The sequence below is a fragment of the Curtobacterium sp. MCPF17_046 genome (assembly GCF_003224295.1).
Lineage (GTDB): Bacteria > Actinomycetota > Actinomycetes > Actinomycetales > Microbacteriaceae > Curtobacterium.
Map to the genome: position 1 here is coordinate 112,654 of NZ_QKLB01000004.1, position 115,343 is coordinate 227,996.

Annotated in this window: 100 protein-coding genes, 1 tRNA gene and 1 pseudogene (2 of these 102 only partly in view); 62 read left to right on the plus strand and 40 right to left on the minus strand. The window is 71.7% G+C overall.

Going from position 1 to position 115,343, the window contains the following annotated elements; translation table 11 throughout:
- From DEJ32_RS05225 to DEJ32_RS05270, 9 genes are all read left to right on the plus strand, one after another.
- Positions 1 to 117 carry the 3' portion of a DUF4244 domain-containing protein gene (locus DEJ32_RS05225; protein ID WP_110889990.1) on the plus strand. It extends 102 nt beyond the left edge of the window, so only the last 117 of its 219 coding nucleotides appear in the window; its start codon lies beyond the left edge, outside the window; its stop codon occupies positions 115 to 117.
- Positions 114 to 539, plus strand: a complete 426-nt coding sequence (locus DEJ32_RS05230) for a TadE/TadG family type IV pilus assembly protein (protein ID WP_110900528.1) — start codon at positions 114 to 116, stop codon at positions 537 to 539. Before DEJ32_RS05225 ends, DEJ32_RS05230 begins: the two co-directional genes overlap by 4 nt.
- A 610-nt stretch (positions 540 to 1,149) precedes the next feature.
- Positions 1,150 to 3,966 (plus strand): type I DNA topoisomerase, encoded by a 2,817-nt coding sequence (topA, locus tag DEJ32_RS05240; protein WP_110900530.1) that lies wholly within the window; start codon positions 1,150 to 1,152, stop codon positions 3,964 to 3,966.
- Complete coding sequence (gene tmk, locus DEJ32_RS05245; protein WP_258368294.1) at positions 3,963 to 4,634, plus strand: dTMP kinase; 672 nt, start codon at positions 3,963 to 3,965, stop codon at positions 4,632 to 4,634. The genes topA and tmk overlap by 4 nt, the downstream gene beginning before the upstream one ends.
- 46 nt (positions 4,635 to 4,680) lie before the next feature.
- Positions 4,681 to 5,823, plus strand: a complete 1,143-nt coding sequence (locus DEJ32_RS05250) for a DNA polymerase III subunit delta' (protein WP_110900531.1) — start codon at positions 4,681 to 4,683, stop codon at positions 5,821 to 5,823.
- A gap of 87 nt (positions 5,824 to 5,910) precedes the next feature.
- Positions 5,911 to 6,567, plus strand: a complete 657-nt coding sequence (locus DEJ32_RS05255) for a TetR/AcrR family transcriptional regulator (protein WP_110900532.1) — start codon at positions 5,911 to 5,913, stop codon at positions 6,565 to 6,567.
- Between the two features lie 47 nt (positions 6,568 to 6,614).
- Positions 6,615 to 6,687: transfer RNA gene (locus DEJ32_RS05260), tRNA-Thr, on the plus strand.
- A gap of 542 nt (positions 6,688 to 7,229) precedes the next feature.
- Positions 7,230 to 7,814 carry a D-alanyl-D-alanine carboxypeptidase family protein gene (locus DEJ32_RS16165; protein WP_181420585.1) on the plus strand — a complete coding sequence of 195 codons (585 nt, stop codon included), beginning with the start codon at positions 7,230 to 7,232 and terminating at the stop codon, positions 7,812 to 7,814.
- A 41-nt stretch (positions 7,815 to 7,855) separates the two neighbouring features.
- On the plus strand, positions 7,856 to 8,038 hold the full coding sequence (locus DEJ32_RS05270) for a hypothetical protein (protein ID WP_110900534.1): 183 nt from the start codon (positions 7,856 to 7,858) through the stop codon (positions 8,036 to 8,038).
- 37 nt (positions 8,039 to 8,075) lie between these two features.
- On the opposite strand, the gene DEJ32_RS05275 is transcribed toward DEJ32_RS05270, so the two are convergent.
- Positions 8,076 to 8,549, minus strand: coding sequence for an N-terminal phage integrase SAM-like domain-containing protein (locus DEJ32_RS05275; RefSeq protein WP_110900535.1), 474 nt, complete (start codon positions 8,547 to 8,549; stop codon positions 8,076 to 8,078).
- Positions 8,550 to 8,826: 277 nt separating this feature from the next.
- Positions 8,827 to 10,521 carry an alpha-glucosidase gene (locus DEJ32_RS05280; protein WP_110900536.1) on the minus strand — a complete coding sequence of 565 codons (1,695 nt, stop codon included), beginning with the start codon at positions 10,519 to 10,521 and terminating at the stop codon, positions 8,827 to 8,829.
- A 206-nt stretch (positions 10,522 to 10,727) separates the two neighbouring features.
- On the opposite strand from DEJ32_RS05280, the gene DEJ32_RS05285 reads away from it, so the two are divergent.
- The 4 genes from DEJ32_RS05285 (at position 10,728) to DEJ32_RS05300 (ending at position 15,545) form a co-directional block, all read left to right on the plus strand.
- On the plus strand, positions 10,728 to 11,738 hold the full coding sequence (locus DEJ32_RS05285) for a Gfo/Idh/MocA family protein (protein ID WP_110900537.1): 1,011 nt from the start codon (positions 10,728 to 10,730) through the stop codon (positions 11,736 to 11,738).
- 71 nt (positions 11,739 to 11,809) lie between these two features.
- The gene (dacB, locus tag DEJ32_RS05290; protein ID WP_110900538.1) at positions 11,810 to 13,318 is read left to right on the plus strand and encodes a D-alanyl-D-alanine carboxypeptidase/D-alanyl-D-alanine-endopeptidase; all 1,509 of its coding nucleotides are present in this window, start codon (positions 11,810 to 11,812) and stop codon (positions 13,316 to 13,318) included.
- An 89-nt stretch (positions 13,319 to 13,407) separates the two neighbouring features.
- Positions 13,408 to 14,028, plus strand: coding sequence for an isochorismatase family protein (locus DEJ32_RS05295; protein WP_110900539.1), 621 nt, complete (start codon positions 13,408 to 13,410; stop codon positions 14,026 to 14,028).
- Complete coding sequence (locus tag DEJ32_RS05300; RefSeq protein WP_110900540.1) at positions 14,025 to 15,545, plus strand: NAD-dependent succinate-semialdehyde dehydrogenase; 1,521 nt, start codon at positions 14,025 to 14,027, stop codon at positions 15,543 to 15,545. Before DEJ32_RS05295 ends, DEJ32_RS05300 begins: the two co-directional genes overlap by 4 nt.
- 33 nt (positions 15,546 to 15,578) lie before the next feature.
- Here the strand turns inward: DEJ32_RS05300 and DEJ32_RS05305 are convergent, their stop codons facing one another.
- From DEJ32_RS05305 to DEJ32_RS05345, 9 genes and pseudogenes are all read right to left on the minus strand, one after another.
- Positions 15,579 to 17,417: an ABC transporter ATP-binding protein gene (locus tag DEJ32_RS05305; protein ID WP_110900541.1), complete on the minus strand. Its 1,839-nt coding sequence runs from the start codon at positions 17,415 to 17,417 to the stop codon at positions 15,579 to 15,581.
- Between the two features lie 90 nt (positions 17,418 to 17,507).
- Complete coding sequence (locus DEJ32_RS05310; RefSeq protein WP_110900542.1) at positions 17,508 to 18,905, minus strand: MFS transporter; 1,398 nt, start codon at positions 18,903 to 18,905, stop codon at positions 17,508 to 17,510.
- A 195-nt stretch (positions 18,906 to 19,100) separates the two neighbouring features.
- A pseudogene (gene ribA, locus DEJ32_RS05315) lies at positions 19,101 to 19,724 on the minus strand (GTP cyclohydrolase II); the annotation flags it as partial.
- Positions 19,725 to 19,753: 29 nt separating this feature from the next.
- The gene (ribD, locus tag DEJ32_RS05320; protein ID WP_110900629.1) at positions 19,754 to 20,794 is read right to left on the minus strand and encodes a bifunctional diaminohydroxyphosphoribosylaminopyrimidine deaminase/5-amino-6-(5-phosphoribosylamino)uracil reductase RibD; all 1,041 of its coding nucleotides are present in this window, start codon (positions 20,792 to 20,794) and stop codon (positions 19,754 to 19,756) included.
- 65 nt (positions 20,795 to 20,859) lie between these two features.
- The gene (locus tag DEJ32_RS05325; protein WP_110900543.1) at positions 20,860 to 21,447 is read right to left on the minus strand and encodes a GNAT family N-acetyltransferase; all 588 of its coding nucleotides are present in this window, start codon (positions 21,445 to 21,447) and stop codon (positions 20,860 to 20,862) included.
- 6 nt (positions 21,448 to 21,453) lie between these two features.
- Positions 21,454 to 22,461: a tryptophan--tRNA ligase gene (trpS, locus tag DEJ32_RS05330; RefSeq protein WP_110900544.1), complete on the minus strand. Its 1,008-nt coding sequence runs from the start codon at positions 22,459 to 22,461 to the stop codon at positions 21,454 to 21,456.
- 35 nt (positions 22,462 to 22,496) lie between these two features.
- A complete protein-coding gene (locus DEJ32_RS05335; protein ID WP_110900545.1) occupies positions 22,497 to 23,339 on the minus strand; it encodes an exodeoxyribonuclease III in 843 nt (280 codons plus the stop codon).
- Between the two features lie 145 nt (positions 23,340 to 23,484).
- On the minus strand, positions 23,485 to 23,757 hold the full coding sequence (locus DEJ32_RS05340) for an HPr family phosphocarrier protein (protein ID WP_110900546.1): 273 nt from the start codon (positions 23,755 to 23,757) through the stop codon (positions 23,485 to 23,487).
- Between the two features lie 99 nt (positions 23,758 to 23,856).
- Complete coding sequence (locus DEJ32_RS05345) at positions 23,857 to 24,627, minus strand: DeoR/GlpR family DNA-binding transcription regulator (RefSeq protein ID WP_110824569.1); 771 nt, start codon at positions 24,625 to 24,627, stop codon at positions 23,857 to 23,859.
- Between the two features lie 241 nt (positions 24,628 to 24,868).
- Here DEJ32_RS05345 and ptsP point away from each other — a divergent pair, with 241 nt between their 5' ends.
- The 8 genes from ptsP (at position 24,869) to DEJ32_RS05385 (ending at position 32,934) form a co-directional block, all read left to right on the plus strand.
- Positions 24,869 to 26,527: a phosphoenolpyruvate--protein phosphotransferase gene (gene ptsP / locus DEJ32_RS05350; protein WP_110900547.1), complete on the plus strand. Its 1,659-nt coding sequence runs from the start codon at positions 24,869 to 24,871 to the stop codon at positions 26,525 to 26,527.
- A 64-nt stretch (positions 26,528 to 26,591) separates the two neighbouring features.
- Positions 26,592 to 28,151: a PTS mannitol transporter subunit IICB gene (locus DEJ32_RS05355; RefSeq protein WP_181419564.1), complete on the plus strand. Its 1,560-nt coding sequence runs from the start codon at positions 26,592 to 26,594 to the stop codon at positions 28,149 to 28,151.
- Between the two features lie 75 nt (positions 28,152 to 28,226).
- Positions 28,227 to 28,664 (plus strand): PTS sugar transporter subunit IIA, encoded by a 438-nt coding sequence (locus DEJ32_RS05360; protein ID WP_110824566.1) that lies wholly within the window; start codon positions 28,227 to 28,229, stop codon positions 28,662 to 28,664.
- Positions 28,661 to 29,812, plus strand: coding sequence for a mannitol-1-phosphate 5-dehydrogenase (locus DEJ32_RS05365; RefSeq protein WP_110889978.1), 1,152 nt, complete (start codon positions 28,661 to 28,663; stop codon positions 29,810 to 29,812). Before DEJ32_RS05360 ends, DEJ32_RS05365 begins: the two co-directional genes overlap by 4 nt.
- A 112-nt stretch (positions 29,813 to 29,924) precedes the next feature.
- A complete protein-coding gene (locus DEJ32_RS05370; protein ID WP_110900548.1) occupies positions 29,925 to 30,857 on the plus strand; it encodes an NADP-dependent oxidoreductase in 933 nt (310 codons plus the stop codon).
- A 161-nt stretch (positions 30,858 to 31,018) separates the two neighbouring features.
- Positions 31,019 to 31,735: a DUF805 domain-containing protein gene (locus DEJ32_RS16600; protein ID WP_309146421.1), complete on the plus strand. Its 717-nt coding sequence runs from the start codon at positions 31,019 to 31,021 to the stop codon at positions 31,733 to 31,735.
- 33 nt (positions 31,736 to 31,768) lie between these two features.
- Positions 31,769 to 32,419, plus strand: coding sequence for a DUF805 domain-containing protein (locus tag DEJ32_RS05380; RefSeq protein WP_309146422.1), 651 nt, complete (start codon positions 31,769 to 31,771; stop codon positions 32,417 to 32,419).
- A gap of 11 nt (positions 32,420 to 32,430) precedes the next feature.
- A complete protein-coding gene (locus tag DEJ32_RS05385; RefSeq protein ID WP_181420586.1) occupies positions 32,431 to 32,934 on the plus strand; it encodes a DUF805 domain-containing protein in 504 nt (167 codons plus the stop codon).
- Positions 32,935 to 33,000: 66 nt separating this feature from the next.
- Here the strand turns inward: DEJ32_RS05385 and DEJ32_RS05390 are convergent, their stop codons facing one another.
- The 6 genes from DEJ32_RS05390 to DEJ32_RS05415 form a co-directional block, all read right to left on the minus strand.
- Entirely contained in the window at positions 33,001 to 33,642 is a 642-nt protein-coding gene (locus tag DEJ32_RS05390; protein ID WP_110900551.1) for a TNT domain-containing protein, read from the minus strand.
- Between the two features lie 51 nt (positions 33,643 to 33,693).
- Positions 33,694 to 34,467 (minus strand): succinate dehydrogenase iron-sulfur subunit, encoded by a 774-nt coding sequence (locus tag DEJ32_RS05395; RefSeq protein ID WP_110824560.1) that lies wholly within the window; start codon positions 34,465 to 34,467, stop codon positions 33,694 to 33,696.
- A 1-nt stretch (position 34,468) separates the two neighbouring features.
- Positions 34,469 to 36,262: a succinate dehydrogenase flavoprotein subunit gene (sdhA, locus tag DEJ32_RS05400; RefSeq protein WP_110900552.1), complete on the minus strand. Its 1,794-nt coding sequence runs from the start codon at positions 36,260 to 36,262 to the stop codon at positions 34,469 to 34,471.
- A gap of 54 nt (positions 36,263 to 36,316) precedes the next feature.
- Positions 36,317 to 36,763: a succinate dehydrogenase, hydrophobic membrane anchor protein gene (gene sdhD, locus DEJ32_RS05405; RefSeq protein WP_110889974.1), complete on the minus strand. Its 447-nt coding sequence runs from the start codon at positions 36,761 to 36,763 to the stop codon at positions 36,317 to 36,319.
- A gap of 10 nt (positions 36,764 to 36,773) precedes the next feature.
- Positions 36,774 to 37,235: a succinate dehydrogenase, cytochrome b556 subunit gene (gene sdhC / locus DEJ32_RS05410; RefSeq protein WP_110900553.1), complete on the minus strand. Its 462-nt coding sequence runs from the start codon at positions 37,233 to 37,235 to the stop codon at positions 36,774 to 36,776.
- Between the two features lie 75 nt (positions 37,236 to 37,310).
- On the minus strand, positions 37,311 to 38,498 hold the full coding sequence (locus DEJ32_RS05415) for a glycosyltransferase family 1 protein (RefSeq protein ID WP_309146423.1): 1,188 nt from the start codon (positions 38,496 to 38,498) through the stop codon (positions 37,311 to 37,313).
- 215 nt (positions 38,499 to 38,713) lie between these two features.
- On the opposite strand from DEJ32_RS05415, the gene DEJ32_RS05420 reads away from it, so the two are divergent.
- The 16 genes from DEJ32_RS05420 to DEJ32_RS05495 all read left to right on the plus strand — a co-directional run bounded on the left by DEJ32_RS05420 (position 38,714) and on the right by DEJ32_RS05495 (position 55,647).
- Positions 38,714 to 39,829 carry a mannose-1-phosphate guanylyltransferase gene (locus DEJ32_RS05420; protein WP_110900555.1) on the plus strand — a complete coding sequence of 372 codons (1,116 nt, stop codon included), beginning with the start codon at positions 38,714 to 38,716 and terminating at the stop codon, positions 39,827 to 39,829.
- A 195-nt stretch (positions 39,830 to 40,024) separates the two neighbouring features.
- Complete coding sequence (locus tag DEJ32_RS05425; RefSeq protein WP_146234079.1) at positions 40,025 to 40,498, plus strand: hypothetical protein; 474 nt, start codon at positions 40,025 to 40,027, stop codon at positions 40,496 to 40,498.
- A gap of 13 nt (positions 40,499 to 40,511) precedes the next feature.
- Positions 40,512 to 40,988, plus strand: coding sequence for a hypothetical protein (locus tag DEJ32_RS05430; protein WP_146234080.1), 477 nt, complete (start codon positions 40,512 to 40,514; stop codon positions 40,986 to 40,988).
- A 153-nt stretch (positions 40,989 to 41,141) separates the two neighbouring features.
- A complete protein-coding gene (locus tag DEJ32_RS05435; protein ID WP_146234081.1) occupies positions 41,142 to 41,777 on the plus strand; it encodes a hypothetical protein in 636 nt (211 codons plus the stop codon).
- 915 nt (positions 41,778 to 42,692) lie between these two features.
- Positions 42,693 to 43,766 (plus strand): BMP family protein, encoded by a 1,074-nt coding sequence (locus DEJ32_RS05440; RefSeq protein ID WP_110900559.1) that lies wholly within the window; start codon positions 42,693 to 42,695, stop codon positions 43,764 to 43,766.
- Positions 43,767 to 43,859: 93 nt separating this feature from the next.
- On the plus strand, positions 43,860 to 45,380 hold the full coding sequence (locus DEJ32_RS05445; protein WP_110824553.1) for an ABC transporter ATP-binding protein: 1,521 nt from the start codon (positions 43,860 to 43,862) through the stop codon (positions 45,378 to 45,380).
- Positions 45,377 to 46,777, plus strand: coding sequence for an ABC transporter permease (locus tag DEJ32_RS05450; protein WP_375342311.1), 1,401 nt, complete (start codon positions 45,377 to 45,379; stop codon positions 46,775 to 46,777). Before DEJ32_RS05445 ends, DEJ32_RS05450 begins: the two co-directional genes overlap by 4 nt.
- A complete protein-coding gene (locus DEJ32_RS05455) occupies positions 46,774 to 48,063 on the plus strand; it encodes an ABC transporter permease (protein ID WP_110824552.1) in 1,290 nt (429 codons plus the stop codon). Before DEJ32_RS05450 ends, DEJ32_RS05455 begins: the two co-directional genes overlap by 4 nt.
- A gap of 127 nt (positions 48,064 to 48,190) precedes the next feature.
- Positions 48,191 to 48,625 (plus strand): cytidine deaminase, encoded by a 435-nt coding sequence (locus tag DEJ32_RS05460; protein WP_258365952.1) that lies wholly within the window; start codon positions 48,191 to 48,193, stop codon positions 48,623 to 48,625.
- A gap of 2 nt (positions 48,626 to 48,627) precedes the next feature.
- Positions 48,628 to 49,914, plus strand: a complete 1,287-nt coding sequence (locus tag DEJ32_RS05465; RefSeq protein WP_110889964.1) for a thymidine phosphorylase — start codon at positions 48,628 to 48,630, stop codon at positions 49,912 to 49,914.
- Between the two features lie 154 nt (positions 49,915 to 50,068).
- On the plus strand, positions 50,069 to 51,181 hold the full coding sequence (locus tag DEJ32_RS05470; RefSeq protein ID WP_110900561.1) for an adenosine deaminase: 1,113 nt from the start codon (positions 50,069 to 50,071) through the stop codon (positions 51,179 to 51,181).
- Positions 51,182 to 51,185: 4 nt separating this feature from the next.
- Positions 51,186 to 51,635 (plus strand): PTS sugar transporter subunit IIA, encoded by a 450-nt coding sequence (locus tag DEJ32_RS05475; protein ID WP_110900562.1) that lies wholly within the window; start codon positions 51,186 to 51,188, stop codon positions 51,633 to 51,635.
- A complete protein-coding gene (locus DEJ32_RS05480; RefSeq protein ID WP_110824547.1) occupies positions 51,632 to 51,904 on the plus strand; it encodes a PTS sugar transporter subunit IIB in 273 nt (90 codons plus the stop codon). The genes DEJ32_RS05475 and DEJ32_RS05480 overlap by 4 nt, the downstream gene beginning before the upstream one ends.
- Positions 51,905 to 51,928: 24 nt before the next feature.
- Positions 51,929 to 52,759, plus strand: coding sequence for a purine-nucleoside phosphorylase (locus DEJ32_RS05485; RefSeq protein ID WP_110900563.1), 831 nt, complete (start codon positions 51,929 to 51,931; stop codon positions 52,757 to 52,759).
- Positions 52,760 to 52,821: 62 nt separating this feature from the next.
- A complete protein-coding gene (locus tag DEJ32_RS05490; RefSeq protein ID WP_110900631.1) occupies positions 52,822 to 54,471 on the plus strand; it encodes a phospho-sugar mutase in 1,650 nt (549 codons plus the stop codon).
- A 225-nt stretch (positions 54,472 to 54,696) separates the two neighbouring features.
- Positions 54,697 to 55,647 carry a hypothetical protein gene (locus DEJ32_RS05495; protein ID WP_146234082.1) on the plus strand — a complete coding sequence of 317 codons (951 nt, stop codon included), beginning with the start codon at positions 54,697 to 54,699 and terminating at the stop codon, positions 55,645 to 55,647.
- Between the two features lie 170 nt (positions 55,648 to 55,817).
- Here the strand turns inward: DEJ32_RS05495 and DEJ32_RS05500 are convergent, their stop codons facing one another.
- Positions 55,818 to 57,590, minus strand: coding sequence for a biotin carboxylase N-terminal domain-containing protein (locus tag DEJ32_RS05500; protein ID WP_110824544.1), 1,773 nt, complete (start codon positions 57,588 to 57,590; stop codon positions 55,818 to 55,820).
- 79 nt (positions 57,591 to 57,669) lie between these two features.
- Entirely contained in the window at positions 57,670 to 58,485 is an 816-nt protein-coding gene (locus DEJ32_RS05505) for a nucleoside triphosphate pyrophosphatase (RefSeq protein WP_110900564.1), read from the minus strand.
- Positions 58,486 to 58,499: 14 nt separating this feature from the next.
- Here DEJ32_RS05505 and DEJ32_RS05510 point away from each other — a divergent pair, with 14 nt between their 5' ends.
- The 4 genes from DEJ32_RS05510 to DEJ32_RS05525 all read left to right on the plus strand — a co-directional run bounded on the left by DEJ32_RS05510 (position 58,500) and on the right by DEJ32_RS05525 (position 62,953).
- Positions 58,500 to 59,759: a class I SAM-dependent RNA methyltransferase gene (locus tag DEJ32_RS05510; protein ID WP_110900565.1), complete on the plus strand. Its 1,260-nt coding sequence runs from the start codon at positions 58,500 to 58,502 to the stop codon at positions 59,757 to 59,759.
- A gap of 126 nt (positions 59,760 to 59,885) precedes the next feature.
- Positions 59,886 to 60,611 (plus strand): response regulator transcription factor, encoded by a 726-nt coding sequence (locus DEJ32_RS05515; RefSeq protein ID WP_181419566.1) that lies wholly within the window; start codon positions 59,886 to 59,888, stop codon positions 60,609 to 60,611.
- A 24-nt stretch (positions 60,612 to 60,635) separates the two neighbouring features.
- A complete protein-coding gene (locus tag DEJ32_RS05520) occupies positions 60,636 to 61,886 on the plus strand; it encodes a sensor histidine kinase (RefSeq protein WP_110900566.1) in 1,251 nt (416 codons plus the stop codon).
- On the plus strand, positions 61,883 to 62,953 hold the full coding sequence (locus DEJ32_RS05525; protein WP_110900567.1) for a hypothetical protein: 1,071 nt from the start codon (positions 61,883 to 61,885) through the stop codon (positions 62,951 to 62,953). Before DEJ32_RS05520 ends, DEJ32_RS05525 begins: the two co-directional genes overlap by 4 nt.
- Positions 62,954 to 63,405: 452 nt before the next feature.
- On the opposite strand, the gene DEJ32_RS05530 is transcribed toward DEJ32_RS05525, so the two are convergent.
- Both DEJ32_RS05530 and DEJ32_RS05535 read right to left on the minus strand, forming a co-directional pair.
- Positions 63,406 to 63,657, minus strand: coding sequence for an acyl-CoA carboxylase subunit epsilon (locus DEJ32_RS05530; protein ID WP_110900568.1), 252 nt, complete (start codon positions 63,655 to 63,657; stop codon positions 63,406 to 63,408).
- The gene (locus DEJ32_RS05535; protein ID WP_110824537.1) at positions 63,654 to 65,249 is read right to left on the minus strand and encodes an acyl-CoA carboxylase subunit beta; all 1,596 of its coding nucleotides are present in this window, start codon (positions 65,247 to 65,249) and stop codon (positions 63,654 to 63,656) included. The genes DEJ32_RS05530 and DEJ32_RS05535 overlap by 4 nt, the downstream gene beginning before the upstream one ends.
- A gap of 74 nt (positions 65,250 to 65,323) precedes the next feature.
- Here DEJ32_RS05535 and DEJ32_RS05540 point away from each other — a divergent pair, with 74 nt between their 5' ends.
- From DEJ32_RS05540 to DEJ32_RS05550, 3 genes are all read left to right on the plus strand, one after another.
- On the plus strand, positions 65,324 to 66,169 hold the full coding sequence (locus tag DEJ32_RS05540) for a biotin--[acetyl-CoA-carboxylase] ligase (RefSeq protein WP_110900569.1): 846 nt from the start codon (positions 65,324 to 65,326) through the stop codon (positions 66,167 to 66,169).
- Positions 66,170 to 66,173: 4 nt separating this feature from the next.
- Positions 66,174 to 66,707: a PH domain-containing protein gene (locus DEJ32_RS05545; RefSeq protein ID WP_110889952.1), complete on the plus strand. Its 534-nt coding sequence runs from the start codon at positions 66,174 to 66,176 to the stop codon at positions 66,705 to 66,707.
- Positions 66,708 to 66,783: 76 nt separating this feature from the next.
- Complete coding sequence (locus DEJ32_RS05550) at positions 66,784 to 68,091, plus strand: UDP-glucose/GDP-mannose dehydrogenase family protein (protein ID WP_110900570.1); 1,308 nt, start codon at positions 66,784 to 66,786, stop codon at positions 68,089 to 68,091.
- A 64-nt stretch (positions 68,092 to 68,155) separates the two neighbouring features.
- Here DEJ32_RS05550 and DEJ32_RS05555 read toward each other — a convergent pair whose 3' ends face one another.
- Together DEJ32_RS05555 and DEJ32_RS05560 are read right to left on the minus strand one after the other, a co-directional pair.
- A complete protein-coding gene (locus tag DEJ32_RS05555; RefSeq protein ID WP_110900571.1) occupies positions 68,156 to 69,358 on the minus strand; it encodes a glycosyltransferase in 1,203 nt (400 codons plus the stop codon).
- Complete coding sequence (locus tag DEJ32_RS05560) at positions 69,355 to 70,413, minus strand: hypothetical protein (RefSeq protein WP_110889949.1); 1,059 nt, start codon at positions 70,411 to 70,413, stop codon at positions 69,355 to 69,357. Before DEJ32_RS05560 ends, DEJ32_RS05555 begins: the two co-directional genes overlap by 4 nt.
- 8 nt (positions 70,414 to 70,421) lie before the next feature.
- On the opposite strand from DEJ32_RS05560, the gene DEJ32_RS05565 reads away from it, so the two are divergent.
- Positions 70,422 to 71,516 (plus strand): lysylphosphatidylglycerol synthase domain-containing protein, encoded by a 1,095-nt coding sequence (locus tag DEJ32_RS05565; protein WP_110900572.1) that lies wholly within the window; start codon positions 70,422 to 70,424, stop codon positions 71,514 to 71,516.
- A 79-nt stretch (positions 71,517 to 71,595) separates the two neighbouring features.
- On the opposite strand, the gene DEJ32_RS05570 is transcribed toward DEJ32_RS05565, so the two are convergent.
- Both DEJ32_RS05570 and DEJ32_RS05575 read right to left on the minus strand, forming a co-directional pair.
- On the minus strand, positions 71,596 to 73,182 hold the full coding sequence (locus DEJ32_RS05570) for a DUF2142 domain-containing protein (protein ID WP_110900573.1): 1,587 nt from the start codon (positions 73,180 to 73,182) through the stop codon (positions 71,596 to 71,598).
- 23 nt (positions 73,183 to 73,205) lie between these two features.
- Entirely contained in the window at positions 73,206 to 73,724 is a 519-nt protein-coding gene (locus DEJ32_RS05575) for a GtrA family protein (protein WP_110889946.1), read from the minus strand.
- A gap of 133 nt (positions 73,725 to 73,857) precedes the next feature.
- On the opposite strand from DEJ32_RS05575, the gene DEJ32_RS05580 reads away from it, so the two are divergent.
- Entirely contained in the window at positions 73,858 to 74,991 is a 1,134-nt protein-coding gene (locus DEJ32_RS05580; protein ID WP_110900574.1) for a 5-(carboxyamino)imidazole ribonucleotide synthase, read from the plus strand.
- A gap of 183 nt (positions 74,992 to 75,174) precedes the next feature.
- Positions 75,175 to 75,684, plus strand: coding sequence for a 5-(carboxyamino)imidazole ribonucleotide mutase (gene purE / locus DEJ32_RS05585; RefSeq protein WP_258368906.1), 510 nt, complete (start codon positions 75,175 to 75,177; stop codon positions 75,682 to 75,684).
- Between the two features lie 190 nt (positions 75,685 to 75,874).
- Here the strand turns inward: purE and DEJ32_RS05590 are convergent, their stop codons facing one another.
- Together DEJ32_RS05590 and DEJ32_RS05595 are read right to left on the minus strand one after the other, a co-directional pair.
- On the minus strand, positions 75,875 to 76,573 hold the full coding sequence (locus DEJ32_RS05590) for a hypothetical protein (RefSeq protein ID WP_110900575.1): 699 nt from the start codon (positions 76,571 to 76,573) through the stop codon (positions 75,875 to 75,877).
- Positions 76,574 to 76,673: 100 nt separating this feature from the next.
- On the minus strand, positions 76,674 to 77,816 hold the full coding sequence (locus DEJ32_RS05595; protein ID WP_110889943.1) for a glycosyltransferase family 1 protein: 1,143 nt from the start codon (positions 77,814 to 77,816) through the stop codon (positions 76,674 to 76,676).
- A gap of 131 nt (positions 77,817 to 77,947) precedes the next feature.
- Here DEJ32_RS05595 and DEJ32_RS05600 point away from each other — a divergent pair, with 131 nt between their 5' ends.
- Positions 77,948 to 79,501: a hypothetical protein gene (locus DEJ32_RS05600; protein ID WP_110900576.1), complete on the plus strand. Its 1,554-nt coding sequence runs from the start codon at positions 77,948 to 77,950 to the stop codon at positions 79,499 to 79,501.
- Complete coding sequence (locus tag DEJ32_RS05605; RefSeq protein WP_258368287.1) at positions 79,501 to 80,403, plus strand: pentapeptide repeat-containing protein; 903 nt, start codon at positions 79,501 to 79,503, stop codon at positions 80,401 to 80,403. The genes DEJ32_RS05600 and DEJ32_RS05605 overlap by 1 nt, the downstream gene beginning before the upstream one ends.
- Positions 80,404 to 80,472: 69 nt before the next feature.
- On the opposite strand, the gene rfbD is transcribed toward DEJ32_RS05605, so the two are convergent.
- The 3 genes from rfbD to DEJ32_RS05620 all read right to left on the minus strand — a co-directional run bounded on the left by rfbD (position 80,473) and on the right by DEJ32_RS05620 (position 83,348).
- A complete protein-coding gene (gene rfbD, locus DEJ32_RS05610; RefSeq protein ID WP_110900578.1) occupies positions 80,473 to 81,324 on the minus strand; it encodes a dTDP-4-dehydrorhamnose reductase in 852 nt (283 codons plus the stop codon).
- Positions 81,321 to 82,307 (minus strand): dTDP-glucose 4,6-dehydratase, encoded by a 987-nt coding sequence (gene rfbB, locus DEJ32_RS05615; protein ID WP_110889939.1) that lies wholly within the window; start codon positions 82,305 to 82,307, stop codon positions 81,321 to 81,323. Before rfbB ends, rfbD begins: the two co-directional genes overlap by 4 nt.
- 99 nt (positions 82,308 to 82,406) lie before the next feature.
- Positions 82,407 to 83,348, minus strand: a complete 942-nt coding sequence (locus DEJ32_RS05620; RefSeq protein WP_110889938.1) for a glycosyltransferase family 2 protein — start codon at positions 83,346 to 83,348, stop codon at positions 82,407 to 82,409.
- Between the two features lie 130 nt (positions 83,349 to 83,478).
- Here DEJ32_RS05620 and DEJ32_RS05625 point away from each other — a divergent pair, with 130 nt between their 5' ends.
- The 4 genes from DEJ32_RS05625 (at position 83,479) to DEJ32_RS05640 (ending at position 88,113) form a co-directional block, all read left to right on the plus strand.
- Positions 83,479 to 84,585 (plus strand): hypothetical protein, encoded by a 1,107-nt coding sequence (locus DEJ32_RS05625; protein WP_110900579.1) that lies wholly within the window; start codon positions 83,479 to 83,481, stop codon positions 84,583 to 84,585.
- A 76-nt stretch (positions 84,586 to 84,661) separates the two neighbouring features.
- Positions 84,662 to 85,270 (plus strand): dTDP-4-dehydrorhamnose 3,5-epimerase family protein, encoded by a 609-nt coding sequence (locus tag DEJ32_RS05630; protein WP_110824517.1) that lies wholly within the window; start codon positions 84,662 to 84,664, stop codon positions 85,268 to 85,270.
- Between the two features lie 12 nt (positions 85,271 to 85,282).
- Entirely contained in the window at positions 85,283 to 86,146 is an 864-nt protein-coding gene (gene rfbA / locus DEJ32_RS05635) for a glucose-1-phosphate thymidylyltransferase RfbA (protein ID WP_110889936.1), read from the plus strand.
- A gap of 68 nt (positions 86,147 to 86,214) precedes the next feature.
- The gene (locus DEJ32_RS05640; protein WP_146234083.1) at positions 86,215 to 88,113 is read left to right on the plus strand and encodes a glycosyltransferase; all 1,899 of its coding nucleotides are present in this window, start codon (positions 86,215 to 86,217) and stop codon (positions 88,111 to 88,113) included.
- 49 nt (positions 88,114 to 88,162) lie between these two features.
- Here DEJ32_RS05640 and DEJ32_RS05645 read toward each other — a convergent pair whose 3' ends face one another.
- The 6 genes from DEJ32_RS05645 to DEJ32_RS05670 form a co-directional block, all read right to left on the minus strand.
- Positions 88,163 to 89,287: a glycosyltransferase family 2 protein gene (locus tag DEJ32_RS05645; protein ID WP_110900581.1), complete on the minus strand. Its 1,125-nt coding sequence runs from the start codon at positions 89,285 to 89,287 to the stop codon at positions 88,163 to 88,165.
- A 50-nt stretch (positions 89,288 to 89,337) separates the two neighbouring features.
- Positions 89,338 to 90,198: a glycosyltransferase family 2 protein gene (locus DEJ32_RS05650; protein ID WP_110900582.1), complete on the minus strand. Its 861-nt coding sequence runs from the start codon at positions 90,196 to 90,198 to the stop codon at positions 89,338 to 89,340.
- Positions 90,195 to 91,334 (minus strand): glycosyltransferase family 1 protein, encoded by a 1,140-nt coding sequence (locus DEJ32_RS05655; RefSeq protein WP_220032993.1) that lies wholly within the window; start codon positions 91,332 to 91,334, stop codon positions 90,195 to 90,197. The genes DEJ32_RS05650 and DEJ32_RS05655 overlap by 4 nt, the downstream gene beginning before the upstream one ends.
- Position 91,335: 1 nt before the next feature.
- Positions 91,336 to 92,574 (minus strand): ABC transporter ATP-binding protein, encoded by a 1,239-nt coding sequence (locus tag DEJ32_RS05660; protein WP_110824512.1) that lies wholly within the window; start codon positions 92,572 to 92,574, stop codon positions 91,336 to 91,338.
- Positions 92,575 to 92,578: 4 nt separating this feature from the next.
- The gene (locus DEJ32_RS05665) at positions 92,579 to 93,475 is read right to left on the minus strand and encodes an ABC transporter permease (RefSeq protein WP_110824511.1); all 897 of its coding nucleotides are present in this window, start codon (positions 93,473 to 93,475) and stop codon (positions 92,579 to 92,581) included.
- 72 nt (positions 93,476 to 93,547) lie between these two features.
- Positions 93,548 to 96,115: a glycosyltransferase gene (locus DEJ32_RS05670; RefSeq protein WP_110900583.1), complete on the minus strand. Its 2,568-nt coding sequence runs from the start codon at positions 96,113 to 96,115 to the stop codon at positions 93,548 to 93,550.
- Between the two features lie 155 nt (positions 96,116 to 96,270).
- Here DEJ32_RS05670 and DEJ32_RS05675 point away from each other — a divergent pair, with 155 nt between their 5' ends.
- The 4 genes from DEJ32_RS05675 (at position 96,271) to DEJ32_RS05690 (ending at position 101,999) form a co-directional block, all read left to right on the plus strand.
- Positions 96,271 to 97,326, plus strand: coding sequence for a glycosyltransferase family 2 protein (locus DEJ32_RS05675; protein WP_181420587.1), 1,056 nt, complete (start codon positions 96,271 to 96,273; stop codon positions 97,324 to 97,326).
- A gap of 267 nt (positions 97,327 to 97,593) precedes the next feature.
- A complete protein-coding gene (locus DEJ32_RS05680) occupies positions 97,594 to 99,678 on the plus strand; it encodes a hypothetical protein (protein WP_110900585.1) in 2,085 nt (694 codons plus the stop codon).
- A gap of 117 nt (positions 99,679 to 99,795) precedes the next feature.
- A complete protein-coding gene (locus tag DEJ32_RS05685) occupies positions 99,796 to 101,202 on the plus strand; it encodes a hypothetical protein (RefSeq protein ID WP_146234084.1) in 1,407 nt (468 codons plus the stop codon).
- A gap of 32 nt (positions 101,203 to 101,234) precedes the next feature.
- Positions 101,235 to 101,999 carry a polyprenol monophosphomannose synthase gene (locus DEJ32_RS05690; RefSeq protein ID WP_110889927.1) on the plus strand — a complete coding sequence of 255 codons (765 nt, stop codon included), beginning with the start codon at positions 101,235 to 101,237 and terminating at the stop codon, positions 101,997 to 101,999.
- 77 nt (positions 102,000 to 102,076) lie between these two features.
- Here DEJ32_RS05690 and DEJ32_RS05695 read toward each other — a convergent pair whose 3' ends face one another.
- On the minus strand, positions 102,077 to 103,378 hold the full coding sequence (locus DEJ32_RS05695) for an O-antigen ligase family protein (RefSeq protein WP_110889926.1): 1,302 nt from the start codon (positions 103,376 to 103,378) through the stop codon (positions 102,077 to 102,079).
- Between the two features lie 94 nt (positions 103,379 to 103,472).
- Between DEJ32_RS05695 and DEJ32_RS05700 the strand changes: the two genes are divergently transcribed.
- Positions 103,473 to 104,867, plus strand: a complete 1,395-nt coding sequence (locus DEJ32_RS05700) for a hypothetical protein (protein WP_146234085.1) — start codon at positions 103,473 to 103,475, stop codon at positions 104,865 to 104,867.
- A gap of 4 nt (positions 104,868 to 104,871) precedes the next feature.
- Here DEJ32_RS05700 and DEJ32_RS05705 read toward each other — a convergent pair whose 3' ends face one another.
- Genes DEJ32_RS05705 through DEJ32_RS05715 form a run of 3 tightly spaced genes read right to left on the minus strand, consistent with a single transcriptional unit; the run spans position 104,872 to position 110,521 of the window.
- Entirely contained in the window at positions 104,872 to 106,251 is a 1,380-nt protein-coding gene (locus tag DEJ32_RS05705) for an O-antigen ligase (protein ID WP_110900587.1), read from the minus strand.
- A 24-nt stretch (positions 106,252 to 106,275) separates the two neighbouring features.
- A complete protein-coding gene (locus DEJ32_RS05710; RefSeq protein WP_181420588.1) occupies positions 106,276 to 108,366 on the minus strand; it encodes an acyltransferase family protein in 2,091 nt (696 codons plus the stop codon).
- A 37-nt stretch (positions 108,367 to 108,403) separates the two neighbouring features.
- Complete coding sequence (locus DEJ32_RS05715; protein ID WP_110900589.1) at positions 108,404 to 110,521, minus strand: acyltransferase family protein; 2,118 nt, start codon at positions 110,519 to 110,521, stop codon at positions 108,404 to 108,406.
- 71 nt (positions 110,522 to 110,592) lie between these two features.
- Between DEJ32_RS05715 and manA the strand changes: the two genes are divergently transcribed.
- The 4 genes from manA to DEJ32_RS05735 all read left to right on the plus strand — a co-directional run.
- Entirely contained in the window at positions 110,593 to 111,810 is a 1,218-nt protein-coding gene (gene manA / locus DEJ32_RS05720) for a mannose-6-phosphate isomerase, class I (protein ID WP_110900590.1), read from the plus strand.
- Positions 111,811 to 111,867: 57 nt separating this feature from the next.
- Entirely contained in the window at positions 111,868 to 112,830 is a 963-nt protein-coding gene (gene galE, locus DEJ32_RS05725; protein WP_110900591.1) for a UDP-glucose 4-epimerase GalE, read from the plus strand.
- Positions 112,831 to 113,050: 220 nt separating this feature from the next.
- A complete protein-coding gene (locus tag DEJ32_RS05730; protein ID WP_375232109.1) occupies positions 113,051 to 113,383 on the plus strand; it encodes a WhiB family transcriptional regulator in 333 nt (110 codons plus the stop codon).
- A gap of 93 nt (positions 113,384 to 113,476) precedes the next feature.
- Positions 113,477 to 115,343, plus strand: partial view of a glycosyltransferase family 2 protein gene (locus DEJ32_RS05735; RefSeq protein WP_110900592.1) — the 5' portion only. It continues 986 nt past the right edge of the window; only the first 1,867 of its 2,853 coding nucleotides appear in the window; its start codon is at positions 113,477 to 113,479; its stop codon lies beyond the right edge, outside the window.

Below are 115,343 nucleotides of genomic sequence, written 5' to 3' on the forward strand. Positions count from 1 at the left end.
TACGCAGTGGTCATCCTGGCGGCCGTGGCCTTCGCCGGCGTCCTGGTCGCGGTGATGCGGTCCGGCGAGGTACAGGCCCTGCTCACCGAACTCGTCCGCACCGCGCTCACGCCGTGAGGCCGCGGCGGGCCCGCCCGCCCGCCGGCGAACGCGGATCGGTCACCGTCGAGTTCGCCGTCGCGCTACCGGTCGTCGCCGCCGTCCTGGCCGCGGGGATCGGCGGCGTGCGGGTCGTCGACACGCAGGGCCGTCTGCAGGCCGCCGCGGTCACGGCCGCCCGGGCGTTCGGACGCGGCGACGACGACGCGGGCCGCCGGGCGCTCCGGACGGCGGGAGCCGGGTCGTTCCGCATCGACCACACCCAGGGCTTGGTCTGTGTGCACGCCGGGCGGGCTGCGGGGAGGGGTCCGTTCGCGGCGCTCGTGCTGCGGGGGAGCGCCTGCTCGGTCGACGAGCGTGACCCGGCCGAGCACGACCTGGGTGACCACGTCGCGGACGGGCTGCCCGATGACGGGCCCGAGGGCGGCGGCCCGTCGTGACCCGGCCGATCCGGATCGCTCCCGGTGCCCGGTCGGGCGGAGCGGCGTGCCTGTCCGTTCGGTCTCGACCGTCGGTCGCCGGGCGGGCAGACGGAGGATCGGTGGCGGTCGTGCTCGTCGCGGTCCTCGCTGCCGTCTCGCTCGTCGTCGTGTCGGCGCTCGCCGCCGCCGGCCTCCGCGTCGCATCGGCACGGGCGCAGGGGGCGGCGGACACCGCGGCACTCAGCGCAGCGGCCGCGACGGTCGGACTGGCGCCGGGCCCGCCGTGCGCTGCTGCTCGCCGCTCCGCCCGGGCCGTCCGGGCCGAGGTCCGCACCTGCTCCGTCACCGGGGCCGTCGCGCGTGTCGCCGTCGTGGTCGGGTCCGGGCCGCTGTCCGTCGGGGCCGTGGCGGTCGCCGGGCCGCACGGCGGCGCAGACGCCTCGGCCGGGGCGACGGACATCGGCCGTGTCGTCCAGCCGGAGGTCGCGGACCACCTCCGGCTCCGCCGGGCATCCCCACCGGAGTGTGTATGGTGTGCCTGTCGGCCCGCCGGTCACCGAGTTCCCGGTCGACCCGGACGCATCCACGACGTCCGTCGGCTGACCAGCACCATCGATCAAGGAGACACGTGCCAGGCACGAAGAAGCTCGTGATCGTCGAGAGCCCCGCGAAGGCCAAGACGATCGCGCAATACCTCGGCGACGGATACGAAGTCCAGGCGTCCGTCGGACACATCCGCGACCTCGTCGAGCCCAAGAACCTGCCCGCCGAGCTCAAGAAGGGCTCCCTCGGCAAGTTCTCGGTCGACGTCGACAACGGGTTCGAGCCGTACTACGTCGTCTCCGATGCCAAGAAGAAGACCGTCGCCGACCTCAAGCGCGCCCTGAAGGACGCCGACGAGCTCTACCTCGCAACAGATGAAGACCGCGAGGGCGAGGCCATCGCGTGGCACCTGCTGCAGGTCCTGAAGCCCAAGGTGCCCGTCAAGCGCATGGTCTTCCACGAGATCACCAAGGAAGCGATCCAGCGCGCGCAGGAAGCCACGCGGGAACTCGACACCGCGCTCGTCGACGCGCAGGAGACCCGTCGCATCCTCGACCGTCTCTACGGGTACGAGGTCTCGCCGGTCCTGTGGCGCAAGGTCGGCCCGGGCCTGTCCGCCGGCCGCGTGCAGTCGGCCGCGACCCGACTCGTGGTCGACCGGGAGCGCGAGCGCCTGGCCTTCGTCTCGGCGAACTACTGGGACCTGACCGCCCGGTTCGAGAAGGCCGACGACGGGACGTTCACCGCACGCCTCGCCCGGATCCACGGGAAGCGCGTCGCCTCCGGACGCGACTTCGACGACCGCGGGGCGACCACGTCCGACGTCGTCCGGCTCGACGAGACGTCGGCGAGTGCGCTCTCCGCGGTCCTCGAGCGCGCCGGCGACGCGGTCGTCCGCAGCGTCGAGTCGAAGCCGTACACCCGCCGCCCGGCCGCGCCGTTCACGACGTCGACCCTGCAGCAGGAGGCGGCACGCAAGCTCCGCTTCTCCGCGCGGCAGACGATGAGCGTCGCGCAGGGCCTGTACGAGAACGGTCACATCACCTACATGCGTACCGACTCCGCCTCGCTCTCGCAGCAGGCGGTCTCGGCGGCGCGGAAGCAGGCGACCGCGCTCTACGGTGCCGACTCCGTCCCGGCGAAGCCGCGCTCGTACGCCGGCAAGAGCAAGAACGCGCAGGAGGCGCACGAGGCCATCCGGCCCGCGGGTGACACCTTCAAGACGCCGTCCCAGATGGAGGGCGTCCTGCGCGGCAACGACCTCCGGCTGTACGACCTCATCTGGAAGCGCACCGTCGCCTCGCAGATGGCGGACGCCAAGGGCTCGACCGCGTCCGTCGTGCTCGGCATCACCTCGACCGAACCGGTGGATGGCCTGGCGTCCACGGCGTCCGGCACCGACGTGGAGTTCACCGCGTCCGGCACGGTCATCACCTTCCGCGGGTTCCTCAACGCCTACGAGGAAGGTCGCGACGAGGAGCGCGCCGCGGGGGACTCCGCCGACGACGCCAAGCTGCCGCAGATGACCGAGGGCGACCACCTCGGCGTGCACGACGTCGCCGCCAAGGGGCACGACACCTCGGCACCGCCCCGCTACACCGAGGCGAGCCTGGTGAAGACGCTCGAGGAGCTCGGCATCGGCCGTCCCTCGACGTACGCCGCGATCATCTCCACGATCATGGACCGCGGGTACGTCACGCAGCGTGGAACGGCCCTCGTGCCGAACTGGATCGCGTTCAGCGTCGTCCGACTCCTCGAGGAGTACTTCGGCGACCTCGTGCAGTACGACTTCACCGCCGAGATGGAGAGCGACCTCGACCGCATCGCGAGCGGTGACGAGGACCGGGTCGACTGGCTCAAGGGCTTCTACTTCGGCGGCGACGACCAGCGCGGCCTCCGGACGGTCATCGACAACCTCGGTGAGATCGACGCCCGCGAGATCAACTCGGTCGAACTCGCACCGGGACTGACCCTCCGCATCGGACGGTACGGCCCGTACATCGAGACGCCGAGCGACGACCCCGAGAAGCCGCGGCGGGTGAACGTCCCCGAGGAAATTGCCCCCGACGAACTCACGCTCGAGAAGGCGCGGGAGCTCGTCGAGGCACCCGTGATCGGTGACCGGGTCGTCGGCATCAACCCGGAAACCGGCAAGGAGGTCCTCGCCAAGGACGGCCGCTTCGGTCCGTACGTGACCGAGCGCACCCCGGAGCCCGAGCCGACGGTCGACCCGGCGACGGGCGAGGTCCTGCCGGCGACGGCCGAGTCGGACCCGTCGGCGGCAGCGGAAGCCACCACGACGACGACCACCACCACGAAGATCACCACGAAGACGGCGGCCAAGGGGAAGACCCCGGCGGCGAAGAAGACGACGAAGAAGGCGGCAGCAGCCCCGAAGGAGCGCACGGCGTCCCTGTTCAAGTCGATGGACCCGCAGACCGTCGACCTCGAGACCGCGCTCAAGCTCCTCGACCTGCCCCGCACGGTCGGCACGGACCCGGAGTCCGGCGAGGAGATCACGGCGCAGAACGGCCGCTACGGTCCGTACCTCAAGAAGGGCACGGACACCCGGACGCTCCCGAGCGAGGACGCGATCTTCGACGTCGACCTGCCCGGCGCCCTCGAGTTGTTCGCGCAGCCGAAGTACGGCGCCAAGCGTGCCGCCAGCGCGGCGCTGAAGGAGTTCGACGCCGACCCGGTGTCCGGCAAGCCGATCAAGGTGAAGGACGGCCGTTTCGGTCCGTACGTCACCGACGGTGAGACGAACGCGACGATCCCGCGCGGCGAGGAGGTCGAGGCGGTCGACTTCGAGCGCGCGGTCCAGCTCCTCGCCGACAAGCGCGCGAAGGGTCCGGTCAAGAAGAAGGCCCCCGCCCGACGCGCCCCCGCCAAGAAGAAGTGACGCCGGACGCCGCCGTGTCCGGACCGTCGCCCGTCGCCGCCCGCGGGTGGTTCATCACCCTCGAGGGTGGCGACGGCGCCGGCAAGACCACCCAGGCCGAGCGCCTCGAGCAGTGGCTCGTGGACCACGGTCTGGAGGTCGTCCGGACGCGGGAGCCGGGCGGGACGCCCCTCGGGCAGCGCATCCGCGAGATCGTGCTGCACGAGCGTGGTCACGTCGCCCCGCGCGCCGAGGCACTGCTGTACGCGGCCGACCGAGCGCACCACGTCGAGACCGTCGTCCGTCCGGCACTCGCCCGTGGTGCGGTCGTGCTCCAGGACCGGTACATCGACTCCTCGGTGGCCTACCAGGGCGTCGCACGCGGCCTCGGTGCGGAGCAGATCCGGACCGTCTCGGCCTGGGCTGCCGACGGCCTGACGCCGGACCTCACCGTGCTGCTCGACGTCGACGTGTCCGTCGGACGGGCCCGGGTCGCCGCGGCCCGCGGCGACGTCTTCGACCGCCTCGAGTCCGAAGCGGAGACGTTCCACGAGACGGTGCGCGCGGCCTTCCTCGCGATGGCGGGGGCGGAGCCCGACCGGTTCCTCGTCGTCGACGCCGCCGAACCCGCCGACACGGTGCAGGGACACATCCGCGCAGCGGTCTCCGGCCTCGTCGGGGTCTCCTGATGCCCGCGAGCGGTCGGCCGTCGGTGGCGGCTGGGAGGATCGACCCGTGAGCGTGTGGGAGGGCCTGACCGGGCAGGAGGAGTCCGTGGCAGCACTGCGCAGTGCCGCGGAGTCGACCGACGGCACCGGGGGCATGACCCACTCGTGGCTCATCACCGGTCCGCCCGGGTCGGGACGGTCGAACGTCGCCGCCGCCTTCGCCGCAGCACTCGTGGGGAACGGTCCGGACGACGACCACACGCTGCGGCTCATCGCCGCGGGCACGCACCCGGACGTGTCGCGGCTCACCACCCAGCGGGTCATCATCACCATCGACGAGATCCGTGCGCTCGTCACCTCGTCGCACTTCTCGCCCTCGGTCGGCCGGTACCGCGTGATGATCGTCGAGGACGCCGACCGGATGACCGAACGCACCTCGAACCTGCTGCTCAAGGCGCTCGAGGAACCGCCCGAGCGCACGGTGTGGATCCTGTGCGCGCCGAGCGAGGCCGACCTGCTCCCGACCATCCGGTCCCGCGTCCGTTCGGTCCGCCTGCGCGTGCCGGGCATCGAGTCCGTCGCCGACCTCATCGTCGCCCGCACCGGCGTGGACCGGGTCCTCGCGACCGATGCCGCCCGGCAGGCGCAGAGCCACATCGGGATGGCCCAACGGCTCGCCACCAGCGAGGACGCCCGTGACCGCCGCCGTCGCACCCTGACGACCGTGCTCGGGATCCGGAGCGTCGGCGACGCCGTGAACGCGGCGGCCGCGCTGCTCGCCGTGGCGGACGAGGACGCCAAGGCGATCACGCTCGAGCGTGACGCCGAGGAACGCGACGCAGCGCTCCGGTCGCTCGGCGTGCAGCCGGGCGGGACGGTGCCGCCGGCGCTCCGGTCGCAGCTGCGTGTGTTGGAGGAGGACCAGAAGCGGCGCGCGACCCGGAGCCTCCGTGACGGGTTGGACCGTATCCTCGTGGACGTCTCCTCGCTCTACCGGGACCTGTTGCTCCTCGGTCTCGGCGCACCGGCGGAACCGGTGAACCTGACGATCCGGCACGAGCTCGAGCGGGCGCTGCCGTCCGTGCCGCCGGGCGCCGCGCTGGAGGTGCTCGACGCGATCGCCACCGCACGTCAGCGGATCGGCGCGAACGTCGCGGCCCTCCTGGCGCTCGAGGCCCTGCTCGTCACGGTGGCCCGCGCCGTCCGCTGACCGACGGCGCCGCCATCGGTGCGCTCGGGCCGTTTCCGCGCGTCCTCTCATGCCGCCCGCTGCGGTGCGCGTGCGAGGATCGTGCCCATGACCGATGCCGAACCGGGCCTCCGCGAGCGGAAGCGCCGCGCCACCCGACTGGCGATCCAGCAGGCGGCGCTGCACGTCGCGCTCGAGCACGGTCTCGTCGCGGTCACCGTCGATGAGGTGTCCCGCCGTGCCGACATCTCGCCCCGCACGTTCTTCAACTACTTCCCGAGCAAGGAACAGGCGATCCTCGGCGACGACCCGACGCTGCCGCAGGGGGACGAGGTCGAGGTCTTCGTCGCCGGCGGTCCCTCGGGCGACCTGCTGTCCGACCTCGGCGCCCTGCTCGTGCACTCGGCGCGTGAACTCGTCGAGGAGCGCGGTCTGATCGGGGAACGGCAGCAGGTCCTCCGTGCGAACCCGGAACTGTTCAGCCGACGGATGGCCTCGATGCAGGAGTTCCAGGCCGAGCTCCAGACGGTGGTGGAGCGGCGGCTCCAGCGCGAGGCCACCCTGAGCGGTGACGAGGCCACCGCGGACGCCGATGTCCCTCCGGCCCTCCGCCGACGCGCCCGGCTCGCGACGCTCGTCGGACTGGCGGCACTCCGGCACGCCTGGTGGGAGTGGTCCGAACCGGGGTCGGCGGTGCACCTGACCGACGAGCTGGAGCGGTCGTTCGACGATCTCGGCGCGCTCGTTTCGCGCTCGCTCGTCTGATCCTGTACAGTTGTTTCTCGTGCCGCTCCGGGTCATCCGGAGCGTCCGCCGCCTTAGCTCAGTCGGTAGAGCGATTCACTCGTAATGAATAGGTCGTCGGTTCGATTCCGACAGGCGGCTCTGTAAAAGCCCCGGTCAGGCCCTCAGTGAGAGTCCTCGATTGGGGCTTTTTCACGTCCTGGTACACACGACAGTGCACACAACCAGGCGGTGTCCAGCGGCCGGCGGCGGCCGTAACATCGCGCTCTCACGCTACGGACGGTCAAGCGCTGGTGGGCCAGCGCGACGAATCAGCCGCCCCTACCCCTATTTGGGGGGCAGACGACGGAGTCCGCATGGTGAGAGTGTGCAGGGACGTGATCGTCAATAAAAGGGGGCTTGGATTGGATGATTCAAAAGAGAAAGGCGAGATGCGATCAGGGCTGAGTCGCCGACAGATGCTGGGGTACACAGCAGCGGCATCCATGGCTGCGCTTGCCTTGCAAGGAACTCGCGCGTTCGCTGCGACGGCTGGCGGTAGCGCGGTTCGTGACTCGAACCTCTACAACCTCGCAGGGTCCATGCCCGAAGGTGGGGGCACTCGCGAGATGTCCAGGGCAGCCGCAACCGCAGCGTGGGGTGGCTATTCGAACGGGCAGATCCCGACCTCAGTGCTGCGGAAGGTGCCCGTCGTCAACGGCCAGCCGTACCTTCGTCCTGACGCTGCTGCGGCGTACTACGACTTCAACTCAGCGTTCGTCGCGAGGTTCGGACGAACTCTGACCATCACTGAGGCGTACCGCGATCTCGCACGTCAGCAGGCCCTGTGGAACGCCTACCAGAACGGTACCGGGAACCTCGCCGCTCAGCCCGGGACGTCCGTGCACGGCTGGGCATTGGCATGCGACTTCGGGAGCAACGTCAATGTCTACGGGAGCGCCGAGAAGAACTGGGCGAACGCGAACGGACCGAAGTTCGGCTGGCAGCCGAAGGGTGACGCGTTCGTCGAGCGCGAAGCTTGGCACTTCGAATACGACGGAAGCTACCAGGGGTCGGGGAGCGGCGCGGACAGAGCGACGGACGAGGACATGCGTCTCATCCAGTCCGGGGGCCGTGGGATAGCGGCGATCGGGCCGGGCTACTTCTTCCAGCTTCCGGAAGGGGAGTTCGTCACTGCCGCGACGAAGCTCTGGGGCGACCCGTACATCGGGAACGATCGCGAGTTCGACTTGTGGCGGGCAATCGTCCTGCAGGGAACCTCCGCGTGATCCGCGGAACTTGAAAACACTTCAACGAAGGAATCTGAATTATGAAGATCATTTCGTCGCCCGGCCGGGGCGAGGCAGTTGTCGGCCCCGGGTACTTCCGTGCTCTGAACGACGAGCAGCTCACCGCTGCGAAGAAGATCTACGGTGCCGTACAGACCGGTAACGATCGCGAGTTCGACCTCTGGCGAGCCATCTCGCTGCAGGGGACGACGGCAGCTGGGTAGGGCGCGACCCTTCCTGTGAGGGAGGACCCATCTGCACTCAGCAGCTAGGACGAACCCCTCGGTCCGAAGGCGGATCGAGGGGTTTTGTCCACGCTGCGGGGCCTCCGGCAAGCTCACCTGTAATCCGCACGTCGGAGGGCTTGAGGAACGCGACCTTCTTCGCGCCGATGGTGGGGATGATCCAGTTGCGAGTCACGGACTCGTAGGACAGGAGCGTGTTCGGCTTGAGGTTTGGCTTGCCAACCGTTTCGAGCCAGTGCGTCGCCCACTGCTCGACGACGGTCTTCGTGTCGAGGGTGGTGCCGTGCTGCTTGATTTGGTCCTTGATCGCGTAGAGCTTGCGGCGAGCGCCTCCTTCGTTTTCGACGTCACGACGCGCTGCCGGCGTCTGCCGCCCGGGTGGAAGCCGTCCTCGATCACCGCCCGCCAGAGTTTGCCGCCACGGATTGCGTAGAGCGCTCCGTCCCCCGAATCCCGCTTCCTCGGCACTGCAACCTCCTGGTGCACACATCAGTACACACAACCGACCGCAACTACATGTTTGCGGTTGCTAAGTCTGATGGTAGGCCGATCGCCTTTATTCCAGGGGCGAGTGGGGCGGCGCAACGGCCCTCGCCGCAGTACCAGGTCTGCCGCGCCAACCCACTCGTGATGAATAGGTCGTCGGTTCGATTCCGACAGGCGGCTCCGACCACCCCCTCGTTCCTCCGGGAACGAGGGGGTTCGTGCTTCCCGGGGCGGCCCGCGTCAGGCTTGGTCGCGGGCAGGGTCGCCGGCCGTCAGCCCCGTCACCGGCACACGTGCACGCGCGCCTCCCACGGACGCAACATCCCGGTCGAGCCCGGCTCCCCGAGGTTCCCGAGCACGAGGCCGCCCGTCCGCCCCGCGATGCCCGCGGGCAGGACGAGGTCCGACGACGACAGGTTCGCGACGACGACGAGCGGTGGGTCGTCCTCGTTCCCGGTCGACCCGTCGGGGAGTGCCCGCGTGAACGCCCACAGCACCGGGTGCTCCGGCTCGAGGAGCGTGAAGGTGCCGAGCTGCACGGTCCGCGACCGGTGCCGCAGCGCGATGAGTCGCCGGTGGTGTTCGTACACGGACCGGTCCCCGGCGGCGCGGTCCGCCGCGACGGTGACGTGCGGCCAGCCTTGCCCCATGCCGATCCACGGCTCCGCGGTCGAGAACCCACCGGCGGGCTCGCTGTCGTCCCACGGGATCGGCGTCCGGGCGTTGTCACGACTGCGGAACGCCAGTGCCTCGAGCGCCGACGCGGCCGACATGCCCCGGCCGACGGCCCCGCGGAACCAGTTCACCGACTCGACGTCGCGGTACTGTTCGATCGCGGTGAACCCCGCGTTCACCATGCCGATCTCGTCGCCCTGGTAGACGTACGGCGTCCCGCGGTGCAGGTGCAGCACGGTGGCGAGCAGCGTCGCCGACTCGTAGCGGAAGGCGAACGGGTCGTCCGCCTCCGCCCGTGCCGCCGCCCCGAAGCGCGACACCGGCCGCGGCTGGTCGTGGTTCGACAGGTACAGCGAGTTCCAGCCGCGCTGCTCGAGTCCCGTCTGCCACCGCGCGAGCGAGGCCTTCAGTGCCGGTAGGTCGGTCTCCTGCCGGGTGAACTTCGACGCCGGCGCGTGGTCGAGCCCGACGTGCTCGAACTGGAACACCATGTCGAGTTCGTGCCGCTCCGGGGCGGTGAACAGCACGGCGTCCTCGACCGAGACGCCCGGCATCTCGCCGACGGTGAGCAGCGCGTCCCGGCCGGCGAACACCCGGTCGTGCATCTCCTGCAGGTGCTCGTGGACCCGCGGCTGCATGACGTAGGCGTCGCTGTCGCCGGACAGGGCGTCGTCGTCCTTCGCGATGTGGTTGATCACGTCCATCCGGAAGCCGTCGACGCCGCGGTCGAGCCAGCGGTTCATCATGTCGTACACGGCGGCACGCATGTCCGGGTTCTCCCAGTTCAGGTCCGGCTGCTGCGGCGTGAACATGTGCAGGTAGTACTGGCCGGTGGCGGGGTCCCACGACCATGCCGGGCCGCCGAACGCGGCGCGCCACCGGTTCGGCTCGTGCCCGTCGACCGGGTCCCGCCAGATGTACCAGTCGTGCTTCGGGCACGTCCGGGAGCGGAGTGCCGCGCGGAACCAGGGGTGCTGGTCGCTGGTGTGGTTGACGACGAGGTCCATGACGAGTCGCATGCCCCGCCGGTGCACCTCGACGAGCAGCGCGTCGAACTCGTCGATCGTGCCGAACAGCGGGTCGATGTCCTCGTGGTCCGAGATGTCGTACCCGTTGTCGACCTGCGGTGAGCGGTAGACGGGGGAGAGCCAGACGACGTCGACGCCGAGGTCGGCGATGTGGTCGAGGTGCCGGCGCAGCCCGGCGAGGTCACCGACGCCGTCGCCGTTCCCGTCGGCGAAGCTCCGTGGGTACACCTGGTAGACGACGGCTCTCGTCCACCACGGTTCCGGTCCGGTCACGGCGCCTCCTCGCGTCCGGTCCGTGCGCTCGGCGCGCGGACCAACCACCTGTCGGACTGGAGGCCCGTCACCCGCCCGGTGCGGGCCTCCCGTCCGTCTCCTGGTGGACAGCACGGTACGCCGCACGTCCTGACCGAGCACGGACCGACGGGTGCTCGGTGCAGGCGACACCGGTCCGGTCACGGTGCGCCTGGTAGACAGGCCGCATGACCGTTCGATGGGGAGTGCTCGGGACCGGTGGCATCGCCCGGTCCTTCGTGGTGGACTGCACCGCCGCGGGGGTGGAGTTCGTCGCGGTCGGGTCCCGTACCGAGGAGGGCGCCCGTGCCTTCGCGGAGGAGCACGGCATCCCGCGTGCTCACGGCGACTACGCGTCCCTCGTCGCCGACGACCAGGTGGACGCCGTCTACGTGGCGACGCCGCACTCCCGGCACGCCGAGGACGCCCTCCTCGCGATCGCGGCCGGCAAGCACGTCCTCGTGGAGAAGGCCTTCACGATCACCGCGGCCCAGGCGCGGCGGGTCCGCGACGCCGCACGCGAGCGCGGAGTCCTCGTCGTCGAGGCGATGTGGACCCGGTTCCTGCCGCAGACCGCGATGATCCGCCGGGTCCTCGCCGAGGGGCGGATCGGGACGCCGCGGTTGGTCGAGGCGACCCACCACCAGGCCCTCCCGACCGACCCGCGGCACCGGCTCAACGACCCGGCGCTCGGTGGCGGCGCCCTCCTCGACCTCGGGGTGTACCCCGTCTCGTTCGCGGTCGACGTCCTCGGCGTCCCGACCGGTCTCGTGGCGGCCGGCACGCTCAGCGACCAGGGCGTCGACACCCAGATGGGGATCGTGATGACGCACGAGGGCGGTGCGCAGTCGACCGTGCACTTCGCGCTCGACGTGCGGAGCCCGAACAGCGCGTCGATCATCGGGACGGCTGGGCGGATCGACATCGACCCGACCTGGTACACGCCGACCACCTGGCGCATCCGGGACGCGGACGGGGCAGTGATCGAGGAGTTCGACGGGCGCGAGGAGCTCGCCGGCTACGCGCACGAGGCCCGTGCGCTCGAGGCCGCGGTCACGGCGGCGCCCGCCGGGGGCGGACCGGTCGAGACCGCGGAGCACGGTCCGGCCGGCATCGACCACACCGTCGCGGTGATGGCGGTCATGGACGAGGCACGTCGCCAGGTGGGCGTCCGCTACGCGGCCGACGACGCCGACTGACCGGCCGTTCCCGCACCGGACGGCCGGTCCCGCCCTGGAGGCCCGACCGCGCGTCTCGTAGGATCGTCCCGATGTCCGAGCAGTCACCCGAGCCGTCCGCCGGCGGTCCCGTCTCCCGTTCCGTCGCCGCGCTCCGTGCCTCCGCGAACCGCCGACCGGTCCCGTGGGCGATCGGCGGGCTCGTCGCGGTCCTCGTCGTCGGGTCCGGCGGCGCGGTCGCCGTGGGTGCTGCGAGCGGGGAGCAGCCGCGAGCCGCGGTGTCCGCCAGCGCCTCCCGGACGCCGACCGCCAGCGCGACGCCGACCGTGAGCACCTCGGCGTCCCCGGAGCCGACCGCAACCGTCACGCCCACCGCGAAGCCGACCCCGACCCCGACGCCGAGCGCCCGTGCCGCCGCGCGGACCTGCTCGATCGCCGGTGCCGCCTCCGTGAGCGGCCTCGGTCGGTTCGAGGGGTACGTGATGAACGCGACCACCGGTGAGGAACTGTTCTCCCGCGACGGCGGCACCCCGGCCCAGACCGGCAGCGTGATGAAGACCCTCACGAGCGCGACCGCACTCGCCGTGCTCGGCGGCGACCACACCATCCCGACGACCGTCACCGACGAGGGCGACGGCACGATCGCCCTCGTCGGGCACGGTGACGCGACCCTGTCGGCGGGCAACGGCACCGTCTACCCCGGTGCACCCACGCTGCAGCAGCTCGCGCAGCAGGTGAAGGCCCGCCTCGGCGACGCGCCCGTCCGGTCGATCGTCGCGGACGGCACGTGGTGGAGCGAGGCCGACGCCTGGCACCCCACCTGGCCGGTGAGCGAGCGCACGATCGGCTACCAGCCCGAGGTGACCGCGCTCATGGTCGACGGTGACCGTGCGAACCCGGCCGCCGCCACCTCACCGCGCTCCGAGGACCCGATCGGCCGGGCCGGTGACGCGTTCCGGACGGCCCTGGTCAACGCAGGGGTCGTCGGGGCCGCGACGGCACCGGTCACGAAGCGCGCGACGACCTCGCAGGCCACGATCGCGCAGGTGCAGTCGCAGCCGGTCTCGACGCTCATCGGGCAGATGATCCCGAACTCGGACAACACCCTCGCCGAGATGCTCGCGCGGGTGTCCTCGAAGGAGGCCGGTGCGGGTGGGACCGCGGCGTCGCTCACCGGGGTGTACGCCTCGGCCCTGCGCGGCTACGGCGTCGACCCGGCGGGCATCACGATCATCGACGGGTCCGGTGAGAGCGCGGCCAACGCCGTGTCGCCGTCCTTCGTCGCCCACCTCATGGTCCCGGTGACCCGGGGTGAGCGAGGGCTCGGGACGCTCGCATCGGTCCTGCCGGTGTCCGGCGTCTCGGGCACGCTGTCGAGCCGCTTCACGGGGGCGAACGCCGACGCCCGGGGCAAGGTCCACGCCAAGACCGGGTGGATCGACAGTGCGAACACCCTGGGCGGCTTCATCGACGCCGCGGACGGCACGAAGCTGACGTTCGCGTTCTACGCCATCGGGTCATCGCGGGCCGCCGCGTTGCCGGCGCTCGACGCCGTGACGGCCGCCGCCTACCGCTGCGGCGGGTCCCTCGCCGCCTCCTGACCGGCGCTCGCTGCATCCTGACCTCGGCGTACCTGGCCGGACGGGTGCTCCGTCAACGGGTGCTCTGGCGCCAGGTGTTGGATGGGGTCATGGCTCGGGCACTGCTCATCATCGACGTCCAGAACGACTTCACCGAGGGCGGCGCGCTCGCGGTCGACGGGGGAGCGGCGGTGGCCGGACGGATCACCGCCTTCCTCCGACGGCACGCCGACGAGTACGACCTCGTCGTCGCCTCCCGCGACTGGCACGACGCCACCGGGGACAACGGCGGGCACTTCGCCGGCCCGGACGGCCCCGACTTCCGGACGACCTGGCCGGTGCACTGCGTGGCCGACACCCCGGGCGCCGAGTACCACCCGGCGCTCGACCTGTCCGCCGTGGACGTGCACGTGCGGAAGGGGCAGGGCGAGCCGGCCTACTCGGCGTTCGAGGGGACGACCGACACGGGCGCGGACCTGGTGGACGTCTTCTTCGACCGCGAGGTCCACGCCGTCGACGTCGTCGGCATCGCCACCGACCACTGCGTGCGGGCCTCGGCGCTCGACGGCGTGCACGCCGGCCTGGACGTGTTCGTGTACGAGGACCTCGTCGTCGGCGTCGACCGCGCGGCCAGCGAGGCGGCGCTCGAGGAGGTCCGGGACGAGGGCGGCCACACCGGACGCAGTGACATGGACGAAGGGCGGCAGCGCCCGGGAGGAGCGGTCCTGTGACCGACACGACCGACACGACCGACACGACCGACACGACCGTCACGACCGTCGCCGACGAGCACGTCAGCGTCCCCGGCGTCCCCACCGGCCTGTTCATCGGGGGCTCCTGGCGACCGGCCTCGGGCGGCGCGACGTTCGACGTCCGCGACCCGTCGACCGGCGCCGTCCTCGCGAGCGTGGCCGACGCCACACCGGAGGACGGCATCGCCGCGCTCGACGCCGCGGTCGCCGCACAGGAGGAGTGGGCCGCCACCGCCCCGCGCCGCCGCTCGGACCTGCTCCGCCGCGCCTTCGACCTCGTGCACGAGCACGCCGACGACATCGCCGCGGTGATGACGCTCGAGATGGGCAAGCCCCTCGCCGAGTCGCACGGCGAGGTCGTCTACGGCGCCGAGTTCCTCCGCTGGTTCTCCGAGGAGGCCGTCCGCATCGGCGGCGACTACCGGACGAACCCGGAGGGCACCGGTCGTGGCATCGTGCTGAAGCGCCCGGTCGGTCCGGTCTACGCGATCACCCCGTGGAACTTCCCGCTCGCGATGGCGACCCGGAAGATCGCACCGGCCCTCGCCGCCGGCTGCACGGTCGTGCTGAAGCCCGCCGACCTCACCCCGCTGACGACCCTGTACCTCGTCGAGCTGTTCCGCCGGGCCGGACTGCCGGACGGCGTGCTCAACGTCGTGCCGTCCTCGGACGCGAAGGCACTGTCCGCACCGGTCATCGCGGACCGTCGACTCCGGAAGCTCACCTTCACCGGCTCGACGCCGGTCGGGTCCGCGCTCCTCAAGCAGGCGGCCGACACCGTGCTGAAGACGAGCATGGAGCTCGGCGGCAACGCTCCGCTGCTCGTGTTCGACGACGCCGACGTGGACCGTGCGGTGGACGCCGCCATGCAGGCCAAGTTCCGGAACGTCGGGGAGGCCTGCACCGCCGCGAACCGGTTCTTCGTGCAGGAGGGCATCGCGGACGCGTTCACGGCGGCCCTGACCGGACGGATCGAGGCACTCCGCATCGGGCGCGGGACCGAGGACGGCACCGACATCGGACCGCTCATCGACGGCCGGGCCGTCGACAAGGCGGCCGGGCTCGTCGACGACGCCGTCGAGCGTGGCGCCACGTTGGTGACGGGTGGTCGGCGGGTCGATCGTGCGGGCACGTACTACGCGCCGACGCTCCTCGACGACGTCCAGCCGGGGTCGGACATCCTGACGACCGAGATCTTCGGGCCCGTCGTCTCGATCACGCGGTTCACCACCGAGGAGGAGGGCATCCGGCTCGCGAACGACACCGAGTACGGGCTCGTCGCCTACGCCTTCACCGAGGACATGCGGCGCGGGCAGCGCCTGGCCGAGCGGTTGGAGACGGGCATGCTCGGCTGGAACACCGGCGTGGTGTCGAACGCCGCGTTCCCGTTCGGCGGCGTCAAGGCGTCTGGCCTGGGCCGCGAGGGCTCGCACGAGGGCCTCGAGGAGTACCTGGAGACCGTGTACGTGCTCACCCCGGACCCCTTCGCCGCCTGACCCTGCGGGGCGGGGCGGGGCGGGGCGGGGCGCTCAGACCAGCAGCTGGTGCTTCGCCAGGTCGCGGTAGAGCGGGGTGCTCTGCACCAGCTCGGAGTGCGTGCCGATGCCGACGACGCGGCCGTGCTCGAGCACGACGATGACGTCGGAGTCCACGACGGTCGACAGCCGGTGCGCGATGACGAGCAGCGTCCGGTCCTCGGCCACCGCGTCGATCGCCAGCCGCATCTTCTGCTCGTTCACCCCGTCGAGCGAGGACGTCGACTCGTCGAGCAGCAGGATCGGGGGAGCGGCGAGGAGCGCTCGGGCGATCGCGAGCCGCTGGCGTTCACCGCCGGAGAGCATCACGCCGTCCTCGCCGACCTGCGCGTCGAGTCCGCGCGGGTCGCGGTGGAGCACGTCGCCGAGGTTGACCGCCTCGAGCACCCGGACGCACTCGGACTCCGGGGCGTCCGGCGAGCCGAGCAGCAGGTTCGCGCGGATGGTGCCGGCGAGCACCGGGGCGTCCTGTTCGACGTAGCCGATCTGGGCACGGAGCTCGGCCCGGTCGAGGCCGCGGACGTCGAGCCCGCCGAGGCGGATGACGCCCTCGGTGGGGTCGTAGAAGCGCTCGATGAGGGCCAGGGTCGTGGACTTCCCGGCGCCCGACGGTCCGACGAGGGCGACCCGGGTGCCACGGGGCACGCTGAACGACACGTCGTGCAGGACGGCCTGTTCGCCGGTGCCGGCGGTCGGAGCGGGGGCACTGACGTCCCCCGACCCGGCCGCGCCGTCCGACCCCACGGCGTCCGGTGTCGCGGCGTAGCGGAACGTGACGTGCTCGAAGGTGATGGCGTCGTCGGTCGCGACCGCGGCGGCGGGGTGGACGGCAGCGTCGTCCTGGTCCTCGGTCGGCAGGTGGAGGATCTCCTCGATGCGTCCGAGCGCGCCGAGGGCCTGCGCCACGGCGACGACCGCGCCGAGCGCCTGCCCGAGCGGCATGATCATCATGAAGAGCAGCAGGATGAACGTGATGAGGGTGGCGATCGTGATCGTCCCCGCCGCCACCTGCGCGCCGCCGATGCCGAGCACCGCGATGAACGCGACCTGCATGACGATGCTCGCGACCGGGACGACGAAGGCGGACATGCGCGCGATGACGAGCCCACGGCGGTAGGCCTCGGTGGCGTGTGCGTCGACCTCGCTGACCTCGCGGGCGGTGGCCCCGGCGGCGCGGATGGTCCGGACGGCGCCGATGCCCCGCTCGACCGCCGCCGTCAGGTCGCCGACCTTCTCCTGCGCGGCCTTCGAGGCGACCCGGATGCGCCGGCTGAGGCCGCCGACGACGACGACCGCGACGATGACGATCACGACGACCACGACGAGCAGCAGCGGGTCGATGACGGCCATCGCGACGACCGCGCCGACGAAGGTGAGGGCACCGCCGATCGACTCGATGAGGCCCTGGGTCAGGACGGCGCGGAGGAGCGTGGTGTCGCTGCCGACGCGGGACACCAGGTCGCCGGTGCGGCGGACGTCGAACTCCGAGATCGGCAGGCTGAGGATGCGGGCGATGAGCTTCCGCCGTGTCGACAGCACGACGCCCTCTCCGGCGCGCTGGAGCAGGAAGTGCTGCACACCGTTCAGGACGCCGGCGACGAGCACGAGGACGACGAGCGCCCACACGAGCGTCGACATGCCGGTGCCCTGCTGGACCGCCGTGACGACCTGGTTGACGAGCAGCGGCTGGGCGAGGGACGCCGCGGCACCGAGGATGCTCAGCACGATGATGACGACCATCGCCGGCTTGTTCTCGAACAGGTAGGACAGCAGGCGGCCGAAGGTGGCACGGGGCCCGTCGGTCGGCTTCGGGCGTGCGAACGGGTTGCTCATCGTGCGTCGATTCTCTCACCGCTGCACCGACAGACGGACGGGAGGCTGTCCCCGGTCCGGTGGGCAGCCTCCCGTCCGATCAGGCCGCGGTCAGCGCGCGTCGCGTCCGGCCGCGACGGCCTGCCGCGCCTCGGCCTCGTCGAGGTCGGTACCGCGCGTCTCGCGGACGAGCAGGAGCGCGACCAGGGTGACGACCGCCGCGATCGTCAGGTACAGGCCGACCAGGAAGATGTCCCCGTCCGGCTTCCACAGCGCGACGGCGATCGTCGGGGCCAGGGACGCCCCGAGGATCGACGCGAGGTTGTAGGCGAGCGCGGAGCCGGTGTAGCGGACGTTCGTCGGGAACAGCTCCGGCAGCAGGGCGCCCATCGGCCCGAAGGTCAGTCCCATCAGCGACAGCCCGACGATGAGGAACGTGACGACCGTGATCGGGCCCTGCGACGCGGCGAACCACAGCTGGAAGGTCAGCCCGAAGAGCGCGATGCCGATCGTGGTCGGGATGAGCGTGCGACGACGGCCGAACTTGTCCGCGAGGATCCCGGCGACCGGCGTGAAGATCCCGAAGAACACGACGCCGATCATGAGGAGGGTGAGGAACTCACCGCGCGTGTACCCGAGGCCGACCTTCGGGACCATCGAGGTCGCGGTGGTGCCGTACGCCAGCGTGAAGGTCGTCATGAAGTAGAAGAGCACGTACGTGGCGACCATGCCGAAGGTGCCGACGACGACGGCCTTCCACGAGGTGCGGAACACCCGGGCGAGCGGGACCTTCGCGACCGAGCCGGTCTCCTGCACGCCGCGGAAGGCGGGCGACTCGACGAGCCGGAACCGCACGTAGAGGCCGATGAGCACGAGCACGGCGGACAGCAGGAACGGGATGCGCCATCCCCAGGCCTGGAAGTCGGCGTTCGGGGTGCCGTCCGCACCGGCCGGCATGGCGGCGTTGATCGCGATGAACAGACCGTTCGCCAGGAGGAACCCGATCGGGGCGCCGAGCTGCGGCATCGAGCCGAACACCCCGCGCTTGCCCTGCGGCGCGTTCTCGGTCGCGAGGAGCGCGGCGCCGGACCATTCGCCGCCGAGGCCGACGCCCTGGGCGAAGCGCATCACGGCGAGGAGCACGGGCGCCCAGATGCCGATCGTGTCGAAGGTCGGCAGGCAGCCGATGAGGAACGTCGCCGTCCCCATCACGAGCAGCGAGGCGACGAGGGTGGTCTTCCGGCCGATGCGGTCCCCGAAGTGGCCGAAGAGGACGGAGCCGACCGGGCGGGCGAAGAACGCCAGCGCGAAGGTGACGAAGGAGGACAGCTGCGACGCGGTCGGGTCCTCGTTCGGGAAGAAGAGCGTCGGGAACACGAGGACCGCGGCCGTCGCGTAGACGTAGAAGTCGTAGAACTCGATGGAGGTGCCGACGAGGCTCGCGATGACGACGCGCGAGCGCGGGTTCGTCTTCGGGGCGGACGTCGGGGTGGCCGGTGCGGCGGTCATGGGCGTGAGGGCACTTTCGCGGTGCGCGCGCTCGCGGGGGAGCGCAGCGTGGGGCCGGACTGCGGACGCCGACCGGTTCGCGCGGGGTGGCGCGGACACCGGGTCGGGTGCGTTCGGGCTGGTGGTCCCGCTCGTGACGGGGTCCTCAGTGTACGACGGATGTCGCCCACCTGCGAATCCGCCCGGAAGGAGCCGTCAGTTGGCCGCGCCGGTCGCGAGGTGGTCGGGGAGCGTGTGGCCCATCCGGTCGCGCTTCGTGTCGAGGTACCCGGCGTTCTGCGCGGAGACACCGACCACGAGGGGGACCAGGGCGTCCACCGCGATGCCGTGCTCGACGAGTTGCCGACGCTTCTCGGGGTTGTTCGTCAGCAGCCGCACGCGTGTGATGCCGAGGTCGGCGAGGATGCCGGCCGCGCCGCCGTACTCGCGGGAGTCGGCGGGGAGCCCGAGCGCGAGGTTGGCGTCGAGGGTGTCGAGCCCGTCCTCCTGCAGGCGGTACGCCTTGAGCTTGTTGATGAGCCCGATGCCGCGCCCCTCGTGCCCGCGCAGGTACACGACGACCCCGCCCTCGGCCGCGATCGTGTCGAGGGCCGCGTCGAGCTGCGGACCGCACTCGCACTTCAGCGACCCGAACGCCTCACCGGTCAGGCACTCGGAGTGCACCCGCACGAGCGCCCCGTCGGTCGGTGCCGACCCGTCCGGAGCGGTCGCGATGACGGCGACGTGTTCCGCGCTCGTCACGAGGTCCCGGTAGGCACGCATCTCGAACGTGCCGTGCGTGGTCGGGACCTTCGTGGCGACCTCGAACTGGACCGGGCTCCCGGGGGTGGCGGAGGTCAGTGCGTCGGTCATGGGGTGCTCCGGTCGGTGGGGGCCCCGTCGACCGCGTGACCGGACCGCTGGGGGACCGGACGGGCGCGGACCAGCAGATCGGGGCCGAGGCTGGACGTCGACAGTACACGCAACATCCGCGCTCCCTGGATGCTTCCCACCCCGATGTCGTCGAGTGCCACCCGGGGGCCGCCGAGCAGCACGGGGGCGAGGTAGACGAGCAGCTCGTCGGCGAGCCCGGCCGCGATGAACGCCGACGCGACGGTCGGCCCGCCCTCGACGAGCACGCTGTGCACCCCCTGCTCGCGGAGGGACCGGAGTGCGCCGTCCAGGTCGTGGCCGGGGATCGTGACGAGACCACGGGGGTGCCGGTGCAGGGCCGCGTCGGCGGGCAGCGGCCGGTCGCCGAGGACGACGGGCAGGGGCTGGTCGGCGAGGAACTCCCCGGCGTCGCCACGGGCGGTCAGGCTCGGGTCGTCCGCCAGCGCGGTCCCGGTGCCGACGAGGACGGCGTCGTGCGCGGCACGCTGCTCGTGCACGTGCTGCCGGGCGGCGGCACCGGTGATCCACCGGCTCGACCCGTCCGCCGCCGCAGCGCGGCCGTCGAGGCTGGAGGCCCACTTCACCGTCACCCAGGGTCGCCCGAGCCGGACCGAGAGCAGCCACCGCTCGAGGAACGCCTCGGCGTCGTCGGCGAGGACCCCCGACACGACGTCGACGCCGGCGGCACGGAGCCGGTCCGCCCCGCCGTGTGCCGCCGCCCCCGGGTCGTCGACGGCGTACACGACCCGGCCGACGCCGGCGTCGATGAGCGCGACCGAGCAGGGCCCGGTCCGGCCGGTGTGGTCGCACGGCTCCATGGTCACGACGGCGGTCGCACCGCGGAGCAGGGCCGGATCGACCTTCCGCATCGCGTCGACCTCGGCGTGCGCGGTACCGGCGCCCTTGTGCCAGCCCTCTGCCAGCACGTCACCCGCGGGGGAGAGGAGGACGGCGCCGACCCGGGCGTGGTCGCCGACGGCGGGGCCGCGGGCGGCGAGCTCGAGCGCCCGGCGCATGGCGCGGACCTCGACGTCGCGGACCCCGACGTCGCGGACCGGGGTCGTGTCGGGTGCGGAGTCGCTCACGGAGCGAGACTACCGGCGGGGCCCGTCATCGAGTCGGGCGGCCAGGGCAGGTCCGACGCCGGGGTGCCGTCCGCCCGACGGAGCCCCTTCCACGCGGCGGCGGAGGACCCGTCCCGGTTCGGGACGAGGGCGTCGCCGGTGCCGGTGTACGCGAAACCGGCGCGCCGGGCGACCGCGGCCGAGGCGGTGTTGCCGACGTAGCACTCCCAGTACACGTCGGGCGCGCCCCGGTCGAACGCGAACCCGACGACGAGCTCGACGGCGTCGTGCACGAGCCCGAGGCCCCGGGCGGACGGGACGAGCCAGAACCCGAGGTCCCGCCGGGCGGTCCGGTAGCTGATCACCCCGTCGAGCCAGGTCGAACCGGGTCGACGGATCGCCCAGGTGTACTCACGGTCGGAGGCCCACCCCGGCCCGACCAGCGCGTCGACGAACGTCGTGGCGTCCTGCTGTCGGTAGGGCTGCGGGATCGTCGTCCAGCGCGCGATCTCCGGGTCCTGGCATGCCTGCGTGATCGCGGCCGCGTCGGTGCGGGTGGGGACGTCGAGCCGGACCCGCGCCGACTCGAGCGTGACGGGGAGCACGGGCGCTCAGCGGGCGCGCGGCACGAAGCCGATGGCGTCGTAGACGCGGGCGAGCGTGGCGTCCGCGATCGCCTCGGCGCGCTCGGCACCAACGGCCAGCAGGCGGTCCAGCTCGGCCGGGTCGTCGAGGAGTTCGAGGGTGCGGGCGCGCACCGGTTCGAGTTCGGCGACGACGGCGTCCGCCACCGCACCCTTGAGGTCGCCGTAGCCCTTGCCGGTGAACGACGTCTCGAGGTCGGTGACCGCGGTGCCGGTGAAGGCGGAAAGGATCGCGAGCAGGTTCGTCACGCCCGGCTTCGCCTGCCGGTCGGCACGGATCTCGCGCTCGGTGTCCGTCACGGCCGACCGGATCTTCTTGGCGGTCCGCTTCGGGTCGTCGAGCAGGCGGACGAGGCCGTTGTCGGACGCGGCCGACTTGCTCATCTTGCTGGTCGGGTCCTGCAGGTCGTAGATGCGGGCCGTCCCGGAACCGATCCGGGCCTCCGGGACGACGAACGTGTCGCCGAAGCGCGAGTTGAAGCGCTGGGCCAGGTCGCGCGTCAGTTCGACGTGCTGGCGCTGGTCGTCGCCGACCGGGACGACGGCCGTGTCGTAGAGCAGGATGTCCGACGCCATCAGGATCGGGTACGTGAACAGCCCGACCGAGGCGGCTTCCGCACCCTGGCGCGCCGACTTGTCCTTGAACTGGGTCATCCGGCTCGCCTCGCCGAAGCCCGTCAGGGTGTTCAGCACCCAGGCGAGCTCGGCGTGCGCGGGGACATGCGACTGCACGAACAGCGTCGACTTCGACGGGTCGATGCCCGAGGCGATGTACTGCGCCGCGGTCGCCCGGGTGCTCGCCCGCAGTTCCGCGGGGTCCTGCGGGGAAGTGATCGCGTGCATGTCGACCACGCAGTAGATGGCGTCGTGGTCGTCCTGCAGGTCGCGCCACTGCATGAGGGCGCCGATGTAGTTGCCGAGGTGGAGCGAACCGGCCGAGGGCTGGATGCCGGAGAAGATGCGCGTGCTGGTCATGCGGAGAGTCCTGGTGCTGGGGAGCGAGCGGGGGATCAGAGGTCGTAGTCGACGACCACGGGGGCGTGGTCGGACCATCGCTGGTCGTACGCGGCGGCGCGGTCCACGGTGTACGAGGTCACGGTCGCGGCGAGCTCGGGCGTCGCGACCTGGTAGTCGATGCGCCACCCGGAGTCGTTGTCGAACGCCTGACCGCGCCAGGACCACCACGTGTACGGGCCGTCGACGTCGCCGGCCTGGGCACGGCCGACGTCGACCCAGCCGAGACCCGGACCGGTGGAGCCGTCCGCCCCCTCGACCTGCTCGCCCTCGGCTCCGAAGAACCGGCTGAAGTAGGCGCGCTCGCGCGGCAGGAAGCCGGCGCGCTTGACGTTGCCCTTCCAGTTCTTGATGTCCCGCTGGTCGTGGCCGACGTTCAGGTCACCGACCACCACGGCGAGCGGGTTGTGCGCGCGGAGCGCGGGCAGGCGCTCGGTCATGGCGTCGAGGAACTTCCACTTCTCGTCCTGCTTCGGGGTGTCGACCTCGCCCGAGTGCACGTAGGTCGACACGACGGTGACGGTGCGGCCACCGATCTCGTAGTCGGCCTCGAGCCAGCGGCCGGCGGAGTCGAAGTCCTCCGCCCCGAGCTCGACCCGGTGCAGGTGGGCCCGGTGCCGCGAGGCGATGGCGACGCCGGCGCGGCCCTTGGCGGTGGCGGGGTCGTGCACGACGTCCCACTCGTCGCCGAGCAGGCCGGTCAGGTCCTCGGTCGAGGCGCGCACCTCCTGCAGGGCGAGCACGTCGACGTCGCGCTCGGCGAGCCAGTCGCCCATGCCCTTCCGGAACGCGGCACGGATGCCGTTGACGTTGACGGTCGCGAGGCGCAGGCGTGTCATGCACCAACCCTACCGGCGCGCCCCGACGCCCCGGACGTGCCCGCGGGAGGGGCGACCGGACGACGGACGGGAGGCCCGTCACCAGCTGGTGAGGGGCCTCCCGTCTGCACGGCGACCGTGTGGTCGCGCGGACGCCGGACGCGCGTCAGGCCGCGTCGTGGTCCGTCTGCAGGAAGTCGACGAGGCTGTCCGCGGTGGTCTCGGCGTCGTCGCCGGACACGGTCAGCACGACCTCGTCGCCGTTCTCCACACCGAGGCCGAGCAGGCCGAGGATGCTGCCGGCGTTGGCCGACTTCTGACCCTTGGCGATCGTGACCTGGTGGCCGGACGCGGTGACGTTCTGGACGAACAGCGAGGCGGGGCGGGCGTGCAGGCCGGACGCGCTCGCGACGGTGACGGTGCGGGTGGCTTCGGACATCGATGGACTCCTGTCGATGGGTGGTGCGCTCATGCTAGCGAGCGCCTGGCGGGTGGTTCCCGGGTCTCGTGGACGCGGGCGGCCGACGTGCGGGGACGGTCAGTCGCGCCCGGGCCAGAAGACCTCGGTTCCGGCGGCCTCGACCTCGCGGACGAGGTCCAGGTTGACGCCGGGGTCGGTGATGATCGTGTCGATCGCGGCGAGCGGGGCGACCCGACCGAACTCCTCACGGCCGAACTTCGTGTGGTCGGCGAGCAGGATGCTCCGGCGGGCGGACTTGATCATGGCGCTCTTCACGGCCGCCTCGGCCATGTTGTGCGTCGTCAGGCCGCGCTCGGGCGTGATGCCGTTGATGCTGACGAACGCGACGTCGACGCTCACCATGCCGATGAGCTGGTGCGTCCACGTGCCGACGCCTGCGAGCGAGTCGCTGCGGATGTTGCCACCGAGCAGGTGCAGGTCGATGCCGGGCCGGTTCGCGACGGCCATCGCGACGGGGAGCGAGTGCGTGACGACGGTGAGGCCGCGGTCGGTCGGCAGCAGCTCGGCGAGGCAGATCGTCGACGTGCCGGCGTCGATCATCACCGACCCGTTCTCGGGCAGCTCCTCGAGCGCGGCCTCGGCGATGACCATCTTCTCCGTCTGGTTGATGCCGCCGCGGTCACCGACGCCCGGGTGCAGGGTGACCCGCTCGACGGGGATCGCACCGCCGTGGGCACGCCGGACGAGCCCGCGGCGCTCCAGGCTCGTCAGGTCGCGTCGGATGGTCTCCGGCGTGACGGCGAGCAGTTCGGCGAGGTCCTTCACGTCGACCCGGCCGTGCGCGCGCGCCTGTTCGACGATGCGCTGGTGGCGTTCTGGTGCGTACATCGGTGCCTCGTCGGATCGGAACGGACAGGCTCGGGCACGATCGCCGCGAGTGACCCGCGGCCGGACGTCCCGGCAGACGCAAACGGGCATCTGTTTCTGCATTTTTATCCCCGGATGTGTTTGTTTGTCAACGCGGGGCGATGTATGGTGCTGCAAGGCCGTCCGGATGCAGCACGCCCCGGATGCAGCACCGCCCCCGAACCGCCCACCGCTGCTGCGCGTGAGATGAAGGAGTCTCCCCATGTCCGATCTGCTCGGAACCGGCGTCGGTCGCGGCGTTGCCCACGGCCCGGTGCTCCGGATGGCGGACCCGCTGGGAGAGCCGTCGACCACCCCGCTCGAGGGCTCGGCCGAGGACGCGAAGCAGGCGGTGCGCGCCGCGCTCGCCGCGGTCGCCGAGGACCTCACGAAGCGCGGCCAGCTCGCAGGCGGCGACGCCCAGGCCGTGCTCGAGGCGCAGGCGCTCATGGCGCAGGACCCGACCCTCCTCGACGACGTGCACGCGCGCATCGACGGCGGCACGAACGCCGAGCGTGCCGTGTACGAGGCGTTCGCGCAGTTCCGCGACCTGCTCGTCGGCATGGGCGGCTACATGGGGGAGCGCGCGGCCGACCTCGACGACGTCGCCCAGCGCATCGTCGCGAAGCTCCGCGGCGTCCCGGCCCCCGGCGTCCCCGAGTCGGACGCCCCGTTCGTGCTCGTCGCCCGCGACCTCGCACCGGCCGACACCGCGCTCCTCGACCTCGACAAGGTCCTCGCCCTCGTCACCCGTGACGGCGGCCCGACCTCGCACACCGCGATCCTCGCCCGCGCCAAGGGCATCACGGCCGTCGTCGGCGTGAGTGGTGCCGACGACCTGGTCGAGGGGCAGCAGGTCGTCGTCGACGCCGTCGCCGGCACCGTCGTGACCGACCCCTCCGCCGAACTCGTCGCCGACGTCGAGCAGCGCATCGCCGACCGGCGCGCCGCCGCCGCCGCACCGCTCACCGCGGGCGCGCTCGCCGACGGGCACGTCGTCCCGCTGCTGGCGAACCTCGGCAGCCCCGCCGACGCGCAGGCCGCGGTGGACCTCGGCGCCGAGGGCGTCGGACTGTTCCGCACCGAGTTCCTGTTCCTCGACGCCCCGACGGCGCCGACGGTGGAGTCGCAGCAGAAGTCGTACGAGCAGCTGCTCGCCGCGTTCCCCGGCAAGAAGGTCGTGGTCCGCGCGCTCGACGCCGGTGCCGACAAGCCGCTCCCGTTCCTCACCGACAAGGACGAGGAGAACCCGGCGCTCGGTCGTCGTGGCCTCCGCGCCCTGCGGAACCAGGAGCAGGTCCTCCGCGACCAGCTCAGCGCGCTCGCCCGGGCCGACGCCGCGACCGAGGCCGACCTCTGGGTGATGGCCCCGATGGTCGCCGACGCCGAGGAGACCGAGTACTTCGTCGGGCTCGCCCGCGAACTCGGCATCCGCACCGCCGGCGTGATGGCCGAGGTGCCGTCGCTCGCGCTGATGGCCGAGCAGGTGTTCCGCTCCGCCGACTTCGTGTCGATCGGCACGAACGACCTGACGCAGTACACGATGGCCGCCGACCGGATGCTCGGCACCGTCGCGAGCTACCAGGACCCGTGGCACCCCGCCGTCCTGCGCCTCGTCGCGCAGCTCGGTGCGGCCGGTGCCGACGCCGGCAAGGCGGTCGGCATCTGCGGTGAGGCGGCAGCCGACCCGCTGCTCGCCGTCGTCCTCGTCGGACTCGGCGCCACCACCCTCTCCATGACCCCCGCGGCCCTCGCCGACGTGCGTGCCGAACTCGGCCAGCACACCCTCGACGAGGCCCGCGAGATGGCGACGGCAGCACTCGCCGCGAGCACGGCAGCGACCGCCCGGTCCGCCGCCGCAGCCGCGGTGCACGCCGCCTGACCCGCCCCCTCCCGCACCACTCCCGATCCCTGCAGCAGCACACACACACAGAGAGTCAACGCACATGACAACGTCGTCCGTTGCAGCGCCAGACACCCGCGACAAGTCGCGGGGTGGCGCTCGCGTCGCCGTCCAGAAGTTCGGCACGTTCCTGTCCGGCATGGTGATGCCCAACATCGCGATCTTCATCGCGTGGGGCCTCATCACCGCGTTCTTCATCGAGACCGGCTGGACGCCCGTCGGCGTCCTCGGCGGCTTCGGCGAGACGGACGGCGTGGCCAACATCGGCCTCGTCGGCCCGATCCTGACCTACCTCATCCCGCTCGCGATCGCCTTCCAGGGCGGCCGGATGGTCTACGACACCCGCGGCGCGGTCGTCGGTTCGATCATGGCCATGGGCGTCATCATCGGCGCCAACGGCACGATCATGATCCTCGGCGCGATGATCTGCGGCCCGCTCGGCGCCTGGCTCATCAAGCAGATCGACAAGATCTGGGACGGCAAGATCAAGCCCGGCTTCGAGATGCTCGTGAACAACTACGCGGCCGGCATCCTCGGCTTCGTGCTCGCGCTGATCGGGTTCTTCTGGCTCGCCCCGCTGTTCAAGCTCATCGCCGAGGGCCTCGGCGCCGCGGTGAAGTTCCTCGTCGACAGCTCGCTGCTGCCGCTCGCCAGCGTCATCATCGAGCCGGCCAAGGTCTTCTTCCTCAACAACGCGATCAACCACGGCGTGCTCGACCAGCTCGGTGCGCAGCAGGTCCAGGACTCCGGCAAGTCGATCCTGTTCCTCCTCGAGGCGAACCCCGGCCCCGGTCTCGGCATCCTCCTCGCCTTCACCTTCTTCGGTGTCGGCATCGCCCGCTCGACCGCTCCCGGTGCGATCCTCATCCAGTTCTTCGGTGGCATCCACGAGATCTACTTCCCGTACGTGCTGCAGAAGCCGATCCTGTTCGTCGCCGTCATCCTCGGTGGCGCGACCGGTGTCGCCACGAACGTCGCCTTCCAGTCCGGCCTCGTCGCCCCGGCGTCCCCCGGTTCGATCATCGCGGTCCTCACCGCGACGGCGAAGGACAGCTACGTCGGCGTCATCCTCTCGGTGGTCCTGTCGGCGGCCGTGTCCTTCGCGGTGGCCTCGTTCTTCCTCCTCGCCAGCCGCAAGCGTGACCTCGCCGCGGGCAACGCCGGCGACATGAGCGCCGCCATGGCGAAGCTCCAGCAGAACAAGGGCCGCGACGTCAACGCCGCGACCTCGGGCCTGCTCGGCGACAACTCCCCGGCCAACGAGGAAGAGGCCCAGGCCTCGCTCGGCGGCGTCGGTTCCGCCAGCACCGCCACGGCGACGCGCGTCGAGAACGTCGTCTTCGCCTGCGACGCCGGCATGGGCTCGAGCGCCATGGGTGCGAGTGTCCTGCGGAACAAGATCAAGAAGGCTGGTATCGAGGGTGTGACGGTCGTCAACAAGGCGATCGCGAACCTCTCGGGTGACGAGGACCTCATCATCACCCAGGAGGAGCTCACGGACCGCGCGAAGCAGAAGAACCCGAACGCCCAGCACGTCTCGGTCGGCAACTTCATGAACGCTCCGCAGTACGACCAGGTCGTCGACCAGCTCAAGAACCAGTAAGACAAGAGCACGATGGGAGAGGGGACGGGCGACCGTCCCCTCTTCCGCCGTCACCCACGAACAAGGAGACCCCGAATGCCCGTCCTGCAGGAGAGCCAGATCCGCATCCACACCGAGGACGCCGCGCCGACCAAGTCGGAGGCGATGAAGGAGGCGGCTGCGATCCTCCAGGACGCCGGAGCGGTCACCGCGGACTACTACCCCGCCATGCTCGAGCGCGAGAAGAGCGTCTCGACCTACATGGGCAACTTCCTGGCGATCCCGCACGGGACGAACGACGCGAAGGACGCCATCAAGGCGTCGGCGCTCTCGTTCGTCCGGTACGCCACCCCGATCGACTGGGACGGCAACGACGTCCGGTTCGTCGTCGGCATCGCGGGGGTCAACAACGAGCACCTCGACATCCTCAGCAAGATCGCGATCGTGTTCTCCGACGAGGACCAGGTCCAGGCCCTGACCGAGGCGCCCGACGCCGCGGCCGTCCTCGCGATCCTCGGTGAGGTCAACGAGTGAGCACCGCCGTCCACTTCGGCGCCGGCAACATCGGCCGCGGCTTCGTCGGCCTCCTGCTGCACCAGGCCGGCTACGAGGTCGTCTTCGCCGACGTCGCCGCACCGCTCATCGACGCCCTCGCCGCCGCCGACTCGTACACCGTGCACGAGGTCGGCGCAGGTGCGCAGGACCACGAGGTCACCGGCTTCCGCGCCGTGAACAGCGCGCAGGACGAGGCCGGCGTCGTCGCCGAGATCGCGACCGCCGACATCGTCACCTGCGCGGTCGGCCCGACCGTCCTCAAGTTCATCGCACCCGTCATCGCGAAGGGCCTGCAGGAGCGTTCCGTCGACGCCGCCCCGCTCGTCGTGATGGCGTGCGAGAACGCGATCAACGCGACGGACCGCCTCCGCGAGTTCATCGTCGCCGCCCTGCCCGAGGACGCGCGCGAGGGCGCGCTGGCCAAGGCCGTGTTCGCCAACACCGCCGTCGACCGGATCGTGCCCGCTCAGCCCGCGGACGGCGGCCTCGACGTCACGGTCGAGACCTACTTCGAGTGGGCCATCGACCGCACGCCGTTCGCCGGTGCCGAGCCGACGATCCCCGGCGCGCACTACGTCGACGGCCTCGCCGCCTCGATCGAGCGCAAGCTCTTCACCGTGAACACCGGCCACGCCACGGTCGCGTACCACGGTTTCCTCGCCGGCGCGGACAAGATCTCGGACGCCGTCGCCCTCCCGGCCGTGCGCTCGGCGCTGGAGGCCGTGCTCGCCGAGACGAGCGACCTGCTCGTCCGTCGGCACGAGCTCGACCCCGAGGTGCACCGCGCCTACGTCGAGGCGATCATCGCCCGCTTCGAGAACCCGCACCTGCCGGACACGGTCACCCGTGTCGGTCGGCAGCCCCTCCGGAAGCTCTCGCGCGACGAGCGCTTCGTCTCCCCGGCGGCGGCCCTGGCGGAGAACGGCTCCGAGCCGACGGCACTGCTCGACGCGATGGCAGCGGCGCTCCGCTTCGACGTCGCGGACGACGAGCAGAGCGTCGAACTCCAGGCACTGCTGCGGTCCGACCGGTCGGACGCCGACATCGCGTCCGAGATCACCGGTCTCGGCGGTGAACACCCGCTGCACGCGTCCTTCACCGGACGGGTCGGAGCGGCGCGCGCCTGAGCGCTCGCGACAAGAGACGGACGGGAGGCCCGGTACCAGCTGGTACCGGGCCTCCCGTCCGTCTCGGCATCGCCTGTCGACCGAGCGATCGGCGCCGAGTACCGTCGCGGCCATGACGAAGCAGTGGGTGGCGACGCGTCCCGGTGGCAGTGAGACCTTCGAACTGGTGGACGTCGCGGTGCCGGCGCCCGGTCCCGGTGAGGTGACCGTCAGCGTCCGGGCCGCCGGTGTGAACCCGGCCGATGCCAAGCACACCCAGGACGGCGACCCCGCCGACTTCCCGCTCCCGATCGGGTACGAGGTCGCGGGCGTCGTCACGGCGGTCGGGCCGGACACGGACATCGCCTCGGGCCCGGTCGCACCGGGCGACGAGGTCCTGGCGTTCCGGGTGCGGGGCGGATGGGCCGAGGCGGTCACCCTGCCGGCCCGTGACGTCTTCGCGAAGCCGCCCGCGATGAGGTTCGCGGAGGCCGCGAACCTGCTGCTCGCCGGCACGACCGCTGCGGACCTCATCCGGGTGACCGACGTCGCCGCCGGTGAGACCGTGCTCGTGCACGGAGCCTCCGGGGCCGTCGGCGTCAGCCTGCTGCAACAGCTCCGGATGCTCGGGGCGCGAGCGATCGGCACCGCCTCCACCGCGAACACCGACACCGTCCGCCGCTCCGGCGGCGAGTGGGTCCCGTACGGCGACGGCCTGGAAGCGCGGGTCCGCGACCTCGCGCCGCATGGCGTCGACGTGGCCCTGGACTGCGTCGGCTCCGACGAGGCCGTCGACGTCTCACTCGCGTTGGTCGCCGATCGGGCACGCATCGCGACGATCGCGGCCTTCACCCGCGCGCCGGACGCGGGCATCACGGCCATCGGCGGGTCGCAGCCGGAGAGTGCGGCCTTCCGCGACGCCGTCCGGCAGCGGCTCGTCGACCTGGCCGGTCGAGGGGAACTCGTCGTCCCGGTCGCCCGGACGTTCCCGCTCACCGAGGCACGCGCGGCGCTCGACCTGCTCGAGTCCGGGCACCCGGGCGGAAAGATCGCCCTCCTGCCCTGAAGTCGGTCGTCGTCGGACATCGAGCACTGGCACACTGGGTGCAGCGCGCCGGGCCAGCGTGCGGGGGAGTGGGGCGGCCGTGACCGACGTCGCGGAGGTCCAGCCTCCGCAGACCGCTGGACGATCCCGGGCGTCTCGTCACCGTCTTCGGAAGGAACCCCGTGAGCGACCAGTACCCACCGCAGGACCCCTACGGCAAGCGACCCGGCGACGGGCAGTCCGACGGGCAGCCGCCGTACGGGCATGCCCCGGGTGGGCAGTCGCCGTACGGGCAGGCCTCGGGTGGGCAGTCGCCGTACGGACAGCAGCCGTACGGGCAGCCCTCGGGTGGGCAGTCGCCGTACGGACAGCAGCCGTACGGGCAGCCCTCGGGTGGGCAGTCACCGTACGGGCAGCAGCCGTACGGGCAGCAGCCGTACGGATCGGGCCAGTACGGGCAGCAGCCGGCGCAGCAGCAGCCCTACGGGCAGCAGCCGGTGACGCAGGGTGAGCCGCCGCTCTGGGCACCCTGGTACGGCATCCCGTTCCCCAAGGCCTTCACGCGGTTCTGGAAGAAGTACGTGCGCTTCGACGGCCGCGCCAGCCGGAGCGAGTTCTGGTTCTGGGCACTCTGGTGGGCGATCGGCAACATCGTCACGGGCACGATCGACACGGCCATCGGCGGGAGTGACTCCAACGTGGTCGGTGGCCTCTGGGCGCTCGCGACGCTCGTCGGCTTCATCGCGCTGACGGTGCGACGCCTGCACGACGTCAACATGTCGGGCCTGCTCGCCCTGCTGTTCATCATCCCGCCGGTGGGCGCCGTCTTCGCGCTCGTCATCGGGCTCCTGCCGTCCGTGCCCGCCGGCACACGGTTCGACGAGCCGCACCGCGGCTGACCACTTCCGATCATCGACACCCTGGGGGACCTCGTGACCGATCACCATCCCGTGCCGGACGCCGGCGGACAGCCCGGCAGCCAGCAGCCGTACGGGAAGCAGTCGTACGGCGAGCAGCCGTACGGCGAGCACCAGTTCGGACAGCCGCAGTACGGACAGCCGCAGTACGGCCAGCCGCAGTACGGCCAGCAGACGCCGGGTGCAGCGGCTCCCGTCGGGCCGGACGGGCAGCCGCCGCTCTGGGCGCCCTGGTACGGCATCTCACTGCCGAAGGCCGTCGGCCGCTTCTTCCGGAAGTACGCGACCTTCAGCGGCCGCGCGAGCCGCAGCGAGTTCTGGTGGTGGACGCTCGTCACCGCCGTCGTCTCCACGGTGCTCACCGGCGGTGGATTCCTGCTCGCCGCCGCCCTCGCGTCGACTCGGACGGTCCAGACGGACTACGGCACCTACGAGGTGCAGAACCCGGCACCGCCGATCGCCTTCGTGTTCCTCATCGCCGGCCTGCTGTGGGCACTCGCGACGCTCGTGCCGTCCCTCGCGCTCGGCTGGCGTCGGTTGCACGACGCGAACCTGTCGGGTGCACTATGGATCATCGCGCTCTTCGTCGGGATCGTCGGCATCGTCTTCGGCGTCCTGCCCTCGAACCCCGATGGCGCACGGTTCGACCGGCCCGGGGACCGCTGAGCGCCAGCCAGATGCGTCACGACGGCGCACTCCATCCACGAAGAGGGCGCCGTCGTCGTGTCGGCGGCTGGCCGGGCGCGGCCAGCCCGTCCTCCCGCCTTGCTGACGCGGTCAAGCGGGTCTTCCGGAAGTACGTCCGGTTCGACGGGCGTGCGAGTCGCAGCGAGTTCTGGTGGTGGTCCCTCGCCCAGACGATCGTCATCGGCGTGCTCTACATCCTCATCGGCATCGGGGGAGCGACGTCGGACCTCCGGACAGACCCGGTCACGTGGACGACCTCCGGGACGCCGAACGCGCTCTACTGGATCGCCGCGGTGCTCCTGGGGCTCTACTCGCTCGCGACGATCGTCCCGAACCTGGCGGTCACCTGGCGTCGGCTCCACGACGCGAACCTCGCGGGGCCCTTCTTCTTCCTGTCGGTCATCCCGTTCTTCGGCGGGATCATCCTGATCGTGCTGGCGATCCTGCCGTCGAAGCCGGAGGGGCAGCGGTTCGACCGCCCCGAGCGCGGCTGACGTCCACCACACGACGGAGCCCTCCTGCCCGATCGGGCAGGAGGGCTCCGTCGTGTGCCGAGCGGGTCAGACGACCCGGATCCGCGCGAGCGATCCGTCGACGACCAGGTCGCGGATCGTCGTCGCCGGGTCGGCGATCTCGAAGCGGAGCGCGCCGCCCGGCTGGTCGAACCACGGACGCACGAAGCGGACGGTCACGAGGAACGGGCGCTCGACCACGTAGCGGTGCACCTCGGGCGAGACCGTGGCGTGCGGCGGCAGGGACCGGGCGTGCAGCGGGGTCTCGATCGGGTGCAGGAGGTAGCCGTCCGGACCGCCGATGCGGTCCACGGGCACACCGGTTGGGATCTGGATCGTGAGACCGGCGTCGCCGGTCGCCGCGACCTGCTGGGCCAACTGCGGGTAGGTCGACGCCGACCGGTCGCGCATCTGGTCGAGGTCGGACCGGCGGATGTCCCGTGCGTCCGGGAACGGGCGGTTCAGGAACCGACGGAGCATCTCGACGGCGTCGTCCTCGCCCCGTGCGGTCGCGAGTCGTCGGGCGGTGCCGTAGTCGACGACCTCGATGGCGAACGAGTCGGCGTCCGCGGGGACGATCCGCAGCGCACCCTCCACCGGCGGCTCGTGCAGGGTCTCCCCGGGGAGCTGCACGTACCGGACCGTGTAGCCGAGCTGATCGAGGATGGGCCGAGTGTCCGCGAACGTCATGAGCGGGAGCCTAGCGCGCCCGCCCATGACGTTCCTGGCGGAGTCGATCCGCTAGCCACGGCCGCGCATCACGGCCTGCTTGACCTCGGAGATCGCCTTCGTCACCTGGATCCCGCGGGGGCAGGCGTCGGTGCAGTTGAAGGTCGTCCGGCAGCGCCAGACGCCCTCCTTGTCGTTGAGGATGTCGAGGCGCACGTCGGCCGCGTCGTCCCGCGAGTCGAAGATGAAGCGGTGTGCGTTCACGATCGCGGCGGGCCCGAAGTACTGCCCGTCGGTCCAGAACACCGGGCACGAGGACGTGCAGGCGGCGCAGAGGATGCACTTCGTCGTGTCGTCGAACCGTGCGCGGTCGGCGACGGACTGGATGCGCTCCTTGCCCTTCTCCGGTGCGGACTTCGGCTGCAGGAACGGCTGGACCTCGCGGAAGGACGTGAAGAAGGGCTCCATGTCCACGATGAGGTCCTTCTCGAGCGGCAGACCCTTGATCGCCTCGACGTAGATCGGCTTCGAGATGTCGAGGTCCTTGATCAGGGTCTTGCACGCCAGACGGTTGCGCCCGTTGATCCGCATCGCGTCCGAGCCGCAGACGCCGTGCGCGCAGGAGCGTCGGAACGTCAGCGATCCGTCCTGCTCCCACTTGATCTTGTGCAGCGCGTCGAGGATGCGGTCGGTCGGCAGCATCATGACGTCGAAGTCCTGCCAGCGCGGCTCGTCGTCCACGTCCGGGTCGAAGCGGCGGACGATCACCGTCACGGAGAACGATCCAGGAGGCGCGTCCTGCACGGTGTCGGTGCGGGGTGCGTCGGAGACCAGGGTGTCGGTCATCTCAGTACTTCCTCTCCATCGGCTCGTAGCGCGTCATGACGACGGGCTTCCAGTCGAGCGTGATGTGGTCGTCGGCGAGTGACGAGTGCGGATCGCCCGTCAGGTACGCCATGGTGTGCTGCATGTAGTTCTCGTCGTCGCGCTTCGGGTAGTCGTCGCGCATGTGCCCGCCGCGGGACTCCTTGCGGTTCCGGGCGGAGTACACGACGACCTCGGCCAGGTCGAGCAGGAAGCCGAGCTCGACGGCCTCGAGCAGGTCGGTGTTGAAGCGCTTGCCCTTGTCCTGCACGGACACCTGCATGAACCGGTTGCGGAGCGTGTGGATCGTCTCGGTGACCCGTGCGAGCGACTCGTCGGTCCGGAACACCTGCGCGTTCTTGTCCATCTCCTCCTGCAGCTCCTTGCGGAGCACGGAGACGCGTTCGGTCCCGGTGGAGGCCCGGAGCTGCTCGAGCATGCCGCGCACGTTCGCCGCGGGGTCCTCGGGCAGCGGCAGGAACTCGGCGGTCTGCACGTACTCGGCAGCGTTGTTGCCCGAGCGCTTGCCGAACACGTTGATGTCGAGCAGCGAGTTCGTGCCGAGACGGTTCGACCCGTGCACCGAGACGCAGGCGCACTCGCCCGCGGCGTAGAGGCCCGGGACGACCGTGGTGTTGTCGGCGAGGACCTCGGCCTTGACGTTCGTCGGGATGCCGCCCATCGCGTAGTGCGCCGTCGGCATCACCGGCACGGGTTCGACGACCGGGTCGACGCCCAGGTAGGTCCGGGCGAACTCGGTGATGTCCGGCAGCTTCGTCTCGAGCACCTCGGCACCCAGGTGGGTGCAGTCGAGCAGCACGTAGTCCTTGTTCGGGCCGGCGCCGCGCCCCTCGGCGACCTCCTGCACCATGCACCGGGCGACGATGTCACGCGGCGCGAGGTCCTTGATCGTCGGAGCGTACCGCTCCATGAACCGCTCGCCGGAGGCGTTGCGGAGGATCGCGCCCTCGCCGCGGGCGCCCTCGGTGAGCAGGATGCCGAGCCCGGCCAGTCCGGTCGGGTGGAACTGGAAGAACTCCATGTCCTCGAGCGGCAGGCCGGTGCGCCACACGATGCCGACGCCGTCGCCGGTCAGCGTGTGCGCGTTCGACGTGGTCTTGAACATCTTGCCGAAGCCGCCGGTCGCGAAGATCATCGCCTTCGCGTGGAACACGTGCAGCTCGCCCGTCGAGAGCTCGAAGGCGACGACGCCGGCGGGCTGCTTGCGCGTGACCCCGTCGTCCCCGACGACGTCGACCATGATGAGGTCGAGTGCGTAGAACTCGTTGTGGAACTCGACACCGAGCTTCACGCAGTTCTGGAAGAGCGTCTGCAGGATCATGTGGCCGGTGCGGTCGGCCGCGTAGCAGGCGCGGCGCACCGGTGCCTTGCCGTGGTCACGCGTGTGACCGCCGAAGCGGCGCTGGTCGATCTTGCCCTCGGGCGTGCGGTTGAACGGCAGACCCATGTTCTCGAGGTCGATGACCGCGTCGATCGCCTCCTTCGCCAGGATCTCGGCAGCATCCTGGTCCACCAGGTAGTCGCCGCCCTTGATCGTGTCGAAGGTGTGCCACTCCCACGAGTCCTCTTCGACGTTCGCGAGCGCTGCCGCCATGCCGCCCTGGGCCGCACCGGTGTGCGAGCGCGTCGGGTAGAGCTTCGAGATGACCGCGGTCCTCGCCTTCGGCCCGGCCTCGATGGCGGCGCGCATGCCGGCGCCTCCCGCGCCGATGATGACGATGTCGTACTGGTGGTGGTGGACGGTGATGTCGGTCACAGGGGTCTTTCGATCAGGAGGTGGAGCGTGCGGGACGTCGTGCGCGAGGCGTCGCTACTGCGCGGGGCAGAACGACGGCAGGTCTGCGGCGGCGGCGCCGGCGGGGCACGGGTCGAAGGTCCAGCACACGAGCGTGCCGAGGACGATCAGGAGCACGCAGGCGAGGAGCACCGCGCCGAGCAGGGTCTTGCGGACGCCGGGCTTGGCCACGTAGTCGTTGATGATCGTCCGCATGCCGTTCGACCCGTGGACGAGCGCGAGCCAGAGCATCGCGGTGTCCCAGATCCGCCAGAACGGGCTCGCCCACTTGCCGGCGACGAAGGCGAAGTCGATCTGCTTGACGCCCTCGCCGGCGACCATGTTGACGAAGAGGTGGCCGAAGATGAGCACGACGAGCAGGACGCCCGACGCGCGCATGTAGATCCAGCCCCACTTCTCCCAGTTGGTGGTGCGGCGGGCAGCGTCGGCGCTGCGGGGCGGAGCGATGGTCTCGGTGGTCATGACGGAGCCCTCAGTTGAAGTCGGCGACGAGGTTCATGAGCTGGCGCGGCAGGAAGCCCGCGATCGCCACGGCCCAGAGCACGAGGACGACCCAGAACATGGCCCGCTGGTACTTCGGACCCTTCGACCAGAAGTCGATGAGGATGATCCGCAGCCCGTTGAACGCGTGGAACACGATGGCGCCGACGAGGGCGATCTCGCCGAGGTTCATCAGCGGCGTCTTGTACGTGCCGATCACGGCGTTGTACGCCTCGGGGGAGAGCCGGACCAGTGCCGTGTCGAGGATGTGCACGAGCAGGAAGAAGTAGATCGCGACGCCGGTGATCCGGTGCAGGACCCAGGACCACATCCCGACGCTCCCGCGGTACAGCGTTCCCTGCGGGACACGCGTCCGAGGTGCGTCGATCGACGTACCGTCGATGGTCACCTGCGGTACGGCTGTCGCCGTCCCGCCTGCGGTCTGCTCGGCCATGAGCTCGCCTTCCCGTAGGGCCGGCGCACCGATCGGCGCGCCGTTGCCGTCGTGTTCGTGTGGAACACCTCCATCCTACGTCCGAGCACCGACCTTCTCGTTCCACCCCGTCCGGGCGGTGCGCGTGGGGGCCGGGGGAGCGCCGATCGTGCGGGCCGTCTCGTGGTGCGCGAGCAGTTCGTCGCCGACCGCCTCCCACGTGGTGCCCTCGACGCGGAGGCGGCCGGCGGACCCCATCCGCTCGGCCAGCGTCCGGTCGGCGTGGAGCCGGGCGACCGCGGCGCGCAGGGCCAGCGGGGCATCCGGGTCGTAGAGCTCGCCGTCGAGTCCCGGGGCGACGAGGTCGAGCGGTCCGCCGGAGGCCGGGGCGACGACCGGCAGGCCGGCCGCGTGGGCCTCCTGCAGCGTCTGCCCGAACGTCTCCGCCGCACCCGTGTGCACGAAGACGTCGAGCATCGCGTAGGCGTCGGCCAGGTCGGCACCGCGCAGCGGTCCGGTGAACGTCACGTCCAGGTGACGGAGTCGACGCTCGAGGAACGGCCGGGAGGGTCCCCCTCCTGCGACCACGACCCGGATGCCCGGCATGCCGCCGAGTTGGGCGAGCCGCTCGACCTCCTTCTCCGGTGCCAGCCGTCCCACGTAGCCGACGATGGTCTCGCCGCGCGGCGCGATGCGGCGGCGCATCGCGCGGACGTGGGCAGACGTCCGGCGACCGGGGTGGAACAGCGCCGAGTCGACGCCCCGGCCCCACCGGGCGACCCGCGGCACGCCCTCCTCGGCGAGCATCGCCGCGGTCGCGGAGGACGGCGCGAGCGTCAGCGAGGCGCCGGCGTGGATCCGCCCGAGGACCCGGCGGACCAGCGGGGCGGCCGCGGAGAGGCCGTTGCGGCGGGCGAACCCGGCCACGTCGGTCTGGAAGACGGCGACGGAGGGGATGCCGAGCCTCCCGGCCGCCGTGATCGCGCGGCCCCCCAGCAGGAAGGGGCTGGCTGCGTGGAGCACGTCGGCGCCGGAGGCGGCGAGGATGGTGTCGAGGACCGGGTGCGGGAGTGCGACGGGGAACTGCCGGTACGCGACCGCGGGGATGCGGTGGACGTCGAACCCGAGGTGCCGCTCCTGTTCCGACCGCGACCGCCAGGCAGCGGGACCCGGGGCGTCCGGGGCGATGACCACCGCCCGGTGGCCGCGTCGGCGGAGGTGTTCGAGCACCGCGAGGACGCTCGTGGTGACGCCGTTGAGGGTGGGCAGGAAGCTCTCGGTCACGACGGCCACGGTCCGGGGGGACTCGGTGCCTCGCTCCACGCTGCGTGCGTTCATGGCGCGGCCCATGTTCCGGGCGGCGCGTGGACGAGCGGGGGGTGCGACGTGAACGCGGTGCACGCGAGAAGTGAACAGACCGTGCGTCGCCCCGGGCAGCCGTCCACGACACGTCCAGGTCGCACGCAGCTGCTTCCCCGGGCCGCCGGTACGGTGGGCGCGTGACGGACGCACTCGACGACTTCTACGCGATCATCCCGGCCGGCGGCATCGGCTCCCGCCTGTGGCCGCTCTCGCGCGCCGACGCCCCCAAGTTCCTGCACGACCTGACCGGTTCCGGTTCCTCGCTGCTGCGACAGACCTGGGACCGCCTGGCGCCGCTCGCGGGACCGGACCGGATCATGGTCGTCACCGGGCGGGCACACCGTGCCGCCGTCGAGTCGCAACTCCCCGGCGTGCCGGACCACAACGTCGTGCTCGAGAGTGAACCGAAAGACTCAACCGCGGCGATCGGCCTCGCCGCGGCGATCCTGCACCGTCGTGAGCCGGACATCGTGATCGGCTCCTTCGCCGCCGACCACGTCATCGGTGACGCCCGCGGGTTCCGCCGGTCCGTGCGCGAGGCCGTCGCGGCCGCCCGGGCCGGGTACATCACCACGATCGGCATCACGCCCTCCGAGCCCGCGATCGGCTTCGGGTACATCCACGCCGCCGACAACGCCCTCGGCGCCGACGGTGCACCGACCGCACACGCCGTCCGGTCCTTCGTCGAGAAGCCCGACCTCGGGACCGCGGAGGCGTACCTGCGGAACGGCTCGTACCTGTGGAACGCCGGCATGTTCATCGCCCGCGCCGACGTGCTGCTCGCCGAGATCGGACGCACCGAGCCGGAGCTGCTGGCGGGCATCGAGGAACTCGCGGCCGCCTGGGACACCCCGGCCCGCGGTGTCGTCGTCGACCGGATCTGGCCGGGGCTGAAGAAGATCGCAATCGACTACACCGTCGCGGAGCCCGCAGCCGCGGCAGGGCGGATGGCGGTCGTGCCGGGCGACTTCGACTGGGACGACGTGGGCGACTTCGCCTCCCTCGCCAAGCTCCAGTCGGGCGGGCGGAAGAACAACCTCGCGGTGCTCGGCGACAACGCCCGCATCCTGGCCGACTCCGCGAGCGGCATCGTCGTGTCGCAGAGCAACCGGCTCATCTCGTTGATCGGCGTCGAGGACATCGTCGTCGTCGACACCCCGGACGCGTTGCTCGTGACCACGAGTGCGAACGCGCAGCGGGTCAAGGGCGTGGTGGACGCGCTGAAGATCAGCGGGCGGGACGACGTGCTCTGACGAGCGGGGTGCGATGGCCCGGGTTGGGGCGACCGGACGGGGGAGCGGCGGTGTCGTCGTCTCGGGGGAACTGCGAGCGGGGGAGCGAGCATGGCGGACATCGAGTACGACCCGGGGGACGCATCCGCGCTGAGCCGTGCGCTGCGTACCGCCGACAGCGTGCTCCGCGGGCAGGCGAGCAAACGCTCGGGAGCGGTGACGACGGGTCTGCGGGACTTCTCCGGTGCGTACGCCGACCGGTTCCGCGAAGCCGGCCTGACCGAAGCGGAGGACCGAGGCAAGCTCGCGGGGGTCCTTGCCGACTTCGCCGACGACATCGACGCGGTGAGTCGACAGGCCGAGGAGGAACGGCAGCGGATCAGCGACCACGACGCGTGGAAGCAGCGCGAGGTGCAACGAAACGCCTTCCTTGAGTCGTCCGGTGGGATCACGGGGCTCGCAGTGCCGCTCTGGGAGTTCGCCACCGACCGTGAACCCTCGACCACGCCGATCACCCCGAAGCCGCTGACGGCTGCCTTCCATGCGCGGCAGCGTCCGCACTCGGCCGGCGGCGGTGACGGCAGTGGGAAGAGTTCTGCGAATCCGACCCACCTGCGCACGTTCGTGTCCACCACCCGATCTGCTGATCACGACGGCGACACGGAGTTGCAGCGGCTCAAGGATGCGTAGTCATGGTGGTCGCGTGGCCGGAGCGGTTCTCCTGCTCGCGCTGTTCACCGGATCGGCGGTCGGCTGCATACAACGTCCGGCCCATGAACCGCAAGCAGAGAGGACGCCCGCGGTGGATCCCGAGAGCGCGCAGCAAAGGATGGTCGACGTCGTGAAGGACGCGACGGAGAGCCTCGGCGGCGAGTGGCGAGTGCGTTCCGGACCGGACTACGCCGAAGCCTGCGAACTGCCGGATGGCGATCGCGGATCGAAGTGGACCTACTTCCTCACCCGAGCACAGATCGGCGACGTCGCCTCGGACGTCGCGAAGGTCGAAGCGCGATGGAGAGAGCAGGGCATGTCCGTCGATCGCTGGGGAACGAAGACGGAGCCGACGGTCGTGGGCCGCGGTGGCGCTCGCACCGACTCCGTCAGCTTCTCCGTTGCATTGAACCTGTACGTGATCCAGGGTGTCTCGTTGTGCTTTCCGGGCGACGCCGACGAGTTGTGACGGACTTGTTCAGCCCTCTTGCTTCCGGGGCAGGGCGCTCTGCTCGTGTGACCGCTTGCACTTTCGACGCTCGCCGGTTGTGCCCCAACGGTAGAGAACGCGCCTGTCCCGTCCGTTCTCTCGCGCGAAGCGGAGGAACAGGTGATCGACGCTATGAACGGCACGACCGGGCGGCTCGGCGCCGAGTGGCGACCGATCACTGGACCGTGCCCGCGGGAGTGCGATGCGCCGGAGGGTGATCTCGGCGCGCAGCGGCGGCACGTCGTCGGACGATCTGAAGCGGGGACCGCTGTCGGACACCAGCACGTTGGAACCACCATGTTCAGGGTGACGACGTCCGCTCTGGTGCTCGTGATGATCGTGACCGTGATCACGGGATGTGCTGAACAACCCGCGAAGAGGAAACCACCCGTGGACTCCGTGACCGCGCAGCGCCAGATGGTCGATGCGGTCGACGACGTCACCAGTCATCTCGGCGGCACGTGGAAGCCCCGAACTGGGCCCGACTATGCCGAAAGCTGTCGGCTGTCGGGAGGCGAGGACGGCGCGCAGTGGGTGTACCTCACCGGACGGACTGCTGGAGGCGACCCGGAGCGAGACGCTGCGGGAGCGGCCGATCGCTGGAAGGCTCAAGGTTTGAACGTCGAACGGTGGGGCGACGCGGCTCGACCTGCGGTCGTGGGGCGTGGTGGCGAAGCGGTCGATTCGATCAGCCTGTACGCCTACCCCGGCAACTACACGGTGCAGGCCGTGTCAGTCTGTTTCCCCGGCGACGCGGACGAGCTGTGAAGCGCGGAGGATCACCATGAACGGCACCCTGCGACGGACTTCAGCATGCGCGCTGGCGCTGTCGACGCGTACCCGGGCGACTCGACCGTCCGAGCGGCTCACTCTGCGCCCGTGGCGAGGCAAACCCACCGCCGAGCGCGCCGCTCGGGCGTCGGAGGAGCGGTGACGGCGGGCGCCGCCACCGTCGCTCTGCTACTGACCGGGTGCGCTCCAGCGGGAGCGCCCGAATCGAGACGAGACCGTCGCCGACGCCAGCGGTGACCGAGCGGGGCGCGGAACAACAGCTGATCGACGCTGTCGACGACGCCACGACGCGTCTCGGGGGCTATTGGAGATCGCGCACCGGTCCCGACGACTAGGTCGAGGGCTGAACGCTCTCGGACGGTGCGCAAGGCGCGCAGTCGCGGTACCTCGTCGGGAGCGGTTTCCCCTTGATCAGCGTCTACGCGTACTCCGGGAACCACACAGTCTAGGCCGTGTCCTCGTGTCGCCCAGGCGAAGGAGACGAGTTGGGAGCCAGCGACGGATGAACCCGCGATCTCGCTGCCCCGGCGCGCAGCACGTGCCCTGGCATTCGCCACCGCCGGCTTCCTCCTCGGCGTGAGCGCGGTGTTTCTCAGGCAACGCGGACGACAGCTCCTGAACCATTTCGCGGACCGGCGGGTGTGCGGCATGCGTGCGCGATCCTCCAGGCCGCAGCCCGTCTGTAGCGCTCCATCACGAAACCCCTCGAACTGGGGCCACGCCCCGCGCGCAGCGTTTCCGGCGCGTTACAGCGCGGTCGCGATCACGTAACCGATGCGGGAGGGCGTCCGGAGGGGTCCTGCACCGCCCGGCCGGTCGTGTACTGTCCTCACGATCGCCCGGTGCGCAGTGACTCCGGGCCGACTCCCGATCTCCCCGGAGGAACCCCCCGTGTCATCTCGTTCCCGTCGCATCGCCATGAGCGGCCTCGCGCTCGTCGGCACCGTCGCCGTGCTCGCCGGCTGTGCGTCCGCCCCGTCCGAGTCCACCTCGTCCAAGAAGTCCGACTTCCTGCCCTGCATGGTGTCCGACGCCGGTGGGTTCGACGACAAGTCGTTCAACCAGCTCGGCTACGAGGGCATGATGTCGGCCGCTGACGACCTCGGCGCCCAGACCAAGAAGGCCGAGTCCAAGGACGCGACCGTCTACGACTCGAACATCCAGCAGCTCGTCAGCCAGAACTGCAACCTCGTCATCACGGTCGGGTTCAACCTCGCCGCTTCGACGAAGAAGCAGGCCGCGGCGAACCCGGACACCGACTTCGCGATCATCGACGACAACTCGATCGACGCCAAGAACGTCAAGCCGATCACCTTCGACACCTCGCAGGCGGCCTTCCTGGCCGGCTACGCGGCCGCGTCCTACTCGAAGTCCGGCGTCGTCGGCACCTTCGGTGGCATGCAGATCCCGACCGTCACCATCTTCATGGACGGCTTCGCGGACGGCGTCGAGTACTACAACGAGCAGAAGAAGAAGGACGTCAAGGTCGTCGGCTGGGACGTCGCGAGCCAGAAGGGCTCCTTCACCGGTGGCTTCGAGGCCGGCACCCAGGCGAAGTCGGTCGCGCAGTCGCTGCTCGACCAGGACGCCGACGTGATCCTGCCGGTCGGTGGCCCGATCTACCAGAGCGCCGCCGAGGCCATCAAGGACGCCGACAACGGCTCCGTCCTGATCGGCGCGGACAGCGATCTCTACGAGGCCGACCCCCGCTACAAGGACATCGCCTTCACCTCGATCGAGAAGGGCATGAAGCCCGCCGTCAAGGACGTCGTCGAGCAGGCCGCCAAGGGCGACTTCGCGAAGACCCCGTACGTCGGCACGCTCGAGAACGACGGCGTCGGCATCGCGCCGTTCCACGACTACGAGTCCAAGGTCGACTCGGGTCTGCAGGGTGAGCTCGACGAGATCAAGGCCGGCATCATCGACGGTTCGATCAAGGTCGAGACCGAGGCCACCGTCAAGTAGTCCGTCGAACGCGGGCGGGGGAACTCTCCTCCGCCCGCGTTCTCGCGCGCACGGGGACCGTCGCGCACCCGAGACAGAAATAGACTCACCGACATGAAGCTCGAACTCCGCGGCATCACGAAGCGGTTCGGCACCCTGGTCGCCAACGACCACATCTCGATCACCGTCGAACCGGGCGAGGTGCACTGTCTCCTCGGCGAGAACGGTGCGGGCAAGTCGACCCTCATGAACGTCCTCTACGGCATGTACCAGGCCGACGAGGGCGAGATCCTGCTCGACGACGTCGTCCAGCACTTCGACGGGCCGGGCGACGCCATGCGCTCCGGCATCGGCATGGTGCACCAGCACTTCATGCTCGTGCCGGTCTTCACCGTGGCCGAGAACGTCATGCTCGGGCAGGAGGAGACGTCGTTCGGCGGGCGTCTCGACCTCGCCGGCGCCCGGAAGCGCGTGCGGGAGATCTCCGCTCGGTTCGGGTTCGACGTCGATCCCGATGCACGGGTCGGCGACCTGCCGGTCGGTGTGCAGCAGCGCGTCGAGATCATCAAGGCGCTGTCCCGTGACGCCTCGGTCCTGGTGTTCGACGAGCCGACGGCCGTCCTCACCCCGCAGGAGACCGACGAGCTGATGGGCATCATGCGCCAGCTCCGCGAAGCCGGCACCGCCATCGTCTTCATCACGCACAAGCTCCGTGAGGTCCGCGAGGTCGCCGACCGCATCACCGTCATCCGCCTCGGCAAGGTCGTCGGCGAGGCGTCCCCGACGGCGTCGAACAGCGAGCTCGCGGCGCTCATGGTCGGCCGCAGCGTCGAACTCGTCGTGGACAAGGCCCCGGCCGCCCCGGGGGAGGCCGCGCTCGTCGTCGAGGACCTGACGGTCACCGACGCGGACGGGATCGTGCTCGTCGACGACGTGTCCTTCACGGTCCGTCGTGGCGAGGTGCTCGCCATCGCCGGCGTGCAGGGCAACGGGCAGACCGAGCTCACCGAGGCGATCATGGGCCTCGAGCCCGTCCGCTCCGGCCGCATCACGCTCGACGGGCGTGAGGTCACCGGCCGCAGCGTCAAGCAGATCCTCGACGCCGGCGTCGGCTTCGTGCCCGAGGACCGCAAGGAGGACGGGCTGGTCGGGGAGTTCACGATCGCCGAGAACCTCATGCTCGACCGTGCCGACGCCACCGAGTTCGTCCGTGCCGGCACCATCCGCGCCGCCGAGCGGGACACGTTCGCCGACGAGAAGATCGCCGAGTTCGACATCCGCACGCCCGGACGCACCACGGCAGCCGGTCGGCTCTCCGGCGGCAACCAGCAGAAGATCGTCCTCGCCCGCGAACTGAGCCGGCCCCTGCGGCTCTTCGTCGCCGCACAGCCCACGCGCGGCATCGACGTCGGGTCGATCGAGTTCGTGCACAAGCGCATCGTCGAGACCCGCGACAGCGGCGTCCCGGTGATCGTCGTCTCCACCGAGCTCGACGAGGTCGTCGCGCTCGCCGACCGGATCGCCGTGATGTACCGCGGCACGATCGTCGGCATCGTCCCGGCGTCCACTCCCCGCGACGTCCTCGGACTCATGATGGCGGGCGAACTGCCCGCAGGAACGGAGCTCGCCGCGTGAGCGACACCACGCCGGAGCACGGCGGCGCCACCCCGCCGTCGGACCGCAGCTCGACCCCCGTCGACGGGACCACGGGCCTCCCGGCCGGGTCCGACGCCACACCGGCGGTCGACGACCGCCTGCAGGAAGTGGCCGGACCGCCGCACCTGATGACCGACTCGGCAGTCGACAGCGAACGCCGTGAGGGCGGCGACGGACGCTGGAGCGACGCGATGCGCAGCATCGTCAACGGCTCCGTCCTCACCACCGTGCTCGCGGTCGTCCTCGCCCTCGTCGCGAGCGGTGTCCTCATCGCGCTGACCGACAAGGACGTCCAGGCCGCGGCCGGGTACTTCTTCGCCCGACCGACCGACATGCTGCGCGCCGTCGGCACCGCGGTCGGCGGCTCGTACTCGTCGCTGTTCCAGGGTTCCGTCGTCAACTTCGGCGCCCCCTCGTTCGCGAGCGCGATCACGCCGATCACCCGCTCCGTCGACTACGCGGTGCCGCTCGTCGTCGCCGGCCTCGGCGTCGCCGTGGCCTTCCGCGCGGGCCTGTTCAACATCGGCGGCCAGGGGCAGGTCCTCATAGCCGCCGCGGCAGCTGGCTGGGTCGGGTTCTCGTTCGACCTGCCGGCAGCGGTGCACATCCCGCTGACGATCCTCGCCGGCATCGTCGGCGGCGCGGTCTGGGCCGGGCTCGTCGGCGTCGTCAAGGCCCGGACCGGTGCCAACGAGGTCGTCCTGACGATCATGCTGAACTACGTCGCCCTCTACCTGCTCTCCTTCATGCTCCGGACCCCCGGGCTGCTGCAGGCCGGTGGGAGCCCGAACCCGATCTCCCCGGCGACCAAGGACAGTGCGCTGCTCCCGGCGCTGTTCGGACCGCGCTTCGGCATCAACGTCGGCTTCGTCGTCGCGGTCATCGCGGTCGTCGTCGTCTGGTGGCTGCTCAACAAGTCCTCGCTCGGATTCCGCTTCCGGACCATCGGCGAGAACCCGCGGGCCGCTCGCGTCGCCGGTATGAGCGTGCCGAGCCTGACCATCTGGGTGCTCGTGATCTCCGGTGGACTCATCGGCATCGCCGGCGCCTACCAGGTCGAGGGCGCGGTCACGACCGGGTTCACGTCGGGCATCGACGCCGGCATCGGGTTCGACGCGATCACGGTCGCGCTCCTCGGGCGTTCGAAGCCCTGGGGGACCTTCTGGGCGGCGATCCTGTTCGGCGTGCTGAAGAACGGCGGCTACGCCATGCAGGCCGCCAACGGGATCCCGATCGACATCGTCGACGTCATCCAGGCCCTCATCGTCCTGTTCATCGCGGCCCCGCCGCTCGTGCGCGCGATCTTCCGGATCCCGCAGCCCGGCGCCCGTCGTCGCACCAAGCAGAGCACCAAGCGGAAGGCGGTCGCCGCGTGAGCACCCTCAGCCCCACCGCCGTCCCGGCGTCACCCGTCCCGGACCGCCCCGTCGAGACCACGAGGAGCTGGAAGGCGCCCGTCGCCTTCGTCGTCTTCTCGGTGCTCGCCGCCGTGCTGTTCCTCGGCGTCGGCCGGGGTGGCACGACCACGTTCCGGCTCGCCAACGCCGGCGACTTCGTCCAGCTGCCGGACGTCGGCCTGCCCGCGCTCGCGACCGGCGTCGTCGTCGTCGTGGTCCTGTCGCTCCTCACGGCCGTCTCGTTCGTCCTGGTCGGCCGGTACCGTCCGGTGCCGCTGTGGCTGACGAGCGTGTTCGCCGTCGTGTTCGTCATCGGCTTCCTCACGTGGGCGGCCGCGGACAAGACGGTCCCGCTGCCCGGCCTGCTCGTCGGTGCGATCGGCCTGAGCGTCCCGCTCGTGTTCGGTGCGCTCGGCGGCGTGATCTCCGAGCGGGTCGGTGTCGTCAACATCGCCATCGAGGGGCAGTTCCTCGCCGGTGCGTTCACCTCGGCGCTCATCGCGTCGCTGACCGGGTCCGCGTGGGTCGGTCTCGTCGGCGCCCTCGTCGCCGGCGTGCTCGTGTCGTTCGTCCTCGCGGCGTTCAGCATCAAGTACCTCGTCGACCAGGTCATCGTCGGCGTCGTCATCAACGCGTTCATCTCCGGGCTCACCGGCTTCCTGTACTCGCAGGTGCTGTCGCCGGACGAGGAGCGCCTGAACGTCGGTGTCACCTTCCCGCGCTTCGAGATCCCCGTCCTGCACCAGATCCCGGTGATCGGCCCGGTGCTGTTCGAGCAGACCGTCATCGTGTACCTGGCGTACATCGCGGTCGCCGTCGTGACGTTCGCCCTGTTCAAGACGCGCTGGGGTCTGCGGCTCCGCGCGGTCGGGGAGCACCCGGAAGCGGCGGACACGGTCGGCATCAACGTCACCGGGACGCGGTTCTGGAACGTCTCGATCGCCGGTGCGATCGCCGGCCTGGGTGGTGCGTACTTCACACTCGACGCGGTCGGACCGTTCACGAAGGACATGACGGACGGTGCGGGCTACATCGCCCTGGCCGCCGTCATCTTCGGGCGGTGGGACCCGATCCGGGCCACGCTCGCGGCGCTCCTGTTCGGGTTCGCCTCGAACCTGCAGAACACCCTCGGCGCGATCAACTCGCCGGTGCCGAGCGAGTTCCTGCTCATGCTGCCCTACGTCGTCACGATCTTCGCGGTCGCCGGTCTGGTCGGGCAGTCGCGGGGACCGGCGGCCGCCGGCAAGCCGTACATCAAGAACTAGCCGGGAGGCACGGCACATGACAGACACGAACGCTGCGGGACACGACGGGGTGGGGACCGACCCCGTGACCGGCGAGCCGGCCTGGACGGACCCGGCCACGACCCTCCCGGCCGACCCGGACGCACAGATCGACGGGAGCACGGCGGCGGCCGTCGACGGCGACGTCGACTGGGACGCGCTCCGCGAGGCCGCCACCACCGCGATGGGCCGCGCCTACGTGCCGTACTCGTCCTTCCCGGTGGGTGCCGCGGCACTCACCGACGACGGCCGGATCGTGTCCGGCTGCAACGTCGAGAACGCCTCGTACGGTGTGACCCTCTGCGCCGAGTGCTCGCTCGTGTCGCAGCTCTTCATGACCGGCGGCGGCAAGCTCGTCGCGTTCACCTGCGTGGACGGCGACGGGGCGACCCTCATGCCGTGCGGCCGCTGCCGGCAACTGCTGTTCGAACACTCGGCCGAGGGCATGCTCCTCGAGACCGTCTCGGGCATCCGCACCATCGACGAGGTCCTGCCGGACGCCTTCGGCCCCCGGACCCTCGTCACCTACCAGCAGGAGCACTGACCATGGCAGTCGAGCCCTTCGACACCGTCGACCTCATCCGCACGAAGCGCTCGCACGGCGCCCTCTCCACGCCGGAGATCGACTGGCTGGTCGACGCCTACACCCGCGGCTACGTCGGGGACGAGCAGATGGCCGCGTTCGCGATGGCGGTCTTCCTGAACGGCATGGAGCGTCGGGAGATCAAGGACCTCACCCTCGCGATGATCGCGTCGGGGGAGCGGATGTCGTTCGGCTCGCTCGGCAAGACCACGGTCGACAAGCACTCCACCGGCGGCGTCGGGGACAAGATCACGCTGCCGCTCGCGCCCCTCGTCGCCACGTTCGGCGTCGCGGTGCCGCAGCTGTCCGGGCGCGGCCTCGGGCACACCGGCGGCACGCTCGACAAGCTCGAGTCGATCCCCGGCTGGCAGGCCGCGATCTCCAACGAGCGCATGACGGAGATCCTCGACCAGGTCGGCGCCGTCATCTGCGCCGCCGGCTCGGGCCTGGCCCCGGCCGACAAGAAGCTCTACGCCCTGCGGGACATCACCGGCACGGTCGAGTGCATCCCGCTCATCGCGTCGAGCATCATGTCGAAGAAGATCGCCGAGGGCACCGCGGCGCTCGTCCTCGACGTGAAGTTCGGCTCCGGCGCCTTCATGGAGGACTTCGAGCAGTCGAAGCTCCTCGCACAGACGATGGTCGACCTCGGCAAGGACGCGGGCGTCGCCACCTCGGCGCTCCTCACCGACATGGAGGTCCCGCTCGGCCTGACGATCGGCAACGCCCTCGAGGTCCGCGAGTCCGTCGAGGTCCTCGCCGGTGGCGGCCCCGCGGACGTCGTCGAGCTCACGGTCGCGCTGGCGGCCGAGATGCTGCGTCTGGCAGGGCAGCCCGACGCCGACCCCGCGGCGGCACTGGCCGACGGCCGCGCGATGGACACGTGGCGCCGGATGATCGAGGCCCAGGGCGGCGACGCCTCGGCCGCGCTGCCGGTCGCCGCGGAGACGCACGTCGTCACCGCGACCGAGTCCGGTGTCCTCGCCACGCAGGAGGCCCTGCCCTTCGGCATCGCGGCCTGGCGCCTCGGTGCCGGTCGTGCCCGCGCCCAGGACCCGGTGCAGGCCGGTGCCGGCATCGAGCTGCACGTCAAGCCGGGCGACACCGTCACGGCCGGCCAGCCCCTGTGGACGCTGCACACCGACGAGCCCGCGCGGTTCGAGCGGGCGCTCGAGTCGCTCGAGGGCGCCTGGTCCATCGGGGACTCCGCGCCGGAGCGCGGTCCGATCGTGCGCGAGCGGATCCAGTAGCGACGCGACCAGCAGCCGGACGGGAGGCCCGCCACACGTGCTGTGGCGGGCCTCCCGTCCGTCTCGTCCACCGTGGGGACGCGGTGGTCCGTCGTCCACGGTCCCGTGGGTCCGCGACTGCGGTGGCGCGTCCGCGACCGGTAGCCTTGGACGCATGAGCGACGCCGCCACGACCTACCGCCTGCCCGACGCCGGAGCGGTCATCAACGACCTGCCGAAGGTCTCGCTGCACGACCACCTGGACGGCGGACTCCGTCCGGCGACCGTCATCGAGCTCGCGGCGACCGACGGGGTCGACATCCCGACCACGGACCCGGCCGAACTCGCCACCTGGTTCGCGGACCAGTCGAACTCGGGCTCCCTGGTCGAGTACCTGAAGACCTTCGACGTGACCACCGCCGTCATGCAGACCGCCGCCGGGCTCACCCGCGTCGCCCGCGAGTTCGTCGAGGACCTCGTCGCGGACGGCGTCGTCTACGGGGAGATCCGCTGGGCCCCCGAGCAGCACCTGCAGCGGGGGCTCACCCTCGACGAGACGGTGGAGGCCGTGCAAGCCGGCATCGAGGAGGCGGTCGATGCCGCCGGCGGGTCGATCCGCATCGGGCAGCTCGTCACGGCGATGCGGCACGCCGACCGGTCGATGGAGATCGCCGAACTCGCCGTGCGTCACCGCGACCGCGGCGTCGTCGGCTTCGACATCGCCGGGGCCGAGGCGGGCTTCCCGGCCTCGAACCACCGGGCGGCGTTCGAGTACCTCGCCTCCGAGCTCTTCCCCGTGACGGTGCACGCTGGCGAGGCCGACGGCCTCGCCTCCATCCGGTCGGCGCTCGTCGACGGTCGCGCCCTCCGCCTCGGGCACGGCGTGCGCGTGTTCGAGGACGTCACCCTGACCGACGGCGGTGACGGGTCCATGCTCGCCACGCTCGGCGAGGTCGCATCCTGGGTGCGGGACCGCGAGATCCCGCTCGAGGTCTCCCCGTCGTCGAACCTGCAGACCGGTGCGGTCGCCGCGTGGGGCGACGACCTGGCCGACCACCCGATCGACGTCCTGTACCAGCTCGGCTTCCGCGTCACGGTGAACACCGACAACCGCCTGATGAGCAACACCTCGCTGTCGAAGGAGCTGGCGCTGCTCGCCGGCACGTTCGGCTACGACCTCGACGACCTCGCCGCGTTCCAGATCAACGCGGCGCTCGGGTCGTTCCTGCCGCTCGAGGACCGCGAGGAGATCATCGCCGCGATCACCGCCGGGTACGCGGAGGCCTGATCCGATGGGGCTGCCGCCACTGCCGGACCCGGCCGTCGTGCTCGGGGCGTCCGCGTCCTCGTGGCGGGACGCGCTGCGGGCGGTCGGCGGCGCCCTCGTCGCATCGGGAGCGACCACCGAGGCGTACACCGACGCCATGACCGCCATGGTCGAGGAGCACGGGCCGTACATCGTCATCTCGCCGGGGCTCGCGTTCGCGCACGCCCGGCCGGGGTCGAGCGTCCTGCGGGACGGCCTGGCGGTCGTCACGCTGGCGTCGCCGGTGGTGTTCGGGCACCCGCACAACGACCCGGTGTCGGTCGTGCTCGGGCTCGCCGTCGCGGAGGTCGGCACACACCTCGAGTCGATCGGCGCGATCGCCAACCTGTTCAACGACCCCTCGGTCACCGGGCGGCTCGCTGCCGCCGCCACGGCCGACGAGGTCCGGGCCATCATGGGAGTGACGACGGCATGAAGATCGTGACCATCTGCGGTGCCGGCATCGGCGCGAGCGCCATCCTCAAGGTCAACGCGGAGAAGGCGCTCGCCTCGCTCGGACTCACGGCCGAGGTGGTCGCGGCGGACGTCGCCTCCGTGCGGCAGGTCGCCGACGACGCCAACGTCATCCTGACGAGCCAGGAGTTCGTCGAGACCATCGGGACGACGTACGCCGAGGTCATCGTGATCCGGAACCACTTCGACCAGAGCGAGATCACGGCGGCTGTGGACAGGGCACTCGGATAGGGGTCGGGCCGGTACGATCGGCGCATGGTCAGCACCGACAACCCCCTGAACGACCCCGCCGTGGACCCCTTCGACGTGGCCCGCGACGCCGCAGCCGTCATCGCGTCCCGGTCCGGCATCGAGCGGCACGACGTCGCCCTGACGCTCGGCTCCGGCTGGGGGAAGGCCGCCGACCTCCTCGGAGAGACCGTGTCCGAGATCCCCGCGGCGGACGTCCCCGGCTTCAGCGCCTCGGCCGTGCCCGGACACTCCGGCACCGTCCGCTCCATCCGGCTCGCCGACGGCCGGCACGCGCTCGTCATCGGCGCCCGCACGCACTACTACGAGGGCCACGGCGTCCGTCGGGTCGTGCACAGTGTCCGCACCGCTGCCGCGACGGGTGCCTCGGTCATGGTGCTCACCAACGGCGCCGGTGGCATCAAGGAGACCTGGACGCCCGGCACGCCGGTCCTCATCAGCGACCACATCAACCTCACCGCCGACAGCCCGCTCGAGGGCGCGACGTTCATCGACCTGACGGACCTGTACTCGGCCCGTCTCCGCGCGGTGGCGAAGTCGATCGACCCCTCTCTCGACGAGGGCGTCTACACGCAGTTCCGCGGGCCGCACTACGAGACCCCGGCCGAGGTCCAGATGGCCAAGGCGATCGGCGGCCACATCGTGGGCATGTCGACCGCGCTCGAGGCCATCGCCGCCCGGCAGGCCGGCATGGAGGTCCTCGGCTTCTCGCTCATCACGAACCTCGCCGCGGGCATCCAGAAGACCCCGCTGTCGCACACCGAGGTGCTCGAGGCGGGCAAGCAGGCCGAGCCCGTGATCGCGGACCTGCTCGCCCGCGTGGTGGCCGCACTGTGACCCCCTACGACGGCCCGAGCGACGGCGCCCTCGCGGACGGCGACCTCGTCGACGGCGGCGATGTGGTCGACGGCGGTGCGCCCGACGTGCTGGCCGCCGCCCGGGCGTGGATCGAACAGGACCCCGACCAGGAGACCCGCGCGGAACTGCAGGAGCTCGTCGACGCGGCGGACACGGACGAACTGACAGCACGGTTCGCCGGTCGGCTGCAGTTCGGGACCGCCGGTCTCCGCGCCGAACTCGGTGCCGGTCCGCTGCGGATGAACCGAGTCGTCGTCACGCAGGCGGCCGCCGGTCTCGCCCGCTTCCTCATCGACTCCGGTCGTGACCGCAGCGTCGTGATCGGGTACGACGGTCGCGTCAACTCGGACGTCTTCGCTCGGGACTCCGCCGAGGTCATGCGCGGCCTCGGGCTCGACGTCACGCTGCTCCCGAGCGCGCTGCCGACGCCGCTCGTCGCGTTCGCCGTCCGGCACCTCGACGTCGGGGCAGGTGTCATGGTCACGGCCAGCCACAACCCGCCGCGGGACAACGGCTACAAGGTGTACCTCGGCGGTGCGGACGCGGGCTCGCAGATCGTGCCGCCGGTCGACGCCGAGATCGCCGCCGCGATCGACGTCGTCGCAGCGGGGGACATCCGGTCGCTCGACCGGGCGACGGACTACACCGTCGCGGACCAGACCCTCGTGCAGGCGTACGTCGACGCCACGGCCGCGACCGTGCCGGCCCCGCTCCTCGCGGTCGAGGCGCAGCCCTCCGTCGTCTACACGGCCATGCACGGCGTCGGGTGGGAGACGGCCCGGGCCGTGTTCACGCGTGCCGGCTTCCGTGAGCCCGCGGTGGTGCCCGAGCAGATCGAGCCGGACGGGGCGTTCCCGACGGTGTCCTTCCCGAACCCGGAGGAGCCGGGCGCGATGGACCTGTCGATCGCGCGCGGTGTCGAACTCGGAGCGGACCTCGTCATCGCCAACGACCCGGACGCCGACCGCCTGGCGCTCGCGATCCCCGACGGTGCCGGCTCCTACCGTCGACTCTCCGGCAACGAGGTCGGCTGGCTCCTCGGCTGGCGTGCCGCGGCCCGTGCTGCCGCCGCCGGCTCGACCGGGGTCCTCGCCGCATCGATCGTCAGCTCGCCGGCGCTGTCCCGCGTCGCCGAACAGCACGGCCTCGGGTACCGCGACACCCTCACCGGGTTCAAGTGGGTCTCCCGCGTCCCCGACCTGCTGTTCGGTTACGAGGAAGCGCTGGGGTACCTCGTCGACCCGCAGGTCGTGCGCGACAAGGACGGCATCTCCGCCGCACTCGAACTGCTGTCGCTCGCGACCGAACTCGCTGCCGACGGGAGGACCATCGCCGACCAGCTCGACGCGTTCGCCGAGCGGTTCGGGGCGTTCTCCTCCGGGCAGGTCTCGACCCGCGTCGACGACCTGTCGCGCATCGGGGAGATCATGGCCTCCCTGCGATCGTCCACGCCGACGGAACTCGGCGGCATCACGATCACCTCGGTGACCGACTTCCTGGACGGCGTCGAGGGCTTCCCGCCGTCCGACATCCTGCGCTTCGACCTGGAGGGCGGGGCGCGGGTCATCGTCCGCCCGAGCGGCACGGAGCCCAAGGTGAAGGTCTACATCGACACCGTCGCGGCCACGTCGGCCGAGGCCGGCGCCATGACCGACCGCCTGGCGGCGGCGGTCCGCCCCCTCGTGTCGTAGCGCGCGCCGCGCCGCGCACGCGCACGGTGCGGGTGAACCGGCACGCGGCGCACGCGCACAACGAGAACCCGCTCGAACCACTGGATCCGATGGTCCGAGCGGGTTCTCGTTGTGTCGGTGCGACCGGAACCGGGCTCGTCCTCCACGACGGGCGGCTTCCACGCTGGTGTCCACAGGTGGGTGGAGTCGATCGTCGCCGGACGGGCAGCGCACGAGGCTGCAGGGATGCAACGACTCCACATCATCAGGGGTGGCACTGCCGACCCCACCGGTCGACGAGGAGCCGACCTCGTCGCGGCTGCCGACCGAGGCGTCCTCGTCCGGCTCGCTCCCGGCAGGTACGTCGAGGCCGAGCGGTGGCGAGCGGCCGACGCCCGGACCCGTCACCTCGCCCGGATCGACGCGATCGACGACCGGATCGCGCAGCGGCTCGTCGTGTCCCACGTCTCGGCCGTCGCTCTGCACGGACTGCCCTGGAGCGGGGAACTGCCCGAGGTGGTCGACGTCATCGACCCGCACCGCGAGACCGCCCAGTCGCTCCGACTGCTGCGGAAGCACCCCGGGAAGGGGCGGGCGACACGCGTCGTCCGGACCCCGTCCGGTCGGGCGGTCACGGACCTGCTGACCACGGTCGTGGACATCGCGCTGACGCAGGAGCTCCGGCGCTCCGTCCCCGTGCTCGACGTCGCGTTGCAACGTGGCACAGACCGCGCGGCGCTCCAAGCGGAACTCAGCTCCCGGTCCGCTGTCCACGGCCGGGACCGTGCGCGGTTCGCGATCGCGTTCGCGGACCAGCGCACTGGATCGGTGGGGGAGTCGATCGCCCGGGTGGCGCTGGACGAGGTCGGGGCACCACGGCCGCGACTCCAGGTCGACTTCCAGGACCGAGCGGGTTTCGTCGCGCGGGTCGACTTCTGGTTCCCCGACCAGGGCGTCGTCCTCGAGTTCGACGGCGCGGCGAAGTACCGGGACCCGGCGCTGCGCGCTGCCGGCCTCACCGCCGAGGACGTCCTCGTCCAGGAGAAGCGTCGCGAGGACCGACTCCGACTCGTCCCGGAGGTGCGGCGGGTCGGGCGGTTCGGCTGGGCGGAGACGCAGGACACGAGCCTGCTGCGGGCACTGCTCGTGGGCCTCGGCCTCCCGCTGGAGGAGCGACGGTTCCGGACGATCCGGTGAACGACGGCAGCGGCACCGCGGGGTCCCAGCGCGGATCGGCGCCGCACAACGAAGACCGCCCCGAACCACGGATGGCCGTGGTTCGGGGCGGTTCGTGTTGTGCGGGTCCGATCGGCACCGCGGGGCACGCCGCGGTGCGCAGGACGCCGCGCGGGCCGCGAGAGCCCGCGCTACGCGAGCTCGAGCAGGACGTGCCCGGAGGAGACCGTCTGGCCCACGGGGGCGTTCAGCCCCGTGACGACGCCGTCCTTGTGCGCCTGGACGGGCTGCTCCATCTTCATGGCCTCGAGGACGACGAGCAGGTCGCCCTTGACGACGGTGTCGCCCTCGGCGACCGCGAGCTTCACGACGGTGGCCTGCATCGGCGACGCGACCGAGGAGCCCGACGCCGCGCGTCCACCCTTGACGGCCGAGGACCGGCGCTTGGGCGGCGCGGAGGGGCCGGACGGACGACGGGCGCCACCGGAGCCACCGACGATCGACGGCATCGTGACCTCGATGCGCTTGCCCTGCACCTCGACGACCACGCTGTCACGCTCGCCGGGGACCGGGAGCTCCTCGGGTTCACCGCTCCAGGCCGGGATCTCGTTGACGAAGTCGGTCTCGATCCACTGCGTGTAGATCGAGAACGGCGTGGCGTCGTCGGTCGCGAAGGCCGGGTCGCTGACGACCGCGCGGTGGAACGGGATGACGGTGGGGAGCCCGGCGACCTCGAACTCGGCGAGGGCGCGTCGGGAGCGCTCGAGGGCCTCGGCGCGGGTGGCGCCGGTCACGATGAGCTTCGCGAGCATCGAGTCGAACGAGCCGGAGACGACGTCGCCCGACACCACGCCGGAGTCGACCCGGACGCCGGGGCCCGACGGGGCGTTGAAGACGTGCACCGGACCCGGCGCGGGGAAGAAGTTGCGGCCCGGGTCCTCCCCGTTGATGCGGAACTCGAACGAGTGCCCGCGCGGGGTCGGGTCGGCGTAGTCGAGCGTGCCGCCCTCGGCGATGCGGAACTGCTCGCGGACGAGGTCGATGCCGGTGACCTCCTCGGACACGCAGTGCTCGACCTGGAGACGGGTGTTCACCTCGAGGAACGACACGGTGCCGTCGGCGCCGATGAGGAACTCGCACGTGCCCGCGCCGACGTAGCCGACCTCGCGGAGGATCGCCTTCGACGACGCGTACAGCCGCTCCTGCTGGGAGTCCGTCAGGTACGGCGCCGGGGCCTCCTCGACGAGCTTCTGGTGCCGGCGCTGGAGGGAGCAGTCACGCGTCGACACGACGACGACGTTGCCGTGCTCGTCGGCGAGGCACTGGGTCTCGACGTGGCGCGGCTTGTCGAGGTACTTCTCGACGAAGCACTCGCCGCGACCGAACGCGGCGATGGCCTCGCGCGTCGCGGACTCGAAGAGCTCCTCGACGGAGGCGCGGTCGCGCACGACCTTGAGGCCTCGACCACCGCCACCGAAGGCGGCCTTGATCGCCACGGGCAGGCCGACCTGGTCGACGAAGTCGAAGACCTCGGACACGTCCTGCACCGGCTCGATGGTGCCGGGGGCGAGCGGCGCCCCGACCTTCTCGGCCACGTGCCGCGCGGAGACCTTGTCGCCGAGGCGCTCGATCGACTCGGGCGACGGGCCGATCCAGGTGAGTCCGGCGTCGATGACGGCCCGGGCGAAGTCGGCGTTCTCGGCGAGGAAGCCGTAGCCCGGGTGGACGGCGTCGGCACCGGAGCGGCGGGCGACCGAGATGATCTTCTCGATGACCAGGTAGGTGTCGGCGCTCGTGGTGCCGTTCAGCGCGTAGGCCTCGTCGGCGAGGCGTGCGTGCAGGGCGTCACGGTCCTGGTCGGCGTAGACCGCGACCGAGGCCTTGCCCGCGTCGCGGGCCGCGCGGATGATGCGGACGGCGATCTCGCCGCGGTTCGCGATGAGGACCTTGCTGATGCGGGGCATGGAACATCAGCGTATTCGTGTGCCGAGGTCGTGTTTTGACCGGCATCCACAAGAAACCCCTCGGGATGCAGGTGGATGTCTACAGCGCCCAGAGGTCGTGCCAGGCGAGCCCGAAGCCCCGGAGGAGCATCGACCGGAGCACGGGGAGCGAGAGTCCGACGACCGCGGACGGTGTCCCGTCGATCCGCGTGATGTAGGCGGCCGCCCGGCCGTCGATCGTGAAGGCCCCGGCCACCTCGAGGGGCTCGCCCGTGGCGACGTAGGCGTCGATCTCCGCCGGGGACATGTCGTCGGCGAAGGTGAGGACGGCGCTGTCGACCGCGACCACGCGGTCGCCGTCGACGACGAGTGCCGACCCGCCGGCCGCGACGGCGCCCAGCGACGGGACCGCGTCGGTCGACGCCGACGTCCCGGACCCGGTCCGCGCCGGTGCTGCGGATCGGACGGGAGGCTCGTCATCCGCCCGCCCCGCGCCTCCCGGCCCCGACACGGCCGGTCCGCTGCCGGTCCGCCGGTCGATGACGCAGTGGCCGCTCCACAGCGTCCCGCCACCGGCGGCGAGCATCTGTCGCCAGCGCTCCCGGGCGACCTCCGGGTCGTGCGGCTTGCCGTACAGCTGCCCGTCGACCTCGAACGCCGAGTCGCCGCCGAAGACGATGCCGTCGAGCGGAGCGCCGCCGTCGACCGCCACCGAGCCGTCGGCGACCGCGGTGGCCTTGGCGACCGCGAGCAGCGCCACGAGCTCCGGCCCGGTGAGGTCCCGCCCGAGCCGCTCCCGTTCCGCGGCGCCCACCGCGTCCTCGTCGACGCCCGGCGACACGAGCACCGGCTCGATCCCGGACTGCGCCAGGAGCGCACGACGGGCGGGGGAGGTGCTCGCGAGGTACAGACGCATGGGAACATCGAACCATGGGTGAATCCGTCGGCACACTGCTCGAACTCGACGTCACCGGGATCGCCCACGGCGGCATCTCGGTGGCACGGCACGAGGGACGCGTGGTGTTCGTCACGGACGCGGTCCCCGGGGAGCGGGTCGTCGCCCGCGTGACCGAGGACCGGAAGAAGTCGTTCTGGCGCGCCGACACGGTCGAGGTCCTCGAGCCGAGCGAGCACCGTGTCGACCACGTCTGGCCGGAGGCGGCCCTGGACCGTGACCCCGCCGTCCGCCCGGGCGGCGCCGAGTTCGGGCACATCGCCCTGGCACACCAGCGGACCCTGAAGCGGGACGTCCTCGTCGACTCGTTCTCGCGGTTCGGCCGGATCGACCTCGAAGACCTGCTCGGCACGCCCGTCGTCGTGGAGTCGGCGCCCGGCGACGACGAGTCGGACGGCCTCGGGTGGCGCACCCGCATCCGGCTGCACGTCGACGCCGACGGCACGCCCGGCCCCTTCGCTGCGCGGTCGCACACCGTCGTCCCGGTCACCTCGCTGCCGCTCGCGACCACCGCCGTGCAGGCGTCCGCACCGATCGCCCGCGGCTCGATGCCGGGGGCGGAGGTCGTCGACGTCCTCAGCCCGAGCGGCTCCGAGGGAGCCCGGCTCGTGGTCGACGCCCAGCGTCCGACCGTCGTGCACGAGGTCGTCGGCGACCGGACCTTCGCCGTGGACGACACCGGCTTCTGGCAGGTGCACCGGGCGGCGCCCGCCGTCCTCACCGCCGCCGTGCACGACCTGGTCGACCCCGCGCGCCTGGACCCGGAGGGCCAGCACCTCGACCTGTACGGCGGCGTCGGCCTCCTCGCCGCCGCGCTCGCCGACCTCGCCGGGCCGCGTGCCCGGGTCACGAGCGTCGAGAGCGCGACCCGGGCGACGGAGCACGCGCAGGAGAACCTCGCCGAGTGGATCGGTGCCCGTGCCGAGACCGGCCGGGTCGACCGCTGGTTGGCCCGCACGGTCGAGCACGCCTCGCGTCCGGAGCGCGACCGCCTCCGCGCCGGCACCGTGGTGCTCGACCCGCCCCGGGCCGGTGCCGGTCGGGACGTCGTGGTGTCCGTCGCGGCGCTGCAGCCGGCCCAGGTCGTCTACGTCGCCTGCGACCCGGTCGCACTGGCACGGGACGTGGCCACCTTCGCCGACCTCGGCTACCGACTGGAGGCCCTGCGCGCCTTCGACCTCTTCCCGCACACCCACCACCTGGAGGCCGTGGCCCGTCTGGTGCCGGTCGCCTGAGCCGGTCGGCGCATCCGCCCCGGCACTTCCGTCGCGGGGTACGAAGCTGACCCTGACCTGGGTATCCTTGGTGTCTGGACGGCCGTCGGGACAGGGCCCGGTGCGTCGTCACAACGAGAGGCAACCGTGGGAGACACCACCAGCACATCGACCGGCACGACAGGGACTGCCGGTCTCGGGACACGACCGGTCCGGGTCGCCGTCGTGGACGACCACGAGTCGGTCCGACTGGGCATCCAGGCCGCCTGCCAGAACGAGGGGTTCGAGGTGGTCCTCACCGCCGCGAGCGTCCCGGAGTACATCGCACAGCTCGGCGGACGCGAGGTCGACGTCGTCGTCCTCGACCTGTCGCTCGGTGACGGCTCGACGGTGACCGAGAACGTCAAGGGCGTGCAGGGCACCGGCTCCGCCGTCCTCGTGCACAGCATCGCCGACCGCGTCGCGAACGTGCGTGAGGCACTGGCGGCAGGGGCCGCCGGCGTCATCCCGAAGTCCTCCGCGACGAAGACCGTGATGGCGGCCGTGGCGACCGTCGCTCGTGGCGACGTCCTCAACAACCTCGAGTGGGCGAGCGCGATCGACGCCGACCGGGACTTCGCGAAGGCGCAGCTCGGCCGACGTGAGCGGGAGATCCTGCACCTGTACGCATCGGGGTTGCCGCTCAAGCTCGCGGCCCAGCAGCTCGGCATCGGGTACTCGACCGCGCGGGAGTACCTCGACCGCATCCGCGTGAAGTACGTCGAGGTCGGTCGTCCGGCCCCGACCAAGGTCGACCTGCTCCGTCGTGCGGTGGAGGACGGGATCCTGCCGGGGCTCGACTCCGGCATCGACCCCGACGGCGATGGCCGCTGACGACGTCTGCGCCCGGCGGTCCTCGTGACGGCCGAGGCGGTCGTCACGTCGACGTCCACCATGGCGGACCCGTCCCGGTCCGTGCGCGCCACGATCACGCAGGCGTCCCTGGACCGGGCGTTCACGATCCTCATGGCGATCGCGGCGATCGGGTTCGGCGCGGTGAACACACCATCGCTGTTCAAGCAGCTGCCGTTGCTCGATGCGTTCTGGGCGCCGGCGACGACCATCGTGGTCGGGCTGTCGCTCCTGGCGGTCGGCGCGTCGGCGTTCGCGCAGCGGTGGGCGCAGCCCGCGCAGATCCTCTGCGCGCTGCTGTTCTTCGTCGCGCTGGTGACCTTCCCGCTGACCGTCCGTGAACCGCTCTCGGCGGCCGAGATCCCGTGGCCGTGGTGGCTCTGCAACGTCGGCACCATCGCCGCGTCCCTCAGCTTCGCCACCTGGCGGGCGGCGGTCTACAACGCGCTCGTCCCGATCGTGTACATCGTGCTGCGGTTGTCGCCGGCGGGTGGGGCGGTCGGCCTCCAGCGCGCGCTGCTCGACGGCGTGTACACCGCCGTCCTCGGCACCGCGGCGCTCGTGCTCATCGTGGTGCTGCGTCGGGCCGCCGCGGCCGTGGACGTCGCCCAGGCGACCGCGGTGCGCCGCTACTCGCGGGCGATCCGCGAGCACGCCACCGAGGTCGAGCGCGTCCAGGTCGACGCGATCGTGCACGACAGCGTGCTCACGACCCTGCTGTCCGCAGCCCGGGCGGACACGCCCGAGGCGAAGACGCTCGCGGCCCGGATGGCACGCAACGCGATCGACCACCTCGCCGCCGCGGCCGCGGACGGTCCGGGGGAGGACCCGGCGGTGCCGTTCTCCGCGCTCCGGGACCGGATCGTCACCTCGGTGACCACGCTCGCCGCTCCCGTCGAGGTGCGCAGCGTCCCGTCCGACGGACCCGCCGTGCCGACCTCCGCCGCCGACGCCCTCGCGTCCGCTGCACTGCAGGCAGCCGTGAACAGCGTCCAGCACGCGGGGACGGACGTGCACCGGTGGGTGACGATCGACGCCGCGGACGGGAGCATCCGGGTCGAGGTGGCCGACGACGGTGCCGGGTTCGACCAGCGGGCGGTCCCCGCCGCGCGACTCGGCGTCCGGCGGTCGATCATCGAACGGATGGCGGCCGCTGACGGCGTCGCCGAGGTGCTGTCGGCGCCGGGGTGCGGCACGCGTGTCGTGCTCCGGTGGCCCGCGCCGCAGCCGGCCCTCGGGACGGAGGGCCTCCGGTGAGGGCGTCGGTCACGGCCGGCAGCGCGACCGGGCTCGCCGCGTTGTTCTCGCTCGTGCACCTGGTGCTCGCCGCGTCCACGCTGCCCACCGACCCCGCCGGCGCTGCCCGTGTGGTGTCGTGCATGGTCCTCTACGCCGCGGCCACCGCACTCGCGCTTTTCGTGCGCGGTCCGGTGCTGCCGGTGTGGGTCGCGTGCTTCGCGCTCGCCACCGCGATCGTCATGCCCGTCGTCTGTGCGCCGGCGGTCGACCTCAGCGTCGCGCCGACCTACTCGACGTGGTGGATCGCGGCGGTCGGCACGCTCATGGTCGTGCTCGCCGTCCGGCAGCGTGGCCCGTTCGCCTGGGCCGGGGTGCTGTTCTGCACCGTGCACTCGGTCGCGTGGGCCGGGCCCGGTGCGCTCGGCGAGCTCGGCGCACTCGGCAGCGTCATCTGGCTGTCGGTCGCGACCGGGTTCGCGATCGCGATGAACCACGCCAACCGGATCACCCGCGACTTCGTCCGGGCCGAGCAGGAGACGGTCGACTGGCAGGCGGCGCAGGACGCGCACGTGTCGGAGCGGCAGGTGCGCCTCGGGCAGACCACCCGGATGGCGCTGCCGATGCTGCAGCGCATCATCGACACCTGCGGCGACCTCGACGCGGCCGAGCGCGCGGAGAGCCTGCACCTCGAGCAGGCGATCCGGGACGAGATCCGTGGACGCTCCCTGCTGTCCGACGACGTCCGGGGCGAGGTGATGCGCCTCCGTCGCCGGGGCGCGGTCGTCCAGCTGCACGACGACGGCGGTCTCGACGACCTCGACGCGACCGAGCTGGCGCGCGTGCACGCCGAACTCGCGGACGCACTGCGGCGTGCGTTCGCTGCCCAGGCGGACAACGTGATCGTGCGGACCGTCCCGGACGGCGCCGACGAAGCCGTGACGGTGGTCGGGCTGCGTCTCGACGCGGCGGAGAGCGAGTCGGCGGCCCTGGGCGCGGCGGACGAGGACGACGACGAGGACGACGACTCGGTGGCGCTCTGGCTGGAGATCCCGCGGGCGGCGCCGGCGACCGCGAGCGGCGCGTAGCCGTACCGCCGCGGGCTCGTGTCGGCACTGCCGCAGGTGCGGGGCCGCACTACCGCGGGCGCAGCACTGCCGCAGGCGCGCCCGCACTGCTGCACGGGGTGCCGGAAACGGGAACGGGCCGGTCGGAGCTACCGACCGGCCCGTTCGCGACCCGAGGCAGAGCGACAACCCGAATATCGCCCTGACTCGTCACGGTGGTGGCTTCGTACCCTAGTCGGCCACCGACCGCCGATGCACTTCATCGAAGAACACCGAACAGGGACAATCCTGCCCGCACCGCCGCGGGGTGTCAGTCGTCATTTCGGGGGACAATCGCGCGGATCTGCGCGGATCGGCGCCCCACACGTCCCCCGAGTGAGGGGAGACGGAACGGTGTGTCGCCGCCGGTGACCCCGACGCGACGCCCACCTGGGCAACAGCTGTCGACCGGCTGCGCTCGGGGTACACGCGGGTCAGCGGAGTGACCGACTCCACGTGCCCCGGTGCAGAGGGACGCGCATGCCCCGGGCGGAGGCGTCCCACCCTGACCGCGGCAAGTCCTCGGCATGAGCGCGCCCGGCGGCCGCGGCCTCGTCGGCCTGGCGTTGCAGCACCGCGATGACGGCGGCGAGCTCCTCCGGCGTCGGGTCACCTGCGACGACCCGGACGTCCGCGACCGACGCGGGGGCGTCAGCGGGGACGGCGGCAGCGTGACGCGGGGTCACAGCGGGATGTTCCCGTGCTTCTTCGGCGGCAGGCTCGCGCGCTTGCCGCGCAACGCCCGGAGCGCCTTGATGACCGAGACCCGGGTGGCGTGCGGCTGGATGATGCCGTCGAGCTCACCGCGCTCGGCAGCCAGGTACGGCGACGCGACGTTGTAGGTGTACTCGTTCGCGAGCTTGGTCCGGACCGCGGCGACGTCCTCACCGGCCTCCTCGGCCCGCTTGATCTCGCTGCGGTACAGGATGTTCACCGCGCCCTGACCGCCCATGACGGCGATCTCGGCGGTCGGCCACGCGAGGTTGATGTCGGCACCGAGCTGCTTCGAGCCCATGACGATGTAGGCGCCGCCGTAGGCCTTGCGGGTGATGACCGTGACGAGCGGCACGGTCGCCTCGGCGTACGCGTAGAGCAGCTTCGCGCCACGGCGGATCACGCCGGTCCACTCCTGGTCGGTGCCGGGCAGGTAGCCGGGCACGTCGACGAGGGTGAGGATCGGGATCCCGAACGCGTCGCAGAAGCGGACGAAGCGCGCGGCCTTCTCGCCGGCGTCGATGTTCAGCGTGCCGGCCATGGCCTGGGGCTGGTTCGCGATGATGCCGACGGTACGACCCTCGACGCGGCCGAAGCCGATCATGATGTTCGGCGCGAAGAGGGGCTGCACCTCGAGGAACTCGCCGTCGTCGACGACGTGCTCGATGATCGTGGTGACGTCGTAGGGCTGGTTCGTCGAGTCGGGGATGACGACGTCGAGCTCGCGGTCGGCGTCGGTCGTCTCGAGTTCCGGTGCGACGTCGTAGCTCGGCGGGTCCGACAGGTTGTTGTCCGGCAGGAAGCCGATGAGCGACCGCGCGTAGTCGAGCGCGTCGGTCTCGTCCTCGGCCAGGTAGTGCGCGACACCGGAGACGGCGTTGTGCGTCTGGGCACCGCCGAGCTCCTCGAAGCCGACGTCCTCGCCGGTGACGGTCTTGATGACGTCCGGCCCGGTGACGAACATGTGGCTCGTCTTGTCGACCATGATCACGAAGTCGGTGAGGGCGGGGGAGTAGACCGCTCCGCCGGCCGCCGGCCCCATCACGATGGAGATCTGCGGGATGACCCCGGAGGCCGCGGTGTTGAGCCGGAAGATCTCGCCGTACTTGCCGAGCGCGACCACACCCTCCTGGATGCGGGCGCCGCCGGAGTCGAGGATGCCGATGATCGGCACGCCGGTCTTCAGGGCGTGCTCCATCACCTTGACGATCTTCTCGCCGGCGACCTCGCCGAGGGAGCCGCCGAAGACGGTGAAGTCCTGCGCGTAGACCGCGACCTGACGGCCGTGGATCGTGCCGTGTCCGGTGACGACAGCGTCCCCGTAGGGGCGCTTCGACTCCATCCCGAACGCGAAGGTGCGGTGGCGGACGAACTCGTCGAGCTCGACGAAGGAGTTCTCGTCGAGGAGCTGCGCGATGCGCTCCCTGGCGGTCATCTTGCCCTTGGCGTGCTGCTTCGCGATCGCGGCCTCGCCGGCGGCGGTCACGGCTTCGTGGTACCGGTCGCGGAGGTCGGCCAGGCGGCCGGCGGTCGTCGAGAGATCGGGGGTGTCTCCTGTGGTCACCCGCTCACCCTACCGGCGGTCCCGACCGCACCCGTTGGAGGACCCCCACGGTTCCGCGCCGTAGGTTTGCGTGCATGTCCACACCGGTCGCGCCCTCGTTCCCCCGTGCCCGTGCCCTCGTCGAAGCGGCCGGAGCGACGTTCGTGGTGCACGCGACGACGGGTTCGACGAACGCCGACCTGCTCCGTGACGCACCGGGCCTCGCGGACGGCAGTGTCGTCGTCACGCTCGACCAGACCGCGGGGCGGGGCCGACTCGACCGCTCCTGGGTGGCACCGGCGGGGCAGACCCTCGCCGCCAGCGTGCTCGTGCGGGCGGGACTCGAACCCCGCGACCGCGGGTGGTTGCCGCTCGTGGCCGGCGCCGCGGTGCGGGACGCGGTCGCCGGGGTCCTCGCCGCCCGGGCACCGGAGCAGGGGCAGCCGGACGAGCCGGGGCGGTCGACCGGGCAGCGGGTCCTGGTGAAGTGGCCGAACGACGTCCTCGTCGACGGCCGCAAGGTGTCCGGCGTCCTCTGCCAGGTGGCGTCCGACGGGTCCGTCGTCGTCGGCGTCGGCGTGAACACGACGATCCCGGTGGAGGCCCTGCCCACCCCGACGGCGACCTCCCTGCTGGTCGCCGGCGCGACCGAGCCGGCCGCAGTGCTCGCCGACACGGTCCTGGCGGACCTCTGGACGGGCCTCCAGGACGCGGTGTCGGGGCTCGCCGCCGGCGGGGCGGCGGCCGAGGCGGTCCGCTCCCACGTGCGGGCGGTCTGCGGGACCGTCGGCCAGCGCGTGCGGCTCGAGTTGCCCGACGGCTCGACGGTCGAAGCGGACGCCACCGGTGTCGACGACGATGGGCGCATCACGATCCGGGACCGGAGCGGCGTGCCCAGGGGCGTCGCGGTGGGGGACGTCACCCACCTGCGCTATGCATGACGGCATGACCGACGAACCGCCGCCCGAGCTGGTCGTGGCGCGGCTCCGACCGCACGCCCGACGGCTCGTCCGTCCGGCGGTGACGGTGGTGCTCGCAGCCGCCGCCGGCGGGTTCGGCTTCGGGGTGTTCCGGGCCGAGCTGGCCTGGCTGAACGTGGTGGTCGCCGTGGTGGCCCTCGCGCTCGTCGTGCTCGGCGGGGTCGTCCCGCTCCTGCGCTGGCTGTCGCAGCGGTACGTCGTCACCACGAGGCGACTCGTCGTCGTGCAGGGTCTCGGGACACGCACGAGACGCGAGCTCCTGCACTCCCGCGGGTACGACGTGACCGTGCGACGCCGTGGTGCGCAGGGCCTGTTCCGGTCCGGGGACGTGCTCGTGTTCCCGGGGGACGACCCCGCGCTCGTGCTCGCCGACGTCCCGCACGCCGACCTCGTGGTCGCGGTGCTGCACGACCTCGTCGAGGCGCACGAAGCCCGTCGTCGGCACCGGGAACCGGACTGGGACGACATCGTCAGGGGCACCGCACCGCGCGACGCGTGAGTGCTCCGTGGGTCGGGTGGCCGGCCGCGCGGACCACCGTCACGTGGATCGGCCCGGGAACCGGTAGCGTCGTGGCGTGCGTATCTCTGTCATCGGCTGCGGCTACCTCGGTGCCGTGCATGCCGCCTCCATGGCCAAGCTCGGACACGACGTCGTCGCCGTCGACGTCGACCCGGAGAAGATCGAACGACTCGCCGCCGGTGAGGCACCGTTCTTCGAGCCGGGACTGCCCGAGATCCTCGGCGAAGCGATCGCGTCCGGGCGCATCCGGTTCACCACCGACATGGCCGAGGTGGCCGGGGCACAGGTGCACTTCCTCGCCGTCGGCACCCCGCAGGGCCCGACCGGCGCCGCCGACCTCCGCTACGTGGACGCGGCGATGGCCTCGCTCACGCCGTTCGTCTCCGCCGGCGAGTTCGTCGTCGGCAAGTCCACGGTGCCCGTCGGCACGGCCGCCCGACTCGGCGCCGACCTGACCGCGGCCGTCCCCGGTGCCACGCTCGTCTGGAACCCCGAGTTCCTCCGCGAGGGCTTCGCCGTGCAGGACACCATCACGCCGGACCGCTTCGTGTACGGCGTCCCGGAGGGCGAGGACGGCCAGCGCGCGGTCGCCGCGCTCGACGAGGTCTACGCCACGGCCCTCGCCGACGGCACCCCGCGCCTGGTCGTCGACCTGGCGACCGCGGAGCTCGTGAAGATCAGCGCGAACGCGTTCCTCGCGACGAAGATCTCCTTCATCAACTCGATGGCCGAGATCGCCGAGGTCGTCGGCGCGGACGTCACGGCGCTCGCCGACGCCATCGGACACGACGCCCGCATCGGCCGCAAGTTCCTGAACGCCGGCCTCGGCTTCGGCGGTGGGTGCCTGCCGAAGGACATCCGTGCGTTCCAGGCCCGGGCCGACGAGCTCGGGGTCGGCGAGTCGCTGGCGTTCCTGGCCGACGTCGACGCCACGAACCTCCGTCGTCGCGCGCACGTCGTCGAGCTCGCGCAGGAGCTGCTCGGCGGTGCCGTCGCGGGCAAGCGGATCGCGGTCCTCGGCCTCGCGTTCAAGCCGAACTCCGACGACGTCCGCGACTCGCCCGCCCTCGACATCGCCGCACGCCTGCGCGACCTCGGGGCGACGGTCGCCTCGTACGACCCGGAGGCCGTGGTCACCGCACGCCGCGTGCACCCCGAGCTCGACTACGCCGAGACCGCCACGGACGCCCTCACCGGTGCCGACCTGGTGCTCGTGCTGACCGAGTGGAACGAGTTCCGCGAACTCGACCCGACGGCGGTGGCGGCCCTCGTGTCCTCGCCGGTCGTCGTCGACGGTCGGAACTGCCTGGACCGCGAGGCCTGGCGCGCCGCCGGCTTCACCTACCGCGGCATGGGGCGCTGACCGCAGCACCGGTCACCGGCTGCGGGACCACCGTCGGGTGGGCCTGCAGCCGAGGACGTCCGGGTCAGCCGGAGCGCCGACCGCCGCGGAGCGCCGAGCGGAGCACGTCGCGGTAGCGTGCGCCGATCCGCTCCGTCGCGTACTCGGCGGCGGCAGCGGCAGCGCCTGCCCCGTGGCGCGTCCGTGCCTCGTCGTCGGTCAACTCCCGGACGAGCGCGGCCCGCAGGGCGTCGACGTCGCCGGGGGCCACGAGCAGCCCGGACCGGTCGTCCCGGACGACCTCACGGATGCCGGGCAGGTCGCTCGCGACGATCGCGGCCCCGACCGCGGCGGCCTCGAGCAGCGTCACCGGCAGTCCCTCCTGGTCGCCGTTCGCGGCGGCGACGGAGGGCAGTGCGACCACGGTCGCCGATGCGAGCGTGGCGAGCACCTCCGACTTGCCGCGCTGCCCGAGGAAGGTCACCGGCAGACCGGCGGCCTGCCGTTCCAGGCGCTCCCGCCACGGACCGTCGCCGACGACGGTGAGCGACCACGGGACGTCCTCGACGCCCCGGAGGGCCTCGATGAGGATCCCGAAGCCCTTCTTCTCGACGAGACGACCGACCGCCACCACGTGCCCCGGTCGGCGGGTCGCCTGCTCGCGGGCGGCGCGGGCCGGTCCGAGGTCGACGCCCATCGGGATCACGCTCGACCGGTGCTCCGGCACGCCCCACTCCGTCAGACGCTCGCGCATCTCGTCGTTGACCGTCGTGACGTGGGCGGAGCGCCCGAACACCCACTGCTTGAGCCGCACCAGCGGAGCGGCACGCAGCGCGTAGACGTCCCCGCCGTGGGTCGTCACGACGAGGGGGACGCCCGGGGCCGCGAGCGCCGCGACGAAGGCCTGCGGGATCGCCCAGTGCGCGTGGATGACGTCGGGCTTCCCGGCGCGGACGGCACGACGGACGGCGAGCCACTGCGCGGCCACGAGCGCCGGGACCTGCAGGACACGCTTCCGGTCGGCCTTGAGGTTGTCGAGGATCGCGCCGTCCGCGAGGTCCTCGAACCGTCGCGGGAAGTAGGCGAACCGGCGGACCCGGACGCCGTCGACGGTCTCGGCGCGGGCGGCACCCGCGACGCGCGGTGTGAGCACGGCGGTGTCGAACTCGACGGCCTCCTGTCGGGCGAGGTCGAGCACGAACGCGGGGACGCCGTCGTCGGGGTGCGACGGGAACGTCGAGGCGAGCACGAGCAGGCGCGGCCGACCGGACCCGGCAGCCCGGGTCATCTGTCGCTCGACCGCAGGGTGCCCGCCTCGAGCTGTCGGATCAGCTCGTCCGGGTTCGAGAGGTCCATCTGCCGCGTGTTGACGTAGAGCAGACGGTCGAACTGGCGGAGCAGAGCCACGAGGACCCGGTGCTCACGCTCGATCATCGCGGTCAGTCGCGGGTCACCGTGCAGGATCGCCGCGAGGCTGTCGTTGAGGTCCGCGGACGCCGCGATGCCGTCGGCCAGTTCGTCGACGTTGTCGTCGGTGATGTCGACGGACTCGACGCCGGGGCCGGTCTTCCGGAGGAACCCGACCGCCGTGTACGGCACCGCCTTCGCGAAGACCTCGCCCGGGTAGAGCTCGTCGGCATGGATCCGCGTCGAGATGAGGAACTCGCGGTGCAGGAGGCGTTCGAGCACCCAGCGCAGCACGTTCTTGGCGTACACCGCGGAGGAGTACTTCAGCGGCACCTTCGCGCCGACGAGGTTCTGCACGTTGTACGTGAAGATGTGCAGCGGTCGCGGGTAGGGGTGCACGATCCCGCTCGTCAGGTCGACGAACTGCAGGTCGTCACCGAGCAGCTTGTAGCCCGCCGCCATCAGCGACATGCTCAGCGTCGTCTTGCCGGTCCCGCCGTAGGCCGGGAGCAGGAAGCCCTTGGTGTCGGACGCGACACCGCCGGCGTGCATCAGCAGGACGTCGCGCTCGAGCAACTTCGCGTAGATGATCGGCTCGAGCACCTGGGCCTGCAGGTACACGCCGATCGCGTTCATGTAGACCCGGTCGAGCCAGTGGCTGCGGAACCAGATCGTGACGTGGTCCGTGTCGAGTCCACGGATCACGTAGGAGAACTTGAACAGCCCCTTGAACCGCTCCGTACCGCGGACGTCACCCGGCTCGCGGCTGGGCGCCTTCTCCTCGATGCGGACGTCGACGGTGAGGGTCGCCCTCGGTGCGTCGGCGCTGGGCTTCGCTATGCGCGCGTACTCGTTGTCGAAGTAGCGGCGCCAACCGCGGTGCTCGGTCTGGAGGTTGACATCGAGAATGCCGTAGAAACTGTACGTGGTGGCCATCTCGGTGGATGCTACTGCAGGCTGACGCCCAGATCGAACTGCCCGCGCCCGCGCGTCTCGTACACTGGGGCGTCATCGTGGAGGGTGTTGTGGAGCAGACAGAGTCAGGAACGGGCGGCCGCGGCCGTCGCGTCCTCCGACGGGCCGTACCGATCGTCTTCTACGTGGCCCTCGCCGGCTTCCTCTTCCTGTACGTCCGGAGCGTCGACTGGGGCCAGCTCGCCGGCGTCGAGTGGAACTGGTGGTGGGTGGCCGTCGCCACGGTCATCAGCCTCGGCTTCCGCTACTGGGGCGTCGGCATCTGGTTCTTCCTGCTGCGCCGCCTGGGTGCGGAGAACCTCCGTGGCAGCGGCGTGACCCTGACCCACGTGTACGCCAAGTCGTGGATGGGGCGCTACATCCCCGGCGCTGCGACCTGGATCATCGGCAAGGTCTACTTCGCCTCCCAGCACGGTGTCTCCAAGGCCCGTCTCGGGGTCAGCGGCTTGCTCGAGGGAGCGTTGCAGATCGCGGCGACCCTGGCACTCGCCCTCGTGCTGCTGTTGATCGACCCCCGGACGCACGCGCTCGATCCGTGGATCATCGTGCTGATGATCGCGGCCTTCGTGGTGTGCGTCATCTGCCTGGTTCCGCGGGTGTTCGTCGCCCTGATCGGGTTCGCCCTCCGGATCCTCCGACGGCGCCCGCTGGAGGACGACGTCAAGCCCGCGCTCGGCACCGTCGTCGTCGGTGCCGGGCTGTACGTCCTCGGCGCGGTCATCTCGGGGACCGCCTACTACTTCATCTCGCTCGCGGTGTACCCGTCGCTGCGGGTGCAGGACGCGGCGTTCGTCATCGGTGCGGCGAGCATGGCGTCGGCGATCAGCATGCTCGCCGTGTTCGCGCCCGGCGGTCTGGGGGTCCGGGAGGGCGTGCAGGGGCTGTTGCTCGCCCTCGTCATGCCCGGGCCGGTCGCGCTGGTCGTCGTGGTCGTGACGCGCATTTGGAGCCTCGCCGTGGACGCGCTCTTCCTGCTGACGACCGCCGTGCCGACGTGGTTCGGGCGCGGCAAGCGCGCGGCCGTGACGACCTCGCCGACGAACGCCGACGCGACGAAGGCCTGACGAGCCTCCAGGACCGACCCGAACGGATCGGATCGGCCGGGGCCCATACCGGTACTGGCCGGAGCTGCGTGCCGTCGGCTCAGGCCGAAGCGCGCACCGGCTCCACCGCTCCTCTGGGCGCCGTGTGTGGAGCGCGAGCCACCGCGATGGCCGAGACCATGAGCCCGACGACGACGAGGACGAGCACCGCAGCCACCAGGCCCGGCGGCACGGGGCCGAGTTCCCGGTACCGCTCGACGGCGGTGCCGGACGGCAGCGGGTGCGCGGCGTTCCAGAACCAGTTCCCGGCGACCGCGACGCCGTACAGCCCGATGGCCGGCGCGACGATCGCCACGACCACGGCGACCACCCGACGGCCACGGGGGAAGACCCGGCGCCAGGCGACCGCGCTGATCGCGACGAGGCACAGCACAGCGGGGAAGTAGTAGCGGCCCTGGGTCGCGGCGACCTCGGTGGTGGTGAGGTACGCGCGGGCGCTCGTCGCGGTCTGCACGACGATGAGGAGCGCGGGGAACACCGCCAGCACGACGACCGGGCGGAGCAGCGGTCCGCGGCGGAAGGCGAACGCGACGAGCACCACGAGCACCACGATCGTCAGCACGGCGGTGAAGAGGTCGCCGATGCTCACCTGCGCTTTGATGCCGGGACTGCCCCAGAACGTCCGGGTGAGGGTGCCCCAGCTGACGTCGAGGAAGTGTGTGAGGGACGGGCCCTCTCCGGACGGGAAGTCGGCAGGTGGGCGCATCGCGGTGTACCCGTTCGGCTGGACGCGGCCGGTGGTGACGAGGTTGTGCACCCACCACCAGGAGCCGAGGGTCGCACAGATGCCGAGCGTGACCACGGTCCGGAGGCAGCGTTGCCCGAGCCGGAGCGTCCCGGTGCCGGCCACCAGGACCGCGATGGCGACGAACGGGACGGCGGGCAGACCAGTGCCCTTCAGCCACACCAACACGCTGAGGGTGAGCCCGAGCGCGACGGTGGTCCGCCACCGGAGGTCGCCGGTCAGCAGGCGCGTGACGAGCCAGACGACGACGCCCGCCACCAGCAGGACGGGGGCGTCGTTCGAGACGGAGGCGCCGATGGAAGCCAGCTCGGGTGTCGCGAAGAGCGCCAGGGCTCCGACGAGGCCGGCGCGCGGGGACCGCGTGAGGCGGCGGACCGTGGCCCAGGCGAGTGCCGCGAGCGGCGTCACCGCGACGGCGTCGGCAACGCGGAGTGCCAGCACCGCATGGTCCCACCGGAGATCGCCGAAGTGCACCGCGCGGAGGACGACTGCTCCTGCCGCGTACACGGTCGGCGGGTGCTGCGTCATCTGATCGACCGTGTCGGACGTCCCGGGGGCACCGGCGAGCAGTTCGGTCATGGTCGACCACTCGTCGCGCGAGACCGAGCCCTGCTGCGCGGCGGCGGCCTGGACGGCGTTCAGGACACGGAGGTCGCCGGGGGCGGCCCAGGGGTCACCGACCGCCAGGTGCACGGCGGAATCGAAGTGGGCTGTCTCGTCGGGCGCCTGGAACGCGGGGACGACGACCGCCCAGAGGATCAACCAGAGGCCGAAAGCGGCGGTCACCACGACGACGGCGATCCGCTCCCACGCGGCGACCGGGGGGTGCGCTGACTCGACGTCGGGCATCGGTGCTGTGTGCGGTTCCGTTCCCGTCGCCATCCGACGATCCTACGGGAGCGGGGTCACGCCCCGCGCGCGTGGGTCCCGTGCTGGGCGGGCTCGTCGTCGCGGAGCGCGGCCACACCGTCGGCAGCATCGAGACGGTCGACCCGGTCGGCCCGGTCGGGGTGGTACACCCATGTCTTGTAGAGCCAGAACCGGAAGGCAGTGCCGAGCGCCAGGCCGATGACGTTGCCGGAGACGTTGTCCGCGAGCGCCGAGGTGAAGTGCAGCACGTAGTGGGAGACGGCGAGGCAACCGAGCGAGATGACCATGCCGCCGAGGGAGACGATGACGAACTCGACGCCTTCCTTCGCGGCGACGGAGCGGCGCTGGTGACGGAACGTCCAGTACCGGTTGCCGATCCAGTTCACGGAGATCGCGACGACCGTGGACACGACCTTCGCCCAGAAGGGTCCGGAGTGCACCTCGTCCGGTGCGAACACCGTCGCCCGCAGCAGGTTGAAGACGGAGAAGTCGACGACGAAACCGACCGCGCCGACGATGCCGAAGCGGGCGAGCTGGGCGATGAGGCGCCGCACGTGGTCTCCAGGATTCCGTAGAGTTGTCGCTGCCGGTCTGGTGGTCGGCAACGGGCGGATCGACGATCGGCCTCGCAGGATTGTAGTCGAGCGGGTCCGAGTCGATGGCTGCGGACCGAGGAAGGAAGCTCCCATGGCGTTGCGGGTCGGAGTCGTCGGCGGAGGCCAGCTCGCTCGGATGATGGTGCCGGCGGCCGTGGAGCTCGGCATCGACATCCGCGTCCTCGCCGAAGGTCCCGGCATGTCGGCGGCGATCGCCGCCACGGCCGAGGGGGACTACCACGACGCCGAGACGGTGCTGGCGTTCGCACAGGACGTCGACGTGGTCACGTTCGACCACGAGCACGTCCCGCAGGACGTGCTGCGCGCGCTCGTCGGCGCCGGCGTCCCCGTGCACCCGGGACCCGAGCCCCTCGCGGTCGCGCAGGACAAGATCCTCATGCGCACCCGCCTGACGGAACTCGGGTTGCCCGTCCCCGAGTGGGCGGCCGTGCACGACGCCGACGAGCTCCGCACGTTCCTGGCCGACCACGGTGGTCGTGCCGTGGTGAAGACCGCACGCGGCGGCTACGACGGCAAGGGCGTCCGTGTCGTCGACGACCCGTCCGACGTCGACGACTGGTTCGTCGCCGTCGCCGAGGCCGGCGGCGACCAGGCCCTCCTGGTCGAAGAGCTCGTGCCGTTCACCCGGGAGCTCGCGCAGTCCGTCGCCCGGCGCCCCTCCGGAGAGGTCGTCGCCTGGCCGCTCGTCGAGAGCGTCCAGCGGAACGGCGTCTGCGCCGAGGTCATCGCGCCCGCCCCCGGCAGCGCCGGACGCATCGCCGACCAGGCCGAGTCCCTGGCAGTGCGCATCGCCGAGGAGCTCGGCGTGACGGGTGTCCTGGCCGTCGAACTGTTCGAGACCGCCGACGAGCGCATCCTGGTCAACGAGCTCGCGATGCGTCCGCACAACACCGGTCACTGGTCCATCGACGGTGCCACGACGAGCCAGTTCGAGCAGCACCTGCGCGCCGTACTCGACCTGCCCCTCGGCGCCACCGGCATGCACGCGCCCGCAGCGGTGATGGTCAACCTGCTCGGTGGGCCGGCCGACGGTGACCTGGCCGGGCGGTACCCGTCCGCGCTCGCCGCCTTCCCGGAGGCCAAGTACCACCTGTACGGCAAGGCCCCGCGGCCCGGTCGGAAGATCGGGCACGTGACGGTGACCGGAGCCGACGTCGACGACGTCGTCCACCGAGCGCGGGCGGCGGCGGCCCACTTCGACTGACGCCGGGTCGGCCGACGAGCGTTCTCGGGGGCCGTCCTGGAGGTGTGGGCCGCCTCGACGACGTCGGCCACGTCCGCGACGTGGGTCGGGCCTCCAGGACGCCTGGTGGCGGCCCCGGCACGGCGTGCGGCCCGCAGGCGTCCACCCGCGGCTCGCGTCCGCGCGCCGGTTAGGCTCTCCTGCGTGACCGACACCACCGCCACCGCTCCGCTCGTCTCGATCATCATGGGGTCCGACTCGGACTGGCCGACGATGCGGGCCGCTGCCGACGTCCTGACCGAACTCGGCATCGCGTTCGAGGCGGACGTCGTCTCGGCGCACCGCACCCCGGACAAGATGGTGCGGTTCGCCCGTGCCGCCGCAGGGCGCGGGATCCGCGTCGTCATCGCCGGTGCGGGGGGAGCTGCGCACCTGCCGGGCATGGTGGCGTCGATGACCACGCTCCCGGTCGTCGGCGTGCCGGTGCAGCTCGCCCGCCTCGACGGGATCGACTCGCTCCTGTCGATCGTGCAGATGCCCGCAGGCATCCCGGTCGCGACGATGGCGATCAACGGAGCCGCGAACGCCGGACTCTTCGCCGCCCGGGTCATCGGGAGCTCCGACCCCGTCGTCGCGGCTCGACTGGCCGACCACGCGGACGGGCTCATCGAGATGGTCGAACGCAAGGCGGAAGCGCTCCGCGAGCAGCTCTGACGCGGAAGCAGCGCGACGGGTCGGTCGGGCTGCGCCGTGCGCGGCGGTGACGCGTGGAGTGCTGAGTCTGCGGCTTCGTGAGTCCCACGTGGCGCTGAGCCGCCGTCCCACGCCCTGCCGACCGGCACTGTGTCGACCGGCACTGTACCGACAGGCACTGTGCCAGCTGGCACCGTGCCAGCTGGTGCCGTCAGCTCGCGGTGGCCGCGCCCGTGCGGGCGTCGACGGTGACCGTGCGCTGCGCGCCGTCCACGGTCACCAGGACCGTCCACACCGGCGCCGACTCCGGACCGCCGAGCTCGGCGGACACCAGCCTGCTGCCGGACACGGTGTTCGTGGCGGTGCTGGCCGCGGCTGCGGCGTCGACCGTGGCCGCGGTGGCGCGCGCCGCGTCTGCCGCCTTGGTGGGCGCGTCGCTGTCCCTCGGGAACGGACCCGAGGTCACCCGACCGAGCGTCGCCGAGACGACGGACTGCGTGCGGGAGCCGTCCGGACCCGCGACGAGCACGGTCCAGTTGTCGCCCGAGCCGGCGAGCGAGATGACCGTGCCACCGCCGGCTGCGGCGACGCCCTGCGCCGAGACCGCGGCGAAGTCGACGGTCTCGGGGTCGTCGACGCCGCTGCCGTTCCCCGTCCCGGTGCCGGTGCCGTCATCGGCCCCGGCCGACGGTCCGGCGGACGGGACCGCCGGGGCGGACGTCGACGAGGGCGACGACGCAGGTGACGACGGAGCGGCGCTCCGGGTCGGGGTCGGGGAGGCCGTCCGGTGGTGTGAGGCCGAGGGGGTCGGGTCGGGGGTGCCACCACCGGAGCAACCGGTGAGCACAGTCGCCGTGACGGCGACCAGGAGGATCGAGGCGGTGCTGACCGGACGGAGACGACGCGACATGGGTCCGATCCTGACAGGCCACCCGGCGCACACCCGACGACGACACGGGCGGTTCACCGCATCGATGCCGAGCCGTGACCGGCGCTGGTGACCCGGGCCGTCAGAGGTCGGCGTGCAGCTGCCAGGTCTCGAGTGCCGAGTCCCGCCAGTCGAACATCCGGGCTCGGTCCGGTCCGACGACGGCGAGCTTCTCGGCCAGGAGGCGGTCGTTCACGACCTGGTAGACCGCCTGAGCCAGGCGCGTCGGGTAGGAGTCGAGCGGCATGCGCTCGACCGTCACGCCGGCGTCGGAGGCGACTTCCCGGACCGCCGGGTCGTCGGAGTGGATGACCGGGGTGCCGAAGCTCATCGCCTCGACCACGGGGAGGCCGAAGCCCTCGGCGAGGCTCGGGAACACGAACACCGTCGCGCGGTCGTACACGGTGGCGAGGTCGGCGTCGTCGATCCGGCCGAGGATCTTGACCCGGTCGGCGGACAGACCGGCGCGCTCGGCCGTCTCGACCACGTCCACGTCGCCCCAGCCGTCGGGTCCGGCGATGACGAGGGGTACGTCGGTGGGCGCCTCGGGGTGGGCCATCGCCCGGATGAGATGGTCCAGGCCCTTCCGGGGCTCCAGCGTGCCGACCGCGAGGACGTAGCGATCCGGCAGGCCGAGCCGCTCAGCGCGGACGGCGGCGTCCACCGGGACCCGGAGTCTGCTGCTCGGCGCGCCGCCGATGACCCGGATGCGGTCGTCGAAGCGGTGGATCCGGTTGAGGTCCTCGGCGACGGCGTGCGTCGGGACGACGACGGCGTCGGCGTGGCGGAAGGCGCGCTTCACCATCGCCTTGTGGAAGTGCACCCCGCGCGGCGTCAGGGTCTCCGGGTGCGACCACGGCACGGTGTCGTGCACGGTGACGACGATCTGGTTCCCGAGGTCACGTGTCCGGTCGTGCCGGACGAGGGGCGCCAGCACGCTCGGCGCGTGCACCATGCCGTGCGACGCTCCGCGGGCCATCCCGAGCTGCCACGCGAGCGAGAGCTCGCGGCGGGGGAGCGCCAGGCGGTCGATGCCGGCGATCCCGGGGAACAGGGTCCGCAAACGCTGCATCTCCGACGGCGACGCCGCCGACACGATGCCCTCGACGTCACACCCGTCCGGCGCGGTCTCGACGAGTTGGCGGGTGAGTTCCTCCGCGTAGCGTCCGACACCGCCCGGGACCGGGGAGATCACCTGGTCCACGATCACGCGGAGTGTCGTCATGGAGCTCCTCTTCGGATCGCGGGGTCGGACAGCGGCCCAGACACTACCAGGGCCGCCGGGAGAGGCGCCGACCGTGCCCGGTGAGCGATCCTCGCGCGCTAGGCTTGTGCGGCAATCGACGAGGGGAAGCCTTGACCACCGTGAGGAACGACGCGCTGCGCCGCATCGCAGACCCGCGACGCGTCATCGTCGTGCTCGAACACCCGTGGACGCTCCGGGTCACACTGATCGTGTTCGTCGTCGTCGGCGCGTTCCTGTCCGTGGCCGTGCACATGCCGGTCGTGGACGGGGTCGGGCACGTGCCGTACGCCGGCACGATCGCCCCGGACGAGGGGCGACACATCGCCAACATCCTCTTCTACGCCGGACGCAGCTGGACCGCCGGGCCGATCATCACCGATGCCGCGCCGCACCTGTTGACGATGGGTGAGATCGAGCGCTTCCCGAGCTACGTCTACTACTACCTGATGAGCTTCCCGGTGAAGCCCCTGATCGACCTCGGGGCGCCGTACACCGTCATCGTCGTGATGCTGCGGGCCGTCAACGTCGTGATCGGCGCGCTCGGCCTGGTCGTCATCCACCGGCTGTTCCGCGTGATGGGCTTCTCCGCGTCCATCGGCGCACTGGCGGTCATCGTGGTCGCACTGACCGGGCGCTACGAGTGGCAGAGCGCCGGCGTGACCTACGACACCCCGGCGAACACCCTGTTCTTCCTGTGCCTGTACTGGTGTGCCCGGATGATCCGTTCGTCGGACCGGCACTGGGGGCACCTCGTCCGTGCCGTCACGTTCGGCATCGCGGCGATCATCGTCAAGTACACGTTCGTGCCCTTCGTGATCGTGGCCCTCGTCGTCGCTGTCGTCCTCGTCATGCAGCGTGACGGTCTGCAGGCGTACGCGCACCCGGTCCGGCGACTCGGTGCTGCCTTCCGTCTCCGCCCGGTGATGTCGTCGCTGTGGGCGCTCTTCCTCGCCGTCACCTCCGCGATCATGATCGAACGCACCGGCGGCAACCTGCTGCGCTACGGCCAGTTCAACCCCGCGTGCGTGAAGGTGCACACGCACCAGCAGTGCCTGTCGTTCGACATCTACCGCCGCAACTACATGGCCGAGCGGGCGCACGATGTCGCGATCCTGCACGGCACCCCGCCGGACCAGTTCGACCTGTTCCGCTTCATCGGCGACTGGGTCAGCTCCTACTTCCAGACGATGTTCTTCTACCGCGGTCGCGACACCGAATGGCAGGTCGTGACGGGCGTGCAGGTGGTCGGTGGCGTCGTCCTGATCATCGCGGTCGTCGCCATGCTGCTGACCATGCGCACCCTGCTCCGGACACGGGCGTTCGTCTGGGGCACCGTGGTCACGTCGACCTACCTCGTCGCGATGTTCTTCTTCAACCTGCGTACCTTCCTGCGGCTCGACAACCAGTACGCCTTCGCCGGCCGGTACATCCTGCCCGTGTACCCGCTGCTCGTCGCGTTCGCGATCGTGTCGGTGATCGCCCTGTGGCGCACGCTGCCGCCCGGGTGGCGCCGAGCACTCGCGCTGCCAGCCGTGGTCATCGCCGTGGTGGTCGCCGCGACCTACGCGGGTCCATTCGCCTTCGCGGCGTACGCCCACGACCCGAGCTGGTACACGCCGCTGGCGCAGCGGGTCCTGCCGCACTTCCTGACGGGGGTCCGATGATGAGCACGCAGACGACACCGTGGTACCGCCGCCGTCGATGGTCCGTCGGCACGGCCGTACTGGTCCTGCTCGTCGTGGCCGTCGGGTACGAGTACGTGTCGGCCGGGCCCGCACCGACCACGGTCTCCGGGTGCACGATCGTCCCGGGCGCCTCGGTCGGATCGCACGCCGAGTGCGCCGGGCTCGACCTCGTGGACGCCGACCTCGCCGGGGCTGACCTCCGGCTCGCCGACCTGCACGGTGCCGACCTGCGTGGCGCCGACCTGAGCGGAGCGATCCTCTACGGCGCTGACCTGCGCGGCGCGGATCTCCGGCGGGCCGACCTGTCCGACTCCGACCTCTCCCAGGCGGACCTGACCGGCGCGTCGCTCGGCGCCACCGACTTCACGAACGCCGGGATCTCCGGCATGGTCGTCGAGGACACCGTGCTCGCGTCGTCGCAGTACTCCCGCTGGGTGGAGGACGACGACCCGGTGCTCGTGACCCTGACTGCCGGCAACCAGCCCGGGATCACGAACAACACCTGCCGCGAGCTCGAGGGGCTGTACTACCCGGGGCAGACCGTCGTGACGTGCCGGCTGAGCACCGATGCGCGCTACGACAACACCCTGTCCTACGGCCGGACCGTCGAGGTCAAGCGGCCGCCGGTGATCACCGCACCCGAGCAGGTCTCGCTCCGGGTCGGTCGCCCCGCATCCGTGCAGCTCCACGCGGAGAGTCCGTTCCCGACCGTGTTGACGGCGTTCTCGAAGTCGCTCCCGGCCGGGCTGCAGTGGGACCCGGAGACCCAGCGGATCGTCGGCGAGCCCACCGCGCGCGCCGTCGGCACGCGGACGCTCGAGTTCATCGCGGACAACGGCCGACAGGTCCGCTCGACGATCACCTTCACCGTGACGCGCTGACCGGACGACGACGGCCGACCCCGCGGATGCGGTGGTCGGCCGTCGTCGTCGGTCCGGGCGAGGCCCGTCTCAGGCTGCGAGGACCCCTGCTGCGATCGCCGCATCGAGCGCGTCACGCCAGTCGCGGAGCGGCGCGATGCCGACGGCGGTCCAGGCGTCGTGACCGAGCACGCTGTACGCCGGTCGGGGTGCCGGGCGCACGAAGGCGGCGCTGTCCGTCGGGAGCACGCGCTCCGGATCGAGCCCGGTCCCGGCGAAGATCGCCCGGGTGAAGTCGAACCATGACGCCTGCCCGCTGTTCGTCCCGTGGTAGACGCCGGCCGGGGCTTCCGCGTCGAGCATCGCGACGATCTGCCGCGCGAGGTCTCCGGTCCAGGTGGGCTGGCCGACCTGGTCCGTCACGACGCTCACCGTGTCGTGCGATGCGGCGAGTCGGACCATCGTCTTCGCGAAGTTCGGGCCGCCCGCCCCGTACAGCCAGGCCGCGCGCACGATGTACGACGAGTCCGGGGCGATCGCGCGGACCGCGTCCTCGCCGGCGGCCTTCGTCCGTCCGTACGCACCGATCGGCCGCGTGGGTTCGTCCTCGGCGTACGGCGAGGTGCCGGTCCCGTCGAACACGTAGTCCGTCGACACCTGGACCAGCCGGGCACCGGCTGCGACGGCGGCGGTGGCGAGCACCGCCGGCCCCCGCGCGTTCACGGCGAAGGCGTCGTCCTCGTGCGACTCGGCGTCGTCGACCTTGGTGTACGCGGCGGCGTTGACGACGACGTCGTGTCCGGCGACGGCGGCGGCCACCGCGTCCTGGTCGGTGATGTCGAGGTCGGCGCGGGACAGTGCGGTGACGTCACGACCGGCGAGGGCCTGCTGCAGGTCCTGGCCGAGCATGCCGGCCGCCCCGGTGATCAGGTACCGGGTCATGCGATGGCCGCGCGCTCCTTGAGCGGCTCCCACCAGGCGCGGTTGTCGCGGTACCACTGCACCACGTCGGCCAGACCCTGCTCGAACGGCACCTGCGGCTCGTAGCCGAGCTCGGCCTGGATCTTCGAGATGTCGACCGAGTAGCGCAGGTCGTGCCCGAGACGGTCGGCGACGCGGTCGACGTACGACCAGTCCTTGCCGGTGGCGTCGAGGAGGAGCTGCGTGAGCTCCTTGTTGGTCAGTTCGGTGCCGCCGCCGATGTTGTAGATCTCGCCGGCACGACCGCGGGTCAGGACCATCGCGATGCCGCGCGTGTGGTCGTCGACGTGCAGCCAGTCACGGATGTTGTCGCCCTCGCCGTAGAGCGGCACGTGCCGGTCGTCGATGAGGTTCGTGACGAAGAGCGGGATGACCTTCTCGGGGAAGTGGTACGGACCGTAGTTGTTCGAGCAGCGCGTGATCGACAGGTCCAGCCCGTGCGTGCGGTGGTAGCTGCGGGCGAGGAGGTCGCTGCCGGCCTTCGACGCCGAGTACGGCGAGTTCGGCTCGAGCGGACGGTCCTCGGCCCAGGAACCCTCGCTGATCGAGCCGTAGACCTCGTCGGTCGAGACGTGCACGAAGCGCTCGGTGCCGTGGCGCAGGGCCGCGTCGAGCAGGCGCTGGGTGCCGACGACGTTCGTCTCGACGAAGATCCCGGAGTCGCGGACCGAGCGGTCGACGTGCGACTCGGCGGCGAAGTGCACGATGGCGTCGACCGTCGGGACGACCTCGTCGAGCTTCGCGGCGTCGCGGATGTCGCCCTGCACGAAGGTGTAGCGGGGGGAGTCGGCCACCGGGGCCAGGTTCTCGAGGTTGCCCGAGTAGGTCAGGGCGTCGTAGACGACGACCTCGGCGCCTTCGAGACCCGGGTAGGCGTCCTCCAGGGTCCGACGGACGAAGTTGGAGCCGATGAAGCCGGCCCCTCCGGTGACGAGGATCTTCACGCTGGTTTCCTTTTCGGTGGCCGATGGGCGTCGGCGGAGGAGCCGACGGCGGTCGGCCAGCAGTCTAGTGGGGGAGGCGTGCCGCCGGGGAGGAGGCGCTCAGTCCCCGTACCGCGCGAGTTTCTGCAGGTCGAGCTGCTCCTCGGCGAGCGTCCGGTTCAACCGGGTCAGGTCCGCGACCACACCGATGGTGATCGAGAGCAGGGCGCTGATCATCAGCACCATGCCGAGGATGAGCGACTGCAGGTGGTTGCCGCCGCTGTCGGTCCAGAGGAGCACGAGGTACCGGACGAAGGGGATGAGCCCGGCGACGCCGAAGACCGCGCTGACCCAGGCGAACAGGGCCATCGGGCGGTACATGAGGTACACGCGGGCGATCGCCGACCCGGACTGGAACATGTGCTGCCAGATGTTCTTGAACAGCCGCGACTCGCGGGTCTTCGCGTTGGTCGTGATCGGGATGCTGGCGATCGCCAGGCGCTTGTAGCCCGCCTGGACGATGGTCTCCATGCAGTAGCTGAAGCGCGTGACGATGTTGAGCCGGATGAGCGAGTACTTCGAGTACGCGCGGAACCCGCTCGCGGCATCCGGCAGGTCGAGCCCCGCGGCCCGGCTGGCGACCCAGGAGCCGAACTGCTGCATGGCCTTCTTGAAGCCGGAGAAGTGCTCGATGGTGCGGGTCTGCCGGTCGCCGATGACGATGTCTGCCTCGCCGTGCAGGATCGGCTGCACGAGCTCGGTGATGTGCGCCTGCGGGTACTGGTTGTCACCGTCGGTGTTCACGACGATGTCCGCACCGTGCAGGAGCGCGTAGTCGACGCCGTCGCGGAACGAGCGTGCGAGGCCCATGTTGGTGGTGTGCCGGACGAAGTGCCGGACGCCGTGCGCCTTCGCGACCTCGACCGTGCGGTCGGTCGAACCGTCGTCGATGATCAGGACCTCGATCTCGTCGATGCCCGGGATCGAGGTCGGGATCGTCTCGAGGACCGAGGGGAGCGTCTGCTCCTCGTTGAGGCAGGGGATCTGGACGAACAGTTTCACGAGTCGGTGGGTCCCTGGTGTCGTCGGCCGGCGCGGTGATCCGGGTGTGGGAAGTCGGCGACCATCCTACGTGGGCGCACAGACTGCCAAGTCTATGCAGCCTCATGTGCCCGCGTGCCACGATGGGGCCATGGCAGCCCTCCGGTCGACCGTCGCCCGTCTCCTGGGGCGGACCACCCCGACCCCGTCCGCTCCAACCCCGCCGCTCGTCGGCTTCGTCGTGCACGGCGCAGGTGGCGTGCACCCCGCTTCCGCGCACGTCCGCGTGACCGGCAGGATGACCGCTCTCGCCGCCTCCGGCGCTGCACGGGTCGCGCAGGTGGACCCGGTGCGCTGGGCGGACGGCTTCGACACCGCGCACCTCGACGTGCTCCTGGTGCAGCGCGACGCGTTCCCGCTCGCCGCGCTCGACGCCGCCCTCGCCCGCGCGGCGCGGGAGGGCACCCGGGTCGTCGCGGAGGTCGACGACGACTTCTTCACCCCGGAGGCCCGTGCCCGGTTGGCGCAGGCCGAGTACGACCCCGACCGCCTCGCCGCCGTCGACCGCGTGGTGCGGTCCGCCGATGCGGTCGTGGTGTCCACCGAGCCGCTCCGGCGGGTGCTCGCCGCGGAGGGCGTCGACGCCGTGGTCGTGCCGAACGGTGTACAACCCGGCCTCTGGGACGCCGACGCGGACGGGGTGCGCGCCCGTGACACCGGCGGGACCCGTCGCGTGCTCTACATGGGGAGCGCCACGCACGGCGGCGACCTCGACCTGCTGCGCCCGGTCTTCGCGGAGGCGACGGACGACGATGGCCGTCCGGTCCGGCTCGAGGTCGTGGGCGTGACCGGGGACGACGCGACCTGGTTCGACCGCCTGCCGTTGCCGGGCGACGCCACCCACTACCCGGACTTCGTCGCGTTCCTCCGCGCGCACGCCGGACGCTGGTCCGCCGGGGTCGCCCCGCTCACCGGGGACCGGTTCAACGACGCGAAGAGCGACCTCAAGTTCCTCGAGTACACGATGCTCGGGCTGCCCTTCGTCGGGTCCGACCGGCCGTCCTACCGCGGCGCGGACCGGCACGGTGGCCTGCTCGCCGGCGACGACCCGGCGGCGTGGCAGGAGGCCCTGCGCACCGCCTTCCGCGAGGCCGACGACCGGGTGGCGCGCGCTCGCCGGTACGTCGTGACGGAGCGCACGGTCGGGGCCGACCAGCCCGGCGAACGGGCCTGGCGGGCCGCGCTCGGCCTGTCCTGAGTCGGTCGGGCGAGGCGTCCGCACGACGTGCGGGGGCGCTCCCCGCGGCGGACGTGCCCCTTGCTAGGCTGCAGCGGTGCAGATCCGCGAACTGAAGATCCCCGGCGCGTGGGAGTTCACGCCCGTCCAGCACGGCGACGCCAGAGGGGCCTTCCTCGAGGCCTACCGCGCCGACGTGCTCGAGGAGACGGTCGGACACCCGCTCGACCTCCGGCAGGTGAACATGTCGATCTCGTCGAAGGGCGTCGCCCGCGGCATCCACTACGCCCTCGTCGCACCGAGCCAGGCGAAGTACGTCACCGCCGTCCGCGGCGCGTTCATCGACTACATCGTCGACATCCGCGTCGGCTCCCCGACGTTCGGGCAGTGGGACGCGGTCCGGATCGACGACGTCGACCGCCGTGCCGTCTACCTGTCCGAGGGACTCGGCCACGCCATCGTCGCGCTCGAGGACCAGAGCACGGTGAACTACCTGGTCAGCGCGCACTACGACCCCGAGCGCGAGAAGGGCATCAGCATCCTCGACCCCACGGTGGGCCTGGAGCTGCCGGACGGCATCGGCGAGCCGGTCCTGTCCGAGAAGGACACGAGCGCTCCGACCCTCGAGCAGGCCGCGGAGCAGGGGCTCCTCCCGACGTACGAGGAGTGCATCGCCTACACCGAGTCGCTCCGGACCAAGAACTAGGAGGGGCAGCCGATGAAGGGCATCATCCTCGCCGGGGGATCCGGCACGCGTCTCTGGCCGATCACCAAGGGCATCAGCAAGCAGCTCATGCCGATCTACGACAAGCCGATGGTCTACTACCCGCTGTCGACCCTCATGATGGCCGGCATCCGCGAGGTCCTCGTCATCACGACGCCGGAGTACAACGACCAGTTCCGGGCGTTGCTCGGTGACGGGTCGGCGCTCGGCATGGACATCCAGTACGCCGTGCAGCCCTCCCCGGACGGCCTCGCGCAGGCGTTCGTCATCGGCGAGGAGTTCATCGGGGACGACAGCGTCGCCCTGGTCCTCGGCGACAACATCTTCCACGGCACCGGCCTCGGCACGAGCCTGCAGAAGAACAACACCGTCCAGGGCGCGACGATCTTCGCGTACCACGTGGCCGACCCGACCGCGTACGGCGTGGTCGAGTTCGACGACGACTTCACCGCCGTCTCGATCGAGGAGAAGCCGGCCGAACCGAAGTCGAACTACGCCGTCCCGGGCCTGTACTTCTACGACAACGACGTGGTCGAGATCGCGAAGACCATCGAACCGAGCGCCCGCGGTGAGCTCGAGATCTCCACCGTCAACGAGCGCTACCTCGAGGCGGGCACGCTCGGCGTCGAGGTCCTCGACCGCGGCACCGCGTGGCTCGACACCGGCACCTTCGAGTCGATGATGCAGGCGTCCGAGTACGTCAAGGTCATCGAGGACCGCCAGGGCCACAAGATCGGGTGCATCGAGGAGATCGCCTGGCGCAACGGGTGGATCGACGACGACGCCCTCGCGGCGCTCGCCGCCCCGCTCGCGAAGAGCGGCTACGGCGTCTACCTGCAGAACCTGCTCCGCGGCTGACCGTGGCGCTGCGTGGCCGGCTCCGGCGCACCCTGGCCGGTGTCCGGCCGACGTCGGACGCACGCGCTGTGGACGCAGGGGCGTCCGACGGGAGCGGGCCGCGCCTCCCGGTCGACACGTCACTCGAGACGGCGCCCCCCGTCGTCGAGCAGGGCCCGGCCGGAGCGTTCGACGCCGTCGTCACGGTGGCCGAGGGTGCGTACCGGGACGGCGCCCACGTGCGGACCGTGCAGGCGCTGACAGCGGCGGGGGCCGCGCGCGTCGTCGTCACCGTGTACGACGTCCACGCCGGGCCCACGAGCACGTACCCGCCGGTCACGGCGGGCGACGGCTGGACCGTGTCCCGGGACACCGTCGCGGCGACCTGGGGCGGCGCGGTCGCCGCCGCCCGGCCGCTGCTGCGCGCCCCGCTGGTGCTCGTGCAGGACGCGTCGATCGCGCTGCCGGACGGCGCCGCGGCCGCACTGGTCGCCGCCGTCGCGCCGGCGGGAGCGGGAGGCACCGTCCCATCCGACCGGGAGGCCGTGGTCGCCGTCCCCGTCGTCCGCACCCGCGACGACGTGGTGGCGAGTGCGGGCGCGGCGCTGGTGCAGGGCACCGCCCCGGTGGCCGCCCTGCTGCGTGGGCACCCGGCGGAGGACGCCGAGCGGCTCCCCGACGGTGTCGCGGCGTTCGCCGGCGACGAGCCCTGCTTCGCGGCACGCACAGCGCACCTCGCGCTTCCGGTCCGGACCGTCGACACCCGCACCGCGGTCGCCCGACTGACCCGGGACACCGCCGACGCCGCCGGCGGCACGTGCGTCGTGCTCCCGCTCGGTCGCGTCTACCGCACCGGGACCGTCCGTGAGCGGCGCATCGACACCGACGGCGCGGACGCCCTGGCGGTGTGGCGGGATCGCGGCGACGACAGCGCCGAGCGGGTGCTCGCCGCGCTCGACCTCGCCGTGGGCACCGTGGCCGCCGACCCCGCCGCGGCACCGGTGGCCCTCCGCGAACCGGTCCTCCGAGCCGAACGCGGCCCGTCGCGCCTGACGGCGCGTGAGCGCGGCGAGCGGCTCCGGTGGTCGGTCCGGATCGCCGCACACCCCGGCCCGCGCGGCGACGACTGGGGGGACACGTTCTTCGCGCGCGACCTGGCCGCGGCCCTGCGGTCCCTCGGGCAGGAGGTCGTGGTGGACCACCGCGAGTCGCACGCCCGTCCGCTGTCGGAGCACCTGGACGACGTCACCCTGACGCTGCGCGGGCTCGACGACACCCCGGTGCACCCCTCGGCCACCAACGTGCTCTGGGTCATCTCGCACCCCGACCTCGTGACGCCCGCGGAACTCGCCCGGTACGACCTGCGGTTCGCGGCCGGCCCCGTGTGGGCCGAGCGGACCGAGGCGGCGACCGGTCTGCCGGTGGCCCCGCTCCTGCAGGCGACCGATCCGGAGCGCTTCCACCCCGGTGCCGCCGAGGACGCCTACGCCGGCCTGGACACGGTGTTCGTCGGCAAGACCCGGCAGGTGTTCCGGCCGGTCGTCTCGGACGCCCTGCAGGCGGGGGCGGACCTGGCGGTGTGGGGCGAGGGCTGGGCCGGCCTGGTGCCGGAGGGGGTGCACCGCGGGACGTTCGTGCCGAACGAGGACCTGCCGGCCCTGTACCGGAGCGCCCGGGTGGTCCTCAACGACCACTGGGACGACATGGCACGGGACGGCTTCCTGTCGAACCGGCTGTTCGACGCCGCCGCGTCGGGTGCGCTCGTCGTGACGGACCCGGTGCCCGGCGTCGAGGAGCTGTTCGGCGGGGCGGTCCTGCCCTACCGCGACGTCGCCGAACTGCGGACGCTGCTGGGTCGGCGGGACATGGCCTCGGACGACGAACGCGCCGAGCGCGGCTCGCGGATCGGGACCGAGCACTCCTTCCGCCGACGAGCGGAGACGCTGGTGGACGCCGTCCGGCAGCACCGGCGGCGCCGGACGACCTGACCGGGTCCGGCCCAGGTCGAGCCGGGCTCGGCCCGGGCGCTGTCCGACGTCAGCGCGAGCGGACCCGGCGGGCCAGACCGGCGGCCCGGTCGGCCACCTGCACGATCCGGCGCTGGCGGAACGCCGCCGTCTCGGCCCGGGCGGCTTCGGCGCGCTCCCGCTCGAACTGCACGGTCTCCCGCAACGTCGTCGCGGTCGTCTCGGCCGCGCGCAGGGCGTCCTCGAGCTCGTCGATCCGCTCGTCGCGCGACGCCACCGCACGCCCGAGGGTCTGCAGCTCGTGGAGCTCGTCGGCCGGGACGAGGGGCTCGGCCGGGGTGTCGAGCGCCGTCGAGCCGGCCCGACGCAGCACCTCGGCGATCGTGTCGTCGCGGGTGAAGGGGCCGGTCGCGGCGTCCTCGTCGGTGACGAAGCGGAGCGAGAACACGGCCTGCAGCACCCCCTCCTGCAACCGCCGGTAGTCGCGCATGCCGTGGTGCCGGGGGCTCGGGGTCAGGTCCGGGTTCGCCTCGTAGCTCCGACCGCTCACGTCGACGCGGTGTTCGTACTGCGCCCAGGACCGCCACGGCAGGTGCAGGACCTCGAGTTCGAGCCCGGCCGGCACGGGTGCACCGTTCGCGACGCTCGCCCGGTGGTTGCCCTGCACGACGGTGACGCCCGGGTCGCCGACGTGGACGGTGTTCGGGGTCGGGGGAGCGACCAGGCCGGCGGCACGCAGCTCGTCGAGGGAGCGCTCGTCCCGCCAGTGGAGACGCTCGAGGCCGGCACCGGACGTGGCCATCGCGCCGGTGAGGTTGACGACGGGCACGAAGAACGCGCCGACCACCGGGTCGAGCTCCTCGAAGACCTGCCGGACCGTCCGCGTCCGGTCGACCGGCACGATGAACTCGTCCGCGTCGGCGTTGACGACCCAGTCCGCGCCGTGGACCGATGCGGCCTCGCGCGCCATCGTCGTGACGACGACGCCCTGCTGCTTCCGGTGCACCGGGTCGTGTCGCAGGTCCACCGTGACGTCGTCCCGCTCGGCGAAGGCGGCGAGCAGCTCGGCCGTGCCGTCCACCGACCCGTTGTCGGTGATGACGAAGACGTCGAAGCCCTGGGCGACGTGGTGGTCGAGCCAGGCGGTGATGACGTCCGCTTCATCGCGGACCATCAGGGTGACGGCGAGGATCATGGGGTGCGCTCCGGTTCGGGTGGGGATGCTCCCTGAGAGGTTATCGGGGTTCAGCGCGTGTGCGTGGCGCGGGCGCGGACGGTGAGCGCCACCCGGAGCGCGACGCGGAGCGGCCAGAGCCACCACGCCGAGTACTTCTGCGCGAGGAAACGGTAGGCGCTCTCGTGGTGTGCACGGCGCATCCGGTCCGAGGACCCCTGGGTCGCGGTCCCACCGACGTGCGTGGCGACGGCGGCCGGTTCGTACACGTTCCGGTAGCCGCTCCGGCCGATCCGCCAGCCGAGGTCCACGTCCTCGAAGTACATGAAGAAGCCCTCGTCGAACCCGCCGAGGCGGTCGAAGACGTCGCGGCGGACGAGCACGCACGCGCCCGAGAGCCAGCCCGCGTCACGGCGGCCGGTGTGGTCGCCGTCCTGCCGGTACCGCCTCGTCCACGGGTTGTCCTGCCAGACGTTCGCGAACACGGCGTGCCCGAGACCGGTGCGGAGGGACGGCACGAGCCGCGCCGACGGGTACACCTGCCCGTCCGTCTCCAGCAGCTTCGGGCCGACGGCGCCGATCGTCGGGTCGGACTCCGCCGTCGCGACCATCCGGTCGAGGGCGGACGGTTCGAGCACGACGTCCGGGTTCGACACGAGCACCCAGCGCACGTCGGGGGCGAGCGTGGCGACGGCCCGGTTGACGGCCGCACCGTAGCCGAGGTTCGCACCGACGGCGACGAACCGGGCACCGGCGGCCTCGGTGACCGCGCGGAGCTCGTCGGCGGTCGTGGAGTCGTTGTCCGCGACGACGACCTCGACGTCGCGTCCGCTGGCGGCCGGCACCGACGCGAGGAACGGGGGGAGGACGTCGACCGACTCGTACGTGACCGTGACGACGGCGACCCGCGCGGGGTGCGTGTCCGTGCTCATGCGAAGACCTCCAGGTGGCGCTCGGCGCACGCGGCCCACGTGAAGGTCGCGGCGCGGGCCTCGGCGCGGGCCGTCCGTTCGGCCCGGAGCTCCGGCGCCTCGGCGAGCAGCACGGCGAGGGCGTCCGCGATCGGGCCGGCGTCCGGCTCGGTGTAGGTCACGGCGTCGCCGCCGACCTCGGGGATCGCCAGTCGACGGGTGGTGAGGACGTCCGCGCCGGAGGCCATCGCCTCGAGCACCGGCAGGCCGAAGCCCTCCGCGGTGCTCGGGTAGACCACGACGCGCGCGCCCCCGAGGAACGCGCGGAGCTCCTCGACCGGCAGGTACCCGAGGTAGCGGACCGGGGCACCGGGGACGTCACCCGCGGCGGTGAGCTCGGCGCGTGCGTCCTCGTCCCAGCCGAGTCCGCCTGCGACCAGCAGCGCCGGCACCGCCGCGCCGCCACCGTCGGCAGCCCGTGCGGTGAGCGCGCGGTGCGCGGCGATGAGCTCCGGCACCCGCTTGCGCGGTTCGACCGTGCCGAGGAAGGCGATCCACGCGTCGTCGCCGAGCGCGTGCGCCGCACGGAAGGCGGCCGTCTCCGCGGCCGTCGGCACCCGGAAGAGCGTGCGGTCGACCCCGAGGTGGGCCACGACCGTGGGACGCGCCGACCGACCCGCCAACCGGTCGAGCTCGGCGATGGTGGCGGCGCTCGGCGCGACCGTCCGTCGGGCGAGTCGCCGTGCGAGACGGGTCCAGGTCCGGAAGAACAGCACCTTCAGGCGCGAGTGCGCGGCGGGGTCGGAGAAGAACGTCGCGTCGTGCAGGGTGACGACCGTCCGGGAGGCCCGGGTCACCGGGAACGTGTAGTGCGGGCTGTGCAGGACCTCGGCGCCGACGCGACGCGCCGTCACCGGCAGCAGCGTCTGCTCCCACACGAGGCGCAGCGGGCGGGAGGCGGTCCACCGCGGTGCCGCGTGGTAGCGGTGTCCGGGTGCGGTCTCGCGCAACCAGGCGAGGTCGCCCGGCTTGACGACCACGTCGACACGGACGTCCAGCTCGGCGAGGCCCTGCAGCAGCCCGGCGATGTAGCGGGCGACGCCGCCGCGGTTCGGCGGGATCGAGGTGGCGTCGACGAGCACGGGGAGTGCCCGCACCTCAGCTGACCTGGCGCTCGGTGGTCCGCGTCCAGGCGATCCCGGACTGCGTGTCCTCGTCGACGACGACGAACCGCGCCGCCTCGCGCTGGATGACGATGTGCTCCCCGTTCGGCTTCGCCAGGAAGACGTGCACGAAGTACTGGCCGCCGCCCAGCCGCAGGTCGTGCAGGTGCCACTCGACGGTCGCGGTCCCGCGCAGGGGGTCGTGACGGGTCTCGAGCTGCCGGCTGTCGACGCCGAAGGCGGGGTGCCCGAGGTGGTTCTCGATCTTGATGCCCGCGCGCCACTCGGGCAGGACCGTGGTGTGGGAGAACGTCGCGCGGACGACGAGGTCGTCGCCGTGGCGGTGCTCGGCGCCCGCGGGCTTGCCGGGGATCTCGAGCTCGACGTGCTCGACCTTGCCCGGGCTGGCGGTCTCCTCCGGGTGGTTCGCCTCGACCTCGGCGACGCGGCGGTCCTCGAGGATCTCGCGGAAGTTCTTCACGGCCAGGCGTGCCGACCCCTGGAACATGACCTCGCCGTGGTGCAGGACGACGGCGGAGTCGCAGAGTTCCTGGACCTGTCCGAGCGAGTGCGACACGAGGATGATCGTGCGGCCCTGCTCCTGGAACTCGCGGATCTTGTCGAGGCACTTCTTCTGGAACTGCTCGTCACCGACGGCCAGGACCTCGTCCACGAGCAGCACGTCGGGGTCGGTGTTGATCGCGACCGCGAAGGCGAGCCGGACGTACATGCCGGACGAGTAGAACTTCACCTGGGTGTCGATGAAGTCGCCGATGCCGGAGAACTGCAGGATGTCCTCGAAGCGGGCTTCGGTCTCCTCCTGCGTCTGCCCGAGGATCGCGGCGTTGAGGTAGACGTTCTCGCGGCCGGTCAGGTCCGGGTGGAAGCCCGCGCCGAGCTCGATGAGGGCGGCGAGGCGACCGCGGCGCTCCACGGTGCCGGTGGTCGGCTCGAGGATGCCGCCGATGGTCTTCAGCAGCGTCGACTTGCCGGAGCCGTTCGGGCCGAGCAGGCCGATCGTGGTGCCGGCCGGGATGTCGAGGCTCACGTCCTTGAGCGCCCAGAAGTCCTCGCTGTGCCGGCGGCCGGCGCGACCGAGCGTGACCACGCGCTCCTTGAGCGAGTTGTCCTTGCGGATGGTGAAGCGCTTGGAGACGTTCCGCACCGTGACGACGGCGGGAGCGTCGGAGAAGGGCGAGGTCGTGGCCTGCGTCAGGTCGTTGTCGATGCTCATCGGATCAGATCTCCTGGGCGAAGTTGCCCTGCAGCTTGGCGAACACGCGCTGGCAGGCGACGAGGGCGACGAGACCGACGACGCCCGCGACGGCCAGGCGGAGGAGCAGGTCGGACGGGTACTGCGAGTCGTTCCCCGCCGTCCAGAACGCCCGGTGGATCCCGAGCACCGCGAGCGTGATCGGGTTCGCCGTGTACAGGTTGAGCAGCCAGGTGTTCGCGGCGTTCGACACCATCTGCCAGCTGTAGACGATGGGCGAGCCCCACATGAGCAGCAGGACCAGGACCTCGACGAGGTACTGCATGTCACGCAGGTACACGTTCGCGGCCGCGAGCAGGAGCGCGAGCGCTGTCGCCCAGATGAGGATGACGAGCGTCGCCGGGAAGAAGTAGAGCAGGTCGGGTCGCACCCAGTCGAAGCCGCTCTGCAGGACCGCTGCGGCGAGGAGCACGACGAGCTGGACGCCGAAGTTGAACAGCGCGGCACCGACACTGGCCAGGGGGTAGATCTCCCGCGGCAGGTAGACCTTCTTGATGAGCCCGCCGTTCGACACGATGGACGCCGTCCCGGAGGCCACGATCTCGCTGAACAGCCCGTAGAGCGTCAGACCGGAGAACACGTAGATGGCGAACTCCGGGATGTTCCGCGACGCGCCGAGGATCTGGCCGAGCACGAAGTAGTAGATCGCCAGCTGCACGAGCGGACGGATCAGCGTCCACGCGAAGCCGAGCGCACTGTCCTTGTACCGGGACTTCAGGTCGCGCCGGATGAGCAGGTCGAGCAGCTGCCGGTGGGCGAACACCTCGCGGATCGACCCGAGCACCGCGGTCGCAGGACGACCGGCGGGGGCCATGCGCTCCTGACGGAGACGCTCGAACCGCTCGCTGACGATGTTGCTCATGGGTTCCTCACGTAGGTGCGCTGGGGCGACGGACAACTGTACATCGGCCTCCGGGCGGGGCCGCTGCGACGGTCAGCGCCCGTTCTTGCTCTCGCGCATGATGCGCACGCGGTTCTGGACCTTCTCCCGGAGACCGGACACGCCGTTCTGGCGGAGGTACCAGGTCGCGAGTCGGACGTCGCGGACGACGCCGTGGCGGCTGTTCGCGATCTCGTGGAACTGCATCTCGCGCTGACGGGCCGGGCTGAGCGCGACGCGCGGACGGCTGCCCGCCGTGACCGATCCCGCCGGCACGGCCGCGTCGTGCGCGCGGTCCGCGGCGACCTGCGGGTCCTTGCAGAACTCGACGAGGGGAGCGAGCGCACGCTCCCACGTGAAGTCGTCGCGGACGCGGCTGACGGCAGCCCGGGCGGCGGCGGCGGCCTCCGGGTCGTACAGCATCGACTCGAGCGCGGCGGCGAGGGCGTCGACGTCGCGTTCCTTCACGGCGACACCCATGCCCTCGGCCGCGACGAGGTCGCCGAAGCTGTCGCCGTCGGTCGTGACGATCGGCAGGTTCGCCCACATGTAGTCGAGGATGCGGGTGCGGAACGAGAAGGTCGTCTCGATGTGCGCGAAGTGCGTGCTGACCCCCGCGTCGGCCTCGAGCAGGTAGTTCTGGCGGTCGTCCAGCGCCACCCACTGCTCGTTGAAGAAGACGTGCTTGCCGGTCAGGCCGAGCTGGTCGCTGATGCGGCGCGTCTCGGCGACGATCGCCATCTCGGGCACGTCCGGGTTCGGGTGTGCGACACCGAGGAAGAACAGGCGGATGTCGTCGTGGCGTTCGGCGACCTGGGCGACCGCGCGGACGAGCGACGGGGTGTCGAACCAGTTGTAGATGCCACCGCCCCAGATGACGACCTTGTCGTCCTCGCCGATGCCGGGCGTGACGCCACGGATCGCCTTGCGCTCGTGCTGCGGCGGCCGGGAGTCCATGCCGAACGGCGCGATCGCGATGAGCTTGTTGAGGTTGTCGTCCGCCAGGTAGTTGTCCGGGTTGACGCGACCGACGGCGGCGAGCTGCCCGAGCCAGAACAGGCGCTGCCGTTCCGAGGCACACAGGAAGAAGTCACCGCGCTCGAGCTGCGCGTTGATGACCTCGGTGGTGCTCGTCACCTGGTTGCGCCAGCCGACGTCACCGTTGTCCCGGGCCTGCTCGAGCTGCTCGAGGTGCATCGGGTCGTAGAGGTCGACGACCATGATCTTGTTCGACTTCTGCAGGGTCGTGAAGTGGTGCAGCGCGTAGCCCTGGAAGAAGATGACGTCCGCCCACTCCTCGTGCTCGCGCATCGCGCGCTCGTGCTGGAGCGGGACCCGGGTCACCTCGAAGGCGTCGGACTTCCGGTTGGCGACGTTCCAGGTGACCAGGCGCACGTCGTTGTCCGAGGACAGGGCCTCCGCGATCTTCCAGGCCCGCATACCCGGGCCGGCCATCTTCTCGCCGAGGGCGTCCCCGGTGATGACGAGGACCTTCGTGCGGTGCATCGGCGCCTCGATGTCGAACGCCTCGAGGATCGCGCGGTAGCCCTCCAGGAAGTAGCCGTCCTCGAAGAGCGGCTTGAACGCATCGCCGAACAGGCGGAAGACGTCCTTGTCGCTCCGGACGCGCTGCGACTGGATCCGGCGACGCTCCTCGGACAGGCGGGGGAGGTCGGCCACGAACTGGTCGAGCGCGAAGAACCCGGCGACGGTCTCCTTCGAGATCGGCGTCAGCGCGTCGAACTCGTCGGGTGCGCCGGTGAACCGACGGATGTCGAACTCCTCGGAGTCCCGACCGCTCTTCGCGACCGCGCGGCGGGCGAGGAGGGCGAGGGCGGCGGGGAGGAAGACACCGAGGTTCTCGTCCGACAGGTTCTTGTACAGCAGGTGCAGGGCGTTCCGCTCGAGCAGGTACATCTCGCGGTGATCGCCGAACGACTTCATCGAGCCGTGGTGCTTGTGGAACACGACCGAGCGCGGCGCGAACCGGACGCGGTAGCCGAGCAGGTTCAGGCGCCAGCCGAGGTCCACGTCGTCGTAGAACATGAAGAGGCCCTCGTCGAACCCGCCGACCTCGAGGAAGACGTCCCGGCGGACGAACAGCGCAGAGCCGGTGCCGAAGAGCAGGTCCTGGGGCTCGTCGAACCGGCCGTCGTCGAGCTCGGCGATGTGGTTCTTGTAGCCCATCCCGAACCAGCTGAGCCCGGACTCGACGAAGTCGATCGTCCGGCCCTCCCAGTCGAGGACCTTGCTCGCCACGGCGGCGACGCGGGGGCTCGGCGCGAACCCAGCGATGCCCTCCTTGACCCAGTCGACGTGCGGCTTCGCGTCGTTGTTGAGGAAGGCGACGACGTCACCGGTGGCTTCGCGGGCGCCGAGGTTGCTGCCGCCGGTGAAGCCGAGGTTCTCCGCCGAGACGATGATCCGGACGTTCGCCTGGTCGCCGAGGGCGGCACGGAGCCGTGCTTCGCTGTCGTCGCCGGAGCCGTTCTCGACGACGACGATCTCCAGCCGGTCCGCGGGCCAGTCGACCTCGCTCAGCCGGGCGATGCACTCGAGGGTGTCGTCGGTCCCGCGGAAGTTGATGACGACGACGGACACGCGGGTCGCGGAAGAGGACATGGTGTGGACTCCGTACGTCGACTGGCAGCGGAGCGCGGAGGGCGCGCCGCGGGTTCCCCGGAAGGCGGCACCACTATACCGAGAAGTGCACGGGCCTCCCGGGGTGCGGGGTGTGCCGTCCCCGCACCCGCGGGTCTGCCTGGGAGACTGTCGGCGTGGACGTCTCCGTGGTCATCGTCGACTGGCACCAGCCCGTCCTCACCCGTCGCGCCGTCGAGTCGGTGCTCTCGCAGCGCGTGGACGCCTCGGTCGAGGTCGTCCTCGTCGTGAACGAGGCCGACGAGGCGACCGTGCGGGACTACCGCGCGGACTTCCCGTCGCTCGTGGTCGTCCCCGAGCCGACGAACGCCGGGTTCGCCGGCGGGGTGGCGCGGGGCATGGCGGCGTCGACGGCGGCCGTGGTCGTGCTGGTCAACAACGACGCCGTCGCGGACCACGGGTTCCTGGAGCGCGGGCTGGCCGCGCTGGCGGCCGGCGGAGCCGGGACCGCCGCGGTCGCCGCGACGGCGGTGCTCGAGGGGCGGTTCGTCCCGGTCGACGGCCGTGCACCGCGCTCGGACGACGACCTCGTCGCCGCCGACGGTCGCCGGTGGCGACGGACCGCGACCGGTGGCGTGACCCTGGTCAACGGGACCGGGGTCGTGCTCGACCGCAACGGCAACGGCCGCGACCGGGACTGGCTCCGACCGATCGAAGACGCCCCCGAGCACGCGCCGCTCTTCGGCTTCTCCGGCGGTGCCGCGTTCCTCCGACGAGAGGCGGTCGAGGCGGTCGGCGGCTTCGACGAGTCCCTCTTCATGTACTACGAGGACCTCGACCTCGCCTGGCGGCTGCGGCTGGCCGGTCACCGCATCGGCTCCGCCCCGGACGCCGTCGTCGTCCACCGGCACGCGGCGAGCTCGGGGAGCGACTCGCCCCTCGTTCGCTACCAGAGCATGCGGAACCGGCTGCTGGTCACCGCCCGCAACGCGACGGCCGGCATGCTCGCCCGGGTCGTCGCGCGCACCGTCGTCCGCATGGTGGAGGACCTCCTCCGTCCGGGTCGCGCACAGCTCACCCCGGCCACGTGGGCACGGCTCGTCCGGGAGGCACCTGCCGCGCTCCGGCGGGCGCGCCGCCTCCGCCGGTCGGACGGGACGAGCCGGGCGGCACGCAGCGCCGTCGAGGCATCGCTCGAGGGCGCTGCGCGCCGCGACGCCCCGGCCGCCTGAGGCCTGAGCCTCCGTTCAGGCGCCGGCGGCGACGGCGGGCAGCCCGGGGACCACCGGGCGCACGGGGCGGTGCGGGCCGGGCCGGGCCTCCCGGACAAGGTGGTCCATGCCCCTCCGTTCGGGGGCCATGCCGGGGGCTGTGTGATCGCTGTGGCGCAGGTAGGCTGCTGTGGCGCGTGTGTTCCGCCGCCATCAGGGGTCGACGGACACGTCTCCCGAACCGCGTGCCGGACCCACCCCGTCGCCGCCCCCGGAAAGGCCTCCGACGTGAAGAAGCTCGTCGCCATCGCCGCCAGTGTGCTCGCCGTCGCGAGCGTCCTGGTCGGCTTCCAGATCGCGGGTCCGTCCGCGCACCAGGAACCCGCCAGCGCCTTGAGTGGCTCGTCGTTCCAGGCCGGGAACATCATCTCGGACGCCAACTTCTACAACGGCACGTCGATGACCGTCGACCAGGTGCAGTCGTTCCTGAACGCGCAGGTGTCGTCCTGCACGAACAGCGGGTGTCTCCGCAACGGCCGGTACTCGATGAACAGCCGCTCGGCCGACGCCATGTGCGGCGCGGTGACCGGCGGCTCGTCGCTGTCGACCGCGCAGATCCTGACGCGCGTCGGCGCGGCCTGCGGCATCAGCCCGAAGGTCATGCTCGTCACCCTGCAGAAGGAACAGGGGCTCGTCACCTCGCGCGGCCCGTCGGCCGCCGTGCTCGAGCGGGCGATGGGCTACGCGTGCCCGGACAACGTCGGCGGCCACTGCGACCCCGCCTACGCGGGCGTCGGCAACCAGATCTACTGGTCGGCCTGGCAGTGGAAGCGGTACGGCAACCCCCCGGGCACGAGCAACTACTTCACCTGGTTCAACCCGGGCGGCACCCGCGCGATCCAGTACAACGTCCCGACCTCGTGCGGCACGAAGTCGGTCGCGGTGCAGAACAAGGCCACGGCTGCGCTGTACTACTACACGCCCTACACGCCCAACACGGCGGCGCTGAACAACCTGTACGGCACCGGTGACGGCTGCTCCGCGTACGGCAACCGCAACTTCTGGCGGATGTACAACGACTGGTTCGGGTCCACGACCGGCACCCCGCCCGTGGTCACCGCGGCGAAGGGCAGCTTCGACGGCCTGACGTCGAGCTACAACACCGTCACGGTCAACGGCTGGGCACTCGACACCCGCACCAAGGCGAGCACCCGTGTCCAGGTCACGGTCGGTTCGGCCACCAGGACCGTCACCGCGAACGGCAACCGGCCGGACATCGCCCGGGCCTACCCGAAGCTCGGCGCGAAGCACGGGTTCACGGCGTCGGTCAGTGCGCCCGTGGGCTCGCAGCAGGTCTGCGTGTCCGCGCTCACGGCCGCCGGCAAGACGAAGGCCGACCTCGGGTGCAAGACCGTCGTCGTGGCGGACGGGTCCCCGCACGGATCCCTCGACCGGGCCTCCGCGGCACCGGGCGGCGTGTCCGTCGCCGGATGGGCGATCGACCCGGAGACCCCGAAGTCGATCGGCGTCTCGGTCAGCTCCGACGGGGCGTTCGTGAAGAAGCTCTCGGGTGCGAAGGACCGTCCCGACGTCGCCCGGGCCTACCCGAAGGCCGGCGCCGCGCACGGGTTCGCTGCGACCGTCCCCGTCCCGGCCGGCAGCCACCGCATCTGCGTGACCGGAGCGAACACCGGCAAGGGTTCGGACGCTGTCATCGGCACCTGCAAGACCGTCAACGTGCCTGGCTCGCGCCCGATCGGCTCCGTCGACAGCGTGACCGCGACGCCGACCTCGGTCGGGGTCACGGGCTGGGCGCTCGACGGGGACTCGAAGGACCCGATCCAGGTCGACGTCTCCGTCGACGGGGTCGTCAAGCGTGTGGACGCCACCGGTTCCCGTCCGGACGTCGCGAAGACCTTCCCGGCCTACGGGTCGGCCCGCGGGTTCAGCGTGACCGTCCCGGCCGGCAGGGGCAAGCACGAGGTCTGCGTCCGCGCCCGCAACGTCGGCAAGGGGAACGTCAGCCCGTCGCTCGGGTGCCGGACCGTCTCCGTGGTGAACGCGGCACCGATCGGCAGCCTCGACGATGTCCAGGTCGTCAAGGGCGGCGTCAGCGTCTCCGGCTGGGCGATCGACCTCGACAAGACCGGGCCGATCTCGGTCGACCTGTCCGTGGACGCCACGGTCAAGCGGGTCACCGCGTCGAAGGAGCGTGCCGACATCGGCCGGGCGCACCCGAAGGCGGGACCGGCGCATGCGTTCGCCGTGACGCTCCCCACGGCCGCCGGTACCCATGAGGTCTGCGCGCAGGCGATCGACTCGGCCGGGGGAGTCGGCACCGCGCTCGGGTGCAGGACGGTGACCGTTCCCTGACGCTCGTGGAACAGCACCGAAGCCGTCGTCTCTCCGAGGCGGCGGCTTCCTGCTGTCCGCGGGGACGCGCCTCTCGGGGGAGGCGTCCCCTGTCGCCTGCTGTGAGAGGATCGTCCGGTGCTTGAGACCAGACCGCCCGTCGGGGGAGCGACGGACGGCGTCGCCGGGGGCAGCCCGGTGCGTCGTCGCCTCCTCGCGATCGCCGCCCCGCTGCTGCTCTGGATCGTGATCGCGGCCGCCGGGTGGCTCCGGTTGACGCCCGAGGTGCGCAACACGCTCTGGGCGGAAGACGGCAAGGTCTTCCTCGAGGAGCAGTACCGGCTGGGCTTCGCAGGGGCGCTCTTCCATGACTACGCCGGCTACCTGCACGTGGTGCCGCGCATCCTCGTCGCGGTGGCGTCGGGCGTGGCGCCGATCGACCGGTTCGCGGTGACGGTGTCGGTCCTCTGCGTGGTCGTGACGGCCGCGGTCGGCGCCGCCGTGTGGGTGCTCACCGCCGGTGTCCTCCGGTCCGTCGTGGCGCGGCTGCTCCTGGCGCTCGTGCCGGCGCTCGTGCCCCTCGGCCCCATGGAGATCCAGGCGAACGCGGCGAACCTGCACTGGTTCCTCATGTTCCTGATGCCGTTCGCGCTGCTCGCCCCCGTGCGCTCCTGGGTGAGAGGGATCCTCCTCGGGGTCGCGACGCTGCTCGCCGGTCTCACCGAGATCCAGATCGTCGCCTTCTTCCCCCTCTTCTTCGTCGGCATCCGCAACCGGTACCGGTGGCCGATCATCGCAGGATCCCTCATCGGTGGCGCCGCGCAGGTCATCACCACGCTGACCCATCCCCGCGCAGCCCCGACGGTCCCGCACAACACGGTCGCCGACATGGTGCTCGGCTACGCCGTCCAACCCTTCGCGGGTTCGTTCACCTGGAGCATGCCGACCGTCGGACGGCAGATCGTCAGCCACGGCGTCTGGGTCGTCGTCCTGCCGCTGGTCCTCGCAGCCCTCCTCGCGGTCGCGGGCTTCTGGTTCGGTGCGGCGCGGCAGCGGTGGATGCTCGCGTCCATGCTGTGGGGCTCGGCGGCGGTCTGGTTCGGAGCGGTCTTCCTCAACCCGAACGAGATGCTCGCGTTCGCGCACTTCGACGACGGCAGATGGTTGGGCAACTGGACGTTCCGGTACAGCGCGTCGGCGTCGATGTACGTCCTCGGTGCCTTCATCGTCATCGCCGACATCGCGCTGAGCCGCGGCGGGCTCGTCCGCTCCGGACCGAGCGATGCCCGGGATGCGGGCGTGTCCTGGGCCTTCCGGATCGTCGGCGTCGCACTGTCGCTCGTCGTCGTGCTCGCGTTCGCACTCAACTACTCGATGGACAAGGCGAACCGCCAGGGCGGCCCGGTGTGGGACCAGCAGATCCGGATGTCGGAGCCGCAGTGCACCCGGACGCCTGAGGCCGACGCGTCGGTCCAGATCGCCCCAGGAGCGCAATGGGCCGTCACCGTGCCCTGCGCCATCATCGACCAGGACGCCGAGCGCTGAGCGCCGGGCCGACCGCGAACCGTGAGAAGGAAATGACCCGGAACACCGAATCCAAGCCCCTAGTGATCGTTCCGACCTACAACGAGGCCGAGAACATCCACGACATCGCGGCCCGCATCCTCGAGACGGTGCCGGATGCAGCCCTGCTCGTCGTGGACGACGGCAGCCCCGACGGTACCGGTGACCTCGTCGAGGCGATGGCGCGGACCGACGACCGGGTGCACCTGCTCCGTCGTGCCGGCAAGCTCGGCCTGGGGACGGCGTACGTCGCGGGCTTCCGCTGGGGGCTCGAGCACGGGTACGACCTGCTCATCGAGATGGACGCCGACGGATCACACCCAGCGGACCGCTTGCCCGCCCTGATCGAAGCGGTGGCGGAGGCCGACCCTGCCGAGGACGTCATGCTGGCCATCGGGTCCCGATGGACCACAGGCGGCTCGGTCGTGGACTGGCCGAAGCGACGCGAGGTGCTCAGCCGTGGCGCGAACACCTACGCGCGCCTCATCCTCGGGCTCGACGTGCACGACATCACCGCGGGCTTCCGCGTGTACCGCGCCGACGCGATCGCGCGGATGGACCTCGGGTCGATCGACTCGAAGGGCTACTGCTTCCAGATCGACATGACGCTGCGGACGCACGACCTGGGTGGCCGGATCGTCGAGGTCCCGATCCGGTTCCGGGACCGTGTGCACGGGGTGTCCAAGATGAGCAAGGACATCATCATCGAGGCGATGCTCCGCACCACCCAGTGGGGGCTGCAGCGTCGCATCCGTCCCGGGGCGCACCGCCGCGCCTGAGGCATCGACGGTCGTCACCCCGCCACTAGACGACCGCGAGCTCCCGGGCCCGTCACCGTGTCGCCCTGTGGACGGTGTCAGGCCCGGGGGAGCCGGATGCGCCAGGACCGACGCCGTGCCGACACGACGAGCACCGTGACGAAGAGCATGAGACCCGCGCCGTGCAGCACGTAGCTCTCGGCAGCGCTCGTCACCCCGAGGAGCACGAGCACGGCTGTCGGCCAGACGTAGGCGACGCCGGGGAAGGTCGTCGCGGTCACCCATGACCGCGCGAACGCGAGCAGTGCCGCGCCGACGAGCAGCAGCATGCCCGCCAGGCCGATCTGCAGCCAGGCGTCGACCACGACGTCGAGGCCGGAGGTGAACCGCGCTCCGGACGGGTCGACGAACGTGACGAACGGGACGACCGGTTCGCTCGGCCAGGTGCCGACCCACCCCCAGCCCTGGATCGGGTACTGCTGGATGAAGCCGCGGATCTGCGCCCAGAGTTCGAGGCGGGTGGTCGTCCCGCCCGCTGCGCCGACTTCCCGCAGCACCCGGTCCCGCGCGACCACGAGGAGGACCCCCATCGCGACGAGGAGCGTGCCGAGCACGGTGTTCACCACCGGTCGGGTCCCCGGTCGGGCGTGTCGGAGTGACCAGAGGGCGAGCGCGGTCACCGTCAGGGCGATCATCGCCAGGCCGGTGATCGGCGACTGCACGAGCATGAGCGTGATGACGGCGATCGCGGTGGACCCGATCGCCCGCCACCGGGTGACGGAGCGGGTGAGGAACTCGACGACGAACGTCACGAGCGCCGTCGCCGCGATGAACCCCATGAAGTTGCGCGTTCCGCCGATGCCCTGGATGGGCCCACCGAAGGCGATGTCCCCACGGATGCCGAATGCGGGGATCGGGAGGTCGAGGACGAGGCCGGACAGCACCTCGAGCCCGAGGGCGACGACCAGCAGGACCCGGAAGGCGTCCCCGCAGGCACGGATGACCTGCACGAGGTCCCGTCCGAGAGCGAGGTACAGGCCGAGGCCGACGAAGCCGACCATCGCCGTGAACCCCCGTAACGCCACCCAGGAGTACTCGCTCCAGAGGACGCTGAGGCCGCAGTAGCCGACGAGGGCGAGCAGCGAGAGTGGCAGGACGCCGTGCCACTCGATCCGGTAGCGCTGTCCGAGCAGGCTGAGCCCGGCCAGGACGACGAGCGTGACGAGCACCGCCCATGTGCCCGGGGCGCCGACGAGGACCCGGACGGTGGGTTCACCGAAGGCGAAGATGACGATCGCGGTCGTGAGTGCCTGACTGAAGCGACCACCGGCCGAGAACCCGATCCAGGCGGACAGGTACCGCCGCGCGCGCACGCGTCGCGTCGTCCGGCCATCCGTCATCCGTCCATACTGGCGCACCCTGCCGTACTGCACCTGCGCCATCGCGGAGCGTCGATATCGCGGATCGTCGTTCTCCCGCTACCGTCGCTTCACGATGCGGCATGCTGGGACGGGACGGTGGACGTCGCTCAGGGCGGTGCTCGGGGCGGTGCTGGTCGGCGTGCTCGCCGCCGCGGTCGCCTGGCTCCGACTCGGTCCGGTCGCGCGGGGGACCGCCTGGGCGGAGGACGCCGGCCTGTTCTTCCGTGAGCACCTCGCGCTCGGTCCCCTCGACAGCGTCGCCCACCCCTACGCCGGGTACCTGCACCTGGTCCCACGGTTGGTGGTCGACGCGGCGTTCCTGCTGCCCGTCGAGTGGTACGCGCTCGCCGTGTCCGCCATGTGCTGCCTGGTCACCGGAGCGGTCTGCGCCGGCGTCTTCGTACTCGCTCGGGACGTCGTGCCGTCCCGGGCGCTCCGACTCGTGCTCGCCGCGGTGCCCGTCCTGCTCCCGACGGCCCCCTGGGAGATCTCCGGCAACGCCGCGAACCTGCACACCTACGGCCTCTTCCTCGCGCCGTGGCTGTTCGCACACCGCGTCCGCACCTGGTCGGGTGGCGTGGTGGTCGCCGTGGTCACCGTGCTGGTGGTCGGTACCGAGGCACAGGCCGTCCTCTTCCTCCCGCTCCTGGTCCTCGCCTGGTCGGGGCGGCCCGGGAGCGGCGGCGCTCAGCGGCACGGAGGACGGTGGCGTGCGCTCCCGGTCACCGTCGCCGCACTCGGCGCCGCAGCCGCCCAGGTGGTCACGGCGCTGACGACCGAGCGTGCCTCCCCGGCGGGTTCCCCCACCGTGTCGGACGTCGTGTCCGGCTGGACGCTGCAGACCGTCGGCGGCCTCCTGCGTGCGGACGTGGCGTCGGTCGGACGGGCCGTGGTCGCGGACGGCTGGGCCGTGGTCGCGGTGCCGGCGGTGGCGGTCGGCGCCGTCGTGCTGCTCGGCGCGGTCGTCGCGGTGCGCGACCACCGTCCCCGCCGAGCGGTGCTGGCCGTCGCCCTGACCCTGGGTTCCGGAGTCGTCTGGACGGCGGCCCTGGTCGCCAACGCGTCCGCGAACGGGCGGTGGTCACGGTCGACGCCGACGACCCTGGTCGAGGCGACCCCGTCCCGCTACGCGGCCGCAGCCGGCCTGCTGCTCACCGCCGCCGTGGTCGTCGCCGCCGCCGCCCTCGTCGACCGTGCGGTCCGTCCGCTCGGCGCGCGTCGCGGACGGACGGGAGGCCCGATCGCCGTCGTCCTCGTCGCCGTCGGTTGGTCCGTGGTCGCGCTGGTCCTGACCTCGTGGGTGGTCGCGTTCCCGGCGGAGGCGCAGCGGGCCTCCGGGCCGGTCTGGCAGCCGCAGTTCTCCGACGCGGAGCGCGCATGTGTCCGGCGTCCGTCGGCATCGGTGCGGATCGACGCGCTGCCGTGGGCGACACGGGTGCCGTGCGCCCTGGTGCTCGGCGACGACTGATGAGTCAGGGGTTGGCGGCCCGTCGGAAGGCTCGTTCCGTCGCCGGTGGCCGAGGCCCGTCGTCGACCGAGACGGGTTCCTCGGTGACCAGGACGATCCGTGATTTGATCGCGATGAGCGCGAACAGCACCCAGTTGCCCTGGTAGAGCAGCCGCGACTCCGCGACGGACTGCACCAGGAGCGCGACGACGACGAGCAGCGGGAACAAGGTCACCGGGTCGAACGGCCGGGGCCTCAGGTCAGGGCCGAACCCGGGTCGGGTCGCGCTCGCCCACGTGCGGCCGGAGGTCGTGACGACGTAGGCGGCGAAGAGCACCACGCCGATGACACCGGTCTGCATCCAGACGTCCAGCGTGGCGTCGTGCGCCTGCAGGTACTCGACGCCGTTGCGTGGTGCGAGGCCGGACAGCAGCGGGATGTTCGGCCACCAGTACCCGATCCAACCCCAGCCGACCACCGGGTGCTGCTCGACGAGACCCCACACCGCCGCCCAGATGGTGCCGCGACCGGTCAGGTCCGACGAACGGCCCAGGACGTCGAGCAGCGGTCCCCGTCCGGCCGCGACGGCGACCACCACGACGACGACCGCGGCGGCGAGCCCGGCGTACCGCGGTGCACGGTGTCCGCTGGGCACCCGGCGCATCCACAGCGCGGCCACGAGCACGGCGGCCACCACGACGGCGGCGACGATCACCGTCGACGAGCGTGTCAGGACGAACACGGCGCCCGCCACGACGAGCCAGCCGATCGCGCGGGTCCGCCGCATGCGGCCCTCGGCGAGCTGCACCGCGACCGCGATCGCCGCGAGGAGGGCGACCATCGCGAGCAGGTTCGCGTTGCCGGGGAGCCCTTGGATCCGTCCACCGGTGAAGAGCTCCGCGCGGGAGAAGTAGAAGGCATCGGGGACGTCCCGGTCGCCGTAGTGGGTCCAGATCGGAGCGATCGGGTGCCGCACGACGACGGCGACCACGGCCTCGAACAGCAGCGAGAGACCGAGCACCCACCGGAAGGCCAGGCTCGTGGCGTCCAGGATGCGCCGCCAGGTCAACGTCGAGGCGATCGCGAACGCGACGACGGCGCAGACCACCTGTGCGACCATGCTGGCGAGCGTCGCCGGACGCCAGTGCGACCAGAGTACGGTGACCAGGCACCAGGCGAGGAACAGCCAGAGGGCACGGGGGGTGCGGGCGATCGGCGGTCGAGCCCGGACGACCACGCTGATGCCCCACGCGCCCTCGAGCGCCCAGACGGCGGCGGCTCCGTACCAGGTGAGCGTGTTCGGGACCGCGTCCCCGGCGAACAGCGTCAGCAGGACCGCGGTGGCGAGGGCGAACGCCTCCCGCTCGGGGACGGATCCGCGCGCGAGGGGCCAGGTGTTCGTCACGGGTGACAGGCTAGCGCGCACCGGTCACCCGCCGAGCGAGGTCAGCGCCGCCCGCAGGCGTGAACCGAGGGCCGGCGCGAGGGTGGTCGCGAACGTGGCCGTCAGGTGGGTGGGGTCGCGGTGTGTCAGGACCCCGCCGATCACCGCCGGACACGTCGTCGCCGTGCAGTACCAGTCGGTCATGTCGACGTACCGCGCGCGGTCGCCGACCGCCGCGACCGCCTGCGCACTGCCGTCGAACGCGGCGAGGGCCTGGGCGCGGGGCAGGTCGCACGCACCGGTGGTCGGGCCCTGCATCTGCGCCAGGCACGCGAGCACGTCGTCGCGCGCGACGGGGTTGTCCCGGAGGGCGATGACCGGCACGCCGCGCCCGGTGGCAGTCCGCCACGCTGAGACGAGACCGCGGACGACCGTCTCGTCGTTGCTGCCCCCGTCCGCGACGAGCACCGGGCTCTTCGTGGCGGCGTGTGTCACGACGAGGGCGTCCAGCTCGTGCGCGTGGTCCGCCACCCAGGTCATCGCGTTCTGCTTCCACCCCTGGCAGCTGTCGGTGTAGCTCTGAGTCGGGGCCTGCTGCTCGGCCGTGGTGAAGTAGCAGCCGATGTGACCGGCGACGTCGATCCGCCAGTGCTCCCGTTGCGCGACGGCACGGTAGGCGGTCATCAGCGCGTTGTTGTGCGAGTCGCCGACCGCGAGCAGGTGCTTCCGGTAGCCGGTGCGGGGTCCGAGCGAGCAGACGTTGAAGTCCGCCGTGGTGTTGGACCAGCAGGCACCGTCGTTCGCGTCGTCGTGCGCCGCTGCCGCCGGTGCGGGCACTCGGACGTCGGCGAGGCGGGGGTTCACGCAGGGGTCGGCGCTACCGATCCGCGCCGCCGCGCCGAAGCAGTCGACGTCCCCTCGCGCCAGTCGTCCGGCGAAGGCCTGGGCCTGGACCTGCTGGACGTGGACCGCCGTGAGGGTCCCGGCGCCGATCGCCACGACCGCCACCGTCGCGACCAGGCCGAGCAGCGCCACCCGAGCCGGGCGCATCCGCACCGCGCGGGTCCGGGCGCGCAGCGGCTCCTCGACGAGCAGGGTCGAGGCGGCGGCGAGCACGAGCGCGCCGACGAGCACCGCGACCTTGCTCGTGGTGCCCAGCGGGTGCCCGAGGACGACGGGCAGGAGCACGACGGCTGGCCAGTGCCAGAGGTAGATCGCGTACGAGGTCCGCCCGATGAAGGCGACGGGCGCTCCGCGGCCCACCACCTGCAGCCCGCTCCGGGCGCCGGCGGCCACGACGAGGCCCGCGGACAGCACCGGCAGGAGTGCCGCGGTCCCCGGGAACGGCGTCGACGGACTGATCACGAGGACGGACGCGACGAGGCCTGCGACCCCCAGCCACGTCCCTCCTGTCCGGACCGCCGCCGCCGCACGCGTCCGGGCCGGCGCGAGCGGGACGGTGGCCAGGAACCCGCCGAGCGCGAACTCCCAGGCCCGCGTCGCCGTGGAGAAGTAGGCGATGCCGGGAGCGGTGCGTGTCTCGACGACGCACCAGACGAGCGACGCGACACCGACGGCGCCGAGGAGCACCCGCGCGGAGCGCACCGGGTCGGCGTGGCGCGACCGGCGCAGCAGGAGGCCGAGCAGGACCAGGAGCACCGGGAGGGCGATGTAGAACTGCTCCTCGACCGAGAGCGACCAGAAGTGCTGGAACGGCGAGGGCCGGTTGTCACTGGCCAGGTAGTCGACCGCGTCGGATGCCAGCTGCCAGTTCTGCAGGTAGACGGTCGAGGCGATGAGCTCCCGTCCGTACTGGCCCCAGAGGGAACTCGGGACGAGGGCGAGGACCGCGACCCCGGTGGCCGTCAGCGTCAGGAACGCGCCCGGCAGGAGGCGCCCGGCACGTCGGGTCCAGAACGCCGCCAGGCCGATCCGACCGGTGCGCACCTGTTCGCGGAGCAGGTGCCCGGTGATGAGGTACCCGGAGATGACGAAGAACACGTCCACGCCCACGAAGCCACCCGGCAGTCGGTTCGGCCACAGGTGGTAGAGCACGACTGCCAGGACAGCGAACGCCCGGAGCGCCTGGACGTCCCAGCGTGTGTGGTCAGGGACGGGTGTGGCTGGTGAGGACATCGCGGAAAGCATATGTTCCGTGACGGGTCCTCGGAGTTCACTCCGCTCGGCGCAGCGCGTCTTCGATCCCGCGCACCAGGTAGGGCTGGAGGGTCTTCGCGAACGTGGTCGTGATGTGCGTCTTGTCGCGGTACACGAGCACGCCGCCGATGACGGCCGGGCACGTCCGGTCGTCGCAGTACAGGTCGGTGAAGTCGATCACCTGTGCCAGGCGTCCGACCCGGTCCGCTGCCTCCTGCTGCCCGTCGAACGGCGCGGTCGCGGTCTCCCGGGAGCGGTCGCACGCCGTCGTGGTCGGCCCCTGCATCTCACTGACGCACGTCACGGTCCCCGGCTCCGGCACCGGGTTGTCCCGGATCGCGATGACGGGCACACCCTGCTCGGTCGCGGTCCGCCACGCGTCGACGAGACCGTCGACGGTCGCCTCCTCGGCCGAGACACCGCCCTCTCCGAGCACCGGCCGCGAGGTCGCCGAGTGCGTGACGAGGAGCGCGGTCAGGTCGTCCTGCTGCGACACGTAGTCCTCGGCGTGCTGCTTCCACGCCGCGCAGCTCGCCCGCAGCCCGGCGCTCGGAGCCGACTGCTCCGCCTTCGTGAAGTAGCAGCTCGGGTGCCCGGCGACGTCGATCCGCCAGTTGTTCGCCTTCGCGATCCGCTCGTACACGTCGATGAAGGAGTTGCTGTGCGAGTCCCCGAGGGCGAGGAACCGCTTCTCGTACCCGGTCTTCGGACCCAGGGTGCACCGGGTGAACTGACCGCCGCCGGCCGACCAGCACTCGCCACGGTTCGCGTCGTCGCGCCGGGCATTGGCCGCCGTCGGTACCCGCACCGAGCGCAGCGCGGGGTTGACGCAGGGGTCGGCCGACCCGATCTCGGCCGCCGCGCCGAAGCAACGGACGTCACCCCGTTCCAGCCGACGTGCCGCCTCCGCCGCCTGTGTCTGCTGCACCTGCAGCGTCGTCAGCGTCCCGGCACCCAGGCCGACCACGACGAGGGTGGCGCAGAACCCGATGACCGCGACCCGGCGCGGTCGCCAGAGGCGGACACGACGAGCGAAGCGGAACGGCTCCTCGACGAGCAGCGTCGAGAGGGTGCCGACGAGCACCGAGCCCACGAGGATGACGACCTTGTCGACGGCGGCGAGGTCGTGCCCGATCACGAACGGGGCCAGCACGATGGCGGGCCAGTGCCAGAGGTAGATCGCGTACGAGGTCCGGCCCAGGTGCGCCACCGGGAACCACCGGCCGACGGACTCGAGGGGCGTACCCGCGCCGAGCAGCACCACGAGGGTGGCACCGACCACGGGCAGGACCGCCGCGCTGCCCGGGAACGGCGTGTCACCGTCGAGCACCCACAGCGACGCCAGGAGGAGGGCCAGTCCGGCCCAGGTCGCCATGATCCGGACGAAGGTGCCGGCGCGGGACGACGCCACCCCGATCGGCAGCGTCGCCGCGAGGCCACCCAGCGCGAACTCCCAGGCGCGTGTCGCCGTCGAGAAGTACGCGACGCCCGGGGAGGACTCGGTCTGCAGGACGCTCCACGCCAGGGACGCCACGACCACGACGACCAGGACGACCCGCACCACGGCCGCGGCCGGGACCCCGCGACCGCGGCGGACGACGCGGACCAGGCCGACCACCGTGATGAGCACGAGCGGCAACGCGATGTAGAACTGCTCCTCCACCGACAGCGACCAGAAGTGCTGGAACGGCGACGGGTCGTTGTCGCTCGCCAGGTAGTCCACTGCGTCCGCGGCGAGCTGCCAGTTCTGCAGGTAGACGGTCGACGCGATCAGCTGACGCCCGTACTGCCCCCACAGTGCGTTCGGCACCGCGAGCAGCACCGTGACCCCCGTCGCGGCGATCGCCAGGAACGCGGCGGGCAGCAGCCGGAGCGCCCGGCGCGCCCAGAACCGTCCGAGCGCGATCCGCCCGGACGAGAGCAGTTCGCGGACGAGGTGTCCGGTGATGAGGTACCCGGAGATGACGAAGAACACGTCGACGCCGATGAACCCACCGGGCAGTCGGTTCGGCCACAGGTGGTAGAGCACGACGGCCAGGACGGCGAACGCCCGGAGTCCCTGGACGTCCCAGCGCGTGGCGTCCCTGCTCCGTCGGTCGTCGGCCGGTGTCGGGGCGGGGACGGCATTCTGCACCGGGACAGCCTACTTGCCGCACGGATCCGAGCCGTGCTTGCGCCCGGGAGGCGGCCGGATACGCTCGGACCATGTTCCTCGGCATCACGAACACCCCGCGCGACTACGCCTGGGGCTCCGTCTCCGCGATCCCCGAACTGCTCGGACGGACCGTCACCGGCGTCCCGCAGGCCGAACTCTGGCTCGGTGCCCACGCCGGCAGCCCCAGCGTGGTGGTCAACCCCGCGATGGTCGGCGGCGCGGACACGGTGCTCGACTGGATCACCGCCGAGCCCGAGACCGCCCTCGGCACGGACCGGTCCGGGCTGCCGTTCCTCCTCAAGGTCCTCGCCGCCGCGGCCCCGCTGTCCCTGCAGGCGCACCCGACCCCGGAGCAGGCCCGGGAGGGCTTCGACCGCGAGGAAGCCGCCGGGGTCCCGCTCGACGACCCGGCGCGCAACTACAAGGACCCGTTCCCGAAGCCCGAGCTCGTCGTCGCCCTGAGCGAGCGCTTCGAGGCGCTGAGCGGCTTCCGACCCGTCGCCGACGCGCTCGCCGAGGTCGAGGCGCTCGACGCCGGTTCCGGTCGGCTCGGTCCGCTCGTCGTGCACCTGCAGCACGGGCTCGAGGACACCGTCCGCTGGCTCGAGGAGACCGACGACTCGGCTCGCGCGGTCATCGGCGCGGTCGGGCACCTCGCGACGGAGGCGGTCGCCGCCGCAGGCGCGGACGGTCGGGTGACGCCGAACACCGCGACCGCCGCCGACCTCGCCCGTGCCTACCCGGAGGACCCGGGCGTGGTGGTGTCGCTCCTCATGCACCGGGTGACGCTCGCCCGCGGCGAGGCGATGTACCTGCCCGCCGGCAACATCCACGCCTACCTGGACGGGCTCGGCATCGAACTGATGGCGCCGTCCGACAACGTCCTCCGCGGGGGCCTGACGCCGAAGCACGTCGACGTGCCGGAGCTCCTGCGCGTGCTCGACTTCACCGCACACCCGGCACCGCTCCTCGAGCCGGAGCACCTCGCGCCCGCGGTGGACCGGTTCGCGCCGGAGGGCGTCGGCTTCGCACTGGTGCGCGTGACGAACGACGGGCGACCGGTCGGTGCCGGTGGCACCGCGCCCCTGGACGGGCCGTCGATCGCGATCTGCACCGAGGGGGTCGTGACCCTGGTCGGTGCGCACTCGGCGACCCTGCTCCGCCGGGGCGAGTCCTGCTACATCACGCCGGACGAGGGCGACGTGACGGTCGAGGCTGACGCCGGCAGCGGGACCACCGCGACGGTGTTCATCGCCACCGGCGCCTGATCGGCGCCTGACGGGCGGCCACCGGGCCGCCGGCGCCCGTTCCGCTAGCGTGGCGGCATGAGTTGGTTGGTCACCGGCGGTGCCGGGTACATCGGGTCCCACGTCGTCCGCGCGCTCGGTGCGGCGGGCATCGACACGGTCGCGTTCGACGACCTCTCGAGCGGGTTCCGCGCGTTCGTGCCGGAGGACGTCCCGTTCGTCCAGGGCACCGTCCTCGACGGCACGCTCCTCGAGCGGACCATGCGGGAGCACGCGGTGACGGGCGTCGTGCACGTCGCCGGGTTCAAGTACGCCGGGGTCTCGGTCGAGCGGCCCCTGCACACGTACGAGCAGAACGTCACCGGCATGGCGACGCTCCTCCGGGCCATGGCCGAGGTCGGGGTGGGCAAGGTCGTGTTCTCCTCGAGCGCGGCGGTCTACGGCACGCCGGACGTCGACGTCGTCGTGGAGGAGACCCCGAAGGCCCCGGAGTCGCCCTACGGCGAGTCGAAGCTCATCGGCGAGTGGTTGCTGCGGGACATGGAGGTCGCACGCGGCTTCACCACGACCTCGCTGCGCTACTTCAACGTCGTCGGCTCCGGGCAGCCGGACCTGTACGACGCGAGCCCGCACAACCTGTTCCCGCTCGTCTTCGACGCCCTGCTCGCCGGTCGGACGCCGCGCATCAACGGCGACGACTACGCGACGCCGGACGGCACCTGCGTGCGCGACTACGTCCACGTCGCCGACCTCGCGCACTCGCACGCGGTCGCGGCCCGGAAGCTCGAGACCGGTGCACCGCTGCAGCGCGCCTACAACCTGGGCAGCGGTGACGGTGTCAGTGTCCGGCAGATCATGGACGCGATGGCGCGGGGGACCGGCATCGACTTCCGGCCCGAGGTCGCCCCGCGGCGCGCCGGCGACCCGGCCCGCATCGTCGCGACCGGCGAGGCCGCCGCGCGGGACCTCGAGTGGGCGATGCGGCACTCGCTCGACGACATGGTGACGAGCGCCTGGGAGGCCCGGCGGCACGCCGCCTGACCGGTCGCCGCACCGTCGGCCCCCGTGGTCGTCCTGGCCGCGGGGGTCGCTCCGTGTCCCCCGGAACGGGTCCGGACAGGGCGCGACACGCCCGAATGGGGGACATGCGACGGCGGAACGCGGAGGGGCTCCTATGATCCGCGACTTGACTCCGGGGAATCACACCGCTGTAATTACACCGACGGCATCGTCGTCAGGGCCGCAACCGAGACGTCAAGGGGTGATCAGGGTGAGTGCATCCGACTTCGAAGCCGGAGTGCCGGACGACTGGCACGTCGACCCCGTGGCGCTCGGTGTGCCGGGAGTCCGTCGGACGACCGAGACCGACGACGAGAACCCGCTCTCCTGGCAGGTCGACTCGCTCTGCGCGCAGACCGACCCCGAGGCGTTCTTCCCCGAGAAGGGCGGCTCCACCCGCGAGGCCAAGAAGATCTGCACCTCGTGCGAGGTCCGGGCGCAGTGCCTCGAGTACGCGCTCGAGAACGACGAGCGCTTCGGGATCTGGGGCGGCCTCTCCGAACGTGAACGTCGGAAGCTGCGCAAGCGCGCCTGAGTCGCCGCCGGCCGACGCCGGTCCGGCCACCTTCGCAACGCGCCGCCGCCGCCCACCGGAACCGAGCCTCCCGGCCCGTAGAGTGGCGCCGTCATGCAGCCCAGTGCCTCCTCACGCCGCGTCACAGCGATCCTCGTCGCCGCCGATGCGGCTGACCACCTCGACCGCACGCTGAACGCCCTCGCTGCGCAGACCCGTCCGCCCGAGGCGCTCGTCGTCGTCGACGTCGGGTCCACCGACGGGTCCACCTCGGAACTCTCGTTCGGCGGCAGCGCCCAGCTCTCCCGGATCCCGGCCGGCCGGCCGTTCGGTGAAGCCGTGCGGCACGGCGAGCGGGTGGCCCCCCGCGCCGAGGCCGAGGACGGCGTCGACGAGTGGCTCTGGCTGGTCGGACACGACAACACCCCGACGCCCGGGACGCTCGCGGCACTCCTGGCGGCCGTCGAGATCGCCCCGTCGGTCGCGATCGCCGGGCCGAAGCTCGTCCACGTCGACGACCCGGCGCGCATCGCCGCCTTCGGCGAGAGCATGACCCGGCTCGGGCGCTCCGTCACCCTGGTGCAGGACGAACTCGACCAGGGGCAGCACGACCGCCAGACCGACGTGCTCGGCGTCTCGGCCGGCGGCATGCTCGTCCGGCGGTCCGTCTGGAACAGCCTCGGCGGGTTCGACCCGGCGCTGCCGGACGTCGACGCCGCCCTCGACTTCTCCGTCCGCGCGCGCCTGGCGGGGCACCGCGTCGCCGTCGTGCCCGAGGCCCGCGCCACCAGCGCCGGGCCGATCGAGGAGTTCGGTCGCGCCAAGGTCTCCGAGCGTCGCCGCGTGCGGATGCACCGGCAGGCGCAGCTGCACCGGCGCCTCACCTACGCGCCCGTCGGCGTCCTCTGGCTGCACTGGCTCACGCTCCTGCCCTTCGCCGTCGGCCGCGCGGTCGGACACCTCGTCGCCAAGCACCCCGCGGCGGTCGCCGGTGAACTGGCGGCCGCGCTCGCGGTCGCCTTCGGCGGTGGCGTCCGGCGTGCCCGTCGGACGCTGGCCGCGAACCGGAGGACCGGGTGGGCGGCGATCGAGCCGCTCCGCGTGAGCTGGCGGAGGGTGCACGAACACCGCACCACATCGCGTGACGTCGAGCTCGCGCGGGCGGAGGACGCACCGGTCGCCCGCGCGTCCTTCCTCGGGGACGGCGGCGTCTGGGTGGTGCTCGCCGCGGTGGTGCTGAGCGTCGTGACGCTGTTCCCCCTGCTCGGCTCGCCGGCGCTCACGGGCGGGGGACTCCTGCCGCTGAGCACCGACGTCGGCGACCTCTGGCGGAACGTCGGGTACGGCTGGCACTCGCTCGGCACCGGCTCCACCGGACCGTCGGACCCGTTCGCCGCGGTGCTCGCCGTCCTCGGGTCGATCACGTTCTGGTCGCCGTCCACCTCGGTCGTCGTCGTGATGCTGCTCTCGTTCCCGCTCGCCGCGTTCGGCGCCTGGGCGGCCGTGCGCAAGGTGACGACGCGGACCTGGGTCCCGGTCATCGGCGCCGTGCTCTACACGCTCGCCCCCGCGCTCGTCGGCGCGGTCACCTCGGGTCACCTCGGCGCCGTGATCGCACACGTGCTGCTGCCCTGGCTGTTCCTGACGCTCGTGGAGGCGCACCGCTCGTGGGCGTCCGCGTCGGGCGCCGCGCTGCTCTTCGCGGTCGTCGCCGCGTGCGCCCCGTCGCTCCTGCCGGTGCTGCTCGTCGGGTGGCTGGTCGCCCTGGTGGTCGGCTTCCGGCACGCGCACCGACGCGTCTTCGTGCCGGTCCCGGCAGCCGTGCTGTTCCTGCCGCTGGTCCTCGCGCAGGTGGGCAGGGGGAACCCGCTCGCCGTGTTCGCCGACCCGGGCGTCCCGACGGCCACACCCGCGCCGAGCGCACTCCAGCTCGCCATCGGGCAGCCGCTGCCGGACTGGAACGGCTGGCTCTCCGCCACCG

Excerpts from the sequence above, each read along its gene's own strand:
- DEJ32_RS05595 (WP_110889943.1), bottom strand. The coding sequence starts at position 77,816 with ATGACGACACTCCGCGTGATCGTGGACCAGGTGATCTCCCCGGTCCCG.
- DEJ32_RS05360 (WP_110824566.1), top strand. The coding sequence starts at position 28,227 with ATGCCCGTCCTGCAGGAGAGCCAGATCCGCATCCACACCGAGGACGCC.
- DEJ32_RS05500 (WP_110824544.1), bottom strand. The coding sequence starts at position 57,590 with ATGCCCCGCATCAGCAAGGTCCTCATCGCGAACCGCGGCGAGATCGCC.
- DEJ32_RS05625 (WP_110900579.1), top strand. The coding sequence starts at position 83,479 with ATGGCAGCCCTCCGGTCGACCGTCGCCCGTCTCCTGGGGCGGACCACC.
- DEJ32_RS05395 (WP_110824560.1), bottom strand. The coding sequence starts at position 34,467 with ATGACCGACACCCTGGTCTCCGACGCACCCCGCACCGACACCGTGCAG.
- sdhD (WP_110889974.1), bottom strand. The coding sequence starts at position 36,763 with ATGACCACCGAGACCATCGCTCCGCCCCGCAGCGCCGACGCTGCCCGC.
- DEJ32_RS05470 (WP_110900561.1), top strand. The coding sequence starts at position 50,069 with ATGAGCGACGCCGCCACGACCTACCGCCTGCCCGACGCCGGAGCGGTC.
- DEJ32_RS05565 (WP_110900572.1), top strand. The coding sequence starts at position 70,422 with ATGCTACTGCAGGCTGACGCCCAGATCGAACTGCCCGCGCCCGCGCGT.
- DEJ32_RS05580 (WP_110900574.1), top strand. The coding sequence starts at position 73,858 with ATGGCGTTGCGGGTCGGAGTCGTCGGCGGAGGCCAGCTCGCTCGGATG.
- DEJ32_RS05505 (WP_110900564.1), bottom strand. The coding sequence starts at position 58,485 with ATGCGTCTGTACCTCGCGAGCACCTCCCCCGCCCGTCGTGCGCTCCTG.
- DEJ32_RS05695 (WP_110889926.1), bottom strand. The coding sequence starts at position 103,378 with ATGACGGATGGCCGGACGACGCGACGCGTGCGCGCGCGGCGGTACCTG.
- DEJ32_RS05480 (WP_110824547.1), top strand. The coding sequence starts at position 51,632 with ATGAAGATCGTGACCATCTGCGGTGCCGGCATCGGCGCGAGCGCCATC.
- DEJ32_RS05355 (WP_181419564.1), top strand. The coding sequence starts at position 26,592 with ATGACAACGTCGTCCGTTGCAGCGCCAGACACCCGCGACAAGTCGCGG.
- DEJ32_RS05570 (WP_110900573.1), bottom strand. The coding sequence starts at position 73,182 with ATGGCGACGGGAACGGAACCGCACACAGCACCGATGCCCGACGTCGAG.
- DEJ32_RS05465 (WP_110889964.1), top strand. The coding sequence starts at position 48,628 with ATGGCAGTCGAGCCCTTCGACACCGTCGACCTCATCCGCACGAAGCGC.
- DEJ32_RS05710 (WP_181420588.1), bottom strand. The coding sequence starts at position 108,366 with ATGTCCTCACCAGCCACACCCGTCCCTGACCACACACGCTGGGACGTC.
- DEJ32_RS05270 (WP_110900534.1), top strand. The coding sequence starts at position 7,856 with ATGAAGATCATTTCGTCGCCCGGCCGGGGCGAGGCAGTTGTCGGCCCC.
- DEJ32_RS05390 (WP_110900551.1), bottom strand. The coding sequence starts at position 33,642 with ATGACGTTCGCGGACACTCGGCCCATCCTCGATCAGCTCGGCTACACG.
- DEJ32_RS05305 (WP_110900541.1), bottom strand. The coding sequence starts at position 17,417 with ATGAGCAACCCGTTCGCACGCCCGAAGCCGACCGACGGGCCCCGTGCC.
- DEJ32_RS05475 (WP_110900562.1), top strand. The coding sequence starts at position 51,186 with ATGGGGCTGCCGCCACTGCCGGACCCGGCCGTCGTGCTCGGGGCGTCC.
- galE (WP_110900591.1), top strand. The coding sequence starts at position 111,868 with ATGAGTTGGTTGGTCACCGGCGGTGCCGGGTACATCGGGTCCCACGTC.
- DEJ32_RS05285 (WP_110900537.1), top strand. The coding sequence starts at position 10,728 with ATGACCGTTCGATGGGGAGTGCTCGGGACCGGTGGCATCGCCCGGTCC.
- DEJ32_RS05540 (WP_110900569.1), top strand. The coding sequence starts at position 65,324 with ATGTCCACACCGGTCGCGCCCTCGTTCCCCCGTGCCCGTGCCCTCGTC.
- DEJ32_RS05510 (WP_110900565.1), top strand. The coding sequence starts at position 58,500 with ATGGGTGAATCCGTCGGCACACTGCTCGAACTCGACGTCACCGGGATC.
- rfbA (WP_110889936.1), top strand. The coding sequence starts at position 85,283 with ATGAAGGGCATCATCCTCGCCGGGGGATCCGGCACGCGTCTCTGGCCG.
- DEJ32_RS05700 (WP_146234085.1), top strand. The coding sequence starts at position 103,473 with ATGCGGCATGCTGGGACGGGACGGTGGACGTCGCTCAGGGCGGTGCTC.
- ribD (WP_110900629.1), bottom strand. The coding sequence starts at position 20,794 with ATGCGCCGGGCGCTCGAGCTCGCCGCCCGCGGCCCCGCCGTCGGCGAC.
- DEJ32_RS05295 (WP_110900539.1), top strand. The coding sequence starts at position 13,408 with ATGGCTCGGGCACTGCTCATCATCGACGTCCAGAACGACTTCACCGAG.
- DEJ32_RS05495 (WP_146234082.1), top strand. The coding sequence starts at position 54,697 with ATGCAACGACTCCACATCATCAGGGGTGGCACTGCCGACCCCACCGGT.
- DEJ32_RS05555 (WP_110900571.1), bottom strand. The coding sequence starts at position 69,358 with ATGACCCGGGCTGCCGGGTCCGGTCGGCCGCGCCTGCTCGTGCTCGCC.
- DEJ32_RS05385 (WP_181420586.1), top strand. The coding sequence starts at position 32,431 with ATGCGTCACGACGGCGCACTCCATCCACGAAGAGGGCGCCGTCGTCGT.
- ptsP (WP_110900547.1), top strand. The coding sequence starts at position 24,869 with ATGTCCGATCTGCTCGGAACCGGCGTCGGTCGCGGCGTTGCCCACGGC.
- DEJ32_RS05255 (WP_110900532.1), top strand. The coding sequence starts at position 5,911 with ATGACCGATGCCGAACCGGGCCTCCGCGAGCGGAAGCGCCGCGCCACC.
- DEJ32_RS05605 (WP_258368287.1), top strand. The coding sequence starts at position 79,501 with ATGAGCACGCAGACGACACCGTGGTACCGCCGCCGTCGATGGTCCGTC.
- DEJ32_RS05345 (WP_110824569.1), bottom strand. The coding sequence starts at position 24,627 with ATGTACGCACCAGAACGCCACCAGCGCATCGTCGAACAGGCGCGCGCG.
- manA (WP_110900590.1), top strand. The coding sequence starts at position 110,593 with ATGTTCCTCGGCATCACGAACACCCCGCGCGACTACGCCTGGGGCTCC.
- DEJ32_RS05485 (WP_110900563.1), top strand. The coding sequence starts at position 51,929 with ATGGTCAGCACCGACAACCCCCTGAACGACCCCGCCGTGGACCCCTTC.
- DEJ32_RS05545 (WP_110889952.1), top strand. The coding sequence starts at position 66,174 with ATGACCGACGAACCGCCGCCCGAGCTGGTCGTGGCGCGGCTCCGACCG.
- DEJ32_RS05665 (WP_110824511.1), bottom strand. The coding sequence starts at position 93,475 with ATGAGCAACATCGTCAGCGAGCGGTTCGAGCGTCTCCGTCAGGAGCGC.
- DEJ32_RS05690 (WP_110889927.1), top strand. The coding sequence starts at position 101,235 with ATGACCCGGAACACCGAATCCAAGCCCCTAGTGATCGTTCCGACCTAC.
- DEJ32_RS05340 (WP_110900546.1), bottom strand. The coding sequence starts at position 23,757 with ATGTCCGAAGCCACCCGCACCGTCACCGTCGCGAGCGCGTCCGGCCTG.
- DEJ32_RS05660 (WP_110824512.1), bottom strand. The coding sequence starts at position 92,574 with ATGAGCATCGACAACGACCTGACGCAGGCCACGACCTCGCCCTTCTCC.
- DEJ32_RS05335 (WP_110900545.1), bottom strand. The coding sequence starts at position 23,339 with ATGACACGCCTGCGCCTCGCGACCGTCAACGTCAACGGCATCCGTGCC.
- DEJ32_RS05645 (WP_110900581.1), bottom strand. The coding sequence starts at position 89,287 with ATGATCCTCGCCGTCACCCTGATGGTCCGCGATGAAGCGGACGTCATC.
- DEJ32_RS05275 (WP_110900535.1), bottom strand. The coding sequence starts at position 8,549 with ATGTGTGCACCAGGAGGTTGCAGTGCCGAGGAAGCGGGATTCGGGGGA.
- rfbD (WP_110900578.1), bottom strand. The coding sequence starts at position 81,324 with ATGACCCGGTACCTGATCACCGGGGCGGCCGGCATGCTCGGCCAGGAC.
- trpS (WP_110900544.1), bottom strand. The coding sequence starts at position 22,461 with ATGACCAGCACGCGCATCTTCTCCGGCATCCAGCCCTCGGCCGGTTCG.
- DEJ32_RS05445 (WP_110824553.1), top strand. The coding sequence starts at position 43,860 with ATGAAGCTCGAACTCCGCGGCATCACGAAGCGGTTCGGCACCCTGGTC.
- DEJ32_RS05650 (WP_110900582.1), bottom strand. The coding sequence starts at position 90,198 with ATGAGCACGGACACGCACCCCGCGCGGGTCGCCGTCGTCACGGTCACG.
- DEJ32_RS05670 (WP_110900583.1), bottom strand. The coding sequence starts at position 96,115 with ATGTCCTCTTCCGCGACCCGCGTGTCCGTCGTCGTCATCAACTTCCGC.
- DEJ32_RS05590 (WP_110900575.1), bottom strand. The coding sequence starts at position 76,573 with ATGTCGCGTCGTCTCCGTCCGGTCAGCACCGCCTCGATCCTCCTGGTC.
- DEJ32_RS05310 (WP_110900542.1), bottom strand. The coding sequence starts at position 18,905 with ATGACCGCCGCACCGGCCACCCCGACGTCCGCCCCGAAGACGAACCCG.
- DEJ32_RS05370 (WP_110900548.1), top strand. The coding sequence starts at position 29,925 with ATGACGAAGCAGTGGGTGGCGACGCGTCCCGGTGGCAGTGAGACCTTC.
- DEJ32_RS05560 (WP_110889949.1), bottom strand. The coding sequence starts at position 70,413 with ATGGCCACCACGTACAGTTTCTACGGCATTCTCGATGTCAACCTCCAG.
- sdhC (WP_110900553.1), bottom strand. The coding sequence starts at position 37,235 with ATGGCCGAGCAGACCGCAGGCGGGACGGCGACAGCCGTACCGCAGGTG.
- DEJ32_RS05435 (WP_146234081.1), top strand. The coding sequence starts at position 41,142 with ATGAACGGCACGACCGGGCGGCTCGGCGCCGAGTGGCGACCGATCACT.
- dacB (WP_110900538.1), top strand. The coding sequence starts at position 11,810 with ATGTCCGAGCAGTCACCCGAGCCGTCCGCCGGCGGTCCCGTCTCCCGT.